Source organism: Synechococcus sp. A10-1-5-9, from assembly GCF_047716785.1.
Classification (GTDB): domain Bacteria; phylum Cyanobacteriota; class Cyanobacteriia; order PCC-6307; family Cyanobiaceae; genus Synechococcus_C.
Genome location: NZ_CP180406.1, coordinates 313,833 through 425,032 on the forward strand (window position 1 = coordinate 313,833; position 111,200 = coordinate 425,032).

The window sequence follows — 111,200 nt, forward strand, 5'->3', positions numbered from 1 at the left end:
TGCTTAGCGGTTTAGCTGGAACGGATTTGATCGCTCAAGTTTGTGGCTGGACCTTCTTTCCCACTGCTGATGTTGCTGCTTCATGCAGAGCAGGGCTACTGACTGGTTGGCTGGATTGGTGTTCTCCTCTGTCTTTGCACTCTTCGGGGTGCAGTTGATTGATTCCGCTGCCAGGGGGTGGGATTATCCCTGGCTTGTCACTGTGCTTGCCGCTTTTGCTCCTGCGCAGGGTGCGTCGGCAGGGGCCGCTGCGGGAGCGCAATGCCCATTGCCTTGCATCGCGGCCATGATCCGGTCCCATCACATAGGGGTCATGCCAGCAGCCGACCCTTTGTCAGTCGGCATCTCTATGCGTCTCTTCAGCCACTGGTCACGATCACAGCCAATGCTCGCCTGTTTGATGTGATGCAAGGAGTGATCCAGTTCACCGATGGAGGGGTGTTCTTGGCCATGCCTGCCGGTCAAGGGAAACGTCAGCACACTGAACTCAAAGCCAATCCCGCGCACGTCTCCAATCAACGTCGGTTGCGTGATGCCCGCTTGCAGGTGGATGGCCCACGCTTGAGCATAAAAAAATCCCTCCTCAGAGGGATTCGATGCTTTCAACTCGACGGTGAAATCGGAGCGGCGGGATTTGAACCCACGACCCCCACTACCCCAAAGTGGTGCGCTACCAAGCTGCGCTACGCCCCGTCAGATTCAAGTTATCACAAGGCATCCACGGCTTTGATCCTCCTACGGATGCGGGCGAGAAGACGGGCGCTGAGCTTGTCTCTTGATTCGCCCGTGTACCCCCAGATGCGCAATTCTCGGGAGAGTTGACGCAGCTCCCGTAGCGACATCGAGGCGAGCTGCAATTCCGGCAAGGTTCTCCAGGCTCGTGAGGTCATCGGTAGGGGAGCTCTTGCTCCCCGTCCCCCCAGGTTGATCGTGCCGTCAGCGATCCATTCCGGGATCAGCACCACCAGCACGGCAATCAGTCCGTAGAGCTCAACCAGTCCCTTCGGGAGCGGATGGAGGCGTCTCCTCTCTGTTGGTTTGGGAGGCTTAGACACAGGACTTCAGTCGTCAGAGCGCGAGGGTTCCAGTCTGGTTAGGACTGCGATCGAGCCCAGGACCAGGGTCCCGCCAGAGGAAGGGCTGCCTGTCCGTGGACGGTGCTCGGAGCGAAAACGCCAGGGCGAACACCATGAGCATCGTTGCGGCCAAGATGGCGATCACCCAGCGGTCCGGAAGGGATCTGTTCACGGGTTCAGGTTGATTGGACTGTTGTCTCCACGCAGCACGCAGTGGCTGATCGACCAGTCGTAATGCGTCCAAACCTTCGCTGGTAATCGGTACTCGGCGCCTTCAAAGGCCCCCAGAGTCACGCCTGTCGGCATTGCTGAGCAGTAGGGCCTGCTGCCTGGCCTTGCCAGGTACTGCTGGTGATAAGACTCGGCGAAATAGTAAGGGCGATCTGCGGCGATCTCCGTGGTGATTGCACCGCGGCCTGCCGCCGACAGAGCGTTCTGATACCACTCTCGGCTTGCCTGGACCCGTTCGATCTGTCGGGCATTCGTGGTGTAGATCGCTGATCGGTACTGGCTGCCGCAGTCATTGCCCTGGCGATCTCCCTGGGTTGGGTCATGACATTCCCAGAACAGCTTGAGCAGATCACTCACATCGATGGCGGGTGAGCTCCACACCACGCGCACCACTTCTGTATGTCCTGTGCGTCCGCTGCAAACCTGGTCATAGCTCGGATGATCCGTCTCTCCGCCTGCGTATCCAACGGAGGTTGAAATCACACCAGGAAGTCTCCAGAACCCTTTTTCGGCGCCCCAGAAACAGCCACAACCGAAAATGATCTCTTCCTGATCCTCCATCAGAGGAGCTTTAAGCGGCGACCCAAGCACGACGTGGCGCTCAACTCCGTCGCCCTGCTCACGAGTCCCTGTGGAACCTGTCAACCAGTTGGGGAGCATGGCAACGACGTTTCAGGTTCCAAATTAGGTCGTTGTCCCTGGATCCAGGCGGATGTGATTCAACAGGGTCGTGACAAAGGCGAAGAGCAGGAATGGAAGGCTTAGAACGAGAATCAGCCCCACACCCACCAAGGCAAAGAGCGGTCTGGACGACCCCATGAGCGCTAAGCCTGAGGCGAGGCTCACAAAGATCACAGCCATCCAGGCCAGGATTTGGCCGTAGATATCACCAAACGTGAGGGTACAGCGAACGTGAAATGGGGTTTCGGTGCCTGACGTCATGATTCCAGGGCAGTGAACTCAGCTAAGCCGAGGTCGGGAGCTTTGTCCGCCGTTCATTGCGCAAGCTTTGCGTCAGGCCACCGATTCCAGTCGTTCTTCGGCCTGTTCCCTCTCCCAGAGACTGCGGTAGAGGCCTTGTTCCTTGATCAATTGGTTGTGATGACCTTCCTGAACGAGACGGCCCTCCTCCAGCACGAGGATGCGATCGCACGCGGCAGCGGCAGAGAGCTGGTGGCTGATCATCACCACGGTTCGCTGGGTCTGACGTCGCACCGACGTGAGGATCTCTGCGGCCGTGTTGTTGTCCACGCTGGCCAGGGCGTCATCCAGCACCAGAACAGGACATCGCATCAGCAAGGCCCGGCCGAGGGCCGTGCGCTGACGCTGGCCGCCGCTGAGAGTGATTCCCCGTTCGCCGACGAGCGTATTCATGCCGTCAGGGAAACCCTTCACATCACCGAGTAATCGCGCCTGTTCTGCAGCGGATTCCACCCTGTCCAAGGACGCCTGAGGGTCCCCGTAGCGGAGATTATCCGCCAACGTGTTCGTGAAAAGATAGCCCTCCTGGGGAACCAGAGCGATCTGAGCGCGTAGATCGTCGAGGCGAAGCCTGGTCACGTCCTGGCCATCGAGAAAAAGTTCTCCTGCCGGCACATCCACCATTCGGCCCAGAGCTCTCGCCAGGGTGGTCTTGCCACATCCAACTGGCCCTACGACAGCCACGAGTTCTCCTGCGCTGATGCTGAAGCTGAGTCCGTTCAACGTGTCCTTTGCGCTGTCCTCGTAACGAATGTGCAGGTTGCGGGCCTCAAGTTCGCCACGCACTGGTTGTTGAAGAGTGATGGGATGGCGACTGTCGCGGATCAGGGGTCTGCGCGACAGCAGTTCCTCCACTCGTTCCAGACTCACCTGACCCGTCTGAAAGGTGTTCAAGGTGAAGCCCAGCAGAGCGGTCGGGAACACGAGCCTTTCCACGTAAAGGATCAGCGCCACGAGTCCTCCGATTGACAGGGTGCCCTGTTGCAGCTGGCCACTGCCGAGAGCCAGAAGCAGGAGGAGGGACATCGAGGAAATCCCCTCGAGCAGAGGAAACAATGTGCTGCGAGTTTTGGCCAGTTGGATGGCGGAATCTCGATAGCGACGATTCCTGGAACTGAATGCATCCAGTTCCTGATCCTCCTGGTTGTAGATCTTGATGGCGGCGATGCCCGAAAGGTCCTCCTGAATCAGTTCGCTCAGTCCAGCCAGGGCCTCCTGCTGTCGTCGCTGCTGATGCATCATCCGCCGCCCGAAAAGACGAACGGACCCCAGCATCACGGGGTAAAGAGCAATGGCAGCAACGGTGAGCCCCGGGTCGATCGCCAGCATCGCCGGCAAGGTGAAGGCATACGCCAGGGCTGTGTTTGTAAGGCTGAGCACTGCGAAACCAAGCAGCCGGCGAACGTTCTCCACATCACTGGTGGCCCTGCTGATGACCTCACCGCTGCCGGTCTTCTGAACCCAACCGGGCTCCTGTTGCAACATCTGGTCAAAGAGCTTCTGGCGCAGCTCCACTTCCACCTGCCTTCCCACCCCGAAGACGAGTTGTCGGGAGTACAGCCGCACCACGGCCATCGAGCTCGCCAGCAGAACGATCCAGCCGGCCTGGGTCAGCACATCCGACAGCGCAAAGTCGCTCTGAAGGTCGTCAACCACGCGACGTACCTCCAGTGGGATGGTGACACTGAGAATGTTCACCACCACCAGCGCGATGGCACCCAGAATCACCGTTCGACGGTGGGGTTTCAGATAGCGGCCGATCAGATCGAGGCGGAAGGCGGCCATCGGAGATCCTGAACAAGCAACAACTTAGGCAGTGGCATGAGGCAGGCTGCAGCGATCCGCATGCCAGGTGTGTCCAATTCCGATTCCGATGATCAGAACCATCCTCTGGAAGCAATTGATCGCGACACGGTGGATCGCCTCCTGGCCTGTGAACGCCCTGGTCCTCAAGACATCACAGATTTGGCTCGGCTTTTCACGCGGTACGAGATGTTTCCAGGCGCCGCTTCCCTTCGCAACGATCTCGATCGGGTCCTGACCTTCTGGGCGATCACTCGTGATGAACTCAACAGCCGAGCTCGCAAACTCTGGTCCTCAGGCTTCCGTCCTGGTCAATCGGGTGCAGAGGATGTGGGATCCGGATTCGATGCTCAGCAATCCGACAGCCCGTGAAGCTGCGACGAGCAGACGCCAGCAGAACTGGTCACAAATTCAATCCTGAGTAATAGTAGAAACATCCCCATCATCCGGCCCGGCGTGCTTTTGCACCCGGGTTTTTTTCTGTTCACTGCTCATCGTTTGAAGTTTTGAAGGCTCTGCCTCATGGTTTCTTTGCCTAATCCCTGGTCCAAGCGCCTGGATCATCTGCTTGACGGCGGTGTGTTTGGTCATGCCGAAGCGACAGAGTTGATGGAGGCCTGGCTTGCCGAAGCACTGACACCCGTTCAGACCGGCGCCTTCCTCGCAGCCTTTCGCTCTAGGGGGGTGGACGGAACCGAACTGGGAGCCATGGCGGCCGTGCTGCGCCAGGCCAGTCCTCTTCCCTGTGACAGACCATCCCTGCGCATGGTCGATACCTGCGGCACCGGAGGCGATGGTGCTGACACCTTCAACATTTCCACGGCCGTGGCGTTCACAGCTGCAGCCTGCGGAGCCACGGTGGCGAAACACGGAAACCGAAGTGCCAGCGGCAAGGTCGGTTCTGCCGATGTTCTCGAAGGGTTGGGTCTTCATCTCAAGGCTCCTGCTGACCAAGTGGTGAAGGCCTTGCCAGCCACCGGGGTGACCTTTTTGTTCGCACCTGCCTGGCATCCCGCACTGGTGAATCTCGCTCCTCTGCGCAAGAGCCTCGGAGTGCGAACGGTTTTCAACCTGCTTGGTCCTCTCGTGAATCCCCTGCGGCCCGATGGCCAGGTGCTCGGCGTTGCGACCGATGACCTGCTTGACCCGATGGCTGAGGCTCTGCGTTCGTTGGGGCAGGACCGGGCTGTGGTGGTTCACGGATCCGGTGGTTTGGACGAAGCCTCCCTGGCCGGTCCCAATCCTGTGCGCATTCTGGAAAACGGCCATGTGCGCTCCGAATGGATTGCTCCAGAGGATTTGGGTCTGCAGCAGACACCGCTCGACGACCTGCGTGGTGGTGATCTGCTCTGCAATCAGACCATTCTTGAGGAACTGCTAAAGGGACGCGGCAGTCAGGCCCAGAATGAGGTGGTGGCGTTCAATGCGGCGCTTGTGCTCTGGGTCGCGGGTGTTGAGTCCGATCTCAGCCGCGCTGCCCAGCAGGCTCTCGATGCCCTTGCCCAGGGCTCCCCTTGGCGTCGTCTTGAACAACTTCGCGATGCCCTGACCCCCGCCAAGGAAGAATGAACGTGTCCGACTTGCTGAAGGGATCGGTTCAACAATGATGACAGCCTCATCCGGGAACCCGGCGATGCTGATGCTCGCTGATGGAACCGTGTTTCAAGGTCTGGCCTGTGGAGCGGTCGGCAGTGCCGTGGGTGAGGTGGTCTTCAACACGGGGATGACCGGTTATCAGGAAGTGATGACGGATCCCAGCTATTCCGGTCAGCTGGTCACATTCACCTATCCCGAGCTGGGCAACACCGGTGTGAATGATCACGATCAGGAGGCAGACCATGCCCACGTGCGTGGGTTGATCGCCCGTCAGCTCTCTCCGGTCTCCAGCAGCTGGCGATCCACTCAGAGCCTGCAGGCCTGGCTGGAACAGCAAGGTGTCGTTGGTATTCAGGGGATCGACACGCGTGCCTTGGTGCGCCACTTGCGTGAAACAGGAGCGATGAATGGAATCATCAGTTCCTCCGGACGTTCTCCAGCCGATCTGAGGGAGGAGCTTCGTGCTGCACCTTCAATGGAGGGGCTCAATCTTGCTGATCGGGTGACAACGCAGACCCCCTACACCTGGGAAAAGCCCTGCAGCGTTGCGTTCGACCGTCGTCTGCAATCCAGCCGATCTGAACGGCCTTATCGCGTCGTGGCGATTGATTTCGGGATCAAACGGGCCATCCTCGACCGCCTTGTGAGTCATGGTTGCGCTGTCACGGTGGTCCCGGCCTCGGTGGATTTGAACACCGTGCTCGCCCATGAGCCGGAGGGGGTCTTCCTGTCCAACGGGCCTGGTGACCCCGCGGCCGTGACCCATGGCATCGATCTGGCCCGTGGCCTTCTTGAGCATCAAGCCCTGCCTTTGTTTGGAATCTGCCTCGGTCATCAGATTCTCGGCTTGGCGCTCGGTGGTGAGACGTTCAAGCTCGGGTACGGCCATCGCGGACTCAACCATCCCTGCGGTACATCCGGTCAGGTGGAGATCACCAGCCAGAACCATGGCTTCGCTCTGGATGCCTCAAGCCTTCCCCAGGACAAGGTGGAGATCACTCATCTGAATCTCAACGACCGCACAGTTGCGGCGATTGCCCATCGTCATCAGCCGGTCTTCAGTGTTCAGTACCACCCAGAAGCCAGTCCTGGACCCCATGATGCGGATCATCATTTTTCCCGATTCGTGACACTGATGTCGGATCGCCGCTGAACCGTGGTCTGTTCCGGTGTTGATCCCTACACTTCGCACGATGCATCCAGGGGGGTCTGTTCCCATCACTGAACTCCAGCGACTGACGGTTTCGCTACGCGGCGGATTCGAACAGAAGGGTGGGTGTCTGGTTTTTCACTTCACCGGACAGCTGGATGCCTTCTCCGAGAAGCAGTTCCTCAGCTACGTGGCTGATGTGCTCAAGGCCAATGCTTCCTCAACGGTTCTCGATTTGAGCAAGATCGACTTTCTTGATTCATCCGGTTTGGGCGCTCTGGTGCAACTCGCCAAACAGTGCAACGACTCCAAACGCAGCTTCGTGGTGGTGGGTAATGCTCGCGTCAGCCAGACTGTGAAACTGGTCAGGCTTGAGGCGTTCCTTCACCTCGTGAACGATCTGGAGTCGGCTTTCACCCAGCTGGCCGCTTGAGCGACTGGGTCCGGATTCAGCAGGCTCTGCCTTCGCAATCCGTTGATCTAGGTCCCCTCCAGCTTGCCTGGCTCGGTGATGCCGTCTGGGAACTGCATCAACGACTTCGCCATTGCCGACGTCCAGGACGGGCGTCTGATCTGCACCGGTCGGTTGTCGCCGAGGTCCGGGCGGATGCGCAAGCTCTCGCCTTGGAGCGACTTCGGCCCATGTTGACTGAGTTTGAAAGCGATCTGGTCCGTCGCGGCCGCAACCGCGCCGGGAGGGGGCCGCGCGGTGGCGACCCCGCTGCCTATGGGAAGGCCACAGGATTTGAGACAATGGTTGGCTGGCTCTATCTTCACAATCCGACGCGGCTTGCCCAGCTTCTGGATCGCCTTGAGGAGACCGAATCAGCCCTGTCATAACCATCGATCCCATGAGCTCCCGTTTTGAACGCCGCCCGTCCCGTCCCCCACGCGGTGGAGATCCCGGGGGAGGTCGTCCGTCCAGAGGAGGTCCTCGCGGAAGTTCGGCTCGGATGGATGAACGAGGACCGGGCCGTGATCGCCGTGATCGCCGTGATGGCAGCGACGAGCGAAGGGAGTCTCCTTGGCGAGTCGAGCGGAGTGGCGATACCAAGCGACGGGTCCCCGCCAGAGGTGGGTCTAGTGATTACGCGCGATCAGTCAGTAGAGCTGGCGTCCGATCTGTGGACGTTGCAGCACGCGGGCGTCGGGATCAACGCAGCTCTGAGCGTCGCCTCTCTGAACGCAATCGTGAGGTGCCTCTGCGGTCCCGTGATGGTGAAGCCAGGGGAAGCCGTTCGCAAGATAGTCGATCGCTGCGATCAGACCGCCAAGACCGTCGTTTTGATGAGAAGCCCCGGGGCGAGGCCAAGTCCCACTCCGCAGATTCCGTTGCTGATGATCTCCTCTGGGGCCGTCATGCCACCCAGGCAGCTCTGGAAGCCGGTCGCCCCATTCACCGGATCTGGTGCACCAGTGAGATGCGGAGTGCACCGCGTTTCATGCAGCTCCTTCGAGACGCCAAAGCCTCAGGTGTTCTGGTGGAGGAGGTGACCTGGGCCCGACTGGCCCAGATGACCGGAGGGGCTGTCCACCAAGGCATCGCCCTGCAGACCGCTGCTGCTGAGACCCTTGATCTTTCCGATCTCATCGAGGGCTGTGCCGCACTCCAAGAAGCTCCCCTGCTGCTGGCACTGGATGGTCTGACCGATCCTCATAATCTGGGCGCCATCGTCCGCTCTGCGGAAGCTCTCGGCGCTCATGGCGTTGTGCTTCCCCAACGCCGAAGCGCTGGATTGACAGGATCTGTGGCCAAAGTGGCAGCTGGTGCCCTCGAACACCTCCCGGTTGCGAGAGTGGTGAATCTCAACCGTTCGTTGGAAACTCTCAAAGATGCCGGGTATCGGGTGGTGGGCCTGGCTGAGGAGGGTGACCAGACGCTGGAAGAAGTCGACCTTGATGGTCCATTGGTGGTGGTGACCGGTTCGGAGGACCAGGGACTGTCGATGTTGACGCGCCGCCATTGCGATCACTTGATCCGCATTCCCCTCCGAGGCATCACTCCGAGTCTCAATGCGTCGGTTGCCACTGCTCTTTGCCTCTACGAGGTGGCCCGTCGTGGCTGGATGAAAGGCCTGCGTGGTCAGAACCCTTCGCCGCAGATCGTGCGCCCAAGATTGCCAGCGGCACCGAAGACCCGCAGCGTCGTGAAGCCTCAGGAAACAGTGCTGGATCTTCAGCTTGAACGCTCGACCGAGATTCCAACACCCAGTTTCGATGGAAGTGTCGAACTTTGAAAGCCGAGCGTGCTAAATCAAGGCACAATGACGGAGTCTTCACAGCTCCGCCATGAGCCCGCTGATTTGGCCGATGCGCTCCCTTGCCAACGGCCTTGGACTCGCATGGTGGGCCAAAGTTCACACCCGTAATCCGAGTGTGACTTACTGGTTCGGACCTTATGTCCGCCGCTCCGGTCTTGAGAAAGCTCTCCCAGGATTTCTCGCAGACCTCGAATCTGAGTCACCCGATTCGATCGAGCAATCCCTGATCCGCTGTCGTCGTACGGAGCCGTTCACGATTGAGTCTGCGTCCTGAGAGGCTCTCTGGCATTTCGACTGGCTGATAGCGTCTCAGCTGCACGAAAGTTCTGACCATGGCGATCGCCGAATGGCGTCAGCAATTGGCGAACGGAGAGGTTTCAGCACGGGAGCTCACCGACCACCATCTGGCCAGGATCGAAGCGGTTGAACCTGGAATCCATGCCTTCCTTGAGGTCACCGCGGAGCGGGCCAGGGCCGATGCCGATCGAGTTGATGAAGCCCGTGCCGCCGGTGAGGACTTGCCTCGTCTCGCCGGGGTTCCTTTAGCCATCAAGGACAACCTCTGTACACGTGGTGTTCGTACCACTTGCTCCAGTCGGATGCTGGAGCAGTTCGTTCCCCCCTATGAGTCCACGGTGACCGAGCGCCTCTGGGCTGCTGGAGCCGTTCTGCTCGGTAAGACGAATCTCGATGAGTTCGCCATGGGTGGATCCACGGAGACATCCGCCTTCGGGCCCACGGCGAACCCCTGGAATCCTGACTATGTCCCTGGCGGCAGCTCCGGTGGAAGCGCTGCGGCGATGGCGGCCGGCGAGTGTCTGGCCTCCATCGGTTCCGATACCGGCGGTTCGATTCGTCAGCCGGCCTCGTTCTGCGGCGTGGTCGGTCTTAAGCCGACGTATGGGCGTGTCAGTCGCTATGGACTCGTTGCCTTCGCCAGTTCCCTCGACCAGGTCGGTCCCTTCAGCCATTCCGTGGCCGATGCCGCGGAGCTGCTTCAGGTGATGGCGGGTGCGGATCCCCGCGATTCCACCTGTCTCAATGCTCCCGTTCCGGATTACTGCGCGGCACTGGGGCGTCCCGTGGAAGGCCTGAAAGTTGGACTTGTGAGGGAATGCTTCGAACAGGAGGGTCTGGATCCTCAGGTGAAAGCATCCGTTCTTGCTGCTGCGCAGCAGCTGCAGGCCCTTGGGGCGGATTTGGTGGATGTGAGCTGTCCCCGGTTCAACGACGGGATCGCCACCTACTACGTGATTGCACCGTCTGAGGCATCGGCCAACCTCGCCCGTTACGACGGTGTGAAGTATGGATACCGGGCTGAGGATGCAGCCTCGCTGGCCGCGATGACCGCACGTAGCCGTGCCGAAGGATTCGGCAGTGAGGTACAGCGCCGCATCCTGATCGGCACCTATGCGCTGTCGGCGGGCTATGTGGATGCTTACTACAAGAAGGCCCAACAGGTGCGCACGCTGATCCGGCGTGACTTCGATGCCGCATTCCAGTCAGTGGATGTGCTGCTGACGCCAACTGCTCCCGGTACGGCCTTTAAGAACGGCGCCCACGCGGATGATCCGCTGGCGATGTACTTATCTGATTTGCTGACGATTCCGGCCAATCTGGCGGGTCTTCCGGCGATCAGCCTCCCCTGCGGCTTTGATAACGGAGGACTGCCGATCGGAGTGCAGCTGATTGGAAACGTGCTCGAGGAGCCGCGCCTCTTGCAGGTTGCTCACCAGTACGAACAGGCAGCCGATGTCATGAAATCCCGTCCAGAGGGGGCGTTCATCCCAGGCTGAACGTTGCCAGCTGGTTCGATTGGATCCAATTCACGCTAGATGCGGTGTTGGCGACTCGGTCCTGCCCCTGCATCTTGCGCCGGCGCTTAGGCTATGCCTATGGCATTTGTTCCCCTTCACAACCACAGCGATTACAGCCTCCTGGATGGCGCATCTCAGCTGCCCCAGATGGTTGAGCGTGCCAAAGAGCTGGGAATGCCGGCACTGGCTCTGACGGACCATGGTGTGATGTATGGAGCCGTGGAGCTGCTGAAGCTCTGCAAGGGGGCGGGGATCAAGCCGATCATCGGCAATGAGATGTACGTCATCAATGGGTCCATTGATGACCCACAGCCCAAGAAGGAGCGGCGTTATCACCTGGTTGTGTTGGCGAAAAATGCTGTCGGCTATCGAAATCTCGTCAAGCTGACCAGCATCAGTCACCTGCGCGGCATGCGCGGTCGGGGAATTTTCTCCCGAGCCTGCATCGACAAGCACCTCCTCAAGCAGTACAGCGAGGGTCTGATCGTGGCAACCGCCTGTCTAGGCGGAGAGATTCCTCAGGCCATCATGCGTGAGAGACCCGATGTGGCCAGGGACGTGGCCCGGTGGTACCAGGAGGTGTTCGGAGAGGACTTTTATCTTGAGATCCAGGATCACGGCTCTCCCGAAGATCGCATTGTGAATGTGGAGATCGTCAAGATCGCGCAGGAGCTCGGTATTCAGGTGGTGGCCACCAACGATGCCCACTACCTGACCCGTCATGACGTGGAAGCCCATGACGCCCTCCTCTGCGTGCTCACGGGCAAGCTGATCAGCGACGAGAAACGCCTTCGTTACACCGGCACTGAATATCTCAAGAGTGAAGAGGAGATGGGCCGGTTGTTTGCCGATCACCTTGACCCTGCTGTGGTGCAGGAGGCCATTGCCAATACTGTGTCTGTGGCGGAGAAAGTTGAGGACTATGACATCCTCGGCCGCTATCAGATGCCCCGCTTCCCAATCCCTGAGGGGCATACGCCGGTCACCTACCTGCATGAGGTCACCGAGCAAGGTCTGCGTGATCGGCTTGGATTATCCAGCAACGACACGATCGAGGAGACCTACGCCGATCGTCTCGCCCATGAACTTCAGATCATGGAGCAGATGGGATTTCCCACCTACTTCCTTGTGGTGTGGGACTACATCCGTTTCGCCAGAGAGCAAGGTATTCCAGTCGGTCCTGGCCGCGGCTCGGCGGCTGGCTCGCTCGTGGCCTACGCCCTTGGAATCACCAATATCGACCCGGTGAGCAATGGCTTGCTGTTTGAGCGCTTCCTGAACCCAGAACGCAAGTCGATGCCTGATATCGACACCGACTTCTGCATTGAACGCCGGGGCGAGGTGATCGACTACGTCACGCGCCGTTACGGCGAGGAGAAAGTGGCGCAGATCATCACCTTCAACCGGATGACGTCGAAGGCTGTGCTCAAGGATGTGGCCAGGGTGCTGGATATTCCCTATGGCGACGCCGACCGGCTCGCGAAGCTCATCCCGGTGGTACGCGGAAAGCCAGCCAAGCTCAAGGCAATGATCGGCGATGAGTCGCCGAACCCCGAATTCAAGGAGAAATACGACAAGGACCCTGTGGTTCAACGCTGGGTTGATATGGCCATGCGCATTGAGGGCACCAACAAGACCTTTGGTGTGCACGCTGCCGGTGTGGTGATTGCCGCGGATCCCCTTGATGAGTTGGTCCCCCTGCAACGCAACAATGACGGTCAGGTGATCACCCAGTACTTCATGGAAGACGTGGAGTCCATGGGGCTCCTCAAAATGGATTTCCTGGGGCTCAAAAATCTCACGATGATCGACAAGACCCTTGAGCTTGTTGCTCAGAGCAGTGGGGAACGGATTGATCCCGACAAGCTCCCCCCTCAGGATCAGGGGACCTTTGATCTTCTGGCCCGCGGTGACCTGGAGGGCATTTTCCAGCTTGAGTCGACCGGGATGCGTCAGATCGTGCGCGATCTCAAACCGTCGTCACTGGAGGACATTTCTTCAATCCTGGCGCTGTATCGCCCTGGCCCTCTCGATGCCGGACTGATTCCCAAGTTCATCAACCGGAAGCATGGACGCGAGGCGATCGACTTCGCTCACAGCACCCTGGAGCCGATTCTCAGCGAAACCTACGGAATCATGGTGTATCAGGAGCAGATCATGCGCATCGCCCAGGATCTTGCGGGTTACTCCCTGGGGGAAGCAGACCTTCTGCGCCGGGCCATGGGCAAGAAAAAGGTGTCTGAGATGCAGAAACATCGGGGCATCTTTGTGAAGGGCGCCTCCGAGCGCGGTGTCGACGACAAGGTGGCCGATGAACTCTTCGACCAGATGGTGCTCTTCGCCGAATACTGCTTCAACAAGAGTCATTCCACGGCGTATGGGGCGGTGACCTATCAGACCGCTTATCTCAAAGCGCACTATCCGGTGGCGTACATGGCTGCGCTGCTGTCCGTGAATGCCGGTGCCAGTGACAAGGTGCAGCGTTATATCTCCAACTGCAACGCCATGGGCATTGAGGTGATGCCTCCGGATGTCAACGCATCGGGCACCGACTTCACCCCCCGCGATCAACGCATCCTGTTCGGCCTCTCCGCGGTACGCAATCTCGGCGACGGAGCGATCCGTGCTCTGATTCGTTCCCGAGAAGCGGATGGACCCTTTGAATCCCTCGCTGATCTGTGCGATCGCGTGCCTTCCAGCGTGATCAATCGCCGCAGCCTCGAATCACTGATTCATTGCGGTGCGATGGATGCCCTTGAGCCAGAGGCCAACCGTGCCCAGTTGATCGCCGATCTCGATCTGCTGCTGGACTGGGCGAATTCCCGTGCCCGGGATCGCGCCAGTGGTCAGGGCAATCTCTTCGATCTGATGGCAGGCTCTGCAGACGGGGATTCCGATGCTCCATCTGACCTGAGCCTGGCGCCCAAGGCTGCACCGGTGAAGGACTATCACCCCAGCGAAAAGCTCAAGCTCGAGAAAGATCTGGTGGGTTTCTACCTTTCAGACCATCCGCTCAAGCAGCTCACCCCTCCGGCCCGACTGCTGGCACCGATCGGGCTTGCTGGTCTGGAGGAGCAAGCGGACAAGGCCAAGGTGAGCGCCATTGCCATGGTGAGCGAAATGCGTCAGGTGACGACGCGAAAGGGTGACCGCATGGCTGTGCTTCAGCTGGAAGATCTGACGGGCTCCTGTGAGGCAGTGGTCTTTCCCAAGAGCTATGCGCGGCTTGCGGATCATCTTCTTGTCGAAGCCCGCCTACTGGTTTGGGCTGCTGTTGATCGCCGCGATGAGCGTGTTCAGCTGATTGTGGATGACTGCCGTGCCATCGATGATTTGCGCCTCCTCATGGTGGAGCTGGATGCCGATCAGGCCAGTGATGTGGCTGTTCAGCACAAGCTGAGGGAGTGCCTGCAGGCGTACCGACCCGATCAGGATGAACTCGGGGTGCGCGTTCCGGTGGTCGCCGCCGTCCGACGGGGATCGGATGTTCGCTACGTGCGGTTAGGTCCCCAATTCTGCGTCCGAGATGTGGCTGCTGCGCAAAAGCATCTGTTGGACAGCTCCTTCAGGGTCAGTTGCAGTGACCCGCTGTTGGTTTGAGATTGGGTCTGAAGACGAGGGATTGAAGCGAACGATTTCAGCTCTGCTTCTGGGCTCGGATCGAACTGCGCAGTCTCTGCAGGTTGGGTTTGATGTGCTCGATTCCAAGCAGAGTTCCGGGTTGGGGTTCCCAGCTCGCTGACAAAACGCCGTAACTCAGTCCAACAAGGCCAAGCAGAAAAAACAAGCCGGACGTGACCAGCGTGATTCCAGGCGGGATGTCAAGGATGCCTCGGCTCACCAGCACGTAGCTTCCGACAAACACGCCCATTCCCATCAAGGAAGGGAGTCCGGTCGCGATGGCCACCCTCCGAGCCATCCGATTGGCCACATCTTTGGGAATCGGCTGGTTGACCGAAGGAGTGGGTGCCGATCGGCGCGGTTCAAACGGCAGGGGATCGCGTCGTTCGGCCATGGCTCACGAAGAAACTGGAACCGCGGATCAGCCGCGGATGCCCAGTTTGGCGATCAGATCCGTGTACCGCTTCTCGCTCTTGTTACGCACATAGCCGAGCAGGCGCTTGCGACGGCCGATCATCTTCAGAAGACCCTGACGAGAGGAGAAGTCGTGAATGTTCTGCTGCAGGTGGCTGCTCAGCTTCGAGATGCGCTCTGTGAGCATGGCCACCTGAACCTCAGCCGATCCGGTGTCGGTGGCGTGGGTCTGATGAGCGTTGATCAGTTCTTGCTTTTCGGTGGTATCGAGCGACATGCGCGGCGTCTGGCCCTGACAGTGCAAACAAACAATTTACTCTGCCGTGGGGCCCTAGGCCGATTGGCTCAACCACTTCAGGCTTGCCCGTAACCAGGCGTCGCCGTCATCCTCTGCGGGCACGTCGGTCCCTGTTGCCACGGCACGCATGGCTCTGCGGATTTCCAGATCTTCGTAGCCAAGGGTTTCGAGGGTGATCTGAAGCTCCCTTAAGGATGTCTCCCCGAGGGGAATCTCCTTCACATCACTGCGATCCACGAGGGACAGGCTTGGTTCCTGCAACGGTGCCCAGGCACCGAGGCGATCACGCAGTTCCACCGCGATCCGCTCAGCGGTGCGTTTGCCAACACCTTGCGCCTGCGTGAGGCGTTTCAGGTCGCCATCAACGATGGCAGCCACGAGCTCTTCAACTCGGCAACAATCGAGTAATGCCAGGGCCATCTGCGGACCAACCCCATTGACGCCAACAAGGGTTCGGAACAGATCGCGTTCCTGTTGCTCGCAGAATCCGTACAAGGTGGATCCATCCTCCCGCTGCACTTGGTGCACCCAGAACGTGCAGGAGGTGACATCCATCTGTCGGCTCTGATCCCTGGAGGTGAGCTGCACCTCGTAACCGACTCCGCCGCAGGCGATCACCACCCCACGACGACCACCTTGCTCCCAGCTCTGGATTCTTTCTCCCTGCAGCCAGCCGATCATGGGAGAGTGTCTGTTGAAGCCATGCTGCCTGATCTGTCCAGCCCGTTCTCCATGCCCGTTCCGTTTCGTCGCTGGCTCCGGATCGCGGTAACAGGCCTGCTTTATTTGGTGATGAGCATTGGGCTCTCTGCATGCGTGGCATCCGATCAGCCTCCTCGCTCCGTGCTGCTGAGTGCGTTGGGCCAGCAGATTCAGCTCACGCAGACCTCCATCGCCCGTTCCCTTGATCTGGACGCTGGGGGTGTTCCCGAGGTGAGCAGGGTGCGGCTGGAAGATCAGGACGCGATCCGCATCGGTGAGCAGAAAGGCGTGCATCTCACCGGTCGCTTTGACTGGCGTCTGCCCGGTGACGCTGTCAAGGTGGATAGCGCCTTTGAGCTGTACCTCGAACGGGGTGAACGCGGTGAAAGCTGGCGTTTGGCGATTCCAAGCGGCTCTGATGACGGCGCATCGCAGGCCTGGATCACCTACCCCCTCGCCATCGACTGACGGGCGCTCAAGCTGATCAGCGTGGCTCCAAGAACACACAGTGCTCCAACAATCACGCTCCCAGTAACCGGCTCTGCGAAGAAGAGCACACCCCAGAGGGTCGCGAACACGACTTGGACATAGTTGATCGATGTGGCTCGGGCCGCTGGCATGGCTGCCAGCCCCTGGGTGAGCCAGATCTGCCCCATCTGGGTCATGAGACCGACCCCGACAAGCCAGACCCAGTCCATGCCGGTCGGGAGAACGAACCTGCCCACGAGCAGCGGCAGTGTGGCGGGCACAGAGACCAACGGGAAATAAAACACGATCACCAGCGGATGTTCCCTCCCGGACAGCTGACGCACGCTCACATAGGCCAGGGCTGTCATCAGGGCTCCACCGAGTCCGATCAGCGCCGCCACGGTCGGGAGTCCTGCCACGGACTGACCCATCCATTCGGGCTGGACCACCAGGATCACTCCGATCAGGCCGAGCACGATGGCCAGTCCGATGCGTTTGCGGATCGGTTCCTTGAGCAGAGCCCAGGCTGAGAGCGCCGTCAGCGTGGGATAGGTGTACTGAATCAGGGTCGCTGCCGCGAGGGGCAAACTCGCCAACGCCTGGAAGAAGAGCAGCAGCGCGATGGTGCCGAGCGCCCCGCGCATCAGCAGGAGTCCTTTCTGATGCCCCCAGGGCGAGACGTTCACCTGCGCAAGCATCGTCAGGGTGATCGCAATGCTGATCAGTGATCGGATCAACACGATCTCCGCCACAGGCAAACGGCCCCCGAGGTGTTTCACGCAGACCGTCATCAGGCTGAAAGCCATTGCTGCACCCAGCAAAGAGGTGCAGGCTCTCCACTCTTGGGGTGACTGCGTTCCGCGGATCGCTGCCAGCAGGCTCCGCATCAACACGTCCGCAACCACTCCAACAACCTTGCCACCCGTAGGGACGAACGGTTTCCCTCGGCGGATTTCTCGTCGCAAGCGCCTGGGTCTTCCACAATGGGGTGATGGTGAGTGCCCGTCTGCATCCCCGAACCATTGAGGCCGTCAAGGAGCGTGCCGACATCGTTGATGTGGTGGGTGAGCACGTCGTGCTCAAAAAGAAGGGCAGAGAGTTTGTTGGGATCTGCCCCTTCCACGACGACAGCAAGCCGTCGATGACGGTGTCGCCGGCGAAGCAGTTTTACTACTGCTTCTCTTGCGGTGCGGGAGGAAACTCCATCAAGTTTCTGATGGAGTTTCAGCGCCAGAGCTTCAGCGATGTGGTGCTGGATCTGGCCCGTCGTTATCAATTGCCTGTGGAGACCGTCGATGGTCCCCAGCAGGAGCGGTTGAAGCAGCAGCTGTCGCGTCGGGACACGTTGCATCGGGTGCTGGCGTTGGCCGCTGGTTGGTTTCGGAGCCAGCTGAAGGTTGCATCCGGTGCTGATGCGCTGCGCTACTTGCAAGACAAGCGTGGACTCAGTGACGCCACTCTTGAGCAGTTTGAACTGGGTTATGCGCCGGATCAGTGGGATGGTCTGCTGAAGCACCTCCAGCAGATTGAGGGTCTGGATCCTGAGCATCTCGAAGCCGCAGGTCTGGTGGTGCCGAGAAAGGGCGGCAATGGCTTCTATGACCGTTTCAGGCATCGAGTGATGGTGCCGATCAAGGACCGTCAGGGACGGGTAATCGGTTTCGGCGGCCGCAGTCTTGATGGCACCGAACCCAAATACCTCAACTCTCCGGAAACCGAGGTGTTTGAGAAGGGCAAGCACTTGTATGGCCTTGATCGGGCGGCATCCGCAATCCGCAAAGACGACCGTGCCGTTGTGGTGGAGGGTTACTTCGACGTGATCGCCCTGCATGCTGCGGGCGTGACCAACGCCGTGGCTTCCCTGGGGACGGCCTTGAGCAGCCAGCAGATCACCCAGTTGTGCCGCTGCTGCGATGGCAAGCGCATCGTGCTGAACTTCGATGCTGATGGTGCCGGCGTTCGCGCCGCCAATCGCGCCATCGGCGAGGTGGAACAGCTGGCCCTTCAGGGACAACTTGAGCTGCGTGTTCTTCACCTTCCTTCTGGAAAGGATCCCGATGAATTCCTCAAGGACCATGGCGCCGGTGACTACAGGGCCCTTCTGGATCAGGCGCCTCTCTGGCTCGACTGGCAGATCGAGCAGGTGCTGGAGGGACGGGATCTCAGCAAGGCTGACCAGTTCCAGCGTTCCGTTTCCGCCCTAGTGGAACTGCTGGGCAAGCTTCCTCAGTCGGCGATTCGCACCCATTACATCCAGCAAGTGTCCGAGCGCCTCAGCGGCGGTCAGGGGCGCTTGGCTCTTCAGCTGGAGGAAGACCTGCGTCAGCAGGTTCAGGGTCAGCGCTGGCATGGACGCTCAGCCCGTCATGAGAAATCGGGGGAAGCGAGTCAGCGAGAGCGTTGTGAAGCGGAGATCCTGCGCCTGTACCTTCATTGCCCCTCACACCGTGGCTCGATCCGGCAGGAGCTGCGCAGGCGTGAACTCGAGGACTTCGCCTTGCAGCACCACCGTCTGCTCTGGTCGTGCCTCACGGAGCTGGAGGAAGGAAATCTTGGCAGTGTGCGCTTGGAATCCATCAGTCGCGGTGAGGATCGAGGCGATGACTTGGCTGATCTGGATCTGCCCCGCCTGCTCACCGATCAACTGCTTCTGGAAAACAGCAGCCTTGTGACACGCCTCACACCCCTGCTGGAGCCTGGCGAGCTTCAGAAGGTCGCCTTGTCCCGGCCGATGGAACAGCTGCGAGGAACGGCCGCCATGCTCGAGCGTCAGAAAAGCCACAAGCGCTGCCGCCACCTGCTTGAGGCCTGGGCCGGGCAGCGGCTTCAGACGCTTGAGCGTTGCATTGCCGTGCTGATCGATGAGGAGCGTGAGCAGCAACAGCCCCAAACCGTCGACATGGAGCAGCGGATTCAAGCCATGTTCGACGATCTCAATGCCGAAGCCCTGCGTTTTCAGGAGCTGTACTACAGCGAACGCCGCCACATCCTGCATCTGGATCAACAGCGCTGCGCTGGCTATGGCGACGGCATCTCTCCTGCGGACTCGGATGCATCGGCCATGAGCGCCTGAGTCAACCGTGTGATCTGCCATGCGTCGGCAGGGTCGGAGTTCCGCTGGCGTCGCAGGCCGGGGAGAGTCAGTGTCGGATCCTCGCGTCAGCGACAATCTCAACGAACTCCTGAAAGCCTGATGGGTGTTTTCGAGCGCTTTCTCAGTCTGTGGGTCGCTTTGGCGATCATCGCGGGCGTGGCACTCGGTGCAGCGGTTCCTGCCCTGCCGGAGGTGATCGCATCCCTTGAAGTGGCAGGGATCAACATCGCGATCGCTCTGCTGATCTGGGGAATGATCTACCCGATGATGCTGGCGGTTGATTTCTCCGCGATCAGAGGTCTCAGCCGTCAACCGCGCGGTCTGCTCATCACCGTTGCTGTGAACTGGCTGATCAAGCCGCTCACGATGACAGCGCTGGCCTGGCTGTTCATCCGCGGCCTGTTCTCTCCCTGGATTCCCGCTGAACTCGGTGATCAGTACGTGGCCGGCATTATCCTGCTTGGCGTAGCCCCCTGCACCGCCAGGTGTTCGTCTGGAGCCGTCTCAGCGATGGAGACGCCAATTACACCCTGGTGCAGGTAGCGGTGAACGACCTGATCATGGTGTTTGCCTTCGCTCCGATTGCAGCCATGCTGCTCGGCGTGAGTGAGGTTCTTGTCCCTTGGGACACCCTGATCGCGGCTGTCGGATTGTTTGTTGTGGTTCCGCTAGCGGCCAGTTGGCTGACCCGGGTCTTTCTGCAGTCTTCGACTCGCATCAGCAGGCTTGAGCATCGCCTTAAACCGCTCACCGTGGCGTGCCTCATCGGCACCGTGTTGCTCCTGTTCATGGTGCAAGCCGGATCGATCCTTGCGGACCCTCAGGCCATCGTGCTGATCGCCGTGCCTCTGATCTTGCAGACCTATCTGATCTTCTGGATCACGGCGCAGTGGATGCGGCTCTGGGGTCAGCCGCATGCCATTGCTGCACCGGGAGCCATGATCGGGGCTTCGAATTTCTTTGAGCTGGCTGTTGCCGTGGCGATCAGTCTGTTCGGTTTGCAGTCCGGTGCTGCCTTAGCCACTGTGGTGGGAGTTCTGGTGGAAGTGCCGGTCATGCTCTCGTTGGTGGCGATCGCCAACCGCAACCGTCGTCTGTTTCCTGTTTGAGATGTCTGAATTTTTCGAGGCGATCTGGCACGGGGAGGGCATTGGCGATGGCGGTGACCTGGAGGAAGCCCTTCAGGCTTACGTGGCGGTGAAGCCCGACGACAACGACTGGATCAAGGCCTGCGCAGCCGAAGGCGCTGAGCCCCGCATCGATCGTTTCGCGTCTTTCGATGCCTACCTCGACAACGACGATGCCCTGGAAACCATTCCGGTGACGCCGCAGATGATTGTGGTGGCCATTGAGCAATTACCGGTCTGATGACGGGATCCTCAATTGACTTCAGTACCTGTGAGCCCGTCAATGGTCTCTGGCCTTCCCTGGTGGAGCGCTTGGGTCTCGAGAAGGCACAACGGGCTGCCCGTCAGGCCCTCGATCTGCAACGGATGTCGGGCCATGGCGGCACGCTTCCAGTGCTGTTCTGCGAAACCTGTGGACTGGCGTTGGCCAGTACCGATTCGCTGCGAGAGCAGACAGGGCTCAATGGCCATGGGGAGCACATGGTGCTTCTGTACAGCAGCCGTGCCCAGGAAGTGCAGCTGCTGCAGCACGCTTGAGTTCAATCCAGCTTGACCCCCAGCTGCATGGAGACGCTGTTGTTGATTTTCGGGCTCTGCAGTTCGTTGAAGATTGTCTGTCCGTTCAGTGACGTGAACAGTCTTTGATTACCCATCGGAAAGATCTTGAGTGCCACTGAAAAGGTGTTGTTTGTGGCGATGCCGTTGACATAGGCGCCTGTGTAGCTGTTGGTGACAGTGACGCTTGCGATGGAACTGGGTTTCCACTCCAGCTGCGCTCTCGCGGTGCTGGCGGCAAAGGTCTGTCCGCAGATTGGATCTGCATCACATCCACGGCCTCCCCAGATCTGCTGAACCGAGGGCCCCACAGACACATTCAATGTTGTTGTTTTGTTTTTGATCAGGTCGTAGCCCAGGCCAGCGGATCCCACAAACACGTCGGTTCCGATCGTGTTGAGCGTGTCGTAATTGAAGGTGGTAGTTGCATAAGCGTTCAGGCGATTCCCCAACGCTCGCGTGTAACGCAGTTCGCCTTCGCCTTCGTTGGTGTCCGTTGTGTTCGCTGTCTCTCCCTGGTCGCGTGTGACCTCGTAGGTGGCACGTCCTCTCACGCTCACACGGTCGGCACCTTTGCTGTAGCTGGTGTTGAGCTGAAAGGTTCCACCTGCGGAGAGATCGTTGTCTGTGTTGTTCGCAGAGAGTCCTCCGGACACACTCAGACTCCATGGCTTTGCTGGTGGTTCGACGATCAGAGCCGTGGCCGGAATGCGCAGCCGACCGAGCACTGGATGCAGAAGAATGGTGATGGTTTCTGTGGTCTCCTCCGGAACCAGCACGCCCTTCAGCGTGTCTCCGTTCTTCAGTTTGAGCGTGACCTGTTCTTTCTTTGCTACTGGAGCAGCCAGTGCTGAATGTCCGAACAGCAGAAGCGCTGCTGTGATGGGAAGTCTGCGCAGCACTTTCAAATCACTTTGCGACTGCAGATTTTGTCACAACACTCCTGGCTCGCTGTGTTCCCTGATGCCTGATCATTCCCGCCATGACCGTTCTCCAGCTGATGATGGCCTCTATTTGGTCCCCTACTGGCTGCAAGGCGGACGATTCTGGATCGTGATCCTGGCTGTGCTCCTTTGCGGCGGAGTGATCCTGCCGTTTTCAGCTGCCTGGTTCGGGCGTCGTGCGTTCTCCAGCGGCTTTGGCTACGGAGCGGCGGCCACGTTCTGTTCGCTGGTCAGAGACGACAAGGTGCTGTCCCCTGATGCCGCGGTGGAACAACTCAAGACGTTGAAGACCAGTTTCTCCCGAACCGGTGCGATTGATGCGCGTCATTTTCAAGACGGAGTCAGTCAGGTGGTCGCCTCCCTCGGTGATTGCGCTTTCCTCTCCCGTGGTTGACGCCAGGTTCAGGCTTGGACCACCGGCACATCGCTCAGGCGCGTGGTGGCGGCGCGGCCGAGCTGCCCACGCCGCATCGTCCAGCCCGGATGCAGGCCGCAGGCGGCCCACTGAATGGTTCCCCGCCCATGCCGCTGGTTGAGCTGGTCGATGGTGCGCATCAGCACCTCCCGGCGTGCCTGGTCCACAGCGCTGCAGGGCACCAGCAGATGGTGCTGCAGTTGCTCGGTGTCCTGCAGGTGCTGCATGAGGACTCCGGCCTTCGCCAATTGCCGATGGGGTTGAAAGATGCGCTCCACCAGGGGAAGGGCTGCCTGCAGCAGCACCTGGGTGTCGTTGCTTGGCAGGTCGAGAGAGGTGCTGGCGCTCCGGCTGTAGAAGGCGGGCACGAACGGGCTGGTGCGGGTGTACACACTCAGGGCCGCGGCCCGTTGATTCTGTCGGCGTAATTTCTCGGCCGCTCGCACCACATAGGTGGCTACGGCTTCACGCAGCTCCTCCACACAGGTGACCGGCCGACTGAAGCTGCGGCTGACGCAGGTTTCCTGTTTGGGTGCCGGGGTGAGATCGAGGGGGAGACAGGCGTGACCCTGCAGCTCGCGTTGCAGGCGTATTCCCACGACGCCTGCCTTGGCCCGCAGCGGACCGCTGGCCATGTCGCGCAGCTCGCGGGCATTGCGCACGCCTCGCAGTCGGCACCAGTGGGCCAGCTTGCGGCCGATTCCCCACACATCCTCGATGGCGATCGTCTCCAGCCAGCGATCCCCGTCGCCGCAGTCTCCGAGATCGAACAGGCCGGCATGGCTGGCCTCCACCTTCGCCAGTCGGTTCGCGAGCTTCGCCTGGCCTTTGCTCGCTCCCAGTCCGATGGCGATCGGCAGCCCCAGATTGCGCCGTGCCAGGGCCCGCATGCGTCGGCCCCAGGGTCGTAGATCGCCATCAGCAGGACGGCTGATGCGGGCGAAGGCTTCATCGATGGAATACACCTCGAGCTCTTCCACCTGGCTTTCCAGCAGACTCATCAGCCGCTGGCTCATGTCGGCGTAGAGGGCGTAGTTGGAGCTTCGCACCACCACTCCCTGGGCTTCCAGGTCCTGCTTCGCCTTGAAATAGGGGGTGCCCATAGCGATGCCGAGGGCCCGGGCTTCGGCGCTGCGGGCCACGATGCAGCCGTCGTTGTTCGACAGCACCACGACGGGGCGTCCCAGTAGGGCCGGATCGAGGCTCTGTTCGCAGGAGGCATAGAAATTGTTGGCATCGATCAGGGCGGTGACCCGGCTCATGGTGCTTAGAGGGGGTGAATCACATGGATGGCGACGCCCCAGATCTGCATGTCGCCGCAGTCCTCCAGTTCCAGGGGGGGATAGTCGGGATTGGCGGCCTCCAGCCGTAGTCGACCGCGATGGAGTGCCAGTCGCTTGAGTGTGAAACCGCCATCGAGCACCGCCACGACCACTCGACCCGGCCTGGGGTCGAGGCTGCGGTCCACCACCAACAGATCGCCGTCATGAATGCCGGCGCCGGTCATGGAATCACCGCTCACTCTCAGAAAAAATGTGCTGCTGGGATGGCGGATCAGCTGGTCGTTGAGATCGATTCCCACCTCCACGTAATCGTCCGCGGGGGAGGGAAAGCCCGCAGCCACCCGTTCGCCGGCCAGGGGCAGGTGGAGCGGACGCCGGTGGGAACACAGGGGCTGTGGCAACTGGCCGAAGGAGCGATCGAACGCCACAGAGACGAAACGAGCAAATCAGACTTCTAGATTAGTACAGGCGTTCTAATTGTCTGCGCTTGGGTGTTGCCCCAGGGTCTGGCGGATGCATGCAGCAAGCCCGGCAGCAATCAGCGCCTGAGCCTGGGCATCGAAGTGAACGCCATCCAGGATCGAGGGATTGGCGACGGGCTGCACGTCGAAACAGGCCACGTCGAGTTCAGCGGCCAGTCGGCGGTAGTGCTCTGCCAGTGCCTGGGATTTGAGCTCAGCGCCCTCGAACCCCCAGGTCAGCGACTGGGGAGTGATCCGGATGGCCGGTGGTGTCATCAAAATGATCCGCGGAGACGTAGGCGGATCAAGGCGGGGGCCACAATTCAGGGCTCTGCGGGTGTCATGAATCAGGATGCGAGCGCCTGCCGTGATCTGCTCGGCGGAGAGATTGAGATAGCCCTTGCAGTCATTGCAACCCAGCGCAAGGATCACCACATCAATCGGTTTGTGGCTGTGGAGAGCGGTCATGAGGCCTGATCGGCCGCTGCAGCTGTAGTCGCCGCCGTAGTTCGCGGTACCGATGGCATCGTCGTGCAGCCATGTACGGGAATTGAGTCCTTCCTCGACGGTCCGCCAAGGCAGCTCGGGCCTGGTTTGGTTGAGAGCATGCTCCAGCTGATTCGGCCACCGTGTTGGCTGCGGAAAGCGTCCGCTGCCGTCCGGGTTGAATCCCCAGGTGTTGGAATCGCCGAAACAGAGAATGGTTCGGGGATCCTGGATGGTTGCTGTCATGGAGGGCGAGGACACGCGTTGCTTCAGTTCAGCGACACCCGGTAGGCGGTGCCAATGCGGTTCCGATCAGTGAGGATGCCCGGATTGCGGACACACCCATGGCTGAGTCTCCCTATCTCATAGCTCTGGCCCTGATTGAACAGGGAGGGGCCAGAGCTCTCCCCCTTGCGGGTCGTTCACTCAAGGCCGATGAAGCCGTTGCCGATCAGCCAACACAAGCGGCCCACGGCCTGGCTCTGGAGCTGTTGCTGCGCGTCTGGCAACGCAGTGAAAACGGCCCCTTGAAGCGAGCCTGCGGGGTGGAGAGCCTGCTGCTGGTGGAGCTGGCGATGGAGCGTTTGCCCGAGGACCTTCCAGCGTTGAAAGCAGCCTGGTTGAACAGTGGCGATACCGAGGCGTTCCATGCCGGCCTACGGGCGATGGGTGGACGTGCCTGGACGATGAGTATCGCCAAATTCCAGCCGGTAACCCTGACGCCCTGGACTATTTAGTTGCCAGGGATCTGCTGGGGACCGTTCATGACAGCTCATGCCCGGTGGTAGGGGCTCCCTTGAAGAATGGCCTGCGCCCGGAACAGCTGCTCGAGCAACAGCAGCCGAGCGAGTTCATGGGGGAAAGTCATTGGTGAGAGGCTCAGCTGCCAGCGGGCTGCAGCTTTGAGCTCATCGGTGAGTCCATCGGCGCCGCCGATCACAAAAGCCAGGCGTTCATTGCCCAGACGCTCGAGCCGTTGAGCGAAAGGGATCGAAGCCAGTGGCGTGCCTTGCTCCATCAACATCACCGGCCATTCATCTGCTCGCAGCGTGGAGCGGATAGCCTCCGCTTCCTTCTCGGGTGTGCTGTCTTTGAGTTCCACCACCTGGAGGCCCTGGAGGCGTTTGAGGTAGAGGGCCACCCCTTCTTGGACCCAGCCCTTGCGCACCTTCCCAATAGCAATGATCCGGCAGCGAGAGATGTTCATGCCGCGTCGTCGAGAATCCAGGTGTCCTTGAGGCTGCCGCCGCGGTTCAGATTCACGATCGAGGAGCCAGGGGGCGCCACGCGAGTGAGCGCTTCTGGACGCACGGGCAAATTTTGTACGTTTTGTAGGAGAAACAGCCGGTTCTGATCGCCATGCAGATCCTCTGGAGAGGCCAGTGAAATTCCCATGGATTCAGCCAGAAAGCGGTGCTCACTGATCTCGGTACTGACGGCGCTGGGAGTGAGCAACACGATCAGTGGATCATCCTGATGGGGGCAGGGCTGATGCAGAGCATTGCGAAGCAGCTGCAGACCCTGCTGAACGGGCCGAGGTCAATGGGCTGAGTTCTGCGGCAGTCAGGCCGCCAAGGAGGCTTCTCGGATACGGACGGAGTAGCCATGGCCTCAGCCGGCGTCATCGTCTTCGAGCAGGAGCTGCCCGAACGCCACATACAGGCTTTCCTCTTCGCTGCCGGGAGTCACGGCCGGGCGTCGAGGACGGGTGTTTTTTCCCGGGCCGGCATTGCGGGCTGGCGTTGGGGCCGAAGACAGAACCCCCTCTTGGGGTGAGTTGTGTGCTGCTCCCCGCGTCTGTTGCCGGGATTCCGCCTCGGCTTTGGTCTCCGCTTGGCGAAGACGATCCAAGAGGTGCTCTGGAACGGTTCCATCGCCGCTGACGTTCATCAGTTCATGGAAGAGAGCCTGGGGATTCTCTTCTGTTTCCACCTTGTGGAGCCGCTCGCTGGCGCGAGGGGCCTCACTGGGCTTGTCAGCAGGGGTCGGCAGCGATTGCGGCAATTCCCGGCCCAGTTTCTTCAGCCGTTCGAGGCTGCGAGGGTCAAAGCTCATCAGCAGCCCAGGGTGTCGCGGGTGTCCCGTCCGGTCACGGGGTTGGTGCCCTCAGCCGCTGCGCAGAGGGTTTTGAGCACATCCCCTCTCAGGGGCACATTGGTGAAATCAGCGCCGCTGATCGTCACATCGATGAAACGGGTGTTGAACGCGAAGGCGTCTTCCAGAACGGCATCGGTGAGATCCGTGCCGTTGAGCACGGCGGAATCCAGCGTGGCGTCGCGGAGATTGGTGCGGCTGAGGTTGGCGTCCTGCAGCTTGGCGCCGTACAAGCTGGCTCCTTGCAGGTCACTACCCGAGAGATCAGCCTCGCGCAGGTTGGTGAGGTTGAAGGTCACCCCCTGCATCTCCCGGTTGGCGAAATCAGCTCCGATCAGCACCTGTTTGGCGTAATCCATCGCTGCCTCAGCGGAGGGAAGCAGCAGGCCGAACACCAGCAACAAGGCAAGCACTGGAGCCAGCAGACAGCGTTGCATCATTGAAATCAAGGCGTAAAACCAGACTAAGCGGGATGGGCCTTGGACATTCACGCCTGGGAGCCCATATCGAGACCGTCATCCCTCAGGCGTGAACGATCGGCGCTGTCTTCTGATGGCGTCTTCAAGCCGTTCAAGCCGCTCCTCGCGGGACCCCCAAAGTTCGATCAGTTGTGGAGCGTTCTGCGTTGGCATCACATTGAATCGCTTGTCGCGATAAATCTGTTTGAAAATGGCATCAACTTCACTGCGGTAAGGGAGATCAATAGGGCGAATGCCATCGTCTTCCATCTTCACCGGCCATCGGTCGCTGATGGGTATGAAAACGATCAGGTCAAGGTTTTGAAGTGTGTCTCTCACCCTTGGAACCATGGCTTCAACGAATTCATTGTTGATATCAGTCGTGCCGTAGTCCGCTGTGTACTGCGAGTAAGCGATGTAATCCACTGGTGCGCGATCGAAAATCACGCATTCGTTTCTGCATCCATAGGCATTGACTCGGCTGGCGTTGTAATACAACTGAATGCCGTTATGCAAACGATTGCATTCCTGGCGAAATTGAATGTCATAGCCCTCGTTGTGAAGGGCTCGAAACGGTTCTTCTTCGCGAATGTAATGAGGATTGCGTTTCACCCAGTCCCAGACCAATGTGCTTTTCCCCTGGGAATGGGCTCCGCTGATGGCGATTCGCACGAGCATCTGGCGCCTCTGAGCTGTTCTAGCGCTGCAACATTGCGGGGAATGCTTCAGATCAGATCTCTCCTAATTGCATGAAGGCAAGGTTGAGCACTGCATCGTCGGGCCTCTGGGCTGAGGCACGGGCACTGGATCTTCTGCAAACCCGTGGTTGGGTCCTGCTGCATCAGCGTTGGTGCTGCCGTTACGGGGAAATTGATCTGCTCATGTGCAAACACAGTGGGAAGACATCCCGCTTGTTGGCGGTTGAGGTGAAGGGGCGCCGGCGCTGCGGACCAGATGGCTGGGGACAAGCGGCTTTGAATACGCAGAAGCGACGTCGCCTGGCCCGAACCCTGAACTGTTGGTTCGCCTTCAACCCTGAATACGCAACGAGTCAGCTGGAAGTGGTTCTTGCATTGGTTCCACTGCCCCCGAGCCATCGGGCGGTGCGTTGGCTCAGTGTTACGGATCTCAGTGCAACGGGTTGAAGCGCCAAGAGACAACGAAATCCCAGCAGCAAGGCTTCAATCCTTCCGCCTGTCTGCGCAGAGGACCCTGATCCGCGTCAGCACCTCTGCCAATCCCTCATCGCTTCGATTCACCACCACATCCGCCTCTTCCTTGAGAGGTTTGATGAAGCGTTGTTCACCAGGAATCATCTGCCTGAGCACTTGCCTCAGCACAGAGATCACCGTTCTCTGTCGCTCTCGGGTGTCCCGTCGCAGACGGCGCAGCACTCTCATCGGAAGTGATTCCTCCACATAGATCAACAGATCAGGGGGTACTTCCTCAAAAAGCAGCTGAGGTCCGAAGGCTCCCTCTAGAAGCACCACGTCGACGGCATCATCGACCTTGTCTTCGACTGGGGTCCAAAGCACGGCACGGGTGCCCATGTCGTACCGACGGCGATGTTTCAGTTGTCCTAAGCGCAGCGAGTTCAAATCGTTGATCAGGCTGTCGACGTCGATGGCATCCACCGTGTCGAAGCCGTACAACGGGTCTGGGATCCAGTGCTCGCTGTAATAGTCGTCGCAGCCAATTACGACCGCTTGAATGCCTTCGTTCTGGAGTGCCGCAGCCAGCAAACCAGAAAACACCGTTTTCCCTGCTGCAGAAGGACCGCAGATACAGATCAAAGGCGTCTGAGAGCCTTCCAGAAGTCGACCTTCGGCAGAAGTTCATTGTGAAGGCCCGACCAGGATCAGTCAGGAGGCGCAGACCTGCTGATGCACAGTGAACGGATGACGTCGATGTGATGAGCTTCGGAGGCCACTCGCCACGCAAGCGTTTCGGGCAGCACTGGTTGCGCGATGAACGGGTGCTGGATCAAATTCTTGACGCATCCGAGCTTGGAAGCGATGACCGGGTTCTGGAGGTGGGGCCTGGGCGAGGTGCACTCACACAAAGGCTTCTGGCATCCACTGCTGCTGCGGTGCACGCCGTGGAGCTGGATCGAGATCTCGTTGCAGGACTCCAAGATCGTTTTGCTGACTCCCCGCAGTTTTCCCTGCGCGAAGGCGATGTCCTCGAGGTGCCTCTGACCCTTCCCGATGGTCAGCGGGCCACCAAGGTCGTGGCCAACATCCCTTACAACATCACCGGCCCCCTTCTAGAGCGCCTGATCGGTCGGCTGGATCAGCCGATTGATCCTCCCTACCAACGCCTGGTGCTGCTTGTGCAAAAGGAAGTGGCTGAACGCATCCGTGCGAGGCCTGGAGCGAGCAGCTTCAGCGCCCTGAGCGTTCGTATGCAGCTGCTTGCCCATTGCAGCAGCGTGTGTTCAGTTCCGCCACGTTGTTTTCAGCCTCCTCCGAAAGTGCACTCGGAAGTGATCCGCCTTGACCCCCTTCCCCAGGAGCAGCGTCCAGACCCAGTCACGTGCCGTCGCGTGGAATGTTTGCTCAAGCAGGCATTCCTGGCGCGGAGGAAAATGCTGCGCAACACCCTCAGCGTGTCCCAGCCCCTCTGCGAACTGGAGGAGATCACGCTGAAGGCCGGTATTGATCTACGCCAACGTCCCCAAGAGGTGGCTCCCAACGCCTGGGTGAAGCTCGCCAGGGGTTTGAATCAGGCCGACTCCGCTGCGTCCTCGCCATGACGGCTTCGGTTTGCGTCACTGCGCCCGCCAAGATCAACCTGCACCTCGAGGTGCTTGGTCTGCGTGCCGACGGTTTTCATGAGCTGGCCATGGTGATGCAGAGCATCGATCTCAAGGATGAGCTTCGTTGCGAGAACACGGCGGACGGGACTCTCTCTCTGACCTGTGACGAGCCAGATCTCAGCTGTGGTGATGACAATCTGATCCTCCGGGCTGCTCGACTGCTCAGGGAACGCTCCGGCTTCAGTGAACTTGGTGCGCGGATGCATCTGAGCAAACGCATTCCCATCGGCGCTGGCTTGGCGGGTGGGTCGAGCGATGGTGCCGCTGCGCTGGTTGCACTCAACGAACTCTGGGGATTGGGCCTGGTTGAGAGCCAAGTGGAGCGCTTGGCTGCCGAGCTGGGATCGGATATGCCGTTTTGCGTTGCCGGTGGGACTCAATTGTGCTTTGGACGTGGCGAAAGACTGGAGCCTCTGCCGCCTGTGAAGGCCGAGCTTGGACTTCTTCTGGTGAAAGATCCCGAGGTCAGTGTGTCCACGCCCTGGGCCTACGGCGAGTACCGGCGCCAGCGTGGCCATCAGTATCTCCAAGACGAGGCGTCGTTTGAACGCCGTCGTCAGGACCTCCGCTCCGCCCGATGGCTGTACCCCCTTGGCCAGGACATCCCGCCGTTACGCAACGATCTCCAAACCGTCGTTGCGCCCCTAACGCCGTCTGTGCGGAACGCGTTGGAGTGTCTGCGACCCCAGCAAGGCTGTTTGCAGGTGGCGATGAGTGGTTCGGGCCCGAGCAGTTTCGGACTCTTTCTCGACCGGAGTGGGGCCGATCGGGCCAAGGAGGCTGTGGAGGCTCAACTTGATGGATTGGGTTTGCGGAGTTGGAGTTGCTCGTTAATCCCCCACGGGGTCAAGCTGATGTCATGACCGAGAGCCAGAAGGCCGATCAGGCCAACCCCTCCATCAGTCCCGAGCAGGCCGTTGATTCCCGGCCCCGCAAGGGACCACTGAGTTTTCTCTCAGGCTCTCTGACCAGCCTCATGCTGGCTTGGTTGAGCCTCGGACTTAGTAAAGGGATGGTGGCTTATTTCGCTGCCCATCCCCCCTCGTTCAGCAATGCCATCGCCCAGAGCATTGCTTCGGCATTGAAGACCTTGTTCACAGGGATGTGCTTCCTGGCCACCTTCAGCTTCGCGTTCATCGGCCTGGGCCTGCTTCTTGTCTTTCTTCGCAGTCTTTTCACAAGACCGGATGGTGACGCTGCCTAGCGTCGAAAGAGAAATGGTCTGTTGATGACCCTTCATGATCTTGGCCAGCTGATTTTGCTGCTGTCCCCCGGACTGCTTCTTTCCGTACTTCTGCTGGCTACTTTTGCCGCTGGAGGCTGAAGTTGCCTTGGCTGAGATAGCTTGGCCGCTGACGCCGGCATGGCCGGGATTGCAGCAACGCCGTGGCAGGGACGCTCCTCTTCAACGCTCTTCGCGAAGCCATCGATGAAGAAATGGCTCGGGATCCTCATGTCTGCGTGATGGGTGAGGACGTGGGCCAGTACGGCGGCTCCTACAAAGTCACCAAGGATCTCTACGAGAAGTACGGCGAACTGCGGGTGTTGGACACACCGATCGCCGAGAACAGTTTCACAGGAATGGCCGTCGGTGCTGCCATGACGGGGCTTCGGCCAATTGTGGAAGGCATGAACATGGGTTTTCTCCTGCTGGCCTTCAATCAGATCTCCAACAACATGGGGATGCTTCGCTACACCAGCGGTGGCAATTTCACGATCCCCACAGTCGTTCGGGGGCCTGGAGGTGTCGGTCGCCAGCTTGGCGCTGAACACAGCCAGCGTCTTGAGGCCTATTTCCACGCCGTGCCCGGCATCAAGATTGTGGCCTGCAGCACCCCGACCAATGCCAAGGGGCTCATGAAGGCCGCGATTCGCGACAACAATCCCGTGCTGTTTTTCGAGCATGTGCTGCTCTACAACCTCAGCGAGGAACTACCGGAAGGAGACTTCACCTGCGCTCTTGATCAGGCTGACCTTGTTAAGGAAGGGGCTGATGTCACGATCCTCACCTACTCACGCATGCGCCACCACTGCCTGAAGGCGGTGGAGCAGCTTGAGGAGGACGGTATCGACGTGGAGCTGATCGACCTGATCAGTCTGAAGCCCTTCGATATGGAAACGATCGCCCGATCGATTCGCAAGACCCATCGCGTGATCGTGGTGGAGGAATGCATGAAGACCGGCGGCATCGGAGCCGAGTTAATTGCGCTGATCACCGAGCATTGTTTCGATGATCTTGACGCCCGACCGATCCGCCTTTCGAGCCAGGACATCCCAACGCCTTACAACGGCAATCTTGAAAATCTCACGATCATTCAGCCGCACCAGATTGTTGAAGCAGCACAGACCATCGTTCGCCAGGGGCTCTGATCGATGGCCCGTCAACAGGGCTGGTTTGCCCTCATCCTTGCGCTGACGATCGCGGCAGCGTCTGTTCTTTCCAGCTTTCCTCTGCAGCTCGGACTCGATTTGCGCGGCGGCAGTCAACTCACCCTGGAAGTCCAGCCAGCCGGTTCCATCACTGCGATCAAGCCGGAACAGCTTGATGCGGTGAAGCTCGTGCTGGAACGACGGGTGAATGGTCTGGGTGTTGCAGAATCCACCCTCCAGACCGTCGGGAATGACCAACTGCTTCTGCAGCTGCCTGGGGTGACGGATCCAAGCCGTGCCGCCCGTGTTCTCGGCAGCACGGCTCTGCTGGAATTCAGGGCGCAGAAACCCGGGACTGAAGAGGAGATGCGCAGCCTTCTGCAGCTCCGTGCTCAGTTGAAAAGTGTTTTAGCTGTCAAAGCGGACGCCTCCGAAGCGGATGACGCGTCCATCAATCCCGAGGAACTGGCCAAGGTCCAGGAAGCCCTCGGCTTGGACGGTAACGCCAACAGTGAGGAGGAGCAGCTTCAGCAGCTCCTCGAGCGCACCAATGCTGAGATCGTTGATCGTTTCGAACCAGCGGCTCTCACCGGCAAGGATCTGGTGACTGCTGGACGTCAGCAACGACAGAATTCTTCCGGTTGGGAGGTCACCCTCGGTTTCAATGCTGAAGGAGGTGATCGCTTCGCCAAGCTCACCCAATCCATCGCCGGAACTGATCGGCTTCTGGGCATCGTTCTCGATGGAAGGCCGATTAGTGAAGCCAGTGTTGGACCTGAATTCAAGGCGGCTGGTATCGCCGGTGGAGCCGCGACGATCACCGGCAATTTCACCGCTGAAGAGGCCAGAGATCTCGAGGTTCAGCTTCGGGGCGGATCCTTGCCTCTTCCCGTTGAGATCCTCGAAGTTCGCACCATCGGTCCCACGCTTGGTGCAGACAACGTGCGTCGCAGCCTGATCGCTGCCTTGTCCGGCCTTGTGCTTGTAGGCCTCTTCATGGTTTTGACCTATCGCTTGGCCGGGGTTGTGGCGGTGATGGCTTTGAGCCTCTACGCCCTGTTCAATCTTGCGGTGTATGCCCTCATCCCCGTCACCCTCACGCTACCGGGGATCGCTGGCTTCATCCTCAGTATCGGCATGGCTGTGGATGCCAACGTGTTGATCTTTGAGCGGGTGAAGGATGAACTGCGCCGTGGCAACACGCTGATTCGATCCATCGAAACCGGTTTTCAGGAAGCCATCTCTTCGATTCTTGATGGCCATCTCACCACCCTGATCAGCTGTGGTGCGCTCTTTTTTCTGGGAACAGGACTGGTGAAAGGTTTTGCGGCGACCCTTGGCATCGGCGTGATTCTCAGTTTGTTCACTGCCCTCACCTGCACACGCACCCTGCTGCGTTTTCTGATGAGTTACCAGGGTCTGCGCAGACCCACTAATTTTCTGCCCGCCGGGCAACTTCCCTCGTCGGCCGCCTGAGCTATGCCCATTTCTAATCCTGACCCCAAAGACCGTTCACTTCGGTTTCCTTTGACGAGCCGCAGGCGTCAGGTGTGGTTGATCTCTGCTGTGGTGCTTCTGATCAGCGTGGCTGGTCTTGTCCTGAGCTGGACCAACCCTCAGATTCGGTCTCCGTTAAGGCCTGGGCTTGATTTCACTGGAGGGACCAAGATTCAGTTGGAACGTCGTTGTGCTGCAGAGACCTGCTCTGATTTAAGCGTTAGCACCATCGAAAACACCCTGACGGCCATCCCACTCCCGGTTGAACCAGGCCGAAGGGCTCCCAATCTGGACACAGCAAGGGTTCAGCTTCTCGATCGGGGGCAGTCGATTGTTCTGCGTATTCCAGCTCTGACGGCATCGCAGGGGCAGGCTGTGATCCAGGCCCTGGAGCCCGTTGCCGGCCCCTTTGTCGCTGGAGGTCAGTCGGTTGACACGATTGGTCCCAGCCTCGGCGTTCAGTTGCTGCGCAGCAGCTTGATCTCTCTTTTGGTTGCTTTCACCGGAATTGCTATCTACATCACAATCCGCTACGACCGGCGCTTTGCCTTTTTGGCTCTGGTGGCATTGGCTCACGACATCGTGATTGTTTGTGGTGTCTTTGCCTGGCTCGGCTTGATCACGGGTCTTGAGGTTGACAGCCTGTTTGCCGTTGCTCTCCTCACGATTGCTGGGTATTCCGTCAACGACACGGTGGTGGTGTTCGACCGCATCCGTGAACGCCAACGGGAGGACGGCGATCTTCACCTCACGGTGCAAGTCGACAGAGCGGTTTCCGCAACGTTGACACGCACGCTGTACACAAGTGGCACCACGTTGCTCCCCTTGATTGCCCTGATTCTTTTTGGTGGATCAACGCTGTACTGGTTTGCTGTCGCTCTGGCCCTTGGCGTTGTGGTGGGGAGCTGGTCCAGCATTGCATTGGCACCCTCGTTGCTCAGCCTTTGGCCGAGTCGCACGAGTGCCCAGGCCAGTGCTTGAGGTGAAGACAGGCCAGAGGGAGCGCTCTCAACAGTGGGTTCCGCTGTTGCTATTGATCCTTGCGTTCCTGGATTTACGCACAGAACTCCGCCTTCTTCTGGATCACATCACGTTGACAGCGCTGATGTTTGCCTTTCGACAGCACACTCTGGCCGTGATCGTGCTGATGCTCCAGCCTTCTCTCTGGTCCCATTACCGACGCGGTCGCATTAAAGAACGATCTGCTGATTAGAGCCCTTGATGTCTACATGCAGTGTTCTCAATCATCAGTATCTAAACTGTTTATAGGTTTTGGTAGCTGAAGACTTTCGCAGAGCTGGATCAATTACTGCATTGCGTTTAATGTCCAGTTCAATGCAATTGAAGCGACGGTAATTTTCAGCGAGGGTGCACGTTCGACGGGGTTCTTTGCTCTCTGCAACATCGACATCCTCGATCACTTTTGTGTTGGGAATTTTGGCTTCATAGCCCTGGGATGCTTGCTCCTGTGATTGTTCGCTGGTCTGTTGGAACGAGCAGAGTTCTTTGGCCAGGTTGTTGTCTGCTCTCTCCAGGCACTTGGCGTAGTCCGCTTCGATCCGGGCGCGCAGGCGTTCGTCGGCAAGCATTGTCAGCTTGAGACGTTCTTGCTTGCTCAGGGGTACGGATCGGCGAACTCGCCGCGTTGTTCTTACGACGAATTCTCCACCCTCTTGCACCCAACGTTCGGACTCGGCCTGGGCCGCCTCTCTGGAGGGGTAGTTGGGAAGGATTTTTTTTGCCTCCGGCGCAGACGTTGAGCGCCGGGCATTGGCATAAAAAAGGCCGGCGTACAGGAGAAGTCCAATCATGCCGCTTCCCGCCACTGTCGCGAATACAATCAGCGAGGAGGGCTTCTCCAACGGTTTTTCCTAGACGAAGCGGAAAGCTAGCAGTTTGGTACAGGCGTGCACCCATCCATTTCCGAGTTGAGAAATACTCCCATTAATGTGGTGTCAAAACGAGGCGACGTTCATGACTCTCGATCTTGAAGCGAAGAAAACGTTGTTGCGGAAAATCCCCCATGGACTGTTTATCTGCGGCGTTGCCGAGGGTGATGCGGTGAATGGATTTACGGCGAGCTGGGTGACACAGGGTTCCTTTGAACCACCTCTCGTGGTGATGGCCGTGAAAGCCGACAGCACCAGCAACGGAATGATTCAGCGCACAGGTCGTTTTTCGCTCAACGTGCTCGCCAGCGATCAGAAAGACCTGGCTGCGGTTTTCTTCAAGCCTCAATCCGCCGTTGGTGGACGTTTCGAGGCAGCACCCTACGAATTGGGGCCTCTCGGTTTGCCAATTCTCAAGGATGGCCTCGGGGGAGTGGAGTGCCAAGTGGTAGGCCAGCTCGCCCACGGCGACCATACGGTTTTTATCGGTGAAGTGAAATCTTCCCTGCTCCATCGCGATGCTCCTGCACTCGAGCTCAGTGCAACGGGCTGGCAGTACGGAGGGTGATGAAGATTGTGGCCTTCCCTTCGCGATGGACCACAGTGAAGAAGCCCCATGGTCAGAGGACCCAGCGAGAGAACTCAATAACGAAATCTCGGAGCTTCAAGCCCGAGTTGCTTTCCCTCAACATTGGAGCAGCGGGGAGCATGAGCAACACGTCGAGAGATTGCGTCAGCTCAACGACCAAAAACGCCAATTGGAGGACTACAGCGAGAAGTAGCTGTAGCTCCGCCCTGGCATCTGTTGTTGATGGCTATGTCCATCGGTCCATGATGCGTTTGACCACGATCTGCTCCATCCCCACCTGAAGTACAACGACGAGAGGGAGCGCTAAGAGAACGCCTGGAAGTCCGAGCAGTGCTCCCAGGCTGAGTTGAGACGTGAGTGCCACCGTGGGCAACAGATTCACGGTTCTGCGCAAAAGGATGGGAGTGAGAAGGAAGGCTTCGAGGTTTTGAATCACTAATCGCAGCACCAGCACCTGCACCATCAGGGTCGGAGAGATGAGCAGGGCGATTCCCAGGGGAAGAACCGTGGCAGCGGTTGGGCCGATTGTGGGGACAAAAGTGAGAACGCCGCAGACCAAGGCACTCAGCAATGCAAGAGGAACCTGCAGGGCGGCCAGACCGGCCCAGGTCAGAAGAAAGACGGCTGTTGCCGAGAGTGTCATTCCAGCCAACCATCCTCCGAGTGCCGCCCTGCAACGGTTGAGCACTTCAGCCACGGCGTCCCGTGCAGGCCTTGGAGTCGCCGCGATCACCATGCGGCGATGAGCTTCGGGATCAAGGGCGAGGAGAACAGCAAGAAGGCTCATGAGCAAAACCTGAATGAAGCCGTTGGCAGCTCCACCGGCGACTCCCAGGAGCTGAAACCCCACGGGTTGAACCTTGTCCCAGCTGAACTGGTCTGGAATGGATTGATTCAGTTCCGCAAGCAGGGGCTGGCTTGACAGGATGGTGCGTACTTTCCCAAGAAGGCTTGGCAGAAGAGACGTGAGCTGCCCGAACTGCGTGATCAGCTCTGGTAGAAGCAGGCGCATGACCACCATTCCACCGATTGCCAGCACCACCACCACGAGAAGGAGTGCCAGGGGACGTTGCATGCTGAAGCGTTTGATCAACATGTGCACCGGCACATCCAGAGCGACAGCAAGCACGACAGCACCAAACAGGACGAGGAGAACCCAACGCAGCTGCCACACCAGCAGGGCCAGCACCACCAAGGTGAGAGCAGCCAGCAGGTTGCGAGGATTCATGCGTTAACCCGTCTCTTTTTCCAGGGGTCGAGAAGGTCGTGAATCACGATTTCACGGATGATCACCTGAAGGACAACCGCGAGCGGCAGGGCCATCAGCAGACCCAGTGGGCCAAAAAGCACCGTGAAGATGAATTGGGCAGTGAGCGTGAGACCCGGAAGCAGATTCACCTGGTGCTGCATCACTGAAGGAGTAATCACGTAGCTTTCAACGTTCTGAACCACCACGTAAAGAGCTAAGACGGCAAGAGCTTTCCAAGGCGCGTCCACCAGGGCAACCGACATGGGAAACACCGTGCTGAGGGTTGGTCCCACGTTTGGGATCACGTTGAGAAGACCAGCCAGGAGTGCGTTCGCGACAACCAGTTTGACGCCGAGTAGCGTCAGGCCAATGCCGGCAAGCACTGCCACACAGCACGAGCTGATCAACACACCGATCATCCAGCTGCTGAGCGCTTCACCACATTGGAGCAGGATGCTTCTCGCTCTGCGTCGATAGAACGAGGGAACCAACTGAATCCCCACCTCCCGATAGGCCATCGGCTGGATGCTGACCATCAAGGTCACAGCAATCACGAACAGCAGCTGAACAAGACCGTTGCCGACATTTCCTGCCAACCCAAGAACTCCTTTAAGGCTTCCGGTCACTCCAGAGGCAAGAGCCGAGCCGCTCGGGAGTCCCGAGAGGCCGTTGGAGAGATTCGACGGGGTGAACGCAGGTTGAGCGTCCTGGCCGTAAACAAGGGATGAAGCAGAATTCAGCCATCCGGTGATGATCTGCTGCAGTGCCCTGGCGGCAGCCGGAAGTTGCAGCAGGAGCTGCTGAAACTGGCTGAAGAACGGAGGAAGAATCACCGCCACCGCGATGGCGACCACGGACGCCAACCCGAGCAAACACACCAGAAGTGCCAATGGCCTCGGAAGGGACCAGCGCTCACGCAGGGCTCCCACCAAAGTGCAGAGAGCCATTGCCAACACAACCCCTGCGAAGAGGTGAATCAGAACGTCACGCAGGCTCCAGAGCAGTAGCCCGGAAATCAGCAATGCCGCTAACCCAAGCCAATGCTGAAACTTCACACTTCAGATTCTTCGTCGGCGCCTTCATTGTCACTCGAGTTTTGCGAATAACCGAGTCCTTTGGTCTCTGCGTAGCGTTCAGCAAAACGCATGAAGCGTTCAAAATCCTGCTCCGTTTTCCAGGTGTAAGTGGCCTCCAAGGCCGATGGCTTGCCGTTGACGAATTTGCCATTGACCTCTCTGGTCACCATCTCACCTTCCTCATCCACCATCCACATTCCAGCAATATTGCCGAGAGTTTCAGGAGCCAGAGCCTCAGGTTGCTCAAAGATGAATGTGGCCTGACCGGTCCGTCCATCCCGGCTGCGGGTGAGCCGGATATCAGGCACAACGGGTTCATCTGTACCGCGGAAGAACTGAATCGCTGCCTTGTCGCCGTCTGCCATGGATCGATCTACCGCGCAAGCCGCGATCTTAAGAGCAGACCATTGCTGTGACGACGCCTCGTTCAACCAGAAGTTCGGCTGCTTCTTTGGGATCGATTCCCTCCAGGTCAATCGTTGAAGACGCTGGCTTGCGTTCCAGCTCCCGGTCATAGCAACCGTCGTAGTAAGCGAGCATTGCCAAGCAGGCATCGTCCCAGCGCTGCTGATCGATGGCTTCAAGGGCGACCCGTGTGCGCTGAGGCCCCAACCGCCGCTGGATTCGTTCGGTCGCTTCCCGCAAGGCGGTTGCGTCGTGCACGGCGTACACATCCACGAGACGGTTGATCCGCTCCTGATCACTGCGGCGGATTTCAAGAACAGGGGCTAACTGCATTTGCTGAAACAGGGCCCCAGGAATTCTGCAGCGGCCAACCTGGGCACTTTCGGCCTCAAGCCAGATTTCAGAGGCTCTCCGGCGCGCATGTCCTTCAAGCGTCTCGGCCAGTTGATTCTCGTAATGCTCCGTGCTTGGTTGCTCAGGCAGTCCGAGATTGCCGAAACTGCTTCCGCGGTGATGGGCAAGGCCTTCCAGGTCCACCACTGCCACGTTTTGACCTTCCAGCTCCAGAAGCAGGTCTGTCTTGCCGGTGCCTGTGCGTCCTCCGAGCACCTTGAGGGGCCAGGGAGCATCAAAGCTCTGAAGCACCCACTGCCGATAACGTTTGTATCCGCCTTCAAGCAGGCAGACCGGATGATCACTCAAGCCCGCCAGCCAGGCCATGCTGTTGGATCGCATCCCGCCTCGCCAGCAGTAGAGGCGTAGGGGTTGCGCTGCTCCCCCAGCGGTTCGGGTGAGGGATTCCGACAGATCCCCTAGGCGAGGGCCGCAAAGGGTTAAACCGAGTTGGATCGCAGCATGGCGACCCTGCTGCCTGTAGGTGAGCCCGACTTCGTGGCGCTGCTCATCCGTGAAGAGAGGAATGTTGATGGCTCCGGGCCAATGACCTTGAGCGAACTCCCTGGGGGTGCGAACGTCGACCAGCGGACCTGCCGCTTCGCGGAATGCCTCGACACTGACTGCTGTCGTGATGCCCATGCCTGACATAGTGGGCCAACGTCGACCCTGCCGAGCCGGCAGGACGTCATGCTCTCCGGAAGAACTCCAGCTCAAGATCTCAGCATCGACAAGCTCCTCGACCGCTTCGCGAACGGCTCGGCCCGGCAGCGTCGCGCGACAGCACTTGCGCTGGAGAAGTCTGCCGATGCCTTGGCTGACGTTGCAACAGATGCTCTGAAGCCCTATGAACGCAGTGGGGATGACTGGGCCGCCGGGTGGATCCTCCAAGTTCTTCGCCGACACCAACCTGACGCTCTCGCCCGAATTCCCGGAGTTGAATCGGGTGGCTGGTTCCAAGCCCCATCGGCTCGAGGTATCGACTACGGCCCAATGCAGCGAGCGTTGCTTGATGAGGACTTCGAAGAAGCCGATCGTCTGACCAGTTGCGTGCTGCGTGAGCTTGCAGGAGATCAGGCCGTGAAGCGGGGTTACGTGTATTTCAGCGAGGTGCCACCCATGGAAGGACTCGACCTGACCACTCTGGATCGGCTTTGGATCGCCTACTCACAGGGCCGCTTCGGATTCACGGTTCAGGCGCGACTGCTGAAGGCTTTGGATGGTCGATATGACAGGCTTTGGCCGAGAATCGGCTGGAAACTTGACGGCACCTGGACCCGGTATCCAGGCGCTTTCCAGTGGTCCATGGATGCACCGGAAGGGCACATGCCATTGATCAATCAGCTTCGCGGTGTCCGTCTGATGGATGCATTGCTGTCTCATCCTGGACTTCAGCCCAGAGTTTGAGTTCTGGGGAGGCCTCCAGCCTCCTTGGTGTTTGGCATGGTCTTCATCCCTCGTTATGGTCGAAGAAGGATGGATCAGTCCGAATGTTCAGCCGCTATCTGCCTGTCTTTCGGTGGGCTGATTTCATCCTCCCCTCAACGTTGCAGTTAAGCCCTCTGCTGGAGCTGCTTCTCGATCCTGTTGATTGCCAGGAAACCTCTTGCAGGTTGCAGCTGGGATTGCAGGAGGCCATTGTGAATGCCGTGCGTCATGGCAATGCAGGTGACCCTGACAAATGTCTGCGCATCCGCAGGATTCTCACTCCCAACTGGTTGATCTGGCAGATCCAAGATGAGGGCGATGGGCTTCCAGGCCCCGCGCGTATCGCCTATCTGCCTGAGCAATTGGATGCGAATCATGGTCGGGGACTGTTCCTGATGCATCAGTGTTTTGATGACATCCGCTGGAGCTCGCGCGGTAACCGTGTTCAGCTCGCATGTCGTCGACCAGGACGATCATCTGCTGTGGTCAACGGTGTGGGCAGCCGGGATCTTTCAGTTCTCGTCTGATCCATCCCAGCGCCTGTTCGGTCAGTGCTTCCACATCGCCGCGATCGCCTGTCTGGAGGAGCTGAGTCAGTGCTGCAGCAAGCAGCTCCGCTCCCCGTCGATCCGGATTGGATTTCAGCCGGTGCCAATCGCGGTCTCCAATGCTGAGTGATTGATGCAGAGCCTTGGCTTGCTCCACGGCACCGTCAGGCCAGGGATTCACTGTCACGCCGATCCGTGCGTAATATTTTTCTAGTCTGAATGGGCGACGCGTGACAGCGGTGACCAAGCTTCACCGGTTTCAGCAACGAGCTCTTCATCATTTGAGCCGGCTTGCAGGTCTGCAGCCCAGACAATGGGAAGGCTCAGATCTCAAATCCAGGCGTCGGAGGCAGCAGCGTCAACTGATTCAGCAATGCGTTGACGCCGACCCAGAGGGATTTCGTTGGCTTGTCAATCGAGAACGAGGTCAACTCCTCTGGAAGGCCCTGCGATGGAGTGGGCCTGGACTCCTGGTCGGATGGTGGTTAAGCCGAAGTTGATTCAGACAGCAACGAGAGACTGCTGCACGACAACCAGGGAATCGGGGGGTTCTGGGATTGCACCATCCAGGGGAGGAACATCAGTGCCGCTGGTGTTCGTGAGCGTGTTCCCCTTGATCCAGGCCTGGTGAAGGGCCCGACGACGACGATCTTCTGCGAGGACTAGTCGATCTGCCGCTGAACAGGGACTTTCGCCTGGGTGAACGGCAGTACGCAGACAGATTCCAAAGCCATGCGCTTCTACCTGAACTTTGCCCTCCATCAACACCAACTGAAAGGTCCAGCCCTGCAACCAGCGGATCCGGAAAGGATTCGTCATCAGTGGTCACACAATTGACTGCACCTTATGGGGTCGTACCACCCTTGCAAGACTGTCTGTCAGGGAATCACTTCGTGCCGGAGTCCGGCTTGGTTGCGCACCACACCCGCGTCATGAAGTGCGACTCTGCCTGCAGATTGCAGAATCCTGCGTCCAGAAGCCGCTGATCAATGTCGTCACTGATGTAATCGCGGTAGTAAGGCTCGTGAAACACGCGACGGAAATTGTCCATGGCTACGTCGAACTGGGGGGAATCTTTCAGCTGAACCGAGTCGGCGAGTACCAGGACCCCTCCTGGTTCTAGAAGCCTGTAACAGTCTTGAAGGACGGCCTGCCTGGCCTCAGCGGGCAGTTCGTGCATCAGAAACACACAGGTGAGGGCTTGAAAGCCGCCCTCATCGAAGGGCATGCGTTCGGCATTTCCTTGCACAAGCTGAACAAGGCTGCTGCGGTTTTGATTTAACCAACGATTGGCCTGACGCAGGTAGGCCTCGGAGAGGTCGACCCCGATCAGCGTGCATGTAGGGAGTGCCGCTCTGATCTGATGAAGGGTTCGTCCTGTCCCGGTGGCGACATCGAGGATGCGCAGACTCCCTGGGTTGCGGTTGGAAAAGTGCTTCAGACCGGCTTGAAGGAAGGGAATGATCCTGCGGCGCATCGCATCGGCGGCGCCATTGAACAGGATGTCGACCTGGAGGTCATAGAGCTCTGCCGAGTGGTCTGAAAGGTACCCATCGGTTTGGTGGTGAAAGTTCTGGAGGTAGTACTCGGGATAGAGCTCGCGATTGGAAAGATCCGGAAGATCTTGCACATCTCTGGCTCTACGTCTGGACCAGTTGGAAGGAAGGTCTAGCCACACCCGGGGATAGCGTTCAGCCCATTCCAACCAGGGGATGTCAAAGAGAAGGGATTGCGGATAGATCCCTGCCGCAGCATCCTTCCAGTCACGGTCTTGCAGGGCATCGAGTGACTTCCTCAGGGCATTCATCATCTCCGCTGGAACCGGCTGGGTCTGCGGAACGACATCGGGAGCCACAGCCTCCATCACCTTGGTGCTCAGTTCCTTATGCACCAACCCCGCGAGGCTTCGTCCCTGCTGAAGGGTCCGATACGCGATTTCGGTGATGCTGGGCGCCATGACTTGGCCTGATCAAACCAAATCATTCCAGTCGATCCTGGAGCTCACTGTGGCCGTGGCTTGCGTTTCCACAGAACAATTTGTGAAGAAGAAGGGAAACGAGTAGCGGTTGCTACAGAATTGAATCATCCACAAAGAGGCTTAGCGATGATGCAGCAAGCGCAAGCAACATCTCCGGTCATTCAGTACTCCGGCAATGTGCTGGAGCGTCGTCAACGAGCAGCTGCGGAGTATTTGGCGTGGGCCGATCACCATGCTCACGTGATTGCCCGTGAAGAAGCTGCCCATGTGCAACGTGGGGGGCTCCAAGTGCTGGATCAGCGCAGTGCCGCTGCTCAGCAAGAGCTGTGGGCGCGTCGCAGGATGCACGAAAGGCATCTCCGCGACAGCGCCATGGCTCAGTTGCGGCACCGCTGATGCCTGGGTTCAGGCGTCGTAGTACATGGTGAATTCGTGGGGGTGCGGACGCTGGCGAAGCTGCTGAACCTCCTCGTACTTCAAATCGATCCAGTTATCAATGAAGTCTTTGGTGAACACACCACCTTCCATGAGGTAGTGATGATCAGCATTGAGCGCTTCCAAAGCACCATTCAGTGAGGCTGGAACCGTGTCAATCTCACTCAGGCGTTCTGCGGACAGCTCGAAGAGGTCCACATTCGTGGGAGCGCCCGGATCAATCTGATTTTTGATGCCATCAATGCCGGCCATCATCATGGCGGAGAAAGCCAGATAAGGGTTGGCCAGTGCGTCTCCGGAGCGGAACTCAAGGCGCTTGGCCTTGGGATTGGGTCCAGTCAGAGGGATACGCACCGCAGCTGAGCGATTGCCTTCGGAGTACACGAGATTGACTGGTGCTTCGAAGCCCGGCACCAGGCGCTTGTAGCTGTTGGTGGTGGGGTTGGTGAATGCGAGGAATGAAGGCGCGTGTTTGAGGATCCCGCCGATATACCAGCGGGCAGTTTGGGACAGGTTGGCCTCAGTGCCTTCGCCGAAGAACAGCGGTTGGCCTCCTTTCCAGAGGCTCTGGTGCACGTGCATGCCACTGCCGTTGTCGTTGAACACTGGCTTGGGCATGAATGTGGCGGTTTTGCCGTACTTCTTCGCCACATTGCGAACGACATATTTGTAGGTCATGGTGTTGTCCGCCGCCTGGATCAGCTCGGCGAATTTCATGCCTAGTTCGTGCTGCCCTGCACCGGCAACTTCATGGTGATGCTTTTCGATGGGGATCCCAAGTTGGGCCATCACGAGCAGCATTTCAGAACGGATGTCCTGCGCTGTGTCGTTGGGTGAAACGGGGAAATATCCCTCTTTTAACTGGATCTTGTAGCCAAGGTTTCCGCCTTCTTCGAGCCGTCCGGAGTTCCAGGCGGCTTCGATGGTGTCAACGCTGTAAAAGCTTCCTCCTTCGCTGGAGCTGTATCGCACGTCATCGAACAGGAAGAATTCAGGCTCAGGTCCGAAAAAGGCCGTGTCAGCGAGACCGCTGCCTGATAAGTAGGCCAGTGCCTTCTGAGCGAGAGCACGCGGGCAGCGATCGTAAGCGTCGCCGGTTCGCGGATCCTGAATCGAACAGATCAAGCTGAGAGTCTTGTGGCTGTAAAACGGATCGATCCAGGCCGTTGATGGGTCTGGCACCATCGCCATGTCGGACGCGTCAATGCTCTTCCATCCGCGAATTGAGGATCCGTCAAAGGCAAGTCCCTCGTTGAAGGACTCTGCTTCCAGAAGATCGGAACAGATGGTCAGGTGCTGCCACTTGCCGTGGAGGTCGGTGAACTTGAGATCAATGAGTTCAATGCCTTCATCCTTGATCTGACGGAGCACATCCTGGGCGGTCGTAGCCATTGGCGTCAGTGGTTCTTTGGATAGCGATTTGAACGTAGGGATCGATGTGCACCCGTTTTGTATCCGTCAGTACATTTTTTCTCTTGTCACTATTCATAAGGGCTTGGTGCTCCCTTGGTAACCGTTTCTGTCAAGTTCCCGGGATCCCACGCGCTGGAAGGGTTTTTGCGTCGATGGTGGTGTTAGCTTCCGGCCAACGTGGCCAGGGTTCTGCATGCGCGATGCCATCACCGGATTGATTGGTCGTTACGACCAGCTTGGCCGCTATCTCGATCGTTCTGCCATCGATCGGATTGAGGCTTATCTCGATGAATCCACCATCAGGCTGAAGGCTGTTGAGTTGATCAACAGGGAAGCGGCAGATCTTGTCCGTGAAGCCAGTCAGCGACTGTTTCAAGGGGATCCGGAATTGCTACTCCCCGGTGGAAACGCTTACACCACACGGCGTCTGGCGGCGTGTCTTCGTGACATGGATTATTTCCTGCGTTATGCCAGTTATGCCTTAATCGCTGGCGACAGCACGATCCTGAACGAGCGGGTCCTAAACGGGCTTGACGATACCTATAAGAGTCTGGGAGTACCGACCGGTCCGACGGTCAGAAGCATGGTTCTCCTCGCTGATGTTCTCTGTGAGCGTCTCCTCTCGGAAGGAGTTCCGTCGAATTGCCTTGGATTGGCTCGCTCGCCTTTTGAGCACATGGCTGCAGGGCTGGCTGCAAGCGACGTTCGCCAACGCTGATTCCTTCAAGGAATTTCCGTTCGTTTCAAGCGGCATCGGAACAGTGCTTTCTCGCTCAAATCGGCCCTCTCGCTGCGTAGGCTTCCGCCATTGAATGATGGTTTCCGGCCTGCCGATGACGCACTCTCTTCCCCAGGTCGAATCGCGCCATCGCCGATCCGTTGGCCCTATCAATACCCCTGACCGCCTCTTGCTGGGTCCCGGTCCCTCAAACGCCCATCCAACAGTTCTATCTGCACTGGCGAGAACTCCGATCGGTCATCTGGATCCTCTCTATGTCGATCTGATGGGTGAGGTTCAGGAGTTGCTCCGCTACGCCTGGCAGACCGACAATCGGCTCACCTTGCCCATGAGTGGCACGGGGAGCGCGGCGATGGAAGCCACCCTGGCAAACACAGTCGAGCCCGGAGATCGGGTCTTAGTAGCGGTTAAGGGGTATTTCGGAAATCGTCTTGCCGACATGGCAGGCCGTTACAGGGCCGATGTTCGGGTGATCGAAAAGCCATGGGGCGAGGCGTTCACTCTTGATGAGTTGGCCGCCGCCCTGGAGCATCACAAGCCTGCGATTCTGGCAATGGTTCATGCCGAAACCTCCACAGGCGTCTGCCAACCCATGGATGGAGTTGGTGATCTCTGCCGTCAGCACGACTGTCTGCTTCTCCTCGACACAGTCACCTCACTCGGTGGTGTTCCCCTTTATCTAGATGAGTGGAAGGTTGATATGGCTTACAGCTGCAGTCAAAAAGGCCTGAGCTGCCCTCCTGGTTTGGGACCCTTCACCATGGGCACCCGCGCGGAAGCCAAACTTGCTGCACGCAAGGACAAGGTTCCCAATTGGTATCTGGATGTTTCCTTGCTGAATCAGTACTGGGGAAGTGACAGGGTTTATCACCACACAGCACCCGTGAACATGAACTTCGGAATGCGTGAGGCCCTACGCCTGCTGGCTGAGGAAGGGCTGGAGAATGCCTGGGCACGGCATCGCCGCAATGCCGAAGCGCTCTGGAATGGACTGCAATCCCTTGGGCTTGAAATGCATGTACCTGAGGAACTACGGCTGCCTACCCTCTCAACCGTGAAGATCCCCGACGATGTGGATGGAAAGGCTTTCTCCTCTCATCTGCTCAATACCCATGGCATCGAAGTTGGCGGTGGTCTTGGTGTTTTGGCAGGAAAGATCTGGAGAATCGGTTTGATGGGTTACAACTCCACTCCAGAGAATGTGGATCGGCTCCTCAATTTGTTTGAGTCTGAGCTTCCTCGTTTCCGCGAAGGATCCTGCGTCGCTGCCTGAACCAGCCCGCCAGGAGCGCAGAGGCTTCCTCTTCCATGACTCCCCCAATCACGTGCATGTGGTGGTGGGCGCTTTCATGGTCAGCGAGGTTGATCGTGCTGCCAAGCCCACCGCGCTTGCGGTCTTTGGCAGCGAAAATCACCTGTCCAACTCTGGCTTGCACGAGAGCACCGGCACACATCGGGCATGGCTCCAGAGTCACTAACAAGGTGCAGTGGTTCATGCGCCAGTCACCGAGGACCCAGGCGCCCTGACGTAACGCCATCAATTCCGCATGACCGAGGGGGTCGCTGTGGGTTTCTCTGCGATTGGAACCGTGGCCAATGCACCGTCCTGCTTCATCGAGAAGAACAGCTGCGACAGGAATCTCTCCAGTCGCTCCCACGCGCTCAGCCCGTTTGAGCAGTCGCTGCATCCACGCTTTCAACGTCTTGTCTGTCAGCTGAACCGGGTCCGCCCGCACGGCCGTTCATCCCTGCTTTCCATCCAATGTGCCACCACAGGTGACAATGGTTTTTGATCGCAATTCTTACTTGCACGGCCCTGCTCGGACATCTTCTGAAGCGTTGGACCCGTTGGCTGCCTTTGCATCACCTGATGCCCTTGATCCTCAGTTGCAGAGGTTTCTGGAAGAGGCCTGCGCCTCACTTTGTCGATGGTTCGGAACCGCAAACCAGCGCTCACCCCTGCCTTCGCTCCGTTTGCTTCCTGATGCCTTTCCCGAAACGGAAGGGCTTGGGGCACAGCGTCTTCTGGATGATCTTCAGCAGGTCATGGATGGTGCTTACCAACCCTCCCATCCCGGTGCCTTGGCCCATTTGGATCCACCCCCAAACACGGCCTCGATTGCTGCGGAACTGATCTGTGCGGGACTTAATAACAATCTTCTCGCTGAGGAACTCTCACCGAGCCTTTCGCAACTGGAGCGCCAACTCTGTGAATGGTTTGCGTCCTGCTTCGACCTCCCGATGGGATCGGGAGGCGTCGCTGCCAGTGGCGGCACTCTGAGCAACCTCACTGCTCTGGTCACAGCGCGACATTCTCTTGGGCTGAATGCAGTCTCTGAAGCTGTCGTTCTGACAAGCGACGATGCCCATGTGTCCTTGGCCAAGGCCTGCAGGGTGATGGGTTTGAACGCCGATGCACTACGGCGGATTCCCGTCGATGCCAGTGGATGTCTTCGGCTGGATGCTCTTCAATACGAACTAAACCTTCTCGCGGTTGCGAAACGTCCATGTCTGGCCATTGTCGCCACGGCTGGCACGACGGTTCGTGGTGCGATCGACCCCTTGCGTGCGATTGCGGAGATCGCTCGCAACCATGGCACCTGGTTGCATGTGGATGGCGCCATCGGCGCTGTCTTTGCACTGTCGGGGAAGACCCGTGAACTGGTGGACGGATTAGAAGAGGCCGATTCAATCACCGTGAATCCCCAGAAACTGCTCGGGATCGCCAAAACGTCCTCCCTGTTGCTGGTTCGCGATCAGTCCACCCTTCACGCTGCGTTCGGAACCGGACTTCCTTACATGGAGCCTGCCACCGTTGGTGCCCATGGTGGTGAGATCGGACTGCAGGGAAGCAGGCCAGCAGAAATCCTCAAGCTTTGGCTCGGATTGCGTCAACTCGGAATGGGTGGGATCGACTCGCTTCTGAGCAATGCTTTGGCACGCAAAGAGCGGTTGCAGCAAAGCCTTGACGGTCAGGCGCTGGATGTTGTTTCGGGTCCGCTTCATCTGTTGGCCTGTGCACCGAAAAATACTGATGCTGACCAATGTGATCGTTGGTCAGCTCAACTTCGTCAGCGTCTACTCGATGAACAGATCATGGTGTCAAGACCCTGCTACCGGGGGCGTCACCACATCAAGGTTGTCCTAGGCAATCCACATACGTCCGATGCGCTGATCAAACATTTGGGGATGAACATCAATCAATCGATCGTTCGGAGTGTTCACTGATGGCAGGATCTGAGGCACAACCGAAACGAGGTCGGTGGATCGCAGTGCTCACCGGCGCTATTTCGATTCTGATCGGGGTGCTCTATCTCGGTTTGATCACGGTTCTCGATAGCCGCGGTCCGATGCGTCCCCCTCCGCCTGAGGCCCTGGTCGGGGCGGAAGTCGTTTCTTCACCTGCTGTTGAAGGGGGTCCACCACCCGTCGCAGCGCAGTCTCCAGAAATTCCTTCAGTGAGCGATCGCGACGGTTGAGGTCGTAATGCCTCAACACAACGTCTTGAACGCCGCCATCGCCCCAATCTTGATCCTGTTGAAAGAACGTGATGAAGCTGGCACCGGCGATCCTGGTGAGCCATCCAGCCGCCACACCCTGGACTGCCCTGCCCAGCAGAAGCGTGGGAAGGTTCACGCTCAGTGCTGTTCCAATGATGGCCACTCCACCTTTCACAACGCCAAGGCCTGCCAACGTTCTCCCCACTGAGATCGCTAATTCCTGCGCCCTTGCACGCGTGAGTTGAACGCCATACACAGCAGCCACCTCCATCACCATCTGGGCATTGACCGCAGCTGTTCCGAGCAGATCCACTCCCGGTAAGGGAGTGGCTGCCACCACACCTGCGCTGATCCACGTGTAGCGATCGACGATGCGACGGCCCTCCCTCTCCCTTTGCCGATCGAGAAGGCTGCGGCCGGTCTCACCAAGCGATCGGCACTGAAGAAGGATGTTGTCGGCAAGCAGCTCCTCGCCGTCTTGATGCAGGACGACGGCCAGGCGTCTGAGCAGCTGCCCGACCTCCGCAGGTGGCTGGAGAGGTTTCTGGCCTGGTCTCGGCAGCGACTGGGGTGCTGCACTCGTGCCGACGACATCCTCGGGGGCCAGCCATCCCAGGCAGCGTTCCCGCAGCAGCATCATCAGCCGTCGCTCCTCTTCCTCACCCCTCAGATCGCATTTGTTCAGGACAAGGAGCAGCCTTTTGCCAAGACCAGAGAGACTTTGGACAACGGCCAGTTCCTGGCTGCGCAGATCACCATCCACGACAACCAACATCAGATCAGCGCGCGATGCCCTTCGTCTGGCTTGTTGCTCGCGGGTGCGGCCATCCTGTCCACCTTCAAGGATTCCGGGTGTATCCACAAGAAGCACGCCTCGCTCCAAGCCTTTCAGTCTCAGGCGATAGGAGCGGATTTCATTGGTCGATCCCATGGATGCCCCAACCTTGCCCACGATGTCCTGCAACAGGGCCCGGATCAGGGAGGTCTTTCCGCTTGATCCGGTCCCGAACACCACCACTTCCAGATCGCCACGCTCGAGTTGCTGAGCCACCCGCTCCCGTTCTTCCTGCAATGATCGGCGCGCGACATCGTCCTGAAGTCGAGCGAGAAGTCGGTCCACACTGTCGAGACTCTGACGGGCTGCTTCCCGTCGGTTGCCAGGTGGTTCGGGGCGATCAGAGTCCGCCACCTGAGAGCGGCGTCCTTGCTTCCAGCGTTTCAGCCACGGAACACCCACTTGGATCAGTGCCGCCACCAGGAGCACTGTCCCGATGAGAAGTACGGGGCCAACGAGCCATGGGGGTAGCCAGTAGCTGAGATCCCAAAGCAGGTTGCGGATGGCCTGAAGCACCAAGCCGATCACCATCAAAGCGACCAGAGCAGCGGTTCCTGCCAGTAGCAAGCGGGTCTGCTGTTTCATCCGCTTGTTATCGCGTATTGAGCCCGCCGCGTCCTGCCGATCGGATGATCTCGCCCCAGAGCGAGGCCGCAAGAGCACTTGAACTGGTCGATGGGCTGTTGTCGTCGTTTCCTAGCCAGATACCCAGCACCCAGTGACGACTTGGTTCGTAGCCGATGAACAAAAGATCGCGCCCGTCATTGGTGGTTCCGGTTTTTCCTCCTTCCTGACCTCCAAGAGACGCTCCTGTTCCTGTGCCGTTTCTCACCACCGCTCTCAGCATGGCCTGCATCTGTTTGGCAACCTCTGGACGGATGGCCTGACGGCCGGCATTGACGCTGTTCCCTGTTGCGCCACTGAGACTGGTGCATCCCAGCTGATTGTCCTGTCGGCAGGTTTCAGCATCCAAGAGACGTCGGATGGTGGTGGGTGGTTTCCACAGCCCTTTGTTGACCACGGCGGCATAGGCGCTCGTGAGCTCGATTAAGCGCACCTCGCTTTGCCCGAGAGCTAGACCGGGAACAGGGTCCAAAGGGGTTGTGATTCCTAAGGCACGGGCCTGACGGACCACTTGCTCGAGTCCCACACGCTTGGCCAGTCGTAGAGCAGCGGTGTTGCTGCTCGACGCAAAAGCGTTGGTGAGTGTCAGACGCCCTTTGCAAGGACTTTCAAACCGCTGTCCCCCCCATTCCATAGCGCTGCAGTCGATGCTCTCACCGGGCTTGATTCCTCGGTCCAGAGCAGCGAGGTACGTCATGAGCTTGAAGGTGCTTCCTGGCTGTCGCATCGCCATGGAGGCTCGATTGAACTGACTGAATCGGTAGTCGCGTCCACCCGCAATTGCCAGAACTCCACCACTGCGACTATCGATCACGACCGCAGCTCCCTCACTGACACCAAGTCCGCCGGCATTGCTGATCAGGTTGCGAAGGCGCCGCTCAATCACGCTCTGAAGAACCGGATCAAGGTAGGTTTCGATCAGAAAATTGCCTTCCGCTGCCACCTCGGGGCCCACCAAAGCCGTCAGGTCTCTTCGAACCTGGTCGGTGTAAAAGGGAGCGGATCGACGGGTGGCTTTGCTGCTGCAGGCAGTTTGAGCCAGCTTGATGGCCTGACGCCGCGCAGCGCGTGCTTCATCCAAGGAGAGACGGCCGGCGTCGGCCATTTTGTTGAGAACCCTGTTGCGGGCTTCGAGGGCTCGCTGCGGAAACTGACAGGGGTCATGGCCGTTGGGCGATGGCAACAGGCCCACCAACAGCGCCGCTTCCTCCACCGTGAGCGATCCGGCTGATTTGTTGAAAAAAGTTCGGGCTGCATCGTCGAAGCCCCATCCCACGCCGAGATAAACCCTGTTGAGGTAGCTCAGAAGAAGTTCACCTTTGCTGAAGCGACTTTCCAGCTGCAGGGCGACGAGCAGTTCTCTCCATTTCCGGCCCAGAGTGTCCCCCTCCCCGACCAGATCCGGGTAAAGGCTTCTGGCCAGTTGCTGGGTGAGACTGCTTCCACCTTCCAGAACCTTGCCACCACTCAGGTTTGTGGCGAAGGCCCGCACCGTTCCAATCGGATCAACTCCTGGGTGCCACCAGAAACGGTTGTCTTCACTGCTGAGCAGAGCGTTGATCAGAAATGGTGAAAAATCCGACAGAGAGGGAAGTTCGCGGTGGCGACTGGAATCAACGGAATCAAGAGGTTTGTTGTTGCCGTCGTAGATGGCCACCGGTCCGCGCACAGTGGCCAGTCGTCCCCGAACGGGAACATCCAGGCCAGCCAGAAGCAGCAGGGTGCCTGATCCTCCGAGGGCCAATAGAAGTCCGATGCCGAGCCAGCGTCGGAACCGCTGCACAGCACGATCGGCTGGGTTTTCAAACAGGAGGGTTGGTGCTCCGGGTTCACTAGAAGGAGCCAGGCTGATTCGGTCGCCGTCTTTCAGCTCAATGTCCCTGACCCTGCGACCCTTCCACCAGAGCCCATTGGTTGAGTCCAGATCCTGGAGCCGCCACCGCCGATTGCGGCGCTGCAGCATCGCGTGCTGCCTGCTCACGGCGGGATGCTCGATGCAGACTTCCAAGTCATGATCGCGACCGATTCGGTACCCCTCTCCATGCAAATGAAGGCTGTGATCGGGGCAGTCGTGCTGATGAATGGTCAGTCGGGCCGTGCCCTGATCCTCTGAATTAGGCGTTGCCATGGCGTTCATGGAAGGCGTCGATGGCGAAGCTGATGACGGCGAGATTGATAACGACATCAGCCCAGTTGAAAATGGGGAAGTTGATCGGAATCAGTTCAAGAAAATCGGTGACATAACCCAATCGCCAGCGATCAATACCATTGCCGAGGGTTCCCCCGAGCAGAAAAGCGAGAGCCAGTCCCATCCAAAGACCACGTTTGGGCTGACTCCAGATCCAGCCTGTGACTCCAAGCGTCACCAGCAAGCTGAGCACACCAAGCCAGAGCGTGGAATCGGTGAACAAACTGAAAGCGGCTCCACTGTTCTGAACGAGACGCAGCTGCAGAAATCCGGGAATGAACGACACCGGCCTTCCAAGGATCAAGGTGGAATGAGCCCAGTACTTGCTCCACTGGTCAAGAATCACCATCAAGGCGCTGATGAGGAGCAGTGATCCGCGCCCTAAAGAACGGTGGCTGCGTTTCATTGATCGTCCTGCTGCGTTCATTCCACCCACAGGAGACTCCGGATCCCTCGGGCCAGAAGACCCGCCGCGCAGCAAAGAGCGAGTTGAGCGGCCAGAGGTCCCAGGCTGTAACTGAACAAGAGTTCGGCAAGGGGGGCCTGCCATCGTTCGAACTCAGCACCGATGATGAGATTGAGCAGACCGCACACTTGGATGATCAGCAGACCCGTCATGGCGGCCAACGTGAGTCGGGTGATGTCATTCATGCCGCTCTGCTGGGACAACCGTCCTGTCAGCCATGCTGCGGGAACAAATCCCGCTAGGTATCCGAACCCCGGTGTGAGCACGTAAGCAAAGCCCCCGCCACCGTGAAACACAGGGAGATCGACCAGACCGATGGTCAGGTAAGCAACCGAAGCGATCACACCAGCTCGAGGTCCTGCCACCAGGGAGCAGATGAGCAGTGCCGGAACCTGCCAGGTACTGGGCAGAGACAACACCGGTGGCGGGAGTTCAGGCAATGGAATCACCAGGGCAGCCTGAATGAGGCTCCCCACAAGAATCAGGAACAGTCCGGCGACAGCGCCGCTCCACGTGGCTATAGCCCTCACGGGCAGTCGTCAGCTGGCACCATCCTGCTGTAAGAGGAAGGCATTGCCCAGCTTTCATGACCGTTTCCATTGGTGACCATGTGCGACTGCTCCGCGCCCAGCCCTACCTGAAGACAGCGGATCCGATGCCGATGCTCCGTCCTCCCGATCTCGTGGATCTCGATGACGTCGGCATCGTTGTTTCTCTGCACCCTGCAGAAACCGTCGCAGTGCGTTTCTCCCGCGGAACATTTCTCTTGGCGGTTGATGCGTTGTCCCTTGTCGACAATCAAGCGTCAAGTTGACGGAAATGGTCCATTTCCCCAAACGGATTCGAGTCTGTTCAGAGTTGAATTGGGCCCACAAAGACTGAGCGTCGGCTTCTTCAGGTGCTGGCGGGCTGCCGTTCTGAGATCGACACCTGTGAGGTTGTCGAGTTGATCGAGACAGCGGCGATCGTGATCATCCGGTAGCCCCAGCCCGCGGAGCTGAGCACGACGCTCCGCCCGCTGGCCCGTGGTCTGGGAGGCGTGAGCGAGCTGTCCTCGGAATTTGGCCATTGCCAAATCAAGATCCCTCTTTGCAATCACAGTGTCCAGTAGCTCCTCCCAGCTCTTCATCAACAGTTCGAGGCTCAGTTGCGCGCGTTCCACGCCTGTGGAGGCGTGCATCACGAAAGGAGCCGAATGCTGTCTGGCTGGATGGTGAACTCCCACGTCGTAAGCAACACCATGGTCTTCCCGGAGACGTCTGAACAGAAGGCTCGACATCCCCGATCCCAGGTGTGCGTGCAGCACTCTCAACGCCAGATCATCCGGATGGCCGTGGGGCAAGGTGGCTTGACCGAGCATCATCACAACCTGTTCCGTCTCCACTGGGTTCAGTGTCAACGAACTGTCTGGTTGTCCTGGATCGGCTGTCAAGTCTGGTGAGTGTGAGGTCTTCTCTCGCCTGCCTGATTCTTCGCAGCTCTGCAGAATCGTCTGAATTCCCTCAGGAAGCGTTCCGGACAGGGCTAGAACAGATCCACCGTCATTGAGTCTGTCTGCAAGGGCGGTGAGGTGATCGTGATGAAGGCTCTCTAAATCCCCCGGGACCCCGAGAGGATCGTGTCCATAGGGACCCTGGCCATAGGCCAGTTGTCGCCAACCATCAAAAGCGCGTTGGAAAGGATCTTCCTGCTGCCGTTGGAGAGCCTGAAGGCTGAGTTCCTTTTCCAGCGCAATCTGAGCCGGGTTCAGATGCGGCTGCTGCAGCATCGATCCAAGAATCGGCAGAAGCCTTTCGGCATCGGTTTGCGTGCATTTGAGGCTCACCAGAATTCCATCTTCATGGGTATCGCAACGAAGCCCTGCTCCGCAGCCCTCCACCAAATCCGCCAGCTGGACATGGTCCAGCGGTCCACAGCCGCGACTGAGAACGGAGCCGAGGAGTTGATGGCCTCCCCGCTGTCCGAGAGGATCTGCACCGCTTCCCCGTCGGATCCAGAGCTTTGCGGATAAGACGCCGGTCGTTGCGACCGGGTCAATGACCAACTCAGTGATTCCGTTCATATTGTTTCCGCAGGGCGGGCGATCAAGGTGAACGCCTGGTCTGGCTGGAGTCGTTGCATCACTCGCTCCTGCAGAGCCGTCGCACTCCACAGTTCGAGATCGTTGAGTGGATCAAGCAGCTGCCGCTGCCGCCCCCAAACGGCCTGAGAGCCTGCGCAGGCCGCCACCGATCCCGGGGCTTCAAGGCTGAAGCGGTAGCCATTGCCCACAAGTTGCAGAGCCCGGCTCCGTTCCTCCTCCAGCATCGGTTCCTCGGCGCTGCGCAGCAGTTCCTGATTGATCTCCTGTTCAACCCGTTCCAACTGTTCTTCCGGGCAGCATGCCTCCAGCATCACCAGGCTTCCCTGCTCGAGTGTCGTCACGTCCATGTCGATGGATTCGACGATCTGCAGATCTTCGCGGAGACGTTGCACCAGCCGGCTCCTGCGACCTTCAGACAGAATCGTCGTCGCTAAGTCTGCTCCTGCTACTCCGATTGGATCGGAAGCTGCAGCGGTTGGCCAGACCATCACTAAGCGCGCGGACTCAAGCCTGGGAAATCTGTGGCATTCCCTTCCGCTTTGAAAAGGCAGCTGCTCCGTTGAGCGGCTGCCTTCGCCAGGCGGGTTCGGAAGTGAGGTATCAGCCCCATTGCTCAATGCTGTGAGCGCGCTCCCCCGGACTTGGCTGATCAGGTCAGTAGGAATGGCTCCAGCTACGGCAAGGCAGCAGTTCGGACCCTGGTAGCGGCGTTGGTGATAGTGACGCATTCCCTGGGGGTTCATTCCTTTCAGGCTGGAGTCGATTCCCAGGACCGGGCGCCCATAGGGGTGTTTAGGGAAGCAGCGTTCCAGCACTTTCTGAAACACCAGATCATCGGGTTGATCGCGGTACTGGGCAATTTCCTCCAGTACCACCTCACGCTCCATGGAGAACGAACCTTCATCGAGGGAGGGATGCAGGACCAGATCAAGCAACAGGTCCAACGCTGCTGATGTTTCCTTGGGTGGAACAAGAACATGGAAGTGCACGTCATCGAAACCGGTGGCGGCGTTGCTGCTGCCGCCGAGAGCTTCGATTTGGCGGTCGAAATCACCTGGTTGCAACCGTTCACTCCCCTTGAACACCATGTGCTCGAGAAAGTGAGCCATGCCCTCTTCACCGCTCTGTTCCCAGAAGCTGCCCCCCCGGCACCAGAAATCAAGGCAGATGAGACTGGCTCCCGGAAGATCTGCGGACACCAGGGTGCTGCCGTTTGTGAAAGTGAAGTATTCCAGTGGAGGACCGGATGAGATCGCTGTCAGGGTCCCGTGGCAAAGTCCCATTCTGTGCAATGACGGATCGGATTGATGCCTGAGTCCTCGAGTGGCCCGGAGCTTCATCCGTTGCTGGTGTCCCTGGCCGATCGCATCCGTCGGTGTCGTGAGCGCCTTCCCGAGTTACAGGACCGCGCGATTCCTGCGGATCTCGAGGAGATCATCGGCAGTCTTGATGGGGAGGCCTTGTTCATCCGCAATGAGGTGCACAGCTGTCGCGGACTGCGCAAGATGCATCTCGAAACGGCCCGACTCGGAGTCGGCCTGCAGATTCTCCACTGCGTGTTCTTCCCTGACCCACGCTTCGATCTTCCTGTGTTCGGAGCTGACATCGTTGCCAGTCCAGCCGGCATTTCCGCGGCCATCGTTGATCTTTCTCCCGTTGGTGAGCACCTCCCTGCTGCGATCGGCGCAGGCCTCAGCAACATCGACATTCCTGACTTTGAACAGGTTCGTGATCTCCCTGCCTGGGCCACGATTTTTTCACCATTCGTGTGCTTTATCAGACCTGCCAATCGCGTCGAACAGGATTGGTTTGTGGCGCTTGTTGAGACCTACCTGAGCATCTTGAGTCGTGCTGTGGAGTGTGCACAACCATCGGAGGCCAGCGATCCGCTTACGATTGCCAGATACCACGGGCAGGTGTCGTATTGCCAGCAACAGAAACGCAACGACAAAACCCGGCGGGTTCTGGAGAAAGCCTTCGGAACGATTTGGGCCGATCGGTACATCGAAGAGCTTCTTTTCGACGAACCAGCCTGCCCTTGATCTCTCGTCGGGCGATGTGGATCGGGGCGGGTACGCTCTCGTTCCTCGTCATCGTTGGGACTGTTGTTTATCTCCAACGGTCTGCCACTGTTGTCGCGGAGGCTCCTCAGACCGATGTGCCCCGACCACCGGAGGCTGTGGCGGCTCTGGGACGACTTCGCCCTCTTGGAGAGATTCGCCGCCTTGCGGCACCGGTCAGCGGCTTCGGAGGCACCCCCCGAGTTTCGAAGCTTCTGGTGAATGAGGGGGATGCGATCACCCGTGGCCAGGTGCTGGCTGTCTTCGATAGCCGCCCCCAGATTGAAGCTGATCTTTCGGCTCTTGATGCTCAGATTCGCTCTGTGGAGACGGAAATTCCTTTGCTTCGCCGACAGGTATTGCGCTATTCACAGGCTGCCAGAGTTGGCGCCGCTTCGATGGTGATTCTTGAAGAGAAGCAGAACGCCTTGACGCTGTCTCAACGTAAGCGCATCGAGTTGATCGCCGAACGTCGCATCCTTGAAGCCGACCTGGCGGATAGTGAACTGAAGTCTCCGATCGATGGCACCGTGCTCAAATTGCATGCCAGGGTCGGGGAGCGTCCCGGTGCCGATGGTGTGCTCGAAGTGGGCGCCAGCCAGTCGATGGAGGCCTTGATTGAGGTGTATGAATCCGACATCAACCGGATTGCTGTTGATGATCCGGTGACGCTTGTTAGCGAGCACGGTGGATTTGAAGGAAGCCTCACGGGGCGCGTCGAACGCATCAGCCCCCAGGTGAGACAACGGGAGGTGTTGTCCACCAACCCCACAGGTGATGCCGATGCCAGGGTTGTCGAGGTTCAGGTGAGCCTTGATCGCGATTCAGCACGTCGGGTTGAAACGTTGGCTGGTCTGAAAGTGATTGCTCGCTTCAAAGCCCAATGAGCGGTGGATTCTGGTCTAGCCGAGGCATTCCCCTGGCTTCACTGATGTTGATCCGACAGCCTGTGCGCTTGGCTGTTGCTCTAGCTGGAATCAGTTTTGCTGGAATCCTGATGTTCATGCAGTTGGGATTCAGGGACGGATTGTTTGATGCCAGTGTCACAGTGCATCGCTTATTTGATGCCGACATTGTTCTAATCAGCCCGCGTTCTACCAGTTCGGTGAGTATGGCTGGCTTTCCTAAAAGGCGGCTTGTACAGACCATGGCGCTTCCGGAAGTGGAAGGCATTACTCCTGTGAACTGGAATCTTCTCCTCTGGCGAAATCCTGAAACCCGTGGAACTCGATCCATTCTTGCTCTCGGCTTCGAACCTGGTGATCCCTTATTTACCGATCCGACTTTGTCGCCCAAAGCCAAGAAGCTCACTCAAAAAGGCAGAGTTCTGTTTGATGAAAAATCGCGTCCTGAGTTCGGGCCTGTTGCTGAGTGGTTCCGCGAAGGTCGCGTTGTGGAAAGCGAAATTGCTGGCAAGCGTATTCGTGTTGCCGGCCTGATTGGACTTGGAACGTCCTTCGGTGCCGATGGAAATCTGCTGACCAGCAGCGAAACATTCCTTGAACTGCTCCCCAACACGTCCCCTGGAAGCATTGAGGTGGGATTGATTCGCCTCAAGGCCGATGCAGACCCTGCATTGGCTGTGGAGCGCCTCAAGACCTTGCTCCCAGATGACGTCTCCGTTTTGACAAAACAAGGCTTCATCGATTTTGAGCAGAATTATTGGAAAACCGGTACTTCGATTGGCTTCATCTTCACCCTCGGAGCCGCCATGGGTTTCGTGGTGGGGTGTGTGATCGTTTACCAGGTGCTCTATTCCGATGTGAGTGATCACCTGCCTGAATACGCCACGTTGATGGCAATGGGATATCGCCTCAACACACTTTTCGGCGTTGTGGTTCGTGAAGGATTATTGCTTGCTCTCTTCGGATATCTGCCGGCCTATGCCGCCGGCCAAGGTCTGTACCTGCTCGTTAGGAATGCAACCCAGCTTCCTGTTGCCATGGATTTCAGCCGAGCTTTCACAGTGTTCACCATGATTTTGATTATGTGCATGGCGTCGGCGGGATTGGCGATGCGTCGCCTCGTGGATGCTGACCCGGCGGAGATCTTCTGATGCAAAGCAGCGCGCTTTCAGAGTCCATCCACAAGCCAGGCTCTCGACAGGAGCTCAGTGTGCGTATCAGCGGCTTGAGTCATTGGTACGGAAAGGGTTCGAACCGTCGGCAGGTGTTGCAGGGAGTTGATCTAGAGATCGCTGCCGGTGAAGTGGTGCTTCTGACAGGGCCATCCGGATGTGGAAAGACCACGCTGCTCACGTTGATCGGAGCTTTGCGTCAAGTGCAGCAGGGCGACGTTCGCGTGCTCGGTCAGCAGTTGCAGGGAGCTAGGCGGGGCCAGCGGCAGAGGCTTCGGCGCCGGATCGGGATGATCTTTCAGGGCCACAATCTTCTCCGTTGCCTCACAGCCGAGCAGAACGTTCAGATGGGTGCCGATCTTCTCCCCGGATTCAGTTATCGGGGCCGGCGAGATCAAGCCAGGCAGTGGTTGCGTGCTGTTGGCCTGGACGATGAGCTCGGCAAACTCCCCCACGATCTCTCAGGGGGACAGAAACAGCGGGTCGCCATTGCCCGAGCGCTTGCCGCCAGGCCCAAACTCTTGCTGGCTGATGAACCCACGGCCGCTCTCGACAGCGCAACGGGGCGAGAAGTGGTGGAATTGTTGAAACGTTTGGCGAGGGAACAATCCTGTTCCGTTCTCATGGTTACCCACGACCCCAGGATTCTCGATGTGGCCGATCGTTTGGTGCGGATGGAAGATGGCCGCCTTTTTCAGGCCATTGAGTAGGTTGGGGTGACAACAGGAATCGTTTCAACCAACGCATGTCCAAGCGCAGAAACCTCAAGAAAGAAAAGCAGGAGCGCAACCGCGCCTACGCACGCAAGTTCAAGAAGCGCAAGATGCGCAATGACGGTCGTGGCGAAGGTGCTGGCAACGGTGTCACAGGGACTGCCAACAATGGTGGTGCCGCCGATTGAGTTCCGGCTTTGCTACCAGAGGGGGGGGGCTACCCCCTCTTTTTTTGTGCCCTTAGGCTGACGTCAATCGGATCACCGTGAAGCGCGGATGTTCATCAGCGTTGTCATTCCCACCTACAACCGACGCTCGATCCTGGAGAAGTGCCTGCTTGCACTGGAAGGGCAGACTCCAAGTGGGGAGATTGAAAATTATGAGGTGGTCGTTGTCGACGACGGCTCCACCGATGGAACGCCGAACTGGTTGAGAGCCTCAAGCAGTCGTTTCCCCAGCATGCGTCTGATCGAACAGAGCCACGGTGGACCCGCTGAAGGTCGGAACCGCGGCGTCAGTCACGCTCGGGGTGACGTCATTGTCTTCATCGACAGTGATCTGGTGGTCACACCTACGTTTCTGGCCAGTCATGCCAAAGCGCTCTCTGCTCAGTGGCGTCGAAGCGGACATCGTTTGTGCTTCACCTACGGCGCTGTGATCAATACTGCGAATTTTGAGAATCCAACGCAGGAGCGGCACAAGCTTCGAGATCTCTCCTGGGCTTATTTCGCAACCGGCAACGTTGCCATCGACCGCTCCGTTCTCGAGCAGTCCGGTCTTTTTGATACGGGATTCCGTCTCTATGGCTGGGAAGATCTTGAACTTGGTGAACGTCTGAGGCAGATGGGTGTGGAGCTCGTTCGCTGTCCTGAAGCTGTCGGCTATCACTGGCATCCCGCGTTCCGGCTTGAGCAAATTCCCGATCTGATTCGTGTGGAGAAAGAGCGCGCGCGGATGGGCCTTGTCTTCTACAGAAAGCATCCCAGTCGCCGAGTGCGCATGATTATTCAGTTCACTTGGATGCACAGGGTTCTCTGGTCCGTTTTGACCCTGGGAGGTTTGGTCAATGAGCGATCACTCAAGCCGCTTCTCTCCTGGCTCATCCATCGAGGACAGCCCTCTCTGGCCCTCGAACTTCTGCGCCTCCCCTTGAACCGACTGGGCGTTGAGGCTCTCTACAGCGAGGCCAGGGCCAACGGTCTGCATTAAACCGACTGTTTGATAAATTCAAGAGGTTCTCTCAAACCGCACACCTGTCTGTTTCGGGTGCTGATCGTCTGGGCATAAGCCCGCACGTGATCCCTGACAGGTGGAGGCCAACCCGAAACCTCAAACAATTATGGCTGTCGTCACTCTCGCTGAGATGATGGAGGCTGGTGCCCACTTCGGTCACCAGACTCGTCGTTGGAATCCCAAAATGTCGCGCTACATCTACTGCGCGCGGAATGGGGTTCACATCATTGATCTTGTGCAGACTGCTGTCTGCATGAATAACGCCTACAAATGGGTGCGTTCTGCTGCAAGGAGCGGCAAACGTTTTCTCTTTGTCGGCACGAAGAAACAAGCTTCTGAAGTGGTGGCTCTAGAGGCCACACGCTGTGGTGGGTCGTACGTCAATCAACGCTGGTTGGGCGGCATGCTGACCAACTGGACCACGATGAAAGCCAGAATCGATCGCCTCAAGGATCTTGAGCGCATGGAGGCAAGCGGAGCGATCGCCATGCGTCCCAAGAAGGAGGGAGCCGTTCTACGTCGTGAACTTGACCGTCTCCAGAAATATCTGGGCGGCCTCAAAAACATGCGTCGTCTTCCCGATGTAGTGGTGCTGGTTGATCAGCGTCGTGAAACCAATGCGGTGCTCGAGGCCCGCAAATTGGATATTCCTCTGGTCTCCATGCTGGACACCAACTGTGATCCTGATCTTTGCGAGGTTCCCATCCCCTGCAACGACGATGCAGTGCGTTCCGTTCAGCTGGTGCTGAGCCGTCTCGCCGATGCCATCAATGAAGGCCGTCATGGCTCCAATGAACAGCGTGGTGGTGACGACAGCGAAGGCTGAGTCCCTCGAGCCGCTAAGTTCACGCCGCCCTTCCGAATGTTTGGAAAGGCGGCTTTTTGCCCAAACACTCCCCTCCTTCTCTTCTGATGGCCGCTGCCGTATCCGCCAAGCTCGTTAAGGACCTGCGCGACAAGACCGGCGCTGGAATGATGGATTGCAAGAAAGCACTTGCAGCCACTGACGGCGATGCTGACAAAGCCATCGAATGGCTTCGTCAGAAAGGTATCGCCAGCGCTGAGAAAAAGTCAGGACGCACCGCTGCGGAAGGTGCTGTTGGCAGCTACATCCACACCGGAGCCCGTGTTGGCGTGCTGATCGAAGTCAACTGTGAAACCGACTTCGTCGCCCGAGGCGAGATGTTCCAGGAGTTGCTCAGGGACGTGGCCATGCAAGTGGCTGCCTGCCCAGGTGTGGAGTATGTCAACACCGATGAGATTCCTTCCGAGATCCGTGAGCGAGAGAAGGCCATTGAGATGGGACGTGATGATCTCGATGGCAAACCTGAGCAAATGAAGGAAAAGATTGTCGAAGGTCGGATCAACAAGCGACTCAAAGAACTGGCCCTGATGGAGCAACCCTTCATCAAAGACAGTTCTCTCACCGTTGCCGAACTCGTCAAGCAGACGGCAGGAAAGATCGGTGAAAATGTGAAGGTGCGTCGCTTCACTCGTTACACCCTCGGTGAGGGCATCGAAGTGGAAGACAACGATTTTGCCGCTGAAGTGGCATCCATGACCAAGGGCTGATTTTGGAGGTTCACTCGGAGAGTCGCCATCGTCATGATCCAGACCTCCAGCTGGAGCGTTTGGCCAAGCGATGTCGCTCTCTATCCCCCTCGATTTACCGGGAGCAAGCGCTCTACCTTCAGATTGTTCGCGATCAGCTCCCCAAGGCCGTCCGAACCGCGATCAAGCATCTTCTCTGTGACCGCGATGTGGACGCGCGGATCCGCAGAGGGGATGGCCTGAAAAGCATCCATCTCCGGGTTGATGCACTTGTTCAGAAAACCACCACCTTGATCACTGTCGAGCAGCTGCTTGTCACGGCCGATCGTTTAAGGGCGGATGCCCAGCGCAGCCGCCTCCTCCAGGTTCAGGCAATAGCCAGTTCCTCTGAAACGCTGGTTGCCTCAGAGCCCTGTCATGAAATTCATCTCGGACTGTCGCTTCCCCTCGATCGTCCTGACTTGATCGATGGTTTGGTCCCTGACCCGCAATCTTCAGACCGTGGTGGGGCTGAAGCGGATCAGTCCTCTAATGAAGAACAACCACCGATTCAAGAGGCTACGGAACTGGATCTGCTCCGTTCCCTGTTTGTCTTGGCCAGTGAGTCAATGGAAACAAGGGAGGCCCAGGTCTCTTCCGGTGAAGCCATGACACCTTCGGAGAGCTCGTTGCTGCGGTCGGTTTCATCATCGAATCAGTTGATGCCAGCGTCACCGAGCGATCTGCTGGCCTGGATTGAGGGACTTGATGCAGCCCTTTGCAGACGCCTCCGCAATCTTTCCCATGCGCTCAATGTGGAGCTGATGCGGGCGGGAATCATCAGAAGTCTTCTACCCATCCAGTTGTTGGAGGCCGCCATGAACGGTCAGCTGCCGTCTCAGGCTTCCCAGTCCAATCTTCTGAGACTCCATCTCCCGCTGCCCGTTGCTGCTGATGAGCAGTCCTTTGAAAGCCACTGCCTACTTCTGCGCAGCTCTGAGCTGGAATTCGATCATCCCTCTCTGCGCCGTTGCCGCGAACGCATTCAGCAGCAACGGCGTTATCTCTCCACTCTTGTGGTTAAGGAGCGACACTGGCAACGTCGCTCAAGCACCAGGGAGGTTCAAACCCATTGGTGGCCCAACCGAACGGAGATCCCTCCGCGCCATTGAGTCCTGGCCTGGATCATCAGGCTCTGGAGCGTTTTCAGATCTGGATTCGCCCGCTCCAGCAGGCGCTGTCGCTTGAGGCGGAGCGAGGATTCGTCAATGTTCAAGGCCGGCAGGAGACATTCCACAGTTTCCTAAGCCGTGAATTGGGTGCACCACCAGGAATTCCTTTTCCGCCCGATTGCAAGGAACGCCTGCAGGCGTTCTCCAATGATTTTCAGTCCTATCCCTCCCTCAGTGATGCAGCGCGTCGGCGGCTAGTCACCACGGTGAGGCAGTGGCTCCATGCCCTTCGTCAGCGCCTGGAACCCACCCGACCGATGGCACCTCCCAAATTGAAGGTTGCCACGAGCAGCCCGGCAGCTCCAGCGACTCACCACGGAATCATGCCGTTGGACGCACCACTGTCACGGGTCCGTGGCATCGGCCCCAAGCAGGCGGAACGCCTGGCCAGCCTCGGTCTCCTGGTGGTCAGAGATCTATTGCTTCATTACCCCAGGGACTATGTGGATTACTCCGCCTTGCGCCGGATTGAGGCCTTGGTTCCCGGGGAAACAGCCACCATCGTTGCCACCGTCCGTCGCTGTCACGGCTTCACGAGTCCGAGAAATCCCAATCTCTCCATTCTCGAGCTGCAGCTTCAGGACCCCACCGGACGCATCAAGGTCAGTCGTTTTCTGGCAGGTCGGCGTTTCAGCAATCCCTCCTATCTCCATGGACAGACCCGGCTCTATCCAAATGGAGCCACCGTTGCAGTGAGCGGTCTGGTCAAGGATGGTCCCTACGGCCTGAGCTTTCAGGATCCGCTGATTGAAGTGATGGAAAGTGCTCAGGCCCCCTTGCAATCCAAACGCATTGGCAGGCTGTTGCCGGTGTACTCCCTGACGGAAGGTCTGACGGCCGATCGTTTCAGAACCTTGGTGGAAGCGGCGCTGCCATCCGTCCGTCTCTGGCCTGAACCACTGCCACCTCAAAGACGCCAAGCTAGGCAGCTGCTGGACAGGCATCAGGCGCTGACGGCCATTCATCGACCGGAGACGTCCGAGCAGCTTCAGCAGGCCCGTCAACGTCTTGTCTTTGATGAATTTCTGCTGCTTCAGCTCGGATTGATGCAACGCAGGGCGGCACTGCGTCAGCGAGCGGCACCATCACTGAGGATCGCCTCGGATCGCGACGGTCTCTTGGCTCGCTTCCTTGACAATCTTCCATTCCAATTCACAGGGGCACAGACCAGAGTGTTGGCGGAGATCGATGAGGATCTCGAGCGCTCGGAGCCTATGGCCAGGCTGGTGCAGGGTGATGTGGGCAGTGGGAAAACGGTTGTTGCTGTTGCTGCCTTGCTCAAGGCCATCCAGGCCGGATGGCAAGGGGCCATGATGGCCCCGACGGAGGTGCTTGCGGAACAGCACTACCACAGTCTCTGCCAATGGCTTCCTCCTTTGCATGTCACGGTTGAGCTCCTGACAGGTTCCACGCCTCTCAAGAAACGGAGGCAGCTGCTCGCTGATGTGGCTTCAGGGGGCTGCAAGGTTCTTGTGGGAACTCACGCCTTGCTAGAGGACCCTGTTGCGTTCGAGCGTCTTGGATTGGTGGTGGTGGATGAGCAGCACCGGTTCGGTGTTCGCCAACGCAATCGACTGCTTGGAAAAGGTCTCCAGCCCCATCTCCTCACGATGACAGCGACACCGATCCCGCGAACGCTGGCTCTGTCACTCCATGGAGATCTGGATGTCAGTCAGATCGATGAACTTCCGCCAGGACGCACGCCGATCTTGACCACGATGTTGGCAGGCTCGGAGCGTGATCAGGCCTACAGCGTGATCCGTGAGGAGGTGGAGAAGGGCCAGAGGGCTTATGTGGTGCTTCCGCTTGTGGAGGAGTCAGAAAAAATGGACCTTAGGTCTGCCGTTGACGTGCATCGTCAGCTTGAAGAGGAGGAGTTTCCGGATCTCAAGGTCGGGCTCCTGCATGGACGCCTGCCGAGTGCGGAGAAGCAGGCGGTGATCCAGGCTTTCGCGCGCGGGGAAACGCAGGTTTTGGTGTCCACCACTGTTGTGGAGGTTGGTGTGGATGTTCCTGAAGCGAGCGTGATGATGATTGATCACGCTGATCGTTTCGGACTGGCACAGCTTCACCAACTGCGAGGCCGAGTCGGTCGCGGTGCTGCGGCATCCCGCTGCCTGTTGATTAACGACAGCCGTAATCCGCTAGCTCGGCAGAGACTTGAGGTGTTGGTGCGTTCCACGGACGGTTTCGAGATCGCCGAAATGGACCTCAGGCTTCGTGGCCCCGGGCAAGTGCTGGGAACCCGCCAATCTGGTTTGCCAGACCTGGCATTGGCCAGCCTGGCGGATGATGGCTCCGTTTTGGAAGAGGCCCGGGACGAAGCGGCCGATATCCTCCGCAACGATCCTGATCTGAACAATCACCCGGTGCTTCGCTGCTTGCTCGATGATCAACGCAACCGTGTGACCTCAGCAGCGCAGTTGAACTGAAGCCCCGTTCAGTCAGGACTTAAAGGATCGATGGGCTCTCAGTCGGAGACCGAGTGAATACAGTTCTTCTGTTTTGAATTCCAACGATGCGCCGGCCCTGGAGTGATGTGGCCATCAAGGATTGCGGTGAACCGCTGGAGTCGCTCAGAGGGACGTTTCTCTGCCTTGAGCCCCATCCCTACGCAGAACTTGGTGCCCCCTACGGAGATCAGGGTGATCCCTTCAGGGTCCGATCGAGCCTTTTGACCCGTCTCGTTCAAGCCCAGAACCACCTCACCCTGCATCCGGATCCTGAGATCGGCCCGATCCAGTTGCTTGTGTTTGATGCTTGGCGCCCCGTCAGTGTTCAGGCCTTCATGGTGGAGCACGCGGTCAAGGAAGAATGTGTGCGTCGAGGCCTTCAACCGACACTGCCTCATTGGGCGATGGCGCTGGAGGACGTGCAGCGCGATGTTGGACGCTTCTGGGCACCGCCAAGTGACGATCGGTCGACGCCTCCTCCTCACAGCACGGGGGGAGCCATTGATTTAACGCTGGCCGATCAGCGTGGAGCGCCTCTGAACATGGGGGGAGCGATTGATGCCATCGGTCCTGAATCGCTCCCAGACCACCACGCATCTGCTGCAAGGGCTAATCACAACAGCCCTGAAGCCCTCTGGCACCGACGCCGTTCCAACCTGCATGCGGCCATGCAACATGCCGGATTGGTCCGACATCCCAATGAATGGTGGCATTACAGCTATGGAGATCAGCTGTGGGCTTGGACGGTTAAGGCATCAATGGCCGTCTACGGCCGAGTGGACGGCCACTAACGGGCGGAAGTAAGCAGTTCGGCAACCCGTTCGTCACCGAGCTGACTCACATGATCACCAAAACCTCTTCGCCCCCCAGCCTGCTTCCAGCTCACGAACAATGGTTCCAGGGTGCTCTCGAGTTCATCCAACGGCATGCGTTGCAGGAAAGGCTTCGCCAAACGCTGGAGATTGGCACTACCACCAAGCCACAACTGGTATTGATTCACACCGCTGCCGACAAGCGCAAGCTCTGCCATGTAGGGCCGGGCACACCCATTGGGACATCCGGTCATGCGAAACAGCAAGGACTTCTCGATTTCGAGCCTGCTGAGTTGCGCATCCAGACGTTCAAGAACCCGAGGAAGAATGCGTTCAGATTCAGTGATGGCAAGCCCACAGGTGGGCAGGGCAGGGCAGGCAATGGCATGACGTGCCAGCGGTGGCGGTGCCTCCGGCGTTTTGATTCCCAGATTCGACAATGCATCACGAACAGAATTGCGCTGGGAGCTGCCGATGTTGCACAGAAGCACGTCCTGGTTAGGCGTCAAACGCAGTTCGAGCTGGTAACGATCAACGATCTCTCGAAGCCCAGCCTTAAACGCACCCTCGAGCCTTCCGCAGAGCAGAGGGATCCCAACGAACCAAATCCCAGGCTGCTGTCGATGCCAGCCGAGGTAATCGGTGAGTTTTGCTTTCGGCTCGTTGCGAAGACTCTTCAACTCACCATGGAAGTAGTTCTGCGTCAGTTCGCTCTTGAACCAGGACACACCTCTGTCGTGAACGAGATATTTCATCCTGGCGTGCCTTCGGATCTGACGATCACCGTGATCACGCTGCAAGGCCAAGATCGATTGCACTAGATCAAGCACATCGTTCGCTTCGACGTATCCAAGAGGGTCAGCGATCCTCGCGAACGTTTCTTCCTTGTTGTGGGTGCGGCCCATGCCGCCACCCACGTAAACATTGCAGCCGATCAGGGCACCTGTGGCATCGGTGAAGGCCACAAGACCAATGTCCTGGGTCAGAAGGTCGACGGAATTATCTCCAGGAACCGTGACCGCTACTTTGAATTTTCTGGGTAGGTAGGTGTCTCCGTAGAGCGGTTCATCGTCGCTACCTGAAAACACTCCGACATCACGCTGACGTGAACGGGCTGCCTTCACCATCCGCGAAGGGTTGATTCGATAACTGAGGTCACCATCGATCCACAGCTCGAGATAAGACGCTTCACCAGCCTCGGGACTGAGAACATCCGCGATTTCATCAGCCAGCTGACGCGCTGCCGGATAAGCACCTTTGGCGTAAGGCGCAGCCGGTGCCATGACGTTGCGGTTGATGTCTCCACAGGCCGCCAGTGTGGACCCCATGTTTTCAACGATGGTTCCGATCACTTCCTTCAGATCACCTTTTGGGATGCCATGCATCTGAAAGGCCTGTCGGGTCGTTGCTCGCAGGGTGCCATCGCCAAGGCGATTGGAAAGATCATCCATGGCGAGGAAAAGCCTTGCCGGAATGCGTCCTGCTGGGCTACGCAACCTCAGCATCATCTGCCAGGTCTTCTCTTTCCCTTTCTCTCGCTTATCCCGGTCATCTTGCTGATAGCTCCCATGAAACTTCAGCAGCTGAAGCGCGTCTTCACTGAAGTAGGGGAGCTCATTCGAGAGTTCATCTAGCAGGGGGTCCCGCAGATGATGACTGTCCAGCTTGCGTTGCTCAGCCTTCGGCAGCCTGGCAGTGGTTGATTCCGTGGCGGATTCCACACTGGACTGACTCACCGGCAAAGAGCTGCATCAACTCTCTGAAGCTAGCGAAGCGGCTTCCAATACAGTCGCGTCTTGGACACGTACGTGCTGTGGCGAACACGTTTCTGCTTGAGATCGGCACTGAAGAACTCCCAGCCGATTTCGTTCCCTCGGCCCTTCGGCAATTGGAGCAGAGGGTTCGCAGTGATCTCAACGATTTGCGGCTCGCTCACGGTGAGCTGTCGGTGACAGGAACGCCGCGTCGGCTGCTTGTGGTTGTGAAAGACCTGATTGACTCTCAGCCGGATCTGGAAGAAGACCGCAAAGGACCACCTGTCTCCTCGGCTTTCGTGGATGGTCGACCTGGTCCGGCTGCCATCGGGTTTGCCAAACGCTGCGGTGTAGATCCATCGGATCTTCAGCCCAGGGAAACGCCGAAAGGCCCTTGTCTGTTCGCGCAGGTCAAGACTCCAGGGCAGGCCAGTTCCGCTTTACTCGGCCAGTACGTTCCTCGCTGGATCGATGGTCTTCAGGGGCGTCGATTTATGCGCTGGGGATGTGGAGAGCAGCGCTTTAGTCGACCGATTCGCTGGTTAGTGGTCCTCCTCGGGGATGCGTTGATCCCTGTGACTCTTGATGCGGCTGATCCTGTGGTGACCAGCGGTCGCACAAGCCGTGGTCATCGTCTTCATCAACCGCTGAAGGATGTGAAGTCCGCCGAGGAACTTCTGGCCCAACTGGCCCGAGCCGGGGTGATGGTGAATCGTGAACGACGCGCTGAAACCATCCGCACGGCAATCGCGCAGGAGGCCGAGCACTGCGGTGGACAAGCGAATTGTCCTGAGTCACTGTTTCAGGAGCTTGTGGATCTGGTTGAAACCCCCTCAGTGTTGAAGGGCAAGATCGCGGATCGCTTTCTTGATCTACCACCGGAGGTGATTGTCACGGTGATGCAGGCCCATCAGCGTTATGTCCCACTCCTGCATCCGCAGGCAGGTTCAGACCCCCTGCAACTTCAGTCCCGCAATGTTCTGAGGCCGGAATTCCTTCTGGTGAGCAATGGGTTGGAACCAGCTTCGGACACCATTGTGAGCGGCAATCAACGCGTTCTTGGAGCCCGGCTGGCCGATGCCGAGTTCTTTCTCACTGTGGATCGTCGTCAGTCCAGTGAGCAACGGCGGGCAAATTTGGCACAGGTCACCTTTGCCGAGGGTCTGGGCACGCTTCTGGACCGTAGTGAGCGAATGAGTTGGGTCATGGACCAACTGCTGCTCGCGCTTCAACTTGAGGGGCCCATCGCCAGCCATGCCAGACGCGCTGCCCATCTCTGCAAACACGATCTCGTCTGTCAGATGGTGGGGGAATTCCCTGAGCTGCAGGGGTTGATGGGCGGTAAGTACCTTCTTGAGGAAGGAGAAGTCCGTGACGTGGCTCTGGCTGTGGCAGAGCACTACCAGCCTGCTGGTGCCGGTGATGCTCCTCCCACCAGTGATGCAGGAGCTCTGCTGGCTCTCGCGGAACGGATCGAGTTGCTGTTGAGCATCTTTGCGAAGGGTCAGCGCCCTACTGGATCTTCTGATCCTTATGCCCTGCGGCGAGCAGGCAATGGAATTGTTCAGATCCTGTGGAATCGTGGCTGGAGACTCCCCCTGCAGTCACTCTTCAAAACGGCAGCAACGCATTGGGCTGAACGTTTCCCGGCTTTCAAGGTTGAAGTTTCAGCCTTGGCCAATGATCTGGGACAACTTCTCCGTCAGCGGATGGTGTCTCAGTTCGAAGAGGATGGATTTGAAATTGATTTGGTGCAGGCAGTCAGCGGTGATGGGGTCAGCACTGACCGCTTGCTGGAGGATCCAGTGGATGCGAGGGATCGCCTGCTTCTGTTGAACAACCTCCGGACTTCTGGTCGTTTGCAGGGATTGCAGGCTGTCGTCCAACGTGCATCCCGCTTAGCCGATAAAGGAGATCTGCCTTTGTCCAGCCTGTGTGTCGAAGGTGTGGTAGACGCCGAACTCTTCGATTCACCCAGCGAGGCTTCGCTGTTAGTGGAACTCGAAGCGATGAGTCCGCTCGCCGTCGCAAGAGACTACGAAGGCTTGGCTCAGAAACTCCAGGGTGCGGCATGCGCACTTGAAGCCTTCTTTGATGGTGCTGAGAGTGTGATGGTGATGGCCGATGATCCATCGATTCGGCGCAATCGCCTCAATTTGCTGGGAGTGCTGCGCAACCAAGCGTTTGTGTTGGCCCGTTTCGACAACATTCAGTCTTGAAATGGGACGATTGCAGCTGAATCTGCAAAACGCAGATTCAGCTATGGAGTCTTCACCCAGTTGTGACGGTGGGTCGTTCCTTCGTCTCTGTTGACGATTCAGTGTGAACCTGAGCCTTGATGGCCTGAGCCGCTTCATCCGCTAGAAAATCTCCCTCCGAACGTCCCACAGCGGAAGGAACGGCGTCGTAACCAGCTGGGGCGAGGGCCTCACCCCGAAGCAAACTTCCAAGGGTGCGCAGGGTGAGTTTCACCTGTTGCCACGGATTCATCATCACCACCCTCTTGTACAGATAGCTGTCAAAGGTGAGTTTCTGTACATCTCGGTCATCGCACATTTCCACGAATGCCTCTCGCGCCGCGTCATTCCGGTAGAAAATTCGCTGGAGAATGTCGAGAACGGCGTAAGTGGCTCCGTACTTTCTGTCCCAACGCTTGAGGTACGTGGATTTGATCTCTTTTTCCGTGGGTACGCGGCTGCCGTTCGCTGAAATCTCAACGATGGCTTCGGCACACATCCGGCCACTTTTCGCTGCGAAGTAGATGCCTTCACCGGAGCTCTTGGTCACATAACCGGCGGCGTCACCAACCAGGGCCATCCGACCAACAACGCGACGGGGTCTGGGATGTTCCGGAATCGGATGAGCTTCAACTTTGATCACTTCGCCCTTGAAAAGGCGTTTGCGGGCCCGCTCACGAATTCCTTTTTGCAATCCCTTGATCAGGGACTGATTCTGTTGCATGGTCCCGGTTCCAACGGCCACGTGGTCATATTTCGGAAAAACCCATGCGTAGAAATCGGGAGAAACGTCGGTTCCGACGTACATCTCGGCGAGATCCTCGTAATAGGTCATCTCTTCAGGAGGAAGCTTGATGCGTTCCTGGAAGGCGATGGCCACGTTGTAATCGCCAGCATCCATGGCTTTGGCGACACGGGAATTAGCCCCGTCTGCGCCAATGATCAAATCCACCTCGAGGGTTTTTAACTCACCGGTTGGTCCACCAGAGCTGTAGTCGGCGTAATGAAGGGTGTACGGACCTTGACGAGCGCTGCCCGTGTCGATCTTCTGGACAAGACCGTTGATCAGGGTTGTGCCGAGCTCGGCAGCCCGGTTGCGCATGAAAGCATCGAAGACCTCTCGGCGGCACATGCCGATATAGGCATTATCGTCGTACCCGAGTGGATCAAGCTGGATATCAACCTCTTTGTTGGAGGGGGATATCATCTTCATGTTTCGAACCTTGCGGTCGATAATCGACTCCGGCAGATCGAATTCCTCGACCATGCAAAGCGGAATGGCTCCCCCACAGGGTTTGGCATTGTCGAGCTTTCGCTCAAACAACCAGGTGCTGATGCCAGCCTTGGCAAGAATTTCAGCTGCGCAGGATCCGCTCGGACCACCTCCGACGACGGCAACTCTCAGCATCTCAGCTCACTCCGCTGGATTGTTATTGAAAAGCTATCACCGATGAGTACCGATCCGGGGGCCACCCTGGCGCCTCCCCTTACGATCGATACATCACTGCAATGAAGTCGTGTCTCCGGCTGTCGCCAGACGCAGCAGATCTCGCGATCAAAGACGCGACGATATTCCTGTAGCTCGTCGTAGTCCCGCCGCCGCTCCGAAACGTCGTCGTCTTGGCCTACTGCTTGCCAGTGGGGTGGTGTTCTCATCGTCCATTGCCGCGGTTCTGCTGATTCCGATGGTTCCAGAGTTGCTCAACGGGCCTGGAGATCCTTCCCCAGAGCTTGTTGAAGGCATCGATGCCCAACCTTCGCGTGATGGTCGTCTCCTCGGACATTTTCCTTATCCAGAGGTGAGCCTCGACGCTCTCGTGCCGGTGGAGGCTGGGATTGAGCTTCATCGTGATGCTGCTCTGGCTCTGAATGCCATGCGTCGAGCGGCCGCCGCTGATGGCGTGGACCTGCGCCTTCTCAGCGGCTATCGATCTCACGATCTACAGAAAAACATCTTTTTTGATGTCAAATCGGAGCGGAACCAAACCGCTGCCGAACGGGCCAAGGTTTCTGCACCACCGGGATATTCAGAACACAGCACTGGCTATGCCGTTGACTTCGGGGACGGTGCTGATCCAGCCACGAATCTCTCGCAATCCTTCGAAAACACACGCGCGTTTCGCTGGCTTCAGGACAACGCCGCCGTTTATCACTTCACGCTGTCATTCCCAGTCGTCAATCCCCAGGGCGTGAGCTACGAGCCCTGGCACTGGCGATTTGAAGGGTCTTCACAGGCACTGCGCGCATTCGAACCGGCGCGACGGTTGGCCGACGGTCTTTGACAGTGAACATCTCTCCAGAGCTCCTGGCACCAGCTGGAGACTGGGAGGCACTCCGGGCCGCCGTTGCTGGAGGAGCCGATGCGGTGTACTTCGGAGTTGAGATCTTCAATGCCCGTCTGCGAGCTGAGAATTTCAATCGGCGTGATCTCCCGGAGATCATGGGTTGGTTGCACGCCCGAGGGGTCAAGGGCTTCCTCACCCTCAATGTGCTGATCTTCACCGAAGAGCTCGAGACGGTTTCTGAGCTCCTTGTGGACTGTTGGACGGCTGAGGTCGATGCTCTGATTGTTCAGGACCTTGGTCTGTGCCTGCTCGCCAGAGAGCTTGTGCCTTATCTCGCTCTTCATGCATCCACCCAGATGTCGGTGACCAGTGCCGCTGGTGTGGCTCAGGCCGCCGCAGCTGGATGTGAGCGGGTTGTGATGGCCCGCGAACTCACCCTGAGAGACCTGGAACGGGTGCAACAACAGCTCAAGCAGCGCCACCTTGATGTGCCGCTCGAGGTGTTTGTACACGGTGCTCTTTGTGTGGCCTATTCGGGGCAGTGCCTGACCAGTGAATCGCTCGGTCAACGCAGCGCCAACCGTGGGGAATGCGCCCAGGCCTGTCGACTTCCCTACCAGCTAATCGTTGATGGTGAGGAGCGTGACCTAGGCGAGCAGCGTTATTTGTTGTCACCCCAGGATCTTGCTGCATGGTCACTGATCCCGGAACTTGTCAGGATCGGCATCTGCAGCCTCAAGATTGAGGGGAGGCTGAAAAGTGCCGCCTACGTGGCCGCGGTGACTGATGTTTACCGCCGCGCTCTTGACGGTGTGGTCAGTGAACCTGCCGCCATCAGCAATCAGCTTGAACTTGGTTTTTCAAGGGGCCTGACCACTGGTTGGCTTGAGGGCATTGACCATCCGGCCCTTGTTCACGGTCGTTGGAGCAAGAAACGTGGACCGTGCCTCGGTCGGCTCCTGTCGGTTCTGTCCCGCGGTTGGCTCAAGATTCAGGCTGAGACTGAGCCTCAGTGCGGTCAGGGAGTGGTTCTTGAGGTCGCTTCATCCAAGGGTGGACCGTTTCAGATTCCCCGAGAAGTTGGCGGTCGAATCATGAAGGTGGTGCCGTTAGGCGATCAGTGCTGGCGACTGATGCTTGGACCAGGCCGCATTGATACGGCGGGTCTGTGCGCTGGAGCTCCTGTCTGGCTCACCAGTGATCCCCAGTGGCAATCAACCTGGAGCCGGCGAGCCAGTCGAGAGACTCCTCCCCTTGATCTTCCGCTGTCTCTGGCGGTCAGCGGTCGCGATGGTGAACCACTCGTGCTCGCATTGGAGTCACCACAATCGCTGGATGGCCAATCATTGACCGTCGTCAGTGATCGACCTCTAGAGCCTGCGAAAGACCACGGACTGAATCGGGAGCGTCTGATGGCTCAGTTGGGGCGTCTTGGAGGAACAGGCTGGCGACTTGATCACTTGCGTCTTGATCTCCCCGAGTCCCTTTTTCTGCCGATCGGCGAGCTCAACCGTCTGCGTCGGGCTTTGCTTCAGGAGATGGCGGACGCGGGCATTGTTCCTGGGAACCCTTGGACAACACAACGCCAATGTTTTGAAGCATCCAACCGTGATGAGCGACGTCAGCTGATTCGCAGCTGCATCAACCGTCTACCGGCTGACATTGCCGATCAGACCCCTCGACTCACTGTGCTGGTGAGAAGTCTCGATCAGCTCAAGGGCTTGATGGAACTCGGCGACGAGACCCCGATTCAAGGGGTCGTTGCTGACCTGGAGCAGCCCCGAGACCTCAAGGAGGCCGTTGCCATTGCCCGGGGTTGCTGGAGTGATGGCATCTGGTTGACCGGTCCCAGGGTGACGCGTCCCGATGAGGGATGGACTCTGGAGCCGCTCTTGCGCGCCAAACCCGATGGCTTCCTGGTGCGCAATGCTGATCAGCTCGAACGTCTCAGCGACACGGGTCCCTGTCGGGGAGATTTCACCTTAAATGTGGCGAATCCCCTAACGCTGCTCTGGTTTCTTGAACACTGGGGACTTCAACGCGTCACAGCGAGTTGTGACCTCAACCTTCACCAGCTGCTGGAGCTCTCCGAGAACGTGCCTTCCGATCGTCTGGAGGTTGTGCTGCACCAGCACATGCCTCTGTTTCACATGGAGCATTGTCTCTTCTGCTCTCTGCTGTCTGATGGGCATGACCACACGGACTGCGGTAGACCCTGTGAGACCCACAACGTTCTGCTGAGGGATCGCAGCGGCATCGAACACCCTCTGCGGGCTGACCTCGGATGTCGGAACACGTTATTCAACGGAACAGCTCAAACCGGTGTTGAGGCATTTCCAGCTATGCGCGCTCGGGGCCTGAGGCATTTCCGGCTTGATCTCCTCGATGAAGATGCTGAGGCCACCAAACGGCGTGTGCAGCTTTACGGCGACGCAATCCAAGGGCGCATGCCTTCTGCTGAGGTTTGGCGTCACGAACAGATCGTGCATCGTCTCGGCGTCACCAGGGGCAGTCTTCGCGCAGATCGTGAGCAGGGAACCACATTGATCTCACGTTGAGATAGTCTTCACCGGCTGCGCCTCCGGGCGTCCCAGCGACCCTTCGCCCCCTCCACGGACCCCCATGAGTGCCCAGCAAAAGGCGATTCGCAATATCGCGATCATCGCCCACGTCGACCATGGCAAGACGACCTTGGTCGACTCTCTGCTGGCCCAATCGGGCATCTTCCGCGACAACGAAGCCGTGCCCACCTGCGTGATGGACTCCAATGATCTGGAGCGTGAGCGCGGCATCACCATTCTCTCCAAGAACACTGCGGTCACTTACAACGAAACGCGCATCAACATTGTTGATACCCCTGGCCACGCCGACTTCGGTGGTGAGGTCGAGCGTGTCCTCGGCATGGTGGACGGCTGTCTGCTGATCGTTGATGCCAACGAGGGACCCATGCCCCAGACCCGTTTCGTGCTCAAGAAGGCGCTCGAACAGGGACTGCGGCCGATTGTTTTCGTCAACAAGATCGACCGGGCCCGCGTGGATCCCGAGACGGCTGTTGACAAGGTGCTGGATCTGTTTATCGAGCTGGGTGCTGACGATGATCAGTGCGATTTTCCTTATTTGTTCGGAAGTGGTTTGGGAGGATTTGCCAAACCCGATATGAAAACCGACAGCGAGAACATGCGTCCGCTGTTCGATGCGATCCTGCGTCATGTCCCGCCCCCGGTCGGTGATCCAGAGAAGCCTCTTCAGCTCCAGATCACGACCCTTGATTATTCCGATTTCCTGGGGCGAATCATTATCGGTCGCGTTCACAACGGCGTGATCAAGCAGGGGCAAAGCGCTTCACTCATCAAAGACGATGGCAGTGTCAAGAAGGGACGCATCAGCAAGCTTCTCGGTTTTGAAGGGCTGCAACGGGTTGAAATTGAGAACGCCGCTGCCGGCGATCTCGTTGCCGTTGCCGGTTTCGATGATGTGAACATCGGGGAAACCATTGCCTGCCCCGATGAGCCGACGGCACTCCCACTGATCAAGGTGGATGAGCCCACCCTTCAGATGACTTTCGTTGTCAACGACTCTCCCTTCGCGGGGAAGGAAGGCAAGTTCGTCACGAGTCGTCAGGTGCGGGACCGTCTGCAACGTGAACTTCTCACCAACGTGGCCCTGCGGGTGGAGGACACCGACTCTCCAGATCGCTTTGCTGTCAGTGGCCGGGGTGAACTTCACCTGGGAATCTTGATCGAAACCATGCGCCGCGAGGGTTATGAGTTTCAGGTATCCCAGCCTCAGGTGATCTTCAGAACAATTGATGGCACTCCTTGTGAGCCTGTGGAGACTCTCGTTATGGATGTGCCTGAAGAGGCGGTGGGCTCCTGTATCGAGAAACTCGGCACCCGAAAGGGCGAGATGCAAAACATGGAGACCGGTCAGGATGGACGCACGCAGTTGGAGTTTGTTGTGCCGTCCCGCGGTCTAATTGGTTTCAGAGGTGAATTCATTCGTGCCACACGAGGCGAAGGGATCATGAGCCATTCTTTCTTTGAATACCGGCCAATGATGGGTGACTTCGATACCCGCAGAAATGGTGTTCTGATTGCCTTTGAGGAAGGTACAGCCACGTTTTACGCCCTGAAGAATGCCGAAGATCGCGGTCAGTTCTTCATCTCGCCTGGCACTAAGGTCTACAAGGGAATGATTATCGGTGAGAACAATCGCCCGCAGGATTTGGAAATCAATGTCTGCAAGGCCAAGCAACTCACCAACATGCGATCTGCTGGAGCGGAAGAACTCGATACGCTTCAGTCTCCCGTTCAGATGACTCTCGAGAGAGCTTTGGAATATATCGGCCCCGATGAAATGCTTGAGGTCACTCCGGAGTCCATCCGTCTCCGCAAGTTGCCTGCCAAGAGGATGGCCAAGCGTTGAAGCTTGTCGACGATCCTCGTTTCGCTATGGCTCTTGAGCTCTTTAACTCCGGAGCCTGGTATGAAGCTCACGATGCCTTCGAGGAGCTTTGGCATGAGCAGGTCAATCCTGAGCGGCGCCTGCTTCAGGGAATCATTCAGATTGCTGTGGCGCATGTCCACCTTGAGAGAGGCAATGCACGCGGAGCCACCATCCTTCTCGGTGAGGGAATCGGCCGTCTGAAGGCATCACTTCCAACAGCGCTGGGGCTCGATCTCACACTCCTGCACGCTTTGGCGAGCGCTCGATTACTTGTTCTTCAAAACGATGGGGACCCAGAGCAGCTTCCGCCCCCATCCCTCTCCTCTTGTCATGATCCCGTGGGACCATGAAATCTTGATTGTCTCTTGAGACGCTCCCTTGCTTTTCAAGTCGCGTACGAAGGCTCCGATGTCATGGCTCTCAGGACCATTGGCCATTCTCTTGGCAATGGCATCGGTCGAACTGGTGCGTTCTCAGTCTTTGCCCGCACCCGTTGATGACGTCGAATCAGTCGAAGCTGGTCTGATCAGTATCGAGTCCGACAGCCAGAGCGCCGACAACCTCACCGGTGTCGTCACGGCCTCAGGCAACGTGAGAATTGTTTATCCAGCAAGGGGCATGGTTGCAACATCCCGGCAGGCGCAATACTTCAGCCGAGAAGGGAGGTTGGTTTTGAGTGGCGACGTTGATCTGATTCAGGAGGATGGCAGCACACTGCGGGCGGAACGGGTGACGTACAGCCTTGACGATGAGCGGGCTGTGGCCCTGCCCGCCGAGGGCAATCAGGTGAGATCCACGATGATGATCCGCGCCAAGCAGCCTGCACAGACACCACTAACGCCATGAGTTTGAGCCTCAATGGCGTTTCCCTCAGCCTGGGAGGTCGTCCACTGGTGAAAAATCTCACCCTCAGCCTGGAACCAGGTGAAGTGATTGGTCTACTTGGTCCCAATGGTGCCGGAAAAACGACCAGTTTCAATCTTGTGATCGGTCTCCTCCGGCCGGACAGTGGGGAGGTCCTACTGGATGGTCATCCCGTCGCCAGCCTCTCCATGCCCAAGCGTGCTCGGCTTGGCATCGGTTATCTCCCCCAGGAACCCAGCGTCTTTCGCCAGCTCACGGTGCGGGAAAATTTGCAATTGGTGCTTGATCAAAGCGGACTCGCCCGATCCCAGTCCAGGGAGCGTCTTCAGCAGTTGATCCGTGACTTTCATCTTGAACCGTTTCTTAATCGTCGCGGCTATCAACTATCAGGAGGTGAGCGGCGCCGATGCGAGGTTGCTCGTGCTTTGGCCGTAGGTCTGGAAGGCCCCCGTTATCTGCTCCTCGATGAACCCTTCGCTGGAGTGGACCCTTTGGCCGTTGCCGACCTTCAGCAACTCATCCATTCGTTGCGGCAACGCGGCATGGGGATATTGATCACCGATCACAACGTCCGTGAAACCCTGGCGATCACAGATCGTTCCTACATCCTCACTGATGGCAGCATCCTGGCTTCCGGTCTCTCTGAGCAGGTCGCTCATGACCCGTTGGTGCGGCGCCACTATCTCGGCGAGGGATTTCAACTGTGATCGAATCCATGAAGTCCTCCATTCAACGTCTCATCCATCGGATTCCCTTGTTGGACCGTTGGTTGCTTGGTGAGCTGCTGGGTCCTCTGCTCTTCGCTGTCGCCGCTTTCACCGTTGTGTCCCTCTCCGTTGGGGTGATGTTCGAACTGGTGCGTCAGATTGTTGAATCTGGTCTGCCAGTGGGGATTGCAGTGCAGGTGCTTCTACAGCGCCTGCCCAGTTTTCTGGTGATTTCATTTCCGATGGCCACACTGATGGCTTCGTTGTTGGCTTACAGCCGATTGTCCGCCAACAGTGAGCTCACCGCTCTTCGCAGCGTGGGAGTGACTGCTACGCGAATGATCGTGCCTGCTCTGATCTTGGCATTGGTGATGTCCGGATTAACTTTTATATTTAACGACGTACTCGTACCGAGAGCCAATCGCTCGGCTGAAACGACTCTCGCTCGAGCTTTAGGGAAGGCAATTGCAACAGAAAAGGGAACCAATATTGTCTATTCCCGTTTCGGTCGCCTTCAAGAAACTGATGGCACTTCTAATAAAGGCCTGGCGCAGTTGTTTTATGCCCGAAAGTTTCGAGATGGTGTGATGAACGAAGTGACCGTTCTTGATTTCACCCGCGCTGGTTTCACTCAGATGCTTGTTGCTGATCGAGCAGTCTGGAATGAGAGTCAGGCAAAATGGCAGTTTTTCGATGGGCAGATCCTCACCCTGACTCCTTCAGGAAGCACCACTTCCGCTGATTTCGACCAATACCTCTATCCACTGAGCGCAGCACCGATCCGTATTGCCAAGTTGCCAAAGGATGCGAACAACATGACGGTGGTTGAAGCACTTCAAGCCAAGGACCTGCTGCAACAAGCAGGAGATATCAAGGAAGCACGCAGGCTGGAGGTAAGGATTCAGGAAAAATTCACCTTGCCAATGGCCTGTTTGGTCTTCGGTCTGATCGGCGCGAGTCTCGGAGCTAAACCGAACAACCGCACGAGCCGTAGTCAGGGTTTCGGTATCAGCGTTGTGTTGATTCTCGTGTATTACGTACTCAGTTTCAGCTTCAGCTCGTTAGGAGTGAAGGGTACCCTGCCTCCGCTGCTCGCGGCCTGGTCGCCGGTGTTGATCTCTCTGGCAGGTGGCGGTTTCTTGCTTCGGCAGGCCAGCCGCTGATCCTTTCCGGCAGAATTTCATTCATCCATAGTTCGTCCGGTGTCTGTTTTGGGGAGTCTCGATCTTGAATCAATCGTCTCAGAACCGGTTCTGCTTCTTGGTTTGATTGCCTTCGCTCTTCTGCTCACAGCGCTGCCGTGGAGTTTCTGGGCTCTGTCCAATGGCCGCAGCTCCAGCGCTGTCCGCTCGCTTCTTGGAATGGCCAATCTTTTGTTAACAGCGCAGTTGGTGCTGCGTTGGTGGCAGTCCGGTCATTTCCCGATCAGCAATCTCTACGAATCTCTTTGTTTCCTCGCTTGGGCTTGCACACTCACCCAGCTGCTGGTGGAGCGTCAGTGGCCCTCACCGCTCGTGGCGGCATCGGCTACACCCATGGGCCTGGGGTGCATTGCCTTTGCCAGTTTTGCTCTCCCTGATCAGCTTCAGCAGGCCTCTCCTCTGGTTCCCGCTCTTCGCAGCAGCTGGCTGGTCATGCACGTGAGCGTGATCATGGTGAGTTATGCCGCTCTTCTGGTGGGATCGCTGCTTTCGGTAGCGGTTCTTTTCACGGACCGGGAGCAGCAGCTTGAGCTGAGAAGCAGTTCTATCGGAACGGGTGCCTTTCGCCGGGCGATACCAGCGCCAGTCGGTGATGGCTCTGTGGTTTTGCAAGCTTCACCGGATCTGCAGTTGTCTTCCTTGGATTTCAGTCGCAGTGAGCAGCTCGATAGTCTCAGTTATCGAACGATCACAGTGGGATTCCTTCTCTTAACCGTAGGAATCATCAGTGGCGCCGTTTGGGCTAACGAAGCATGGGGAAGCTGGTGGAGCTGGGATCCTAAAGAAACCTGGGCGTTGATCTGTTGGCTTGTCTATGCGGCTTATCTTCATACCCGTCTCAGCCGCGGCTGGCAGGGACGACGTCCAGCTCTGGTCGCAGTCGCTGGTTTGTTTGTCATTGTTGTTTGCTACATCGGAGTGAATCTACTCGGCATCGGATTGCATAGTTATGGATGGTTTTTTGGGTAACAACAATCTCTGAGGTTTTGGTTGATGACATGAAAGTTCTAAACGATTAGATTCTTTATGACCCTTGTCTGTGACACGCCTCTCCTGCAGAGCTTAACGTTGGTCTCTTTGATTTTGAGGATTTTCCCTTTTACCACAGTGTGTTCAGATAGGTCTGAACATCCTCGTAAGACCATCCGGGAATGCGTACTCCTTCTGATGTGAACTGGCGCATCCTCCATAGCGTGTCATAGCCTTTGTCGAAGATGATTGTCTGGCTGTTCATCCCACAGCCTGTCACTGTCACTGTGATTGTGTTGTCAGTTTTGTTGACTTGCATGTGTTTATTGGCGCATTGATTGGACATTGGAGCGTGAATATTCCCTCCCGTCTTAACTATATTTTAAGTGCTCTGCTTTGTATGAGAGTATCCTGTGATTGCTCTTAGAGGGGCCTGTATTTGTCTTGGATATTGAGGATATGGTTTTGTCTAAAACTTTCAGTACAATCTGAGTAAAATTCTGACTTGCTGGTTGTTGGCAAGTTGCATGAAATTAATGAGTGGTTGCATTTTGCTTTTAAATGACTCGTCGACAAAAATTATTATTCTCCGAGCGTTAAGCGCTGCACTGATGCCAGGGCTCTGGTTCTGCCGTCGGCCGATAGGATCTTGTTTTCTCAGTTTTGAGCTAACGATGTCTTCCGTGAGAGTGCCTGTATTTGTGACCTCTTGTGAAGATACTTGCAATTGATGCTATTCAGGAAAAGTGAAGCAAGTTTTGGTCTCAAGGACTGATTGAGAATATCGCATCATCAGTCTAGATGTTTGCTCGGCCAGCCAAGAATGGGGGACAATTCTACAGTTGTGATCGTTGTCACAAACATAATAATCGACTGCGTAGGTCCGGTCGGTAAATGAACTTTTTGCCGATGAGGAAATTGGTGACTGCTTTGAAGTCATTGATCCTTGACTAGCTCACGTCAAGCTAATGGTTTCCAATCGTTCGCAACTGTGCTTGATGCGACGGATGTGTGTGAACTTTAATGATGAATAAAATGGACTTCTCCCAGGAAAATCAATATGTTCCTTGAAAGGTATTGACAACTGCAGTTCCTGTCGAGAAATCACCCCATGCTTGGTTTTCCAAGGAACCGCTTCATGGAAATTTTTGTTGGACTTGCAATTCTTTTGCCTCTGTCTGCACTAGCCATCCAAGCCAGGGAAGCAGACAGCGACGACGATCATTGCGATTTCCTTTGATTCAGGGGTTCCCACTGATGACTCACCGAGCAAGGTGAACCATCAGTGGGAACAGCTCACGACGGCGTCAGACCAGAACAGCTTCCGGTCGCTTGCTGTCACGAATGCCCTGGATGGCAGCGGCGTAATCAGGCTGATTGAAGACTCCAGACCCGCTCACGATGGCGTTGGCACCAGCTTCTATCACTTTCCAGGCATTTCCGCCTTTCACGCCACCATCCACTTCGATCCAGGGATCTACACCCTTTTCTTCACACATACGTCGCAGGTCACGAATCTTCTGAACCTGATTGTCGATGAAGCTCTGGCCACCGAAACCAGGGTTGACGCTCATGATCAGCACGAGATCGCACAGTTCGAGGCAGTATTCAAGGGTGCTGAGCGGTGTGCTGGGATTGAGAACAGCACCAGCCATCTTGCCGAGATCCTTGATCTGAGCAAGATTTCGATGCAGGTGAGGGCAGGCCTCAACCTGAACCGAAATGATATCGGCGCCGGCTTTGGCGAAATCTTCTACGTACTTCTCAGGCTCGACGATCATCAAGTGCACGTCTAAAGGCTTGGCCGTGACCGGTCGAAGTGCGTCAACGATCAGGGGACCGATCGTGATGTTCGGCACAAAGCGGCCGTCCATCACGTCAACGTGAATCCAGTCCGCACCGGCTTGGTCAACAGCTTTGACCTCCTCGCCGAGTCGTGAGAAATCCGCCGAAAGAATGGATGGGGAGACCACCAGGGACTTGGTGCTCATGACGAGAAGACTGCTGAGACCCAGTGATTGTAAGGAGTGCGGAAGTCGCTGATACAGTTAGCCGCGCTTTTGAGTGATAAGCCCAGTGGCACCAAGCCCAGTGAGCTGACACTCTTCGCATCCAGTTCCCCCGCCGCACTCCCGTGGATCGCACTCTCATCCAGGAAATTCTCGAGGTCGTTGAGCAGGCGGCTATCGCCTCCGCCCGCCTCACTGGTCTCGGCAAAAAGGATGAAGCCGATGCTGCTGCCGTTGAGGCCATGCGACAGCGCATGGGAACAATCCAAATGCAGGGCCGCATCGTGATCGGTGAGGGCGAGCGTGATGAGGCTCCCATGCTCTACATCGGCGAAGAGGTCGGCAGCGGCACTGGTCCTGGTGTCGACTTCGCCGTTGACCCCTGTGAAGGTACGAATCTGTGCGCCAACAATCAGAGGGGCTCGATGGCCGTACTGGCTGCTTCTGATCGTGGTGGCCTTTTCAACGCTCCAGACTTCTATATGAAGAAGCTCGCTGCACCTCCGGCTGCGAAAGGAAAGGTGGATATCCGCAAATCGGCCACTGAAAACATCAAAATCCTCAGCGAATGCCTGGGGATGGCGGCCAGTGAGCTCACCATCGTGGTGATGGATCGTGCTCGCCACAAAGATCTGATTGCTGAGATCCGAGCCACCGGCGCCCGTGTTCAGCCCATTTCAGACGGTGATGTTCAGGCTGCGATCGCCTGTGGATTTGCTGGCACAGGAACCCATTGCCTGATGGGCATCGGTGCTGCTCCTGAGGGTGTGATTTCTGCGGCGGCCATGCGCGCCCTTGGCGGCCACTTCCAGGGTCAGCTCGTTTACGACCCCGCGGTTGCTCAGACCAAGGAGTGGGCGGATCTCACCAAGGAAGGCAACCTCGCCCGCTTGGCTGAAATGGGCATCGCCGATCCCGATAAAATTTATGAGGCTGAGGAATTGGCCTCTGGTGAGCATGTGGTGTTTGCCGGCAGTGGCATCACTGATGGCCTCCTATTCCATGGCGTTAAGTTCGAGTCGGACTGCACCCGAACGAGCAGCTTGGTGATCAGCAACCTGGACAACACCTGCCGCTTCACCAACACGGTGCACATTAAGGACGGCGCCCAGAGCATCGCGCTGAGCTGACCTCTTTTTCACGCAACAAGGGATTTCTCCATGCACATCGCCGTTGTCGGCCTCAGTCATCGAACGGCACCGGTTGAAGTGCGCGAAAAGCTCAGCATTCCTGAGCAGACCATGGAGGAATCCCTTCAGAGCCTGCGCGGTCATGACCAGGTGCTGGAAGCTTCGATTCTCAGCACCTGCAACCGTCTCGAGATCTACACACTGGTGCGCAATCCCGAGTTGGGAATTAGTGCCGTTAGAGAGTTTCTCAGTGGACACTCCGGTCTGGAGACCAGAGATCTAAAACCCCATCTCTTCGCCTACCACCACGAGGATGCTGTCGCGCATCTGCTGCGTGTGGCTGCTGGACTCGACAGTCTGGTGCTCGGCGAAGGCCAGATCCTCTCCCAGGTCAAAAAAATGATGCGTCTGGGCCAGGAGCACAAGTCCCTTGGCCCAATTTTGAATCGGCTTCTCACACAGGCCGTCAGTACCGGTAAACGCGTCCGCTCGGAAACAAATCTCGGCACAGGAGCCGTGTCGATCAGTTCCGCTGCTGTGGAATTGGCCCAGCTCAAGCTTGGTCAGACCCGTGGTCTCGACGAGCTTGTCACGCTTGAGGATGAGCAGGTCGCGGTCGTCGGTGCAGGCCGGATGAGCCGCCTGCTACTGCAACATCTCCAGGCCAAAGGCGCTTCTGGTGTTGTCCTACTGAATCGAACGGTCGCGAGAGCAGAGGCTCTTGCTGCAGATTTTCCGAGCCTTCCCGTCCAGTGCAGACCGCTGAAGGATCTTGATCTTTGCTTGAGCACTTGTTCTCTGGTTTTCACCAGTACAGCCGCTGACGATCCGATCATCGATGCCCAGCGTCTATCCACCTTGAACCGGAGGAGCTTACTTCGTTTAATCGACATCGGAGTGCCACGCAATATCGCAGCGGATGTGGTGGGACTCGGGGGCGTTGAAGCCCATGACGTCGACGACCTCAAAGAGGTGGTGGAACGCAACCAAGAGGCCCGACAGCAGGTGGCTCGTGAAGCCCAGGGGCTTCTGGACGAGGAAAGTCGGATGTTCCTTGAATGGTGGGATTCGTTGGAAGCCGTCCCAACGATTAACCGTCTGCGCTCATCGCTGGAGTCCATCCGTTCTGAGGAATTGATGAAGGCTCTCAGCCGTATGGGTCCGGATTTCTCAGCGCGGGAACGCAAAGTGGTCGAAGCCCTCAGCAAAGGGATCATCAACAAAATTCTGCATGCCCCTGTCACCGCTCTGAGAAGCCCACAGCCACGCTCGGACCGACAAAATGCACTCTCTGTTGTTGAGCGTCTGTTCGCTCTACAGCCGGAGGAGGACAGCGACCGTTGAGGTCGTCAATCCTTGCTTTTGGCGCTGTCCAGAAGTGATTCGCACCAATCTTGGTGGATCTTCCCCTTTCCCCGGTTGAGAGAGCGAAAAGTCCGGTAAGTTTGCTCCGCAACGCCGATCTGCGGGGGCGGCATGAAGCGCGTTCTGGCCATCATTCTCGGGGGAGGCGCTGGTACGCGCCTCTATCCCCTCACAAAAATGCGGGCGAAGCCTGCAGTGCCACTCGCCGGTAAATACCGACTGATTGATATTCCAATCAGTAATTGCATCAACTCAAACATCAACAAGATGTATGTGTTGACGCAATTCAACAGTGCCTCTCTCAACAGGCACCTCAGTCAGACCTACAACCTGTCAGCTGGCTTCGGTCAGGGTTTCGTGGAGGTGCTGGCTGCTCAGCAGACTCCCGAAAGTCCTTCCTGGTTTGAAGGAACAGCTGATGCTGTTCGCAAATACCAGTGGTTGTTTCAGGAGTGGGACGTTGATGAATATCTGATTCTCTCGGGTGATCAGCTGTATCGAATGGACTACAGCCTGTTCATCAATCATCACCGCAGTACCGGAGCGGACTTGACCGTTGCGGCTCTCCCCGTTGACGCCAAGCAAGCTGAAGCCTTCGGTCTGATGCGCACCGATCAGGATGGTCGCATCTTGGAATTCAGAGAGAAGCCCAAAGGTGATTCCCTTCTGGAAATGGCCGTGGATACCTCAAGATTCGGACTGAGTGCCGATTCAGCGAAGGAGCGCTCCTACCTTGCCTCGATGGGGATTTACGTCTTCAGCCGCGATACCTTGTTTGATCTGCTTCACCAGAATCCAACGCACAAGGATTTCGGCAAAGAAATTATCCCCGAAGCACTAGCACGTGGCGATCGTCTTAAGAGCTACGTCTTTGATGATTATTGGGAAGACATCGGCACAATCGGCGCGTTCTACGAAGCCAACCTGGCCTTAACGCAGCAACCAACTCCGCCGTTCAGTTTTTACGACGCTGAGTTTCCGATTTACACACGACCGCGCTACCTGCCACCCAGCAAACTGGTGGACTCTCAGATCACGGATTCAATCATCGGTGAAGGGTCCATTCTCAAATCCTGCAGCATCCACCACTCTGTACTCGGTGTAAGAAGCCGTGTCGAGGACGACGTGGTCTTACAGGATTCCTTGCTTATGGGATCGGATTTCTTCGAGTCTTCCAGCGAGCGGGCTGTACTGAAGGAACGGGGGGGCATCCCGCTGGGTGTCGGAAGGGGAACAACCGTGAAACGGGCGATTCTCGACAAGAATGCGCGCATCGGTAGCAACGTCACCATCGTCAACAAGGATCATGTCGAAGAGGCGGACCGCCCTGAGCATGGTTTCTACATTCGAAACGGCATTGTCGTGGTAGTGAAGAACGCTTCCATTCCAAATGGAACGGTGATCTGATCACTCATTCCTGACAGAGGTTGTCCAGGTTGCAGCCGAACCCCGGTGGCATGGTCACACTGACGCCAGTGAAAGGTTTTATCTGACCATGTCCAAGGCCCACTTCGGTCTGATCGGTCTCGGTGTGATGGGTGAAAACCTCGTCCTCAATGCCGAGAGCAACGGTTTCTCAAGCGTTGTCTACAACCGCACCTACTCCAAAACCGAGGAGTTCCTGTCAGGCCGTGGTGCCGGCAAGAACATTCAAGGTGCTACAGACCTGCAGGACTTTGTCAGCAAACTGGAGCGTCCTCGTCGCATCCTGATGATGGTGAAGGCGGGTGGTCCGGTTGATGCGGTGATTGAGCAGATCTCTCCATATCTCGAAGAGGGAGATCTCCTCATCGACGGTGGAAATTCTGAGTATCACGACACCGAGCGTCGTGTTGCTGAGCTGGAGAGCAAGAGTTTCGGTTTCATCGGTATGGGCGTTTCGGGTGGCGCCAAGGGTGCTCTTGAAGGGCCAAGCATGATGCCTGGAGGCACCAAAGCGTCCTACGACGCCATTGAAAGCCTGGTTCAAAAAATGGCCGCCCAGGTGGAAGACGGCCCCTGCGTGACTTACATCGGTCCAGGTGGCTCAGGTCACTTCGTTAAAACCGTTCATAACGGCATCGAATACGGAATCGAGCAGATTCTCGCTGAGGGCTACGACCTCATGAAGCGCGTGGGAGGCATGAACGGCACCCAGATGGCCGACGTGTTCGCGCACTGGAACAGCACTGAAGAGCTGTGCTCTTATCTCGTTGAAATCACCGAGGTGTGTCTGCGCACGAAAGATCCTGATGACGGATCTGATCTGGTTGAGAAAATCCAGGACAAGGCCGGGCAGAAGGGAACAGGACTATGGACCGTGGTGAGTGCTCTCCAAATGGGTGCTTCCGTTCCCACCATCTACGCCTCCTTGAACGGAAGGGTGATGAGTTCCATGAAGGAACAGCGGATCAAGGCAGAGCCGATTCTCAAGGGCCCAGCGATCAAGCCCTTCGACATGGGCACCCCCGCCGATGGCATGGCTCCACTGATGGATGCGATGGTTCTGGCCTGCATGGCCAGCTACGCCCAGGGGATGGAGCTGATGCGCATTGCCTCTGCTGAGCACAACTACAACCTGCACATGCCTGCGATCGCTCAGATCTGGAAGGGTGGCTGCATCATTCGTTCCCGGCTGCTGAAACGCATTCAGGATGCATTTAATGCTGATCCTCAGTTGGCCAACCTGCTGATCGATCCTTGGTTCGCGGACCAGGTCAACCGCCGACTGCCTGGGCTGGCCAAGGTGGTGGCCGGTGCTGCCGAAGCTGGTATACCCGTTCCCTGCCTAAGCAGCACTCTCGATTACATCAACAGCTACCGCACGTCCCGTTTGCCTCAGAACCTGGTGCAAGCCATGCGCGATTGCTTTGGCTCCCACACCTATGCGCGTGTTGATAAGGACGGAGTCTTCCACACTGAGTGGTTGAACTGAACGTAGACTGATGACCTCTTATCGCATCGAGCGGGCTTCAGATCTTCAGGATCTGGCCCGCAGCGCCGCTGAGCACATTGGTGCTGCCATCGATTTGGCTCTGGATCAGCGCGATCGTGCTCAGATTGCTCTTTCTGGCGGCAGCACTCCAGCACGTGCTTACGACATTCTTGGTCAAGCGCATCTGCCGTGGGACCGTGTGGATGTTTTTCTTGGAGATGAACGCTGGGTCGCCGCTGATGATGAATCCAGCAATGCTCGGATGTTGCGCAACACGCTTCTGAAAGCTGGTTACCCGGGTTCACGCGCCTGCTTTCATCCAGTACCCACCGTGGAGTTCCCCACGGCAGAAGCCAGTGCGGAGGCTTTTGCTTCCCTGGTGACCAAGGTTTGTGCGGGAGATCCGCCGGTGTTTGATCTCATGCTTCTCGGACTTGGTGATGACGGCCACACCGCTTCGCTGTTTCCAGGGACGGAAGCGCCGAAGGTGCTTGATCAATGGACCACGATCGGTCGAGGCAAGGGACTCGATCGGATCACACTCACTGCGCCGGTGTTGAGTGCAGCAAGACAAGTTCTGTTCCTCGTCAGTGGAGAAGGCAAACATCAGGCACTGTCTCGCCTGATTGATCCTTCGGAATCTGCCGAACGGACTCCTGCCAAACTGGTGTCTCCGAGCACAGAGATTCTTGTGCTCGCTGATCAGGCTGCATCTCAAGGTCTTTGACAACCCCACCGCCCCAGCCCGCTCCCCAGATCCGAGTGATTGCATCTGGGGCGTCCTTTAACGCTTGGTCAAGTTTGAACGACACGATCATGGGTGGCTCAAGCCGAGCCGGCTGTCGTATCACCGATGACGGACTGCTGCTGGAAGGCGACGTGGTGAGCGAAGGCGGTGGATTCGTCAGTTGTCGTTCTCCGGTCTTCAAGCCGCCGTTGGATCTGACGGCTTACCGCGGTCTTCGCCTGTCCCTGGATGGTCAGGGGCGGAGTTTCAAGTTTGCGGTGGCCTGCCGCGATGGTGTTCTTGGTTTGACTGAGCTCATTCCTGGCGGGTTGCGATGGGTATCCACCGTGCCGACCCAGTCGAATGGACTAACCGTGGTGGAGATTCCCTTTGATCAGCTCAAGCCTGTGGTAAGGGCAAGCCCTATCAAATTGCCACTCCGGTTCGATTCTTCCTGCATCACGCGCCTTCAGCTGCTCCATTCCCGATTCGGTGACGACGGCGAGGCCAACCCCGGCTACCGATCTGGATCCATCCAGCTCTTGATCCGTTCGATTGAAGCCTTCTAAGATCGTGTCCTGTGCGCCGCTTGAAACACTGATCGCAGCAGCGGCTGATCTCTGTCGCAAGCCGTTGCTCCATGCTGTTGTTTCAGCGGAAAGTGCAACCATTGAGGATTACTGCGGCAGGATCGAATGCCGTGATGCCCATGGGATTCGTCTCGTGGACAATGATCTCGAGCTTGAGCTTTACCGCAGCGGGTCCGATCTCAATCTCACCCTTTCTTGGTTCGATCAGCCCGCACGACCGATCCTTTGGCACGGACAGCACCCGGTCTGGATGAACGGGGAGACCGGTGAACGGTGCTCAGCCCCGACTGATGGTGCTCCTCTCGAGGCATTGGCACGACGTCTCCGGGCATTGCTGGCCTGATTCTGTGTTCAGACAGTCCCGTTGACGTCCGCGACCAGATGCAACTGATCGCGGATGGAATCAACTCCTGCCACCTTCAGCACCAACGCATCACCGGGTTCACTGCCAGTCGGACAGGTTGCAGCGATATCAAGAGCCAGATCTTCGATACGCACCAGTCCCAAACGATCCTGGGGACGCAACCAGCGCAGAAAATCAACCGGCCAGCGCTCACTGGAGTGATGCTCGAACCAAACCTGTTGCCAATGTCGTTGATCTTCGCGGGTCACGGCGATTCCCTCGCGAACCGCTGTTTCTATCTGTTGGAGAAGAGTCTGCAATGACTCCGTATCCAGAGGGTCGTCATGTCCATCTGGTGAGAGCATGGCGGCGAACTGCCGCTGCACCACCAGATCGCCATAGCGTCTGATCGGTGATGTGGCCTGGGTATAGGCAGGAACACCAAGGCTGAAATGAGCTGCCGGTGTGGTTCCCATCAATCCACGACTGAGACAGCGCTTGATGGCGGCGAACCGAACGGCACCGTCAGCAAGTTCCTCGAGTTGAGCCGCCGATGGAAGCTCTGCAGGCAGCTGGCTTCGGAAAGGGAGTGCCAATGCATTCTCAATGCCCTTTGTGGCGGCAACGGTGCCGCAAAGAATCATGGCTTCGGCGACCATCTCTCGGGACGGGCTGGGCTCGGTGATTTCAACGATTGGCTGCCCATCGCGACAGCGAATCCGACCTTCCGGTAGATCCATCAACAACGCTCCGCGTTCGACGCGCCAACGACGTCTGGTGGCCAGCAGTGCATGAAGATTGGAGAGATCGGCTTCTTCCGGTGGCGCGAAATCAATCAATTCGTCTGCATCCTCGTAGGTGAGTCGGTAACGAGGGGTCACCCAGCTACGACAGATCCCGCTCGCTTTGACGTCTCCCGTGTGATCAAGATCCACCCAAGTGCTCCAGGCAGCGTTTCGCTGACCTGCTTTGAGGCTGAACACCTCGGATGACAGGTTCGAGGGGAACATCGGCAAGATTCCCCTGGACAGGTACAAACTGCTCCCCCTGCGGCGAGCTTCGAGATCCAGAGGAGAGCCGGTTGTGATCAGACGACCAGGATCTGCGATGTGAATCCAGATCCGGAGTTGGTCATCAGCCAGTCGCTCAAGCCCCAGGGCATCGTCAATATCCCTGGTTTCGGCATCGTCAATGGTGACGCAAGTCTGATGGGTCAGATCAATGCGCTCTGAATCCCCGGGGTGATCGTCCAGGCAGCCATTGAGCACACGCTCGGCGTCAGCGATGAGCTCGGCGCTGAAGCCGTTGGTCCAGGCCGTTCCCGCGATCGAGGAGAGCTGGTGAGGATCGAGTTGGCCAAGGGTCACGAGGCGCTCGCGAACGTCCCCCCGGTTCTGATCCAGGCGCAAACTCGTCAAAGACTGACGAAGCTCTGTCGACAGGTCGTCCAGGTTGATGCTTCCAGCGGAGAAACGGATGAGCTGTTCAATCCACTCCTTGTGAAGTGGATCCAGCTCCTTGTCTCCTTCACCCTGTTTGCTGAGAAAGGCCATCCAGCGCTTGAACCGGATCTGCGCAAGGTGTTGTCGCCGGCGATCGTGACGTCGGTTTCGAATTTCTTGAAGCGACCGTGGGCTAATCCGCTCTTGCTTGATTCGAAATAAATCTTGCTCTTCAGCCTTCAGCGCTAACCAGGTTGCTGCGCAGTGCTGTGCATCACTGGTTCCGCAAACAAGATCAGCGAATTCCTCAAGCTCAGCGGTCTCAGATGATTCGGCAAGTAAGACCCATGCCTGGCCCCAGTCGCGACGCTTGAGACTTGCGAGTGCTAGGTCTTTCTCGGTGAATTCCCATGGAAAAGCCCCCAGTCTTCCTGCCACATCAGAGGAGGAAGGATTGGAGGCAATCAGAGTGATCTGTCTGGCCGGGAGCAGCTGCTCTTTGGCTTTGAAACCCACGCTCAAGCGACGCTTGCTTCCCTGTACAGAGAGAACAACAGCGAGTTGAGGAGATTTCAGTTCGCTGATCCCGACGAGGTCACCGGGTTGGAAGTTGGCGGTCGCCAGAAATCAGCCCTCGGGATTCACAAATGGCAGAAGAGCCACGATGCGAGCACGTTTCACTGCATTGGTGAGGTCTCGTTGCTGTTTTGCTGTGAGACCGGTCAGACGGCGGGGCAGAATCTTGCCGCGCTCTGTGATGAATTTCTTGAGCAGATCCACATCTTTGTAATCGATGGGATCACCGGGCTTGATAGGTGAAAGACGCTTCTTGAAAAAGGAGCTGGACATTGGAATGGATTTGGAGGCGAAGTTGGTACAGAAATTTCAGATTCGAAAGATCACTTGATCTCTTTGTGAATCGTCATTTTGTTGTCATGAGGACAAAACTTCTTGATCTCCAACCGCTCAGTGGTGTTCCGACGGTTTTTTTCAGTGGTGTATCGAGACACACCCTGGGAACGTTTTTCGGTGCTGGACCGGCATTCGGTGCACTCAAGAGTGACAACGATCCGGACGCCCTTGTTCTTGGCCATAAGGACGTTACGCCGCGCTTGCGAAGCGAGTGACAAACGACAACTCTACAGGGCAGCCATTCACTGATGGATCACCTTCTCAGCACGAAAGAGTTCGTAGGATCCCCCACCGACGACACGTTTCCCCATGCGGGTTTCCCTCTCCTGGCTGAAGGATCTGGTTCAGGTGAATGAACCTGCCCTTGAGCTGGGGGATCGGCTGTCCATGGCGGGATTTGAGGTGGAGGAGCTTGAGGATCTCAGCCTCTTTGCGCAAGGCGTGGTTGTGGGTCACGTGCTGGAGAAGAACAAACATCCCAATGCCGACAAGTTGAGTGTTTGTTCGGTGGATGTGGGGGCTGAATCTCCACTTCAGATCGTTTGCGGGGCCTCCAATGTGCGCGCAGGGATTCATGTGCCGGTGGCCATGGTCGGTGCCATTCTTCCGGCTGTGAATCTGACCATCAAGGCCGGTGAGCTGAGAGGGGTGAGCAGCCAGGGAATGATCTGTTCCCTCGCAGAGCTGGGGCAAACCAGTGATGTTGACGGAATTGCCATTCTCGAGGAACTCGTCCCTGAGGTTCCAGCACCGGGTGCATCGATCGCCCCAGTGCTTGGGCTCGACGACACCGTTCTTGAACTGGCCATCACAGCGAATCGACCCGATGGACTGTCAATGACGGGCATCGCCCGTGAAGTCGCTGCCCTCACAGGCGCTGCACTGTCTCTTCCTGAGACATCAGCACCCACAACAGTTGATGCACTGAATCCCAGCCCACCATCGGCCGAAGCCATGCAAACAGGTGGCATTTATGCCGTCACTGAGGTTAAGCAACTCGATGGCTCAAGCTGCTCCCCTCAATGGATTCAGCAGCGTCTTCAACGCGCTGGTGTGAAGCCGGTGAATGCGGTAGTGGATATCGGCAATCTGGTGATGCTTGAACAGGGTCAGCCTCTGCATGCATTCGACGCTGATGCCCTCGAGTCCATCTGCGGACAACCCATCACAGCATCCGATTTCGGCCTGCGTCAGGCTCGCGAGAAAGAAGCGTTCCGTGGTTTGGATGGTCGGGATTTGTCCCTCGATTCCCGTGTGCAGGTGGTGACGTGCCGCGATCGGGCTGTTGCGATTGCTGGCGTGATGGGCAGTGAGGAGAGCGGGGTCACCGATCAAACACGGCGCATCTGGTTGGAATCTGCTCTCTTCACTCCGTCCTCCGTGCGCATCAGTAGCCGAACTACGGGGCAACGCACTGATTCCAGCAGTCGTTATGAGAAAGGGGTGCCACGGGAAATCACCCTGTTGGCTGCCGGCCGCGCTCTTTCACTCCTGGAATCGTTACTGGGAGCCGAAATCGGACGCACGTGGCAGTGTGCGTCCGAGCCAGGTCCAGAGCCCGTAGTTGGTCTTCGTCGGAGCGCTCTGCATCAGTTATTAGGACCACTGGCGCCTACAGATCCTGATTCAGCGGCTCAGGATCTCAGTGATGGTCAAGTTGAAGTATGCCTGAAGTCTCTTGGCTGCTCGCTGACGTCAACAGAGGACGGATGGGATGTGGTTGTCCCGCCGTCGCGTCGCCTTGACCTCCTGCGTGAAGTTGACCTCATCGAAGAGGTGGCCCGCCTTGTTGGATTTGATCGTTTTGAATCCCACCTGCCCGATCCTCTAAGCCCAGGCCGGCTTTCTCTAGGTCAACAGGCTGAACGTCGCCTGCGTCAGCGTTTGTGTTCGTTCGGCCTTCAAGAGGTCACCACGCTCTCGCTGACTCGAGCGGATGACACAGATGAGGCCAGGATTGCCATCAGCAACCCCCTCCTCGCCGAAACAAGTCACCTGCGTACGGCGCTCTGGCAGGAGCATCTGGAAATCTGCCAGCGCAATCTGCAATCTTCCCAACCCGGTTGTTGGCTGTTTGAGATCGGCAACGTGTTCTTCCCCGATGCCAGCGGGGTTCGCCAGACATCCCGCCTCGGTGGTGTGATCTGTGGTGAGCGACGGCTCTCCCGGTGGCTCAACAGTGGCAAACCTTCGCCTCTGAGTTACTACGAAGCACGGGGGCTGCTCACGTCTCTCTTTGCCTCCCTGGGACTTGAGAGCATGGATCGTCGTCTTGTAGACGATGATCGTCTCCATCCAGGCCGTGCCGCCACGGTTGTCGTGGAAGGAAAACCCCTGGGATGTTTCGGGCAGCTGCACCCATCGCTTTGCGAACACTTCGAGTTGCCATCGGAGACTTACCTCTTTGATTTCGATATGGCACTTCTTCTCAATGCCGCCACCCGAAGCAACCGCTGGACCCCACAGTTCAAGCCTTTTTCCACCCTTCCAGCTTCGGAGCGAGATCTGGCAATGGTGGTTTCCAAATCCCTCCCGTCCGCTGATTTGTTGCAGGCCATCCGCAAGGCTGGCAAACCCTTACTGGAGTCGGTCGAACTCATTGATCGCTTTGAGGCCAAGCAGTTGGGTGACGACCGTTGCAGTCAGGCGTTCCGGCTGCGCTACCGCGGCAAGGACAGCACTCTCACCGATGATCAGATACAGCCGGTGCATGAGAAGGTGCGTCAGGCCCTGATCAAGCAGTTCGAGGTGGAACTGCGGAGCTGACGCGAATCATCATCACCAGACACTCGAGATGGGAGGTCTGGGGGAAGAAATCCACAGGCTTGATCTGTTCAATCCGATAAGGCCCATCAGGTCCTGCAAGTTGTTGCAGATCCCTCGCCAGGGTCGCGGGATCACAGCTCAGATAGATCAGGAAAGCGGGAGGGATCGCAAGAATCATCTGCAACACCGCCGGTGCCAGCCCCTTGCGGGGAGGGTCGACGACGAGAGCCTGGTGGTTTGGCAGGAGTTGCTCAAGATGTTCAGCGACGTCGCCATCGAGAAAGCAAACCTTTTCAAGCCCATTGCGTTGCGCATTCTCTTGGGCCTGGATCACGGAGTCTCGATTGATTTCCAATCCGACCACGTTCAAGCCTGAGGCTGCCAGCGGCAAGGCAATGGTTCCGATGCCGCAGTACGCATCGATCACGTTGGCTGATGGTGCTGACGCGTGGATCCAGTCGCGAATCATCGTGACAACCTGCTCTGCTCGTGTGGTGTTCACCTGAAAGAACGTGGTGGTTCCGAGCTGTAGCGACAGGCCGCAGAAGTTCTCTTCAATCACGTCATCGCCCTGAATGCAGAGGGTCTGCTCGCCGATCACGGTGTTACTGCGCTTGGGTTGCACATTCAGGGTGACTCCCTTCAGCTGCGGCCAACGCTGCATCCACTCCGCAGTGAGTCGGTCCAGCCCTGGAAGATGATCCGTTGCCGCAACGAGTGAAATCAGAATCTGACCGGTTCGCACGCCGATCCGCAGCCCGAGGTGTCGGAGACCCGGTTCACCCCGCAAATCAGAATCCATCGGCCAGTCGGTCAAGGCCAGATCGTTCTTGATGGGCTCGATCAAGGCGTCCAGTCGCGGATCGAGCACCGGACAATGATTGAGATTGACGATGCGGTGACTTCCTCGGCGGTAATAGCCGAGCCGAAGTCCTCCTTCACCGCGTTGAATGGGAATCAGCGCTCGATTTCGATACCCAAGGGATTCATCCTCGGGGCTGATCAAGGGCCCAGCCAAGGTCGTGACTCCTCCGATCCGCAGCAGGGTGGCTTTGAGGTGTTCCTGTTTCCATTGGTTCTGCGCATTCACGCTGATGTGCTGAAGCGTGCATCCACCGCACGTTTGCGCAAGGATGCATGGTGGTCGCCTGGCATCGGGTGAGGGCTTGATGCTCTTGATCTTTTTGCCATGCCATAGCCGCCTCTGCCGTTGCAGCAGCTGAACGCTGGCGTCCTCTCCGGGAATCAGTTCCGGGACCGTGATCACCCAGCCATTCCAGCGTGCGATCCCCCGTCCCTGCTGGTCAAGATCCTCTCCCTGAACCGAGATGGTCAGGCCTGGCTTGGGTGAATCAACGCTTGATGTCATTGCAAAGGCGTAACACCCCACACCTCACATCCATGGCTGGGGTTCAGGAGCTTTAAACTTTCCTCAGCATGCCAGCCGTCATGAGCGTTGTAAGGGATCTGATCCTCAAAGCGGATGACGATCTGCGCTATCCCAGCAGCGGTGAACTGAATTCGATTGTCGAGTTTCTCAGCCAAGGCTCCGTGCGCCTTTCAGTGGTGCGAATCCTGTCTGATAACGAGAAGAAGATTGTTGATGAGTCCGCACGCCAATTATTCAGTCTTCGTCCGGAGTATGTCGCTCCTGGTGGTAACGCCTACGGACAAAAACAGCGTGCCCAATGCTTGAGGGATTACAGCTGGTATCTGCGCCTTGTCACGTACGGTGTTTTGGCTGGTAGCACCGAGATGATCGAGCAGATCGGCTTGGTTGGTGCGCGTGAGATGTACAACAGCCTTGGCGTTCCCATGCCAGGAATGGTGGATGCCATGCGAGCAATGCGTGAGGCTGCCTTGGTTCTTCTCTCTGATGATCAACAGAGGCTTGCAGGGCCCTACTTCGATTTTCTGATTCAGGGCATGCAGACCAGCACCTGATTGCTTCCTTTCATCCGTTGACTCAAGGTCCTCTAACGAGGGCCTTTTTTATTGCTCAAAACGAACACACCACAATCAGCCAAATTGTTTCTCTCAAGTGAGACCCGTAATTAGTCTTATAATGCGTCTCATAAACGTATTGCAAGACTTCTCTGTGAGCGCGGCAGGGAGTGCTGGGTTGGCCCATCAGGACTGCGTCACTGTGTCTACAGCAGGTACGCAGAGTGATTGGACTCCTGTTTGCAATGGATTTGAAAGCTTGATTGTCTGTTGGACGAGGTATTGATCTTGTTGGACGAACAGCGGCTTTGCTATTCGGCGAATCGCTCAATCCGACATCGGAGGCCGGCTAGTCGTCACTGCATGGATAAAAACAGACAAAAAAACATTGTTAACAAGAATGTCTCGAGAGAGTTAAATGAGACGCTTTAAAAGACTTATCTAGTGTCTCGTCTGTGCCTTGTGAGACTTGCCTGCTTATGTCTTGGTTGGTGTTGTTCGGTTATTCAGTTTGATCTTTTTGGCGATAGAGCTCTTTCAGCATCTGATAGGCCTCATTCAAGCGACGCATCGCTTCGGTCGATCCACCTGAGTCAGGATGCACCTCCACAGCTTTGCGTTTATAGGCATCGCGGATCGTGCGCAAGGTCAACGATTGCCCGGCCTGGGTTGGCAGTTCAAGTTGCCGTAGTGCGCCATGCAATGTCATGGTGGATTCAAGAGTCTCAAAGGAGGTGACCTTTCGGCTGCGTTTGAACCGGTTCACAAACCGACGAATCAACGTTGGGATCCGATCAGTCACCGTTGCTGTGGCAAACGGATCTTCCAACACCGCTGCTGCAACGATCACCTGTTCAAATCGTGGTGTCTGCACAGGCCAGCTTCCACAGATCTGATCCATTGAATGCTTCACCTGAGACCAGGTGAAGGTTCGTCCCTCGCTGCCATCAATCTGCGGCCAGATATCCCTGGCCATCCAAAGCATCACAGCTTCCATCACGGTTTCACCTGGTGATGAGCCGTAAAGGTTCATCCAGTGCTGGAGTGCTGCATCACACCAAGCTTTGATCTGGCTTTCGCTGATCGATGGCACCAGTGGGGCATCGACAGGAGTGTCTGTGACATCCAGGCTGTATCGAATCGCGGCTGTCCGTTTTCTGACAAACCCAGGAAGATCGATCCCACTTGCGTTGGATCCTGCAGTGCGTCGCGACCGTGATGGTTCGACGTCGATGTCATCATCACGCTCCTCTGTGGATCTGTTGCGCTGGGAACCAACCAGCACAATGGCTCTGTCTTCGTCGTAGACAGGGTCGTTGCTCTCCGAGTTGATGACCTTGCTTGTGATTGAGTCCCCATCGGACTGGGGTTCAGCCGAGGTGGTCTCACTTTCGGATTCAAAAATCTCCTCCAGCAATCGCTCCAGGCAGGCCCCCCTTGATCGGGCATGCCACTCCTTGCGCAGCTGATCGAGCCGGTCAACAAGATGTTGAGGGAGTTCGAGGCTGATCCGTTTACTTGGCATATCTACGAAACGATCTGGCCCTCGAGCCTGGAAGCCTATCGACCCTGGAGACGACGTAGCCATTCCTGCTGGGCTTTGATCGCTTCGCGATAACGCTGTTCCAGGGTGCTGTTTACGCGTTGGGGCATGATCATCGCCGGTGGCATCGGGTTGAGTCCTCCACGAGGCGCAATGATGAGCGGTGGTGGCGGTGGCGGCGTGAACGTGTTGGGCTTCTGAGTGTTTTGCTTTGAGGCAGTTTTGGGTTCCGGTGTCGTCGTTGGTGTCGGTTTCGGTTTTGCTGTGATTGTCGGTGGTGGTGTTGCAGGACGAATTTTGCGCTCTTTGGCAGCAGCCTGGGCCTTGCGAGCTGCTTCCTGCGTTTCTTCCCGTTGTCTGAGCATGGCGAGCTGGGTATCAGGAACGACGCTCAGCAAGTGCCCAGGGGTTGCATCCGCTGGATACACAACACTCACTGTGACTTTGTTTGGAGACTTGCGTTTGAGATTGAGTTTGGCAATGGAAAGGCTCTGTCCTGAGCGCATTCCAACGTGAACTTCTTGATACCCCTCATCAGTTTTGATACTGATAGAACCTCGAAACGCAGTGAATGGTGGACGCCCTGATGCCACAGGATGGCTGAGGACTAAATCGTGCGTCCCTTCACCAGAAAGATTCAAATCGATATCGAATCTAACGCCGTATGTACCGACATTATTCACTGCAGAATCCACCATTTTGGCGGTTAATGGATTGACTTGAATCTCACGAGTTCCAAAGTGATGCTTTCGCGTACTTGTGAACGGAACATGCAAAGGTCCTTGATCAAGGTCGTGCCTGATGGATGCCTTGTATTCATCACCTAGAGCGACGCCAGCAACACGAGAAAAGACTGTTCCTGCTTGAATCTCCCTCAGGCGATTGAGATAAATACGTCCTGGAGCGAGGCGTCCACGATTGAGAACTGCAATCAATTCATTCTCATCTTTCGTTTCTTCTGCGGCGACTACAGCCATCTGGAAGGGTCCATCGCTTTTTCCGTGAAGCAGTCCATTCATGATTCCCCGAGCAGGGAGAACGCTGCTCACAATCACCTTCTTGCTGTTTGGGGGAATCACCACTGATTCGGGAAGTCGGCGATCTAGCTCACCTCGTAAAATCTGCACGGCCGTTGCATCACCAGGGCCTGTGTTCCAGGGCCTTCGACCCAGAGGCTTTACCCCCATCAGATTATTGGCTTGATAAGGGGCTTCAAAACTGTTTTTGACTGAACCCTGCTGAAAACGAAGCGTAATCGGTGTTGATCCAGGATTGATGGCTATTGCGGCCACAGTTAGAAGTCCTCTGGCCCTACGTCCTCCCAACTTGTTGGAGTCTTCCGGGTAGTACTTATGGTGCATATGCAGGCCAAATTCACCTTTGAACGTATAAGTGGCGTTCTGGAGAGGCCGATTCGTTTCTGCAGCTATGGCTTGTCCAGGTGCTGTATTGACCAGAATTCCCGGTCCCTTAACAATCTCGGGCTGGTTGGAATGCAGAACCGGAACATTATTGAACGTTCCATTCAACGGTCTGGCTCGCTGGCCTGCCATCAGCGGCACAAACGCCTGAACGGGGCGTATTTCCACAGCCGCGCCAATCCCAACCGAGACGCCAACTAGGACCAGTTGTGGAATTCGGTGAGACACGCGAGACTGGATCCTCGGGAAGGTCGCCCGCAAGGGCTCAAGTTCCAAACTTAAGCCTCAGATCTAAAACCGCCAAGTCGCCTACGACCCCGCGACTCGGATTTTCTCTCGGCAGGATGGTGTCACCAGCAGTTCGTCCATGTTCCCTCCTTTTGATTGCATGCCCTGTGCCGATGCTGAGTGGCAGCACAAGCAGAAATCTCGGAAGTTGCGCATGCTCCGCTTCTGGCGCGACGGTCTTGAGCGCCAGCTTGCAGCGGTTTCTGCTGCCATTTCAACACTTGAACAGCAGATCGAACGCGATCAGTCGGCCCAGAGCTGAGGCTCAAGCTTCAACCGAAGCCTTGAAAGCCCGCGCTTGACGCGCCGCTGCATGGTCATTGCGCTAACCCCCGCAACTCTCCCCGCGGCTCTGAGGCTTCTGCCATCGAGGACAACTTCCTGGATGGCCGATCGTTCAGGGCTACGCAACGACTTCAAAGCCTCTTGAATCAGTCTTGAGCGCTCCATCTGTTCGATCTCCTCGATCGTTTCGCTTTTGGTGTCTGCAACGGTCTCATCGCCGCAGTAAACCCTTCGCAGCAAGGGTCCATGGCACTGTTTTCCAGACTCGTTCATCTCCTTGTCTGACTGCAGGCGTCTTGGGAAGCGCACGACGGATGCGTTGTCTCTCAGGTAATGGAGGATGGCTCCACGGATATGCGGTCTGGCGAATGCTTTGAACGGTGTACAGCGTTCCGTGTTGAAGTTCTCCGCCGCTCGGAGCAGACCCATGAGTCCTACTTGTCTTAGATCGTCGGCATCGATTCCGCAACGTTGGGCGTAGTGCCTAGCGATCGGAGTCACCAACTGCAAATGGTCTTTCACCCTTTGATTTCGCTGGGTTGTTTGTTTTTGCATGGACTGGTTTCGTGATCCCCTGTCCAAGCAGGGACTCATCTCATCCAGTCCTCATTCAGGACTTGCCGTCATCCGTGGCATCACTGATCCCGCTCACAACCTCTTGGAGCAGGCCTTCACCACCGTTGTGCTCTAACCAGCTCAAGTCCGAGTTCTCAGTGGCCAGTAGGTAGCCGGCGAAACCGAGAGCGTTCAGGCTGAATCCTGATGCACGCTCCTGCTTGCGCCGAATCAAGGCCAACCAATCTGGTGTGAGCAGAAGGTTGTAGGGAGCGAGTGGAGGTCGCTCTGCATCGGCATCTCCAAGGGCCAACCTCATGGCGAGGGTGCGGTAAAGAGTATGCAAGGCACTAGCCTCCTGCTCTGGGTCTGAGCAGCTCGGACGCTTCACCAAGGCGCAACTATCGATCAGCGGGTCGCTACTTTCTGATGGCCGTTTTGTGTCACCTCCTTCGAGGATGCGGCGAAACCAGCTCTCGCGCGGGCAAGCTATTTCGCTGCTTTGGCGTCGCAGCAACTGCAGATGGCGGTGCGGTTGGCTTGCTCCAGCCTTCGGCCCACTGTTGAAGAACCACAATCCGCTTGTGTCACGGTCAACCTCCACAAGCGCAGTCCAATCGGGTTGGGTCAGCCAATGCACCTGCGGCGCCCATTGCCTGGTGATCAGGAGCATGTGCCCAGTCTGAACAGGGTATTTGTTGAGGATCAGCACATGATCTGTCCCGATCACATCAATTTCGAGTTCTCGATCCCATGGGCTGAATGGATTCGGTTTGGGCCCCTCTGGTCGATGGTGTCTCGGAAGCTGCGCATTGAGTCGACGCAGTTCGAATCGTTCGCCACCAGGGCCTGGACATTGCAGTCGGGAGGTTGTTAGAGGAATCAGAGCTCCACTCTCCAGCGCCTTGCTGGATTGACTCAGCGCTGATGTCCAGAAACGTTCATTTCTCATCCGTTCTGATCCTCGCCAGTGATGCTCCGACGTAGTACTTGCCGAGGATTTCGTTGTACTGCAAGCCCTCCTCTGCCAGTCTCTGTGCACCATGCTGGCTCATGCTGGCGCCCAGGTGGCCATGGGCTTCTGCTGAGATTTCACGGGTTGCTGCATACAGGGATTCGACAAGCCCCCCCTCAAAGCTGAGCACGATCCCCCTGGTCTCAGTCGTGGCCTGGCGAGTGGATGCTGTCTTACTGGTCAGGCCTGCGTAGGCTTGCCAACGCGTTGTATCCCCCAGATTCCAGTCGGCTGTTGCTGGACGGATCACATGCACAAGGGCATAGGAGCGTGCAGCCACTGCCTGCGCCTTCAGCGCCTCACTGTTCCAGTGCGAGGGCATTTCGGCACCAACCACTGAGGCAACGTAACGCTCAAGACTGATCTGATTGATTGCAGTCCATCCCTTTCCACGGTTCAAAAGATGGATGGTTCCCTCATAGGACCTGTCATTCACTCCAACGCGTCCGCGATCGCCGCCACAGCTGATAACACCTTGCCTCTGGACGGCCAACAGTTCCATCAGCGTCCCTTTTGGGATCACCTCCCCAGAAGCACGACGGCAACGAGCTCCGTTTTGAAGCGAGATGCTGCGGGGCGGCGACTGACTCAAGAGAGCAACCTTGACCTGAGGATCAGCTGACCGGCCTGCCTCAGGACTGGCCGGAACAGTGATAGCGCTCGGTTTTGAGATCTCCTTCTCATCGGAACCATCCAGCAAGCTTTGCAGCAAGGTTTCGGTGGCTGTTGGGTCCGGCAGTGAGGAGCGGCTTGCAAACACCCACCAGAGAACCAGTGCAAGGACACTGGTGAAGGTGGCCAGTAACAGTGAAGGAGAGAACTTCATATCCGCGATAGCGGCGGCTGAATCATGCCTGAATCAAGCCAAAAAAGTTGGTCGGGCCGCGCCCTGATTGTGGGAGCCGGTGGCATCGGTGAAGTGCTGGCGTCCCAGCTGGCCGATCGCTGCCCCCACTTAACGGTCACGCTCTGTCGACGCAAACCGAAAGATGCATCGGACTGGCCTCTTGACCTGGAGAATTCCGAGAGCCTCTCCTGGCTCACCCAAACGCTCTCGAATGACCACTCCCCCCTGCGACTGGTCTTCAACGCCACTGGTCGCCTTCACGGTCCCTCTCTGCAGCCTGAGAAACGTCTTCAGCATGTCCAGCCAGACGCACTGATCGAATCCTTCAAAATCAACGCAGCCGCTCCATTGCTTCTGGCTAAGGCCATTGAGCCGTCGCTGCGCCGCGACCAACCGTTTCATTACGCAAGTCTCAGTGCCAGGGTCGGAAGCATCGGCGACAACCGCAGTGGTGGTTGGTACGCCTATCGCGCCGCCAAGGCTGCCCAGAACATGATGCTTCGGACACTCAGCGTGGAGTGGGCTCGCCGCTTTCCCGAAGCCACGGTGACGTTGCTGCATCCAGGAACAACCGATACAGCTTTATCGAAACCCTTTCAGAGCTTCGTCCCGGCGGAGAAGCTCTTCAGTCCGAAGCGGGCAGCGGGTCACCTATTGGATGTCTTGCTCCAGCAGACCCCTGCGCAATCCGGTGCATTTCTGGCCTGGGATGGTCAGTCCATCCCCTGGTGAGCGTGTTCACGGAGGGTTTCAAGCGGGATCACTGCCAGAGATCCCTGTTCGGTCGCTTCAAGGCGCACAGGGGGTGCCATGCCGTCCTCCATGGCTTGTTTCCAGCGTGGTGCGCAGACACACCAGTGATCGCCAGGTTTGAGCCCTGGAAACCCGTAGGCGGGCATCGGAGTGCTCAGATCATTCCCCTGCGCTTTGCTGTAGCTGAGAAAGCTTTCCGTCATCACACAACACACGGTGTGCTGTCCGTGGTCTGAGGGATCGGTCTTGCAATGACCATCGCGGAACCATCCAGTTAAAGGTTCACAACTGCAGAGCTCGAGCACTGATCCAAGAACGTTGAGATCCGTTCTCTGATCTTCGATTTGAGCATTGCTAAGGCTGGTCATTTGGGCCCCTCAACCCCCTCAATTCTGACGAAGGAGTGCCACATTGCGCGACCAAGTGGTTGACGGATCCCGGGGGCGAGGCGTTAAAGGTCATTCAGTTATGCCTCCTCGATGGATTGGGAGTTCACTGAAGACGCGGCGTTCCTCGCCCTCTGCGATGCCTTTCGCGAAAGTGGGGAATCGTCTGCGATTGAATTTTTGGCCAATGGTGAGGGTGCCTTTCACTTTCAAGACCTTGCCCAGAACGCTGCAGGTGAAGGAATTGATCTGAGTGAGTCGAATGCTCTCGATGCCTTTCAGCAGGAAGTGATCGACACTATGGAAAAGCTCTGCCAAGACTGAACGGCAGAGCCACGCTGTCGGTTCGGGTCAGCCGAAGAAGAAGGCAATCTCCTTGGCCTTCAGACCCTCCCAGCCCGCTTCGAGCAAGCGCTTGTTGAGCGTGTCCTGGTCGAAGTGCTTGGCACCTGTCCGGACGACGCGATTGCGCATGGACTTCCGAACACCGCTGCGCTTGCGTTGACCTTCGAGGGTCATGACCTCGCGGTAGAGCGAGAGCATTGCATCAGGCAGAGGGGATCCATCGAGATCAACCCCTGCATCTATGGCCTTGTCGATGGCGTCAGGCCCGCTGAGATCCATGGTCTGAAGGAAAAGGGCCGCTGCAGTCTGCAGCAACCCGCAGCCTCAGGCGCTGAAATACCTGGCAACACTATGGAGCGCCACGAGAGCCGTGGTGCTCTGCTCGGGATGGAGTTGATCGCTCTCGTCCATGCTCAGGCCGATTCGTTCAGCACCAAGCCAGAGCAATTGTTGGCGGGAATCGGCCACATTCGGGCAGGCGGGATAGCCGAAGGAATAGCGGCTGCCGCGGTAGCGCTGAGCCAACACATCCCTGAGAGGCATGCCATCGGGATCTGCGAAACCACATTCCCGACGGATCCGGGCATGGGTCCACTCCGCCAAAGCCTCAGCCATCTGAACAGCCAGTCCGTGGAAGAACAGATAATCGCTGTAGGAATCTGCTTCAAAAAGCTTCTGAGCGAAGACGGAGGCCTTTTCGCCCATGGTGACGGCCTGCATTGGCAACACATCAGTGGGGTGCCCACTGGAGAGATCGCGATAAAAATCTGCAATGCAGTAGCGATTGCCGCTGCGCTGCCGAGGAAGCGCAAATCGCCCTAGTTCATCGTTTGTATCGGGATCAAAGACAGCAACGGCATTGCCGTCACGGCCACACGGGAAGTAGCCGTAGGCCACAGCTGGTTGCAACAGATCCTCATTCAGCGATCGCTCCAGCCAGGTCTGCAGGATTGGCTCAGCTTTTGCTTTCAGATCTGCTTCGTAGTCTTCCCTCGACTGATCCTTGGCTTTACGCATTTGCCATTGGCCGGCAAACAGCGCTTGACGATCGAGATAGGCAATGACTTCCCTCAAAGGGATCTGTTCAGCACCCTGCAGCACCTTGGAGCCAAGAAATTCCGGACGCAAAGGAGGTTCTTCAGGAACGACATCCGAACGTTCATCTGTTACTGAAAGTGCGGCTGCTTCTTCACTGGCTGACGCAGGGCCTCCTTCATTTGAACTCTCCTCGGATGATGGTTCGTTGTCACTTCCGAGGCTGATCCCCTCGGGTGTGCCGTTGAGGAATCCCTTGAGGTTGTCCCAGTGCCCCTGCTTGCGCGCATCGACGAAGGCATCCATAAAACGAAGATCGGTGAATGCATCACGCCCGTAAATCACTTTTCCGTTGTAAACATCGCTGCAGTCCTTATTGACAAACCGTGGCGTGAGGGCAGCACCCCCTAAAACCACAGGGACGTCAATCCCAGCATCATTGAAGGCCTGCAAATTATCCTTCATGAAAGCAGTAGATTTCACGAGAAGACCACTCATTGCGATGCAGTCAGCTCCATGCTTCTGTTGAGCTGAAATGATCGCCCCAACATCTTGCTTGATTCCTAAGTTGATGACCTCATAACCGTTATTCGTAAGAATGATGTCAACAAGATTTTTGCCGATGTCGTGAACATCTCCTTTGACTGTGGCGATTAAGAATTTCGCTTTAGCGCTGCGCTTGCCTTCACTTTTTTCCATGTGAGGCTCGAGGAAAGCAACAGCAGCTTTCATCGTTTCAGCAGACTGCAGTACAAATGGAAGTTGCATCTGGCCTGAGCCAAAGAGCTCTCCCACCACCTTCATGCCGTCAAGCAAGAACGTGTTCACAATGTCGAGAGGTGGGTAGGTTTGGAGCCCTTCGTTGAGCGCATCCTCGAGGCCAATCCTCTCTCCATCGATGATGTGTTGCTTGAGCCTTTCTTCAACAGGGAGATCAGCAAGTGAAGGGCCTGAGGCCCTTGCATCCTTTGCGCTGACGCCTTCGAACAACGTCGTGAGCTTGGTTAGCGGATCATAAATGCAGGCGTCGCCGTCAAAGCGACGCGCGTCATTGATCAAATCGCGGCACACCTGCTGGTGATCGGCGTCAATTTTGACAAGCGGGAGAATTTTCGCTGGTGAAACGATGGCAGCGTCCATGCCCGCCTCACAGCAGTCGTGAAGAAACACTGAATTGAGGGTGATTCGGGCAGCTGGAGACAGCCCGAAACTCACATTGGAGACACCGAGAACGACATGAACTCCAGGAAGTTCACTACGAATACGACGTATTGCAGCGATGGTCTCTGCACCGTTGCGACGATCCTCCTCGATTCCGGTTGAAATAGGGAGTGCAAGCGGGTCGTAAAAAATCTCTCTTGCGGGGATTCCGAATTCAACGGCATCGCGATAAGCACGCTTGGCAATGGCAACCTTCTTTTCAGCAGTTCGAGCCATTCCGTCTTCATCGATCGTACCGATTACCACACCGGCTCCATACCGCCTTGCCAGCTCGAGCACCTTGAAGAAGCGTTCATCGCCATCTTCGTAATTTGTTGAGTTGAGAATGCATTTTCCACCGGCCACCTTCAAGCCAGCTTCCATCTTCTGCCACTCGGTTGAATCGAGCATGAGTGGGAGATTCACATTGGTGACAACTCGCGTCACCAGCTCATGCATGTCTTTCTCTCCGTCCCGTCCCACGTAGTCCACATTCACATCAAGAACATGGGCGTTCTCTTTCACCTGACCACGCGCTACTGCAATGAGACCATCCCAATCTTCTTCGTTGAGGAGTTCGCGGACCTTCTTCGAACCACTCGCATTCAGTCGCTCACCGATGATCAGAAAGGAGTTGTCTTGGAAATAGGGTGTTGCTCCGTAGATCGATGACGCCGCCGGTTCATAACGCAGTTGCTGACGTTCAAGATGACGAGTGCGCACATCGCGCTGTGCGGGTTTGAGTTCTTCCGAGATTTCAGATAGTGCCTTGATATGAGCCGGCGTTGTGCCGCAACAACCACCGATTACTTGAACCCCTAGGTCTTCCACGAAATGCATCAACTGCATCTTCAGCTCCAGGGGTGTAAGCCGGTAATGGGCCACACCACCGATGTTTTCGGGCAGCCCTGCATTGGGGATGCAACTGACCACGAAGGGTGAGTACTCCGAGAGGTATTTGATGTGTTCTTTCATCTGCTCCGGGCCCGTGGCGCAGTTCAGACCCAGAACATCAATAGGGAAGGGCTCGAGAATCGACACCACAGCTGCAATGTCGGAACCAACCAGCATGGTGCCGGTGGTCTCCATGGTCACCGACACCATCAGGGGGCGGCGTTGGCCGCTGGCCTGGAAGGCCGCTTCCACCCCCTGCAGGGCCGCTTTGATCTGCAAAACGTCCTGACAGGTTTCGATGATGAACAGATCCACATCACCGGCAAGCAATCCTGCGGCTTGTTCCTTGAACGAGTCACGCAGCGTGTCGAAGTCGATGTGCCCCAAGGTCGGCAGCTTTGTTGTCGGTCCCATCGAACCGGCCACGAACCTGGGTTTTCTCTCGCTGCTGTATTGATCCGCCATCTCACGCGCCAGCTCCGCGGCACGGCGATTCAGCTCAAAGGCTTGATTCTCCAGTCCGTATTCCGCGAGCACCACCGAGGCGGCCCCGAACGTGTCTGTCTCGATCACGTCGCATCCTGCGTCGAGGAACAGACGGTGAACGGCCTGCACCGCATCTGGACGAGTAATCACAAGATTCTCATTGCACCCTTCAAGGGCTTCCCCCCCGAAGTCGTCGGCGGTTAGGTCCATCTGCTGCAGCGATGTCCCAGTCGCACCGTCAAACACCAGAACAGGTTTGGAGGGATCGTGAAGACGCTGTAGGAAGCGGGAGGTTGCAGTACCGGGTTTGCTCTGAACTGCCTGCATCTCACCAAAACCGTTGAGATCATCCTAAGAACCGCAGCGCGCTTCCTCGGTCAGCCCCCGTTCCTGCGACTGAGAGAAACGGTCAGGAATCCAGCTCGATGCGTGTCACCCAGTGACGGAATTCCTCATCCCGGCCTTCGGTGATGGCGATCAGCCGTTGACGCAAGGCATCCATGACGGGACGTTGATTGGAGAGAACCGTGGATTCCAACTGACGGATCGGCGTGATCTTGGCAGCCGTTCCGGTCAGGAACACTTCATCAGCGATAAAGAGCTCTGTCTTGTCGACCGGTCGCTCGATCACGTTCAGTCCCATCGATTTCGCCAGTTCGATCACGCTGGCGCGGGTGATCCCCTCAAGGATGTCCTGATCCACTCCAGGTGTGATCAGATCGCCATCCCTGACGATGAACAGATTCATCCCGCTGGCTTCACTCACCTTGCCACGGGTGTTCATCAGCAGTGCTTCGTCGAATCCGCTGCTCACGGCCTCCGTCTTGGCGAGTGAGCTGGTGATGTAGGCACCGCTGATTTTTCCCCTCAGTGGCAGGGACCGGTCTTCCTGCCGTGTCCAGCTGCTGATCCTGCAGCTCACACCCTCTGGTGACAGATAGTCGCCGAGTTCGAGGCCATAGATCAGGAAATCGGTCTCGATGTCGTGAAGCCTGGGAGCGATCCCGAGATCGCTGGTGTAAACGAAGGGTCGTAGATAAATCGGTGTTGCGGGTCGATTGGCTCTCAACATCGTCACCAGTGCATCCATCACCGTGGCCTCACTCAGATCCGCCAGCAGGAGACGGGCGCTTTGAGACAGCCGACGTGCATGCCGTTCTGGTCGGAACAGCAGCATGCCTCCGGGCTTGGAGGGATCTGGAATCGCTCGCATCCCTCCGAAAGCTCCAGTCCCGTAGTGCAGAGCATGGGTCGCCACCGAGACCTTGGCTTCCTCGAACGGAACGCAGCGTCCCTGGAACCAGGCATAGGGAAGGAACTGATGCATCGATGACGATCCGATGATCAGATCTTCTCACTTGCGCGCACCGGGGAGTCCATCACTCGGGACAATGGGCTGATGCATCGTTTAACCAGTCTCCCCGGAGGCGATACCGACGATCCGGTTGCTTATGTCGAGCAGCCGAGCGCTGAAGTGCTTTTTCTCAGCAGTGCCAGTACGGATCTGTCTGCCCTGGCAGGATTTTTGGAGGGTTCTCGCTCGAAGGAATGGGATGGCCGGATTCGTGCACTC

General features: G+C 57.5%; 115 protein-coding genes, 1 tRNA gene and 2 pseudogenes (1 of these 118 only partly in view). 66 read left to right on the forward strand and 52 right to left on the reverse strand.

Annotated elements, in window-relative coordinates:
* Positions 1-82: 82 nt before the first annotated feature.
* Positions 83-406 carry a hypothetical protein gene (locus ACLM45_RS01995; RefSeq protein WP_415410333.1) on the forward strand — a complete coding sequence of 108 codons (324 nt, stop codon included), beginning with the start codon at positions 83-85 and terminating at the stop codon, positions 404-406.
* Positions 407-619: 213 nt separating this feature from the next.
* Here the strand turns inward: ACLM45_RS01995 and ACLM45_RS02000 are convergent.
* The 6 genes from ACLM45_RS02000 to ACLM45_RS02025 form a co-directional block, all read right to left on the reverse strand.
* Positions 620-693: transfer RNA gene (locus ACLM45_RS02000), tRNA-Pro, on the reverse strand.
* A gap of 14 nt (positions 694-707) precedes the next feature.
* A complete protein-coding gene (locus ACLM45_RS02005; protein ID WP_006041210.1) occupies positions 708-1,055 on the reverse strand; it encodes a hypothetical protein in 348 nt (115 codons plus the stop codon).
* 13 nt (positions 1,056-1,068) lie between these two features.
* The gene (locus tag ACLM45_RS02010) at positions 1,069-1,248 is read right to left on the reverse strand and encodes a hypothetical protein (protein WP_006041211.1); all 180 of its coding nucleotides are present in this window, start codon (positions 1,246-1,248) and stop codon (positions 1,069-1,071) included.
* Complete coding sequence (gene msrA / locus ACLM45_RS02015; protein ID WP_006041212.1) at positions 1,245-1,967, reverse strand: peptide-methionine (S)-S-oxide reductase MsrA; 723 nt, start codon at positions 1,965-1,967, stop codon at positions 1,245-1,247. Before msrA ends, ACLM45_RS02010 begins: the two co-directional genes overlap by 4 nt.
* A gap of 24 nt (positions 1,968-1,991) precedes the next feature.
* Positions 1,992-2,249, reverse strand: a complete 258-nt coding sequence (locus ACLM45_RS02020) for a hypothetical protein (RefSeq protein ID WP_006041213.1) — start codon at positions 2,247-2,249, stop codon at positions 1,992-1,994.
* Between the two features lie 72 nt (positions 2,250-2,321).
* Positions 2,322-4,073, reverse strand: coding sequence for an ABC transporter ATP-binding protein (locus ACLM45_RS02025; RefSeq protein WP_006041214.1), 1,752 nt, complete (start codon positions 4,071-4,073; stop codon positions 2,322-2,324).
* A 60-nt stretch (positions 4,074-4,133) separates the two neighbouring features.
* On the opposite strand from ACLM45_RS02025, the gene ACLM45_RS02030 reads away from it, so the two are divergent.
* The 9 genes from ACLM45_RS02030 to ACLM45_RS02070 all read left to right on the forward strand — a co-directional run bounded on the left by ACLM45_RS02030 (position 4,134) and on the right by ACLM45_RS02070 (position 14,515).
* Positions 4,134-4,463, forward strand: a complete 330-nt coding sequence (locus tag ACLM45_RS02030) for a DUF3288 family protein (protein ID WP_038004898.1) — start codon at positions 4,134-4,136, stop codon at positions 4,461-4,463.
* Positions 4,464-4,613: 150 nt separating this feature from the next.
* Positions 4,614-5,660 carry an anthranilate phosphoribosyltransferase gene (gene trpD, locus ACLM45_RS02035; protein WP_006041216.1) on the forward strand — a complete coding sequence of 349 codons (1,047 nt, stop codon included), beginning with the start codon at positions 4,614-4,616 and terminating at the stop codon, positions 5,658-5,660.
* Between the two features lie 37 nt (positions 5,661-5,697).
* Entirely contained in the window at positions 5,698-6,840 is a 1,143-nt protein-coding gene (carA, locus tag ACLM45_RS02040; protein ID WP_415410334.1) for a glutamine-hydrolyzing carbamoyl-phosphate synthase small subunit, read from the forward strand.
* A gap of 40 nt (positions 6,841-6,880) precedes the next feature.
* A complete protein-coding gene (locus ACLM45_RS02045) occupies positions 6,881-7,270 on the forward strand; it encodes an STAS domain-containing protein (RefSeq protein ID WP_006041218.1) in 390 nt (129 codons plus the stop codon).
* Complete coding sequence (locus tag ACLM45_RS02050; protein WP_006041219.1) at positions 7,267-7,677, forward strand: ribonuclease III domain-containing protein; 411 nt, start codon at positions 7,267-7,269, stop codon at positions 7,675-7,677. The genes ACLM45_RS02045 and ACLM45_RS02050 overlap by 4 nt, the downstream gene beginning before the upstream one ends.
* An 11-nt stretch (positions 7,678-7,688) precedes the next feature.
* Positions 7,689-9,074: a 23S rRNA (guanosine(2251)-2'-O)-methyltransferase RlmB gene (gene rlmB / locus ACLM45_RS02055; RefSeq protein ID WP_415410336.1), complete on the forward strand. Its 1,386-nt coding sequence runs from the start codon at positions 7,689-7,691 to the stop codon at positions 9,072-9,074.
* A 52-nt stretch (positions 9,075-9,126) separates the two neighbouring features.
* Entirely contained in the window at positions 9,127-9,372 is a 246-nt protein-coding gene (locus ACLM45_RS02060; protein WP_038004256.1) for a DUF1816 domain-containing protein, read from the forward strand.
* A 58-nt stretch (positions 9,373-9,430) separates the two neighbouring features.
* The gene (gatA, locus tag ACLM45_RS02065) at positions 9,431-10,894 is read left to right on the forward strand and encodes an Asp-tRNA(Asn)/Glu-tRNA(Gln) amidotransferase subunit GatA (RefSeq protein ID WP_006041222.1); all 1,464 of its coding nucleotides are present in this window, start codon (positions 9,431-9,433) and stop codon (positions 10,892-10,894) included.
* 99 nt (positions 10,895-10,993) lie between these two features.
* Positions 10,994-14,515 carry a DNA polymerase III subunit alpha gene (locus tag ACLM45_RS02070; protein ID WP_006041223.1) on the forward strand — a complete coding sequence of 1,174 codons (3,522 nt, stop codon included), beginning with the start codon at positions 10,994-10,996 and terminating at the stop codon, positions 14,513-14,515.
* A 37-nt stretch (positions 14,516-14,552) separates the two neighbouring features.
* Here ACLM45_RS02070 and ACLM45_RS02075 read toward each other — a convergent pair whose 3' ends face one another.
* The 3 genes from ACLM45_RS02075 to ruvA are packed head-to-tail and all read right to left on the reverse strand — an operon-like array spanning position 14,553 to position 15,929.
* Positions 14,553-14,930 carry a PAM68 family protein gene (locus tag ACLM45_RS02075; protein ID WP_006041224.1) on the reverse strand — a complete coding sequence of 126 codons (378 nt, stop codon included), beginning with the start codon at positions 14,928-14,930 and terminating at the stop codon, positions 14,553-14,555.
* A 27-nt stretch (positions 14,931-14,957) separates the two neighbouring features.
* Complete coding sequence (rpsO, locus tag ACLM45_RS02080; protein ID WP_006041225.1) at positions 14,958-15,227, reverse strand: 30S ribosomal protein S15; 270 nt, start codon at positions 15,225-15,227, stop codon at positions 14,958-14,960.
* A gap of 54 nt (positions 15,228-15,281) precedes the next feature.
* Positions 15,282-15,929: a Holliday junction branch migration protein RuvA gene (gene ruvA / locus ACLM45_RS02085; protein WP_415410338.1), complete on the reverse strand. Its 648-nt coding sequence runs from the start codon at positions 15,927-15,929 to the stop codon at positions 15,282-15,284.
* Positions 15,930-15,950: 21 nt separating this feature from the next.
* Here ruvA and ACLM45_RS02090 point away from each other — a divergent pair, with 21 nt between their 5' ends.
* Positions 15,951-16,418: a hypothetical protein gene (locus tag ACLM45_RS02090; protein WP_006041227.1), complete on the forward strand. Its 468-nt coding sequence runs from the start codon at positions 15,951-15,953 to the stop codon at positions 16,416-16,418.
* Here ACLM45_RS02090 and ACLM45_RS02095 read toward each other — a convergent pair.
* A complete protein-coding gene (locus ACLM45_RS02095) occupies positions 16,397-17,305 on the reverse strand; it encodes a DMT family transporter (protein WP_038004258.1) in 909 nt (302 codons plus the stop codon). The two genes, ACLM45_RS02090 and ACLM45_RS02095, sit on opposite strands and share 22 nt — an antisense overlap.
* Before the next feature lie 104 nt (positions 17,306-17,409).
* Between ACLM45_RS02095 and dnaG the strand changes: the two genes are divergently transcribed.
* The 4 genes and pseudogenes from dnaG to ACLM45_RS02115 all read left to right on the forward strand — a co-directional run bounded on the left by dnaG (position 17,410) and on the right by ACLM45_RS02115 (position 21,176).
* Positions 17,410-19,491 carry a DNA primase gene (gene dnaG / locus ACLM45_RS02100; RefSeq protein WP_006041229.1) on the forward strand — a complete coding sequence of 694 codons (2,082 nt, stop codon included), beginning with the start codon at positions 17,410-17,412 and terminating at the stop codon, positions 19,489-19,491.
* A 120-nt stretch (positions 19,492-19,611) separates the two neighbouring features.
* A pseudogene (gene arsB / locus ACLM45_RS02105) lies at positions 19,612-20,621 on the forward strand (ACR3 family arsenite efflux transporter).
* 1 nt (position 20,622) lies between these two features.
* The gene (locus ACLM45_RS02110; protein ID WP_415410339.1) at positions 20,623-20,880 is read left to right on the forward strand and encodes a hypothetical protein; all 258 of its coding nucleotides are present in this window, start codon (positions 20,623-20,625) and stop codon (positions 20,878-20,880) included.
* A complete protein-coding gene (locus tag ACLM45_RS02115) occupies positions 20,880-21,176 on the forward strand; it encodes a hypothetical protein (RefSeq protein WP_006041232.1) in 297 nt (98 codons plus the stop codon). Before ACLM45_RS02110 ends, ACLM45_RS02115 begins: the two co-directional genes overlap by 1 nt.
* Positions 21,177-21,178: 2 nt before the next feature.
* Here the strand turns inward: ACLM45_RS02115 and ACLM45_RS02120 are convergent, their stop codons facing one another.
* A complete protein-coding gene (locus ACLM45_RS02120; protein ID WP_415410340.1) occupies positions 21,179-22,096 on the reverse strand; it encodes a DUF481 domain-containing protein in 918 nt (305 codons plus the stop codon).
* 61 nt (positions 22,097-22,157) lie between these two features.
* Between ACLM45_RS02120 and ACLM45_RS02125 the strand changes: the two genes are divergently transcribed.
* Positions 22,158-22,532, forward strand: a complete 375-nt coding sequence (locus tag ACLM45_RS02125) for a hypothetical protein (RefSeq protein ID WP_415410342.1) — start codon at positions 22,158-22,160, stop codon at positions 22,530-22,532.
* 8 nt (positions 22,533-22,540) lie between these two features.
* On the opposite strand, the gene ACLM45_RS02130 is transcribed toward ACLM45_RS02125, so the two are convergent.
* The 3 genes from ACLM45_RS02130 to ACLM45_RS02140 are packed head-to-tail and all read right to left on the reverse strand — an operon-like array spanning position 22,541 to position 25,029.
* Positions 22,541-23,815 (reverse strand): Y-family DNA polymerase, encoded by a 1,275-nt coding sequence (locus ACLM45_RS02130; RefSeq protein WP_415410344.1) that lies wholly within the window; start codon positions 23,813-23,815, stop codon positions 22,541-22,543.
* A 5-nt stretch (positions 23,816-23,820) separates the two neighbouring features.
* Positions 23,821-24,264 carry a LexA family protein gene (locus tag ACLM45_RS02135; RefSeq protein ID WP_415410345.1) on the reverse strand — a complete coding sequence of 148 codons (444 nt, stop codon included), beginning with the start codon at positions 24,262-24,264 and terminating at the stop codon, positions 23,821-23,823.
* 45 nt (positions 24,265-24,309) lie between these two features.
* Complete coding sequence (locus ACLM45_RS02140; protein ID WP_415410347.1) at positions 24,310-25,029, reverse strand: SGNH/GDSL hydrolase family protein; 720 nt, start codon at positions 25,027-25,029, stop codon at positions 24,310-24,312.
* Positions 25,030-25,127: 98 nt separating this feature from the next.
* Between ACLM45_RS02140 and ACLM45_RS02145 the strand changes: the two genes are divergently transcribed.
* Positions 25,128-25,520: a hypothetical protein gene (locus tag ACLM45_RS02145; protein ID WP_415410349.1), complete on the forward strand. Its 393-nt coding sequence runs from the start codon at positions 25,128-25,130 to the stop codon at positions 25,518-25,520.
* A 35-nt stretch (positions 25,521-25,555) separates the two neighbouring features.
* Here ACLM45_RS02145 and ACLM45_RS02150 read toward each other — a convergent pair whose 3' ends face one another.
* The 5 genes and pseudogenes from ACLM45_RS02150 to ACLM45_RS02170 form a co-directional block, all read right to left on the reverse strand.
* A complete protein-coding gene (locus ACLM45_RS02150) occupies positions 25,556-25,990 on the reverse strand; it encodes a 23S rRNA (pseudouridine(1915)-N(3))-methyltransferase RlmH (protein ID WP_415410351.1) in 435 nt (144 codons plus the stop codon).
* A pseudogene (locus ACLM45_RS02155) lies at positions 25,987-26,307 on the reverse strand (circularly permuted type 2 ATP-grasp protein); the annotation flags it as partial. The pseudogene ACLM45_RS02155 and the gene ACLM45_RS02150, both read right to left, overlap by 4 nt.
* A gap of 87 nt (positions 26,308-26,394) precedes the next feature.
* Positions 26,395-26,838 carry a hypothetical protein gene (locus ACLM45_RS02160; RefSeq protein ID WP_415410353.1) on the reverse strand — a complete coding sequence of 148 codons (444 nt, stop codon included), beginning with the start codon at positions 26,836-26,838 and terminating at the stop codon, positions 26,395-26,397.
* Positions 26,838-27,314 (reverse strand): pentapeptide repeat-containing protein, encoded by a 477-nt coding sequence (locus ACLM45_RS02165; RefSeq protein ID WP_038004901.1) that lies wholly within the window; start codon positions 27,312-27,314, stop codon positions 26,838-26,840. Before ACLM45_RS02165 ends, ACLM45_RS02160 begins: the two co-directional genes overlap by 1 nt.
* Before the next feature lie 78 nt (positions 27,315-27,392).
* On the reverse strand, positions 27,393-28,013 hold the full coding sequence (locus ACLM45_RS02170; RefSeq protein WP_415410354.1) for an AAA family ATPase: 621 nt from the start codon (positions 28,011-28,013) through the stop codon (positions 27,393-27,395).
* Between the two features lie 83 nt (positions 28,014-28,096).
* On the opposite strand from ACLM45_RS02170, the gene ACLM45_RS02175 reads away from it, so the two are divergent.
* Positions 28,097-28,480, forward strand: coding sequence for a YraN family protein (locus tag ACLM45_RS02175; protein WP_415410355.1), 384 nt, complete (start codon positions 28,097-28,099; stop codon positions 28,478-28,480).
* Between the two features lie 36 nt (positions 28,481-28,516).
* Here the strand turns inward: ACLM45_RS02175 and ACLM45_RS02180 are convergent, their stop codons facing one another.
* A complete protein-coding gene (locus ACLM45_RS02180) occupies positions 28,517-29,128 on the reverse strand; it encodes a nucleoside kinase (protein ID WP_415410356.1) in 612 nt (203 codons plus the stop codon).
* Positions 29,129-29,247: 119 nt separating this feature from the next.
* Between ACLM45_RS02180 and rsmA the strand changes: the two genes are divergently transcribed.
* From rsmA to ACLM45_RS02215, 7 genes are all read left to right on the forward strand, one after another.
* Positions 29,248-30,090 (forward strand): 16S rRNA (adenine(1518)-N(6)/adenine(1519)-N(6))-dimethyltransferase RsmA, encoded by an 843-nt coding sequence (gene rsmA / locus ACLM45_RS02185; protein WP_006041246.1) that lies wholly within the window; start codon positions 29,248-29,250, stop codon positions 30,088-30,090.
* Positions 30,087-31,016, forward strand: coding sequence for a 4-(cytidine 5'-diphospho)-2-C-methyl-D-erythritol kinase (gene ispE / locus ACLM45_RS02190; RefSeq protein ID WP_415410357.1), 930 nt, complete (start codon positions 30,087-30,089; stop codon positions 31,014-31,016). Before rsmA ends, ispE begins: the two co-directional genes overlap by 4 nt.
* Complete coding sequence (locus ACLM45_RS02195) at positions 31,013-31,357, forward strand: DUF3082 domain-containing protein (RefSeq protein ID WP_006041248.1); 345 nt, start codon at positions 31,013-31,015, stop codon at positions 31,355-31,357. The genes ispE and ACLM45_RS02195 overlap by 4 nt, the downstream gene beginning before the upstream one ends.
* A 182-nt stretch (positions 31,358-31,539) precedes the next feature.
* The gene (locus ACLM45_RS02200) at positions 31,540-32,523 is read left to right on the forward strand and encodes a pyruvate dehydrogenase complex E1 component subunit beta (protein WP_006041250.1); all 984 of its coding nucleotides are present in this window, start codon (positions 31,540-31,542) and stop codon (positions 32,521-32,523) included.
* Between the two features lie 3 nt (positions 32,524-32,526).
* Positions 32,527-33,999, forward strand: coding sequence for a protein translocase subunit SecD (gene secD, locus ACLM45_RS02205; protein ID WP_006041251.1), 1,473 nt, complete (start codon positions 32,527-32,529; stop codon positions 33,997-33,999).
* Between the two features lie 3 nt (positions 34,000-34,002).
* Entirely contained in the window at positions 34,003-35,001 is a 999-nt protein-coding gene (secF, locus tag ACLM45_RS02210) for a protein translocase subunit SecF (RefSeq protein ID WP_415410358.1), read from the forward strand.
* Positions 34,982-35,233, forward strand: a complete 252-nt coding sequence (locus ACLM45_RS02215; protein WP_415410359.1) for a hypothetical protein — start codon at positions 34,982-34,984, stop codon at positions 35,231-35,233. The genes secF and ACLM45_RS02215 overlap by 20 nt, the downstream gene beginning before the upstream one ends.
* Before the next feature lie 34 nt (positions 35,234-35,267).
* On the opposite strand, the gene ACLM45_RS02220 is transcribed toward ACLM45_RS02215, so the two are convergent.
* Entirely contained in the window at positions 35,268-35,882 is a 615-nt protein-coding gene (locus ACLM45_RS02220; protein WP_415410361.1) for a hypothetical protein, read from the reverse strand.
* Positions 35,883-35,994: 112 nt separating this feature from the next.
* Between ACLM45_RS02220 and ACLM45_RS02225 the strand changes: the two genes are divergently transcribed.
* Positions 35,995-36,477 carry a flavin reductase family protein gene (locus ACLM45_RS02225; protein ID WP_006041255.1) on the forward strand — a complete coding sequence of 161 codons (483 nt, stop codon included), beginning with the start codon at positions 35,995-35,997 and terminating at the stop codon, positions 36,475-36,477.
* A gap of 247 nt (positions 36,478-36,724) precedes the next feature.
* Here ACLM45_RS02225 and ACLM45_RS02230 read toward each other — a convergent pair whose 3' ends face one another.
* Genes ACLM45_RS02230 through mnmH form a run of 4 tightly spaced genes read right to left on the reverse strand, consistent with a single transcriptional unit; the run spans position 36,725 to position 40,272 of the window.
* Positions 36,725-37,726 (reverse strand): AI-2E family transporter, encoded by a 1,002-nt coding sequence (locus tag ACLM45_RS02230; protein ID WP_415410362.1) that lies wholly within the window; start codon positions 37,724-37,726, stop codon positions 36,725-36,727.
* On the reverse strand, positions 37,723-38,802 hold the full coding sequence (locus tag ACLM45_RS02235) for an AI-2E family transporter (protein WP_415410363.1): 1,080 nt from the start codon (positions 38,800-38,802) through the stop codon (positions 37,723-37,725). Before ACLM45_RS02235 ends, ACLM45_RS02230 begins: the two co-directional genes overlap by 4 nt.
* Entirely contained in the window at positions 38,799-39,188 is a 390-nt protein-coding gene (gene psb28 / locus ACLM45_RS02240) for a photosystem II reaction center protein Psb28 (protein ID WP_006041259.1), read from the reverse strand. Before psb28 ends, ACLM45_RS02235 begins: the two co-directional genes overlap by 4 nt.
* Before the next feature lie 28 nt (positions 39,189-39,216).
* Positions 39,217-40,272 (reverse strand): tRNA 2-selenouridine(34) synthase MnmH, encoded by a 1,056-nt coding sequence (gene mnmH, locus ACLM45_RS02245; RefSeq protein ID WP_415411323.1) that lies wholly within the window; start codon positions 40,270-40,272, stop codon positions 39,217-39,219.
* Between the two features lie 39 nt (positions 40,273-40,311).
* Here mnmH and ACLM45_RS02250 point away from each other — a divergent pair, with 39 nt between their 5' ends.
* Both ACLM45_RS02250 and ACLM45_RS02255 read left to right on the forward strand, forming a co-directional pair.
* Positions 40,312-41,028 (forward strand): GUN4 domain-containing protein, encoded by a 717-nt coding sequence (locus tag ACLM45_RS02250; RefSeq protein ID WP_415410364.1) that lies wholly within the window; start codon positions 40,312-40,314, stop codon positions 41,026-41,028.
* A gap of 83 nt (positions 41,029-41,111) precedes the next feature.
* Complete coding sequence (locus tag ACLM45_RS02255; RefSeq protein WP_415410365.1) at positions 41,112-41,576, forward strand: ATP-binding protein; 465 nt, start codon at positions 41,112-41,114, stop codon at positions 41,574-41,576.
* Here ACLM45_RS02255 and ACLM45_RS02260 read toward each other — a convergent pair.
* The 3 genes from ACLM45_RS02260 to ACLM45_RS02270 form a co-directional block, all read right to left on the reverse strand.
* On the reverse strand, positions 41,536-41,784 hold the full coding sequence (locus tag ACLM45_RS02260; RefSeq protein ID WP_006041263.1) for a DUF6439 family protein: 249 nt from the start codon (positions 41,782-41,784) through the stop codon (positions 41,536-41,538). The genes ACLM45_RS02255 and ACLM45_RS02260 overlap by 41 nt on opposite strands.
* Before the next feature lie 314 nt (positions 41,785-42,098).
* Positions 42,099-42,416: a copper-binding protein gene (locus ACLM45_RS02265; RefSeq protein ID WP_415410366.1), complete on the reverse strand. Its 318-nt coding sequence runs from the start codon at positions 42,414-42,416 to the stop codon at positions 42,099-42,101.
* Positions 42,417-42,483: 67 nt separating this feature from the next.
* On the reverse strand, positions 42,484-43,554 hold the full coding sequence (locus tag ACLM45_RS02270; RefSeq protein ID WP_415410367.1) for a class I SAM-dependent methyltransferase: 1,071 nt from the start codon (positions 43,552-43,554) through the stop codon (positions 42,484-42,486).
* A gap of 147 nt (positions 43,555-43,701) precedes the next feature.
* On the opposite strand from ACLM45_RS02270, the gene ACLM45_RS02275 reads away from it, so the two are divergent.
* Positions 43,702-43,971 (forward strand): hypothetical protein, encoded by a 270-nt coding sequence (locus tag ACLM45_RS02275; RefSeq protein ID WP_415410368.1) that lies wholly within the window; start codon positions 43,702-43,704, stop codon positions 43,969-43,971.
* 9 nt (positions 43,972-43,980) lie between these two features.
* Here ACLM45_RS02275 and glnA read toward each other — a convergent pair whose 3' ends face one another.
* The gene (glnA, locus tag ACLM45_RS02280; RefSeq protein ID WP_415410369.1) at positions 43,981-45,402 is read right to left on the reverse strand and encodes a type I glutamate--ammonia ligase; all 1,422 of its coding nucleotides are present in this window, start codon (positions 45,400-45,402) and stop codon (positions 43,981-43,983) included.
* 214 nt (positions 45,403-45,616) lie between these two features.
* On the opposite strand from glnA, the gene ACLM45_RS02285 reads away from it, so the two are divergent.
* Together ACLM45_RS02285 and ACLM45_RS02290 are read left to right on the forward strand one after the other, a co-directional pair.
* On the forward strand, positions 45,617-46,141 hold the full coding sequence (locus ACLM45_RS02285) for an allophycocyanin subunit beta-18 (protein WP_006041270.1): 525 nt from the start codon (positions 45,617-45,619) through the stop codon (positions 46,139-46,141).
* A 97-nt stretch (positions 46,142-46,238) separates the two neighbouring features.
* Entirely contained in the window at positions 46,239-47,435 is a 1,197-nt protein-coding gene (locus ACLM45_RS02290; protein ID WP_415410371.1) for a pyridoxal-phosphate-dependent aminotransferase family protein, read from the forward strand.
* Here the strand turns inward: ACLM45_RS02290 and ACLM45_RS02295 are convergent.
* Positions 47,377-47,850 carry a nucleoside deaminase gene (locus ACLM45_RS02295; protein ID WP_415411324.1) on the reverse strand — a complete coding sequence of 158 codons (474 nt, stop codon included), beginning with the start codon at positions 47,848-47,850 and terminating at the stop codon, positions 47,377-47,379. The two genes, ACLM45_RS02290 and ACLM45_RS02295, sit on opposite strands and share 59 nt — an antisense overlap.
* Positions 47,851-47,944: 94 nt before the next feature.
* On the opposite strand from ACLM45_RS02295, the gene ACLM45_RS02300 reads away from it, so the two are divergent.
* Positions 47,945-49,390 carry a pyridoxal phosphate-dependent decarboxylase family protein gene (locus tag ACLM45_RS02300; protein ID WP_415411325.1) on the forward strand — a complete coding sequence of 482 codons (1,446 nt, stop codon included), beginning with the start codon at positions 47,945-47,947 and terminating at the stop codon, positions 49,388-49,390.
* A gap of 96 nt (positions 49,391-49,486) precedes the next feature.
* Here the strand turns inward: ACLM45_RS02300 and ACLM45_RS02305 are convergent, their stop codons facing one another.
* The 4 genes from ACLM45_RS02305 to ACLM45_RS02320 are packed head-to-tail and all read right to left on the reverse strand — an operon-like array spanning position 49,487 to position 54,305.
* On the reverse strand, positions 49,487-51,082 hold the full coding sequence (locus ACLM45_RS02305) for a YcjF family protein (protein WP_006041276.1): 1,596 nt from the start codon (positions 51,080-51,082) through the stop codon (positions 49,487-49,489).
* Between the two features lie 7 nt (positions 51,083-51,089).
* On the reverse strand, positions 51,090-53,258 hold the full coding sequence (locus ACLM45_RS02310) for a transglycosylase domain-containing protein (RefSeq protein WP_415410372.1): 2,169 nt from the start codon (positions 53,256-53,258) through the stop codon (positions 51,090-51,092).
* Positions 53,236-53,715: a signal peptidase II gene (lspA, locus tag ACLM45_RS02315; protein ID WP_415410374.1), complete on the reverse strand. Its 480-nt coding sequence runs from the start codon at positions 53,713-53,715 to the stop codon at positions 53,236-53,238. Before lspA ends, ACLM45_RS02310 begins: the two co-directional genes overlap by 23 nt.
* Positions 53,716-53,732: 17 nt before the next feature.
* Positions 53,733-54,305: a biotin transporter BioY gene (locus tag ACLM45_RS02320; protein WP_038004272.1), complete on the reverse strand. Its 573-nt coding sequence runs from the start codon at positions 54,303-54,305 to the stop codon at positions 53,733-53,735.
* A 56-nt stretch (positions 54,306-54,361) separates the two neighbouring features.
* Here ACLM45_RS02320 and ACLM45_RS02325 point away from each other — a divergent pair, with 56 nt between their 5' ends.
* A complete protein-coding gene (locus ACLM45_RS02325) occupies positions 54,362-54,589 on the forward strand; it encodes a DUF3148 domain-containing protein (RefSeq protein WP_415410375.1) in 228 nt (75 codons plus the stop codon).
* On the opposite strand, the gene ACLM45_RS02330 is transcribed toward ACLM45_RS02325, so the two are convergent.
* Positions 54,581-55,837, reverse strand: coding sequence for a M16 family metallopeptidase (locus ACLM45_RS02330; protein ID WP_415410377.1), 1,257 nt, complete (start codon positions 55,835-55,837; stop codon positions 54,581-54,583). The genes ACLM45_RS02325 and ACLM45_RS02330 overlap by 9 nt on opposite strands.
* The gene (locus ACLM45_RS02335) at positions 55,834-57,141 is read right to left on the reverse strand and encodes a M16 family metallopeptidase (RefSeq protein ID WP_415410379.1); all 1,308 of its coding nucleotides are present in this window, start codon (positions 57,139-57,141) and stop codon (positions 55,834-55,836) included. Before ACLM45_RS02335 ends, ACLM45_RS02330 begins: the two co-directional genes overlap by 4 nt.
* A gap of 24 nt (positions 57,142-57,165) precedes the next feature.
* On the opposite strand from ACLM45_RS02335, the gene ACLM45_RS02340 reads away from it, so the two are divergent.
* The 11 genes from ACLM45_RS02340 to ACLM45_RS02390 all read left to right on the forward strand — a co-directional run bounded on the left by ACLM45_RS02340 (position 57,166) and on the right by ACLM45_RS02390 (position 67,947).
* Positions 57,166-57,900 carry a phycocyanobilin:ferredoxin oxidoreductase gene (locus tag ACLM45_RS02340; protein ID WP_415410380.1) on the forward strand — a complete coding sequence of 245 codons (735 nt, stop codon included), beginning with the start codon at positions 57,166-57,168 and terminating at the stop codon, positions 57,898-57,900.
* A gap of 14 nt (positions 57,901-57,914) precedes the next feature.
* A complete protein-coding gene (locus ACLM45_RS02345; RefSeq protein WP_415410381.1) occupies positions 57,915-58,805 on the forward strand; it encodes an HlyD family efflux transporter periplasmic adaptor subunit in 891 nt (296 codons plus the stop codon).
* Entirely contained in the window at positions 58,802-59,974 is a 1,173-nt protein-coding gene (devC, locus tag ACLM45_RS02350; RefSeq protein ID WP_415410382.1) for an ABC transporter permease DevC, read from the forward strand. Before ACLM45_RS02345 ends, devC begins: the two co-directional genes overlap by 4 nt.
* Positions 59,974-60,705: a DevA family ABC transporter ATP-binding protein gene (locus tag ACLM45_RS02355; protein WP_415410383.1), complete on the forward strand. Its 732-nt coding sequence runs from the start codon at positions 59,974-59,976 to the stop codon at positions 60,703-60,705. The genes devC and ACLM45_RS02355 overlap by 1 nt, the downstream gene beginning before the upstream one ends.
* Positions 60,706-60,740: 35 nt before the next feature.
* Positions 60,741-60,896, forward strand: coding sequence for a hypothetical protein (locus ACLM45_RS02360; protein WP_006041287.1), 156 nt, complete (start codon positions 60,741-60,743; stop codon positions 60,894-60,896).
* 88 nt (positions 60,897-60,984) lie between these two features.
* Positions 60,985-61,917, forward strand: a complete 933-nt coding sequence (locus tag ACLM45_RS02365) for a glycosyltransferase family 2 protein (RefSeq protein ID WP_415410384.1) — start codon at positions 60,985-60,987, stop codon at positions 61,915-61,917.
* A 130-nt stretch (positions 61,918-62,047) separates the two neighbouring features.
* Positions 62,048-62,767, forward strand: coding sequence for a 30S ribosomal protein S2 (gene rpsB, locus ACLM45_RS02370; protein ID WP_415410385.1), 720 nt, complete (start codon positions 62,048-62,050; stop codon positions 62,765-62,767).
* Positions 62,768-62,853: 86 nt separating this feature from the next.
* Positions 62,854-63,513, forward strand: coding sequence for a translation elongation factor Ts (gene tsf, locus ACLM45_RS02375; RefSeq protein WP_006041290.1), 660 nt, complete (start codon positions 62,854-62,856; stop codon positions 63,511-63,513).
* Positions 63,514-63,515: 2 nt separating this feature from the next.
* On the forward strand, positions 63,516-64,643 hold the full coding sequence (locus tag ACLM45_RS02380; RefSeq protein WP_415410386.1) for a hypothetical protein: 1,128 nt from the start codon (positions 63,516-63,518) through the stop codon (positions 64,641-64,643).
* The gene (recG, locus tag ACLM45_RS02385; RefSeq protein WP_415410387.1) at positions 64,604-67,135 is read left to right on the forward strand and encodes an ATP-dependent DNA helicase RecG; all 2,532 of its coding nucleotides are present in this window, start codon (positions 64,604-64,606) and stop codon (positions 67,133-67,135) included. The genes ACLM45_RS02380 and recG overlap by 40 nt, the downstream gene beginning before the upstream one ends.
* Before the next feature lie 86 nt (positions 67,136-67,221).
* Positions 67,222-67,947 (forward strand): M15 family metallopeptidase, encoded by a 726-nt coding sequence (locus ACLM45_RS02390; RefSeq protein ID WP_415410388.1) that lies wholly within the window; start codon positions 67,222-67,224, stop codon positions 67,945-67,947.
* Here the strand turns inward: ACLM45_RS02390 and ACLM45_RS02395 are convergent.
* A complete protein-coding gene (locus tag ACLM45_RS02395) occupies positions 67,944-69,704 on the reverse strand; it encodes an NADPH-dependent assimilatory sulfite reductase hemoprotein subunit (protein WP_415410389.1) in 1,761 nt (586 codons plus the stop codon). The genes ACLM45_RS02390 and ACLM45_RS02395 overlap by 4 nt on opposite strands.
* 77 nt (positions 69,705-69,781) lie before the next feature.
* On the opposite strand from ACLM45_RS02395, the gene glyS reads away from it, so the two are divergent.
* On the forward strand, positions 69,782-71,941 hold the full coding sequence (glyS, locus tag ACLM45_RS02400) for a glycine--tRNA ligase subunit beta (RefSeq protein WP_415410390.1): 2,160 nt from the start codon (positions 69,782-69,784) through the stop codon (positions 71,939-71,941).
* A gap of 52 nt (positions 71,942-71,993) precedes the next feature.
* On the opposite strand, the gene chlP is transcribed toward glyS, so the two are convergent.
* Positions 71,994-73,367, reverse strand: coding sequence for a geranylgeranyl reductase (gene chlP / locus ACLM45_RS02405; protein ID WP_006041296.1), 1,374 nt, complete (start codon positions 73,365-73,367; stop codon positions 71,994-71,996).
* A 109-nt stretch (positions 73,368-73,476) separates the two neighbouring features.
* Here chlP and ACLM45_RS02410 point away from each other — a divergent pair, with 109 nt between their 5' ends.
* The 8 genes from ACLM45_RS02410 to ccsB all read left to right on the forward strand — a co-directional run bounded on the left by ACLM45_RS02410 (position 73,477) and on the right by ccsB (position 82,432).
* Positions 73,477-74,241 carry a M15 family metallopeptidase gene (locus tag ACLM45_RS02410; protein ID WP_415410391.1) on the forward strand — a complete coding sequence of 255 codons (765 nt, stop codon included), beginning with the start codon at positions 73,477-73,479 and terminating at the stop codon, positions 74,239-74,241.
* 2 nt (positions 74,242-74,243) lie between these two features.
* Positions 74,244-76,802: a DUF3656 domain-containing U32 family peptidase gene (locus ACLM45_RS02415; RefSeq protein ID WP_415410392.1), complete on the forward strand. Its 2,559-nt coding sequence runs from the start codon at positions 74,244-74,246 to the stop codon at positions 76,800-76,802.
* A gap of 64 nt (positions 76,803-76,866) precedes the next feature.
* Positions 76,867-78,669 (forward strand): translational GTPase TypA, encoded by a 1,803-nt coding sequence (typA, locus tag ACLM45_RS02420; protein ID WP_006041299.1) that lies wholly within the window; start codon positions 76,867-76,869, stop codon positions 78,667-78,669.
* A 26-nt stretch (positions 78,670-78,695) separates the two neighbouring features.
* Entirely contained in the window at positions 78,696-79,040 is a 345-nt protein-coding gene (locus tag ACLM45_RS02425; protein WP_006041300.1) for a DUF309 domain-containing protein, read from the forward strand.
* Positions 79,041-79,137: 97 nt separating this feature from the next.
* The gene (locus tag ACLM45_RS02430) at positions 79,138-79,536 is read left to right on the forward strand and encodes an LptA/OstA family protein (RefSeq protein ID WP_413331242.1); all 399 of its coding nucleotides are present in this window, start codon (positions 79,138-79,140) and stop codon (positions 79,534-79,536) included.
* Positions 79,533-80,261, forward strand: a complete 729-nt coding sequence (gene lptB / locus ACLM45_RS02435) for an LPS export ABC transporter ATP-binding protein (protein WP_415410393.1) — start codon at positions 79,533-79,535, stop codon at positions 80,259-80,261. The genes ACLM45_RS02430 and lptB overlap by 4 nt, the downstream gene beginning before the upstream one ends.
* A gap of 8 nt (positions 80,262-80,269) precedes the next feature.
* Positions 80,270-81,424, forward strand: coding sequence for an LptF/LptG family permease (locus tag ACLM45_RS02440; protein WP_415410395.1), 1,155 nt, complete (start codon positions 80,270-80,272; stop codon positions 81,422-81,424).
* Between the two features lie 48 nt (positions 81,425-81,472).
* Entirely contained in the window at positions 81,473-82,432 is a 960-nt protein-coding gene (gene ccsB, locus ACLM45_RS02445; RefSeq protein ID WP_415410397.1) for a c-type cytochrome biogenesis protein CcsB, read from the forward strand.
* A gap of 1,307 nt (positions 82,433-83,739) precedes the next feature.
* On the opposite strand, the gene rpe is transcribed toward ccsB, so the two are convergent.
* Positions 83,740-84,423 carry a ribulose-phosphate 3-epimerase gene (gene rpe / locus ACLM45_RS02450; RefSeq protein WP_415410399.1) on the reverse strand — a complete coding sequence of 228 codons (684 nt, stop codon included), beginning with the start codon at positions 84,421-84,423 and terminating at the stop codon, positions 83,740-83,742.
* A gap of 143 nt (positions 84,424-84,566) precedes the next feature.
* On the opposite strand from rpe, the gene glpX reads away from it, so the two are divergent.
* The 7 genes from glpX to ACLM45_RS02485 all read left to right on the forward strand — a co-directional run bounded on the left by glpX (position 84,567) and on the right by ACLM45_RS02485 (position 91,510).
* On the forward strand, positions 84,567-85,571 hold the full coding sequence (gene glpX / locus ACLM45_RS02455) for a class II fructose-bisphosphatase (RefSeq protein ID WP_006041308.1): 1,005 nt from the start codon (positions 84,567-84,569) through the stop codon (positions 85,569-85,571).
* Positions 85,572-85,601: 30 nt separating this feature from the next.
* Positions 85,602-86,915, forward strand: coding sequence for a glutamyl-tRNA reductase (locus ACLM45_RS02460; protein ID WP_415410400.1), 1,314 nt, complete (start codon positions 85,602-85,604; stop codon positions 86,913-86,915).
* A gap of 132 nt (positions 86,916-87,047) precedes the next feature.
* A complete protein-coding gene (locus tag ACLM45_RS02465) occupies positions 87,048-88,343 on the forward strand; it encodes a glucose-1-phosphate adenylyltransferase (protein ID WP_415410401.1) in 1,296 nt (431 codons plus the stop codon).
* An 88-nt stretch (positions 88,344-88,431) separates the two neighbouring features.
* A complete protein-coding gene (gene gndA / locus ACLM45_RS02470) occupies positions 88,432-89,850 on the forward strand; it encodes an NADP-dependent phosphogluconate dehydrogenase (RefSeq protein WP_006041311.1) in 1,419 nt (472 codons plus the stop codon).
* Positions 89,851-89,860: 10 nt separating this feature from the next.
* Entirely contained in the window at positions 89,861-90,577 is a 717-nt protein-coding gene (gene pgl / locus ACLM45_RS02475) for a 6-phosphogluconolactonase (RefSeq protein ID WP_415410402.1), read from the forward strand.
* Positions 90,574-91,146, forward strand: a complete 573-nt coding sequence (locus ACLM45_RS02480) for a CIA30 family protein (RefSeq protein ID WP_415410403.1) — start codon at positions 90,574-90,576, stop codon at positions 91,144-91,146. Before pgl ends, ACLM45_RS02480 begins: the two co-directional genes overlap by 4 nt.
* Position 91,147: 1 nt before the next feature.
* Complete coding sequence (locus ACLM45_RS02485; RefSeq protein ID WP_415411326.1) at positions 91,148-91,510, forward strand: hypothetical protein; 363 nt, start codon at positions 91,148-91,150, stop codon at positions 91,508-91,510.
* Between the two features lie 8 nt (positions 91,511-91,518).
* Here ACLM45_RS02485 and ACLM45_RS02490 read toward each other — a convergent pair whose 3' ends face one another.
* The 3 genes from ACLM45_RS02490 to rpmG form a co-directional block, all read right to left on the reverse strand.
* Positions 91,519-93,474 (reverse strand): ribonuclease catalytic domain-containing protein, encoded by a 1,956-nt coding sequence (locus tag ACLM45_RS02490; protein ID WP_415410404.1) that lies wholly within the window; start codon positions 93,472-93,474, stop codon positions 91,519-91,521.
* Between the two features lie 105 nt (positions 93,475-93,579).
* On the reverse strand, positions 93,580-93,801 hold the full coding sequence (gene rpsR, locus ACLM45_RS02495; RefSeq protein WP_006041316.1) for a 30S ribosomal protein S18: 222 nt from the start codon (positions 93,799-93,801) through the stop codon (positions 93,580-93,582).
* A gap of 50 nt (positions 93,802-93,851) precedes the next feature.
* Complete coding sequence (gene rpmG, locus ACLM45_RS02500; protein ID WP_006041317.1) at positions 93,852-94,046, reverse strand: 50S ribosomal protein L33; 195 nt, start codon at positions 94,044-94,046, stop codon at positions 93,852-93,854.
* 127 nt (positions 94,047-94,173) lie between these two features.
* Here rpmG and pheT point away from each other — a divergent pair, with 127 nt between their 5' ends.
* Entirely contained in the window at positions 94,174-96,630 is a 2,457-nt protein-coding gene (gene pheT, locus ACLM45_RS02505; protein WP_415410406.1) for a phenylalanine--tRNA ligase subunit beta, read from the forward strand.
* Here pheT and rlmD read toward each other — a convergent pair.
* Complete coding sequence (gene rlmD, locus ACLM45_RS02510; protein WP_415410408.1) at positions 96,599-97,999, reverse strand: 23S rRNA (uracil(1939)-C(5))-methyltransferase RlmD; 1,401 nt, start codon at positions 97,997-97,999, stop codon at positions 96,599-96,601. The genes pheT and rlmD overlap by 32 nt on opposite strands.
* An 80-nt stretch (positions 98,000-98,079) precedes the next feature.
* Here rlmD and ACLM45_RS02515 point away from each other — a divergent pair, with 80 nt between their 5' ends.
* Positions 98,080-98,574, forward strand: coding sequence for an allophycocyanin subunit alpha-B (locus ACLM45_RS02515; RefSeq protein WP_006041320.1), 495 nt, complete (start codon positions 98,080-98,082; stop codon positions 98,572-98,574).
* 502 nt (positions 98,575-99,076) lie between these two features.
* On the opposite strand, the gene ACLM45_RS02520 is transcribed toward ACLM45_RS02515, so the two are convergent.
* Complete coding sequence (locus ACLM45_RS02520) at positions 99,077-100,099, reverse strand: molecular chaperone DnaJ (RefSeq protein WP_415410410.1); 1,023 nt, start codon at positions 100,097-100,099, stop codon at positions 99,077-99,079.
* 35 nt (positions 100,100-100,134) lie between these two features.
* Entirely contained in the window at positions 100,135-101,670 is a 1,536-nt protein-coding gene (locus tag ACLM45_RS02525; protein WP_415411327.1) for a DUF3370 domain-containing protein, read from the reverse strand.
* Positions 101,671-101,926: 256 nt separating this feature from the next.
* On the opposite strand from ACLM45_RS02525, the gene ACLM45_RS02530 reads away from it, so the two are divergent.
* Positions 101,927-102,088 carry a hypothetical protein gene (locus tag ACLM45_RS02530; RefSeq protein ID WP_006041324.1) on the forward strand — a complete coding sequence of 54 codons (162 nt, stop codon included), beginning with the start codon at positions 101,927-101,929 and terminating at the stop codon, positions 102,086-102,088.
* On the opposite strand, the gene ACLM45_RS02535 is transcribed toward ACLM45_RS02530, so the two are convergent.
* The 3 genes from ACLM45_RS02535 to ACLM45_RS02545 are packed head-to-tail and all read right to left on the reverse strand — an operon-like array spanning position 102,070 to position 104,507.
* Positions 102,070-102,705, reverse strand: coding sequence for a sigma-70 family RNA polymerase sigma factor (locus tag ACLM45_RS02535; RefSeq protein WP_415410411.1), 636 nt, complete (start codon positions 102,703-102,705; stop codon positions 102,070-102,072). The genes ACLM45_RS02530 and ACLM45_RS02535 overlap by 19 nt on opposite strands.
* A 16-nt stretch (positions 102,706-102,721) precedes the next feature.
* Positions 102,722-103,618 carry a DUF4922 domain-containing protein gene (locus ACLM45_RS02540; protein ID WP_415410413.1) on the reverse strand — a complete coding sequence of 299 codons (897 nt, stop codon included), beginning with the start codon at positions 103,616-103,618 and terminating at the stop codon, positions 102,722-102,724.
* The gene (locus ACLM45_RS02545; protein ID WP_006041327.1) at positions 103,608-104,507 is read right to left on the reverse strand and encodes a SpoIID/LytB domain-containing protein; all 900 of its coding nucleotides are present in this window, start codon (positions 104,505-104,507) and stop codon (positions 103,608-103,610) included. The genes ACLM45_RS02540 and ACLM45_RS02545 overlap by 11 nt, the downstream gene beginning before the upstream one ends.
* A gap of 24 nt (positions 104,508-104,531) precedes the next feature.
* Here ACLM45_RS02545 and ACLM45_RS02550 point away from each other — a divergent pair, with 24 nt between their 5' ends.
* On the forward strand, positions 104,532-105,260 hold the full coding sequence (locus ACLM45_RS02550) for an SDR family NAD(P)-dependent oxidoreductase (RefSeq protein ID WP_415410415.1): 729 nt from the start codon (positions 104,532-104,534) through the stop codon (positions 105,258-105,260).
* Here ACLM45_RS02550 and ACLM45_RS02555 read toward each other — a convergent pair.
* Positions 105,242-105,649 (reverse strand): DUF2237 family protein, encoded by a 408-nt coding sequence (locus tag ACLM45_RS02555; RefSeq protein ID WP_006041329.1) that lies wholly within the window; start codon positions 105,647-105,649, stop codon positions 105,242-105,244. The genes ACLM45_RS02550 and ACLM45_RS02555 overlap by 19 nt on opposite strands.
* A gap of 111 nt (positions 105,650-105,760) precedes the next feature.
* On the opposite strand from ACLM45_RS02555, the gene ACLM45_RS02560 reads away from it, so the two are divergent.
* Positions 105,761-105,991, forward strand: a complete 231-nt coding sequence (locus ACLM45_RS02560) for a hypothetical protein (RefSeq protein WP_006041330.1) — start codon at positions 105,761-105,763, stop codon at positions 105,989-105,991.
* A gap of 27 nt (positions 105,992-106,018) precedes the next feature.
* Here the strand turns inward: ACLM45_RS02560 and ACLM45_RS02565 are convergent, their stop codons facing one another.
* The 3 genes from ACLM45_RS02565 to ACLM45_RS02575 all read right to left on the reverse strand — a co-directional run bounded on the left by ACLM45_RS02565 (position 106,019) and on the right by ACLM45_RS02575 (position 110,954).
* Complete coding sequence (locus tag ACLM45_RS02565; protein WP_006041331.1) at positions 106,019-106,291, reverse strand: DUF4090 family protein; 273 nt, start codon at positions 106,289-106,291, stop codon at positions 106,019-106,021.
* Positions 106,292-106,336: 45 nt separating this feature from the next.
* Positions 106,337-109,954 carry a methionine synthase gene (gene metH, locus ACLM45_RS02570; protein ID WP_415410417.1) on the reverse strand — a complete coding sequence of 1,206 codons (3,618 nt, stop codon included), beginning with the start codon at positions 109,952-109,954 and terminating at the stop codon, positions 106,337-106,339.
* An 82-nt stretch (positions 109,955-110,036) separates the two neighbouring features.
* Positions 110,037-110,954 (reverse strand): branched-chain amino acid transaminase, encoded by a 918-nt coding sequence (locus ACLM45_RS02575; RefSeq protein WP_006041333.1) that lies wholly within the window; start codon positions 110,952-110,954, stop codon positions 110,037-110,039.
* Between the two features lie 72 nt (positions 110,955-111,026).
* Here ACLM45_RS02575 and cobN point away from each other — a divergent pair, with 72 nt between their 5' ends.
* On the forward strand, positions 111,027-111,200 hold the 5' end (the start) of the coding sequence (gene cobN / locus ACLM45_RS02580) for a cobaltochelatase subunit CobN (protein ID WP_415410418.1). 3,603 nt of this gene lie beyond the right edge of the window; 174 of the gene's 3,777 nt are visible here — the first part of the coding sequence; the start codon lies at positions 111,027-111,029; the stop codon falls past the right edge of the window.

Excerpts from the sequence above, each read along its gene's own strand:
- ACLM45_RS01995 (WP_415410333.1), top strand. The coding sequence starts at position 83 with ATGCAGAGCAGGGCTACTGACTGGTTGGCTGGATTGGTGTTCTCCTCT.
- msrA (WP_006041212.1), bottom strand. The coding sequence starts at position 1,967 with ATGCTCCCCAACTGGTTGACAGGTTCCACAGGGACTCGTGAGCAGGGC.
- ACLM45_RS02020 (WP_006041213.1), bottom strand. The coding sequence starts at position 2,249 with ATGACGTCAGGCACCGAAACCCCATTTCACGTTCGCTGTACCCTCACG.
- ACLM45_RS02025 (WP_006041214.1), bottom strand. The coding sequence starts at position 4,073 with ATGGCCGCCTTCCGCCTCGATCTGATCGGCCGCTATCTGAAACCCCAC.
- ACLM45_RS02030 (WP_038004898.1), top strand. The coding sequence starts at position 4,134 with ATGCCAGGTGTGTCCAATTCCGATTCCGATGATCAGAACCATCCTCTG.
- trpD (WP_006041216.1), top strand. The coding sequence starts at position 4,614 with ATGGTTTCTTTGCCTAATCCCTGGTCCAAGCGCCTGGATCATCTGCTT.
- carA (WP_415410334.1), top strand. The coding sequence starts at position 5,698 with ATGACAGCCTCATCCGGGAACCCGGCGATGCTGATGCTCGCTGATGGA.
- ACLM45_RS02045 (WP_006041218.1), top strand. The coding sequence starts at position 6,881 with ATGCATCCAGGGGGGTCTGTTCCCATCACTGAACTCCAGCGACTGACG.
- rlmB (WP_415410336.1), top strand. The coding sequence starts at position 7,689 with ATGAGCTCCCGTTTTGAACGCCGCCCGTCCCGTCCCCCACGCGGTGGA.
- ACLM45_RS02060 (WP_038004256.1), top strand. The coding sequence starts at position 9,127 with ATGAGCCCGCTGATTTGGCCGATGCGCTCCCTTGCCAACGGCCTTGGA.
- gatA (WP_006041222.1), top strand. The coding sequence starts at position 9,431 with ATGGCGATCGCCGAATGGCGTCAGCAATTGGCGAACGGAGAGGTTTCA.
- ACLM45_RS02070 (WP_006041223.1), top strand. The coding sequence starts at position 10,994 with ATGGCATTTGTTCCCCTTCACAACCACAGCGATTACAGCCTCCTGGAT.
- ACLM45_RS02075 (WP_006041224.1), bottom strand. The coding sequence starts at position 14,930 with ATGGCCGAACGACGCGATCCCCTGCCGTTTGAACCGCGCCGATCGGCA.
- rpsO (WP_006041225.1), bottom strand. The coding sequence starts at position 15,227 with ATGTCGCTCGATACCACCGAAAAGCAAGAACTGATCAACGCTCATCAG.
- ruvA (WP_415410338.1), bottom strand. The coding sequence starts at position 15,929 with ATGATCGGCTGGCTGCAGGGAGAAAGAATCCAGAGCTGGGAGCAAGGT.
- ACLM45_RS02090 (WP_006041227.1), top strand. The coding sequence starts at position 15,951 with ATGCTGCCTGATCTGTCCAGCCCGTTCTCCATGCCCGTTCCGTTTCGT.
- ACLM45_RS02095 (WP_038004258.1), bottom strand. The coding sequence starts at position 17,305 with ATGCGGAGCCTGCTGGCAGCGATCCGCGGAACGCAGTCACCCCAAGAG.
- dnaG (WP_006041229.1), top strand. The coding sequence starts at position 17,410 with ATGGTGAGTGCCCGTCTGCATCCCCGAACCATTGAGGCCGTCAAGGAG.
- ACLM45_RS02110 (WP_415410339.1), top strand. The coding sequence starts at position 20,623 with ATGTCTGAATTTTTCGAGGCGATCTGGCACGGGGAGGGCATTGGCGAT.
- ACLM45_RS02115 (WP_006041232.1), top strand. The coding sequence starts at position 20,880 with ATGACGGGATCCTCAATTGACTTCAGTACCTGTGAGCCCGTCAATGGT.
- ACLM45_RS02125 (WP_415410342.1), top strand. The coding sequence starts at position 22,158 with ATGCCTGATCATTCCCGCCATGACCGTTCTCCAGCTGATGATGGCCTC.
- ACLM45_RS02130 (WP_415410344.1), bottom strand. The coding sequence starts at position 23,815 with ATGAGCCGGGTCACCGCCCTGATCGATGCCAACAATTTCTATGCCTCC.
- ACLM45_RS02140 (WP_415410347.1), bottom strand. The coding sequence starts at position 25,029 with ATGACAGCAACCATCCAGGATCCCCGAACCATTCTCTGTTTCGGCGAT.
- ACLM45_RS02145 (WP_415410349.1), top strand. The coding sequence starts at position 25,128 with ATGGCTGAGTCTCCCTATCTCATAGCTCTGGCCCTGATTGAACAGGGA.
- ACLM45_RS02150 (WP_415410351.1), bottom strand. The coding sequence starts at position 25,990 with ATGAACATCTCTCGCTGCCGGATCATTGCTATTGGGAAGGTGCGCAAG.
- ACLM45_RS02160 (WP_415410353.1), bottom strand. The coding sequence starts at position 26,838 with ATGAGCTTTGACCCTCGCAGCCTCGAACGGCTGAAGAAACTGGGCCGG.
- ACLM45_RS02165 (WP_038004901.1), bottom strand. The coding sequence starts at position 27,314 with ATGCAACGCTGTCTGCTGGCTCCAGTGCTTGCCTTGTTGCTGGTGTTC.
- ACLM45_RS02170 (WP_415410354.1), bottom strand. The coding sequence starts at position 28,013 with ATGCTCGTGCGAATCGCCATCAGCGGAGCCCATTCCCAGGGGAAAAGC.
- rsmA (WP_006041246.1), top strand. The coding sequence starts at position 29,248 with ATGAGCTTCGGAGGCCACTCGCCACGCAAGCGTTTCGGGCAGCACTGG.
- ispE (WP_415410357.1), top strand. The coding sequence starts at position 30,087 with ATGACGGCTTCGGTTTGCGTCACTGCGCCCGCCAAGATCAACCTGCAC.
- ACLM45_RS02195 (WP_006041248.1), top strand. The coding sequence starts at position 31,013 with ATGACCGAGAGCCAGAAGGCCGATCAGGCCAACCCCTCCATCAGTCCC.
- secD (WP_006041251.1), top strand. The coding sequence starts at position 32,527 with ATGGCCCGTCAACAGGGCTGGTTTGCCCTCATCCTTGCGCTGACGATC.
- secF (WP_415410358.1), top strand. The coding sequence starts at position 34,003 with ATGCCCATTTCTAATCCTGACCCCAAAGACCGTTCACTTCGGTTTCCT.
- ACLM45_RS02225 (WP_006041255.1), top strand. The coding sequence starts at position 35,995 with ATGACTCTCGATCTTGAAGCGAAGAAAACGTTGTTGCGGAAAATCCCC.
- ACLM45_RS02230 (WP_415410362.1), bottom strand. The coding sequence starts at position 37,726 with ATGAATCCTCGCAACCTGCTGGCTGCTCTCACCTTGGTGGTGCTGGCC.
- psb28 (WP_006041259.1), bottom strand. The coding sequence starts at position 39,188 with ATGGCAGACGGCGACAAGGCAGCGATTCAGTTCTTCCGCGGTACAGAT.
- mnmH (WP_415411323.1), bottom strand. The coding sequence starts at position 40,272 with ATGTCAGGCATGGGCATCACGACAGCAGTCAGTGTCGAGGCATTCCGC.
- ACLM45_RS02250 (WP_415410364.1), top strand. The coding sequence starts at position 40,312 with ATGCTCTCCGGAAGAACTCCAGCTCAAGATCTCAGCATCGACAAGCTC.
- ACLM45_RS02255 (WP_415410365.1), top strand. The coding sequence starts at position 41,112 with ATGTTCAGCCGCTATCTGCCTGTCTTTCGGTGGGCTGATTTCATCCTC.
- ACLM45_RS02265 (WP_415410366.1), bottom strand. The coding sequence starts at position 42,416 with ATGACGAATCCTTTCCGGATCCGCTGGTTGCAGGGCTGGACCTTTCAG.
- ACLM45_RS02270 (WP_415410367.1), bottom strand. The coding sequence starts at position 43,554 with ATGGCGCCCAGCATCACCGAAATCGCGTATCGGACCCTTCAGCAGGGA.
- ACLM45_RS02275 (WP_415410368.1), top strand. The coding sequence starts at position 43,702 with ATGATGCAGCAAGCGCAAGCAACATCTCCGGTCATTCAGTACTCCGGC.
- glnA (WP_415410369.1), bottom strand. The coding sequence starts at position 45,402 with ATGGCTACGACCGCCCAGGATGTGCTCCGTCAGATCAAGGATGAAGGC.
- ACLM45_RS02285 (WP_006041270.1), top strand. The coding sequence starts at position 45,617 with ATGCGCGATGCCATCACCGGATTGATTGGTCGTTACGACCAGCTTGGC.
- ACLM45_RS02290 (WP_415410371.1), top strand. The coding sequence starts at position 46,239 with ATGGTTTCCGGCCTGCCGATGACGCACTCTCTTCCCCAGGTCGAATCG.
- ACLM45_RS02295 (WP_415411324.1), bottom strand. The coding sequence starts at position 47,850 with ATGCAGCGACTGCTCAAACGGGCTGAGCGCGTGGGAGCGACTGGAGAG.
- ACLM45_RS02300 (WP_415411325.1), top strand. The coding sequence starts at position 47,945 with ATGGTTTTTGATCGCAATTCTTACTTGCACGGCCCTGCTCGGACATCT.
- ACLM45_RS02305 (WP_006041276.1), bottom strand. The coding sequence starts at position 51,082 with ATGAAACAGCAGACCCGCTTGCTACTGGCAGGAACCGCTGCTCTGGTC.
- ACLM45_RS02310 (WP_415410372.1), bottom strand. The coding sequence starts at position 53,258 with ATGAACGCCATGGCAACGCCTAATTCAGAGGATCAGGGCACGGCCCGA.
- lspA (WP_415410374.1), bottom strand. The coding sequence starts at position 53,715 with ATGAAACGCAGCCACCGTTCTTTAGGGCGCGGATCACTGCTCCTCATC.
- ACLM45_RS02325 (WP_415410375.1), top strand. The coding sequence starts at position 54,362 with ATGACCGTTTCCATTGGTGACCATGTGCGACTGCTCCGCGCCCAGCCC.
- ACLM45_RS02330 (WP_415410377.1), bottom strand. The coding sequence starts at position 55,837 with ATGAACGGAATCACTGAGTTGGTCATTGACCCGGTCGCAACGACCGGC.
- ACLM45_RS02335 (WP_415410379.1), bottom strand. The coding sequence starts at position 57,141 with ATGGGACTTTGCCACGGGACCCTGACAGCGATCTCATCCGGTCCTCCA.
- ACLM45_RS02340 (WP_415410380.1), top strand. The coding sequence starts at position 57,166 with ATGCCTGAGTCCTCGAGTGGCCCGGAGCTTCATCCGTTGCTGGTGTCC.
- ACLM45_RS02345 (WP_415410381.1), top strand. The coding sequence starts at position 57,915 with ATGTGGATCGGGGCGGGTACGCTCTCGTTCCTCGTCATCGTTGGGACT.
- devC (WP_415410382.1), top strand. The coding sequence starts at position 58,802 with ATGAGCGGTGGATTCTGGTCTAGCCGAGGCATTCCCCTGGCTTCACTG.
- ACLM45_RS02355 (WP_415410383.1), top strand. The coding sequence starts at position 59,974 with ATGCAAAGCAGCGCGCTTTCAGAGTCCATCCACAAGCCAGGCTCTCGA.
- ACLM45_RS02360 (WP_006041287.1), top strand. The coding sequence starts at position 60,741 with ATGTCCAAGCGCAGAAACCTCAAGAAAGAAAAGCAGGAGCGCAACCGC.
- ACLM45_RS02365 (WP_415410384.1), top strand. The coding sequence starts at position 60,985 with ATGTTCATCAGCGTTGTCATTCCCACCTACAACCGACGCTCGATCCTG.
- rpsB (WP_415410385.1), top strand. The coding sequence starts at position 62,048 with ATGGCTGTCGTCACTCTCGCTGAGATGATGGAGGCTGGTGCCCACTTC.
- tsf (WP_006041290.1), top strand. The coding sequence starts at position 62,854 with ATGGCCGCTGCCGTATCCGCCAAGCTCGTTAAGGACCTGCGCGACAAG.
- ACLM45_RS02390 (WP_415410388.1), top strand. The coding sequence starts at position 67,222 with ATGCGCCGGCCCTGGAGTGATGTGGCCATCAAGGATTGCGGTGAACCG.
- chlP (WP_006041296.1), bottom strand. The coding sequence starts at position 73,367 with ATGCTGAGAGTTGCCGTCGTCGGAGGTGGTCCGAGCGGATCCTGCGCA.
- typA (WP_006041299.1), top strand. The coding sequence starts at position 76,867 with ATGAGTGCCCAGCAAAAGGCGATTCGCAATATCGCGATCATCGCCCAC.
- ACLM45_RS02425 (WP_006041300.1), top strand. The coding sequence starts at position 78,696 with ATGGCTCTTGAGCTCTTTAACTCCGGAGCCTGGTATGAAGCTCACGAT.
- ACLM45_RS02430 (WP_413331242.1), top strand. The coding sequence starts at position 79,138 with ATGGCATCGGTCGAACTGGTGCGTTCTCAGTCTTTGCCCGCACCCGTT.
- lptB (WP_415410393.1), top strand. The coding sequence starts at position 79,533 with ATGAGTTTGAGCCTCAATGGCGTTTCCCTCAGCCTGGGAGGTCGTCCA.
- ACLM45_RS02440 (WP_415410395.1), top strand. The coding sequence starts at position 80,270 with ATGAAGTCCTCCATTCAACGTCTCATCCATCGGATTCCCTTGTTGGAC.
- rpe (WP_415410399.1), bottom strand. The coding sequence starts at position 84,423 with ATGAGCACCAAGTCCCTGGTGGTCTCCCCATCCATTCTTTCGGCGGAT.
- ACLM45_RS02460 (WP_415410400.1), top strand. The coding sequence starts at position 85,602 with ATGCACATCGCCGTTGTCGGCCTCAGTCATCGAACGGCACCGGTTGAA.
- ACLM45_RS02465 (WP_415410401.1), top strand. The coding sequence starts at position 87,048 with ATGAAGCGCGTTCTGGCCATCATTCTCGGGGGAGGCGCTGGTACGCGC.
- gndA (WP_006041311.1), top strand. The coding sequence starts at position 88,432 with ATGTCCAAGGCCCACTTCGGTCTGATCGGTCTCGGTGTGATGGGTGAA.
- pgl (WP_415410402.1), top strand. The coding sequence starts at position 89,861 with ATGACCTCTTATCGCATCGAGCGGGCTTCAGATCTTCAGGATCTGGCC.
- rpsR (WP_006041316.1), bottom strand. The coding sequence starts at position 93,801 with ATGTCCAGCTCCTTTTTCAAGAAGCGTCTTTCACCTATCAAGCCCGGT.
- rpmG (WP_006041317.1), bottom strand. The coding sequence starts at position 94,046 with ATGGCCAAGAACAAGGGCGTCCGGATCGTTGTCACTCTTGAGTGCACC.
- pheT (WP_415410406.1), top strand. The coding sequence starts at position 94,174 with ATGCGGGTTTCCCTCTCCTGGCTGAAGGATCTGGTTCAGGTGAATGAA.
- rlmD (WP_415410408.1), bottom strand. The coding sequence starts at position 97,999 with ATGACATCAAGCGTTGATTCACCCAAGCCAGGCCTGACCATCTCGGTT.
- ACLM45_RS02515 (WP_006041320.1), top strand. The coding sequence starts at position 98,080 with ATGAGCGTTGTAAGGGATCTGATCCTCAAAGCGGATGACGATCTGCGC.
- ACLM45_RS02520 (WP_415410410.1), bottom strand. The coding sequence starts at position 100,099 with ATGCCAAGTAAACGGATCAGCCTCGAACTCCCTCAACATCTTGTTGAC.
- ACLM45_RS02525 (WP_415411327.1), bottom strand. The coding sequence starts at position 101,670 with ATGGCAGGCCAGCGAGCCAGACCGTTGAATGGAACGTTCAATAATGTT.
- ACLM45_RS02530 (WP_006041324.1), top strand. The coding sequence starts at position 101,927 with ATGCCCTGTGCCGATGCTGAGTGGCAGCACAAGCAGAAATCTCGGAAG.
- ACLM45_RS02535 (WP_415410411.1), bottom strand. The coding sequence starts at position 102,705 with ATGAGTCCCTGCTTGGACAGGGGATCACGAAACCAGTCCATGCAAAAA.
- ACLM45_RS02540 (WP_415410413.1), bottom strand. The coding sequence starts at position 103,618 with ATGAGAAATGAACGTTTCTGGACATCAGCGCTGAGTCAATCCAGCAAG.
- ACLM45_RS02545 (WP_006041327.1), bottom strand. The coding sequence starts at position 104,507 with ATGAAGTTCTCTCCTTCACTGTTACTGGCCACCTTCACCAGTGTCCTT.
- ACLM45_RS02550 (WP_415410415.1), top strand. The coding sequence starts at position 104,532 with ATGCCTGAATCAAGCCAAAAAAGTTGGTCGGGCCGCGCCCTGATTGTG.
- ACLM45_RS02555 (WP_006041329.1), bottom strand. The coding sequence starts at position 105,649 with ATGACCAGCCTTAGCAATGCTCAAATCGAAGATCAGAGAACGGATCTC.
- ACLM45_RS02560 (WP_006041330.1), top strand. The coding sequence starts at position 105,761 with ATGGATTGGGAGTTCACTGAAGACGCGGCGTTCCTCGCCCTCTGCGAT.
- ACLM45_RS02565 (WP_006041331.1), bottom strand. The coding sequence starts at position 106,291 with ATGGATCTCAGCGGGCCTGACGCCATCGACAAGGCCATAGATGCAGGG.
- metH (WP_415410417.1), bottom strand. The coding sequence starts at position 109,954 with ATGCAGGCAGTTCAGAGCAAACCCGGTACTGCAACCTCCCGCTTCCTA.
- ACLM45_RS02575 (WP_006041333.1), bottom strand. The coding sequence starts at position 110,954 with ATGCATCAGTTCCTTCCCTATGCCTGGTTCCAGGGACGCTGCGTTCCG.